107 protein-coding genes, 2 tRNA genes, 2 pseudogenes and 1 riboswitch (2 of these 112 cut by a window edge) are annotated in these 112,371 nt (G+C 71.4%); of the genes and pseudogenes, 62 read left to right on the forward strand and 49 right to left on the reverse strand.

From position 1 onward, the window contains the following. Together ACIRC0_RS02380 and ACIRC0_RS02385 are read left to right on the forward strand one after the other, a co-directional pair. Nucleotides 1–550, forward strand: partial view of a DUF3516 domain-containing protein gene (locus ACIRC0_RS02380; RefSeq protein WP_403610123.1) — the end only. The gene continues 1,964 nt to the left of window position 1, outside the view; 550 of the gene's 2,514 nt are visible here — the last part of the coding sequence; its start codon lies beyond the left edge, outside the window; the stop codon is at nucleotides 548–550. Between the two features lie 19 nt (nucleotides 551–569). Beyond that, entirely contained in the window at nucleotides 570–1,442 is an 873-nt protein-coding gene (locus ACIRC0_RS02385; RefSeq protein ID WP_403610125.1) for an acyl-CoA thioesterase, read from the forward strand. Between the two features lie 47 nt (nucleotides 1,443–1,489). Here the strand turns inward: ACIRC0_RS02385 and ACIRC0_RS02390 are convergent, their stop codons facing one another. Both ACIRC0_RS02390 and ACIRC0_RS02395 read right to left on the reverse strand, forming a co-directional pair. Beyond that, the gene (locus tag ACIRC0_RS02390) at nucleotides 1,490–2,575 is read right to left on the reverse strand and encodes a DUF6397 family protein (protein ID WP_403610127.1); all 1,086 of its coding nucleotides are present in this window, start codon (nucleotides 2,573–2,575) and stop codon (nucleotides 1,490–1,492) included. Between the two features lie 127 nt (nucleotides 2,576–2,702). After that, a complete protein-coding gene (locus ACIRC0_RS02395) occupies nucleotides 2,703–3,116 on the reverse strand; it encodes a roadblock/LC7 domain-containing protein (RefSeq protein ID WP_403610130.1) in 414 nt (137 codons plus the stop codon). Between the two features lie 94 nt (nucleotides 3,117–3,210). Between ACIRC0_RS02395 and ACIRC0_RS02400 the strand changes: the two genes are divergently transcribed. Then, the gene (locus ACIRC0_RS02400) at nucleotides 3,211–3,639 is read left to right on the forward strand and encodes a PPOX class F420-dependent oxidoreductase (RefSeq protein ID WP_403610133.1); all 429 of its coding nucleotides are present in this window, start codon (nucleotides 3,211–3,213) and stop codon (nucleotides 3,637–3,639) included. Between the two features lie 28 nt (nucleotides 3,640–3,667). On the opposite strand, the gene ACIRC0_RS02405 is transcribed toward ACIRC0_RS02400, so the two are convergent. The 5 genes from ACIRC0_RS02405 to ACIRC0_RS02425 form a co-directional block, all read right to left on the reverse strand. Next, on the reverse strand, nucleotides 3,668–4,273 hold the full coding sequence (locus ACIRC0_RS02405) for an ATP/GTP-binding protein (protein WP_200420205.1): 606 nt from the start codon (nucleotides 4,271–4,273) through the stop codon (nucleotides 3,668–3,670). 195 nt (nucleotides 4,274–4,468) lie between these two features. Continuing rightward, nucleotides 4,469–4,882, reverse strand: coding sequence for a DUF742 domain-containing protein (locus tag ACIRC0_RS02410; protein ID WP_403610137.1), 414 nt, complete (start codon nucleotides 4,880–4,882; stop codon nucleotides 4,469–4,471). Nucleotides 4,883–4,901: 19 nt separating this feature from the next. Continuing rightward, complete coding sequence (locus ACIRC0_RS02415) at nucleotides 4,902–5,339, reverse strand: roadblock/LC7 domain-containing protein (protein WP_403610139.1); 438 nt, start codon at nucleotides 5,337–5,339, stop codon at nucleotides 4,902–4,904. Then, the gene (locus ACIRC0_RS02420) at nucleotides 5,336–7,864 is read right to left on the reverse strand and encodes a nitrate- and nitrite sensing domain-containing protein (RefSeq protein WP_403610141.1); all 2,529 of its coding nucleotides are present in this window, start codon (nucleotides 7,862–7,864) and stop codon (nucleotides 5,336–5,338) included. The genes ACIRC0_RS02415 and ACIRC0_RS02420 overlap by 4 nt, the downstream gene beginning before the upstream one ends. Before the next feature lie 47 nt (nucleotides 7,865–7,911). Continuing rightward, nucleotides 7,912–8,685, reverse strand: a complete 774-nt coding sequence (locus tag ACIRC0_RS02425; protein WP_403612650.1) for an MHYT domain-containing protein — start codon at nucleotides 8,683–8,685, stop codon at nucleotides 7,912–7,914. 152 nt (nucleotides 8,686–8,837) lie between these two features. On the opposite strand from ACIRC0_RS02425, the gene ACIRC0_RS02430 reads away from it, so the two are divergent. Beyond that, a complete protein-coding gene (locus ACIRC0_RS02430) occupies nucleotides 8,838–9,437 on the forward strand; it encodes a class I SAM-dependent methyltransferase (protein WP_403610143.1) in 600 nt (199 codons plus the stop codon). Between the two features lie 77 nt (nucleotides 9,438–9,514). On the opposite strand, the gene ACIRC0_RS02435 is transcribed toward ACIRC0_RS02430, so the two are convergent. After that, a complete protein-coding gene (locus ACIRC0_RS02435) occupies nucleotides 9,515–10,423 on the reverse strand; it encodes an oxygenase MpaB family protein (protein ID WP_403610145.1) in 909 nt (302 codons plus the stop codon). A 97-nt stretch (nucleotides 10,424–10,520) separates the two neighbouring features. On the opposite strand from ACIRC0_RS02435, the gene ACIRC0_RS02440 reads away from it, so the two are divergent. The 3 genes from ACIRC0_RS02440 to ACIRC0_RS02450 all read left to right on the forward strand — a co-directional run bounded on the left by ACIRC0_RS02440 (nucleotide 10,521) and on the right by ACIRC0_RS02450 (nucleotide 13,320). After that, nucleotides 10,521–10,820 carry a hypothetical protein gene (locus tag ACIRC0_RS02440; RefSeq protein WP_403610147.1) on the forward strand — a complete coding sequence of 100 codons (300 nt, stop codon included), beginning with the start codon at nucleotides 10,521–10,523 and terminating at the stop codon, nucleotides 10,818–10,820. A 131-nt stretch (nucleotides 10,821–10,951) separates the two neighbouring features. Continuing rightward, nucleotides 10,952–11,794, forward strand: a complete 843-nt coding sequence (locus ACIRC0_RS02445) for a hypothetical protein (protein WP_403610149.1) — start codon at nucleotides 10,952–10,954, stop codon at nucleotides 11,792–11,794. A gap of 149 nt (nucleotides 11,795–11,943) precedes the next feature. Continuing rightward, nucleotides 11,944–13,320, forward strand: coding sequence for a tannase/feruloyl esterase family alpha/beta hydrolase (locus tag ACIRC0_RS02450; protein WP_403610151.1), 1,377 nt, complete (start codon nucleotides 11,944–11,946; stop codon nucleotides 13,318–13,320). Nucleotides 13,321–13,324: 4 nt separating this feature from the next. On the opposite strand, the gene ACIRC0_RS02455 is transcribed toward ACIRC0_RS02450, so the two are convergent. The 3 genes from ACIRC0_RS02455 to xylA form a co-directional block, all read right to left on the reverse strand. Continuing rightward, the gene (locus ACIRC0_RS02455; protein WP_103842773.1) at nucleotides 13,325–13,507 is read right to left on the reverse strand and encodes a hypothetical protein; all 183 of its coding nucleotides are present in this window, start codon (nucleotides 13,505–13,507) and stop codon (nucleotides 13,325–13,327) included. A 125-nt stretch (nucleotides 13,508–13,632) separates the two neighbouring features. Further along, nucleotides 13,633–14,064: a hypothetical protein gene (locus tag ACIRC0_RS02460; protein ID WP_403610153.1), complete on the reverse strand. Its 432-nt coding sequence runs from the start codon at nucleotides 14,062–14,064 to the stop codon at nucleotides 13,633–13,635. 136 nt (nucleotides 14,065–14,200) lie between these two features. After that, a complete protein-coding gene (xylA, locus tag ACIRC0_RS02465; protein WP_403610156.1) occupies nucleotides 14,201–15,367 on the reverse strand; it encodes a xylose isomerase in 1,167 nt (388 codons plus the stop codon). A gap of 199 nt (nucleotides 15,368–15,566) precedes the next feature. Here xylA and xylB point away from each other — a divergent pair, with 199 nt between their 5' ends. From xylB to adh, 6 genes and pseudogenes are all read left to right on the forward strand, one after another. After that, on the forward strand, nucleotides 15,567–17,012 hold the full coding sequence (gene xylB, locus ACIRC0_RS02470; protein WP_403610158.1) for a xylulokinase: 1,446 nt from the start codon (nucleotides 15,567–15,569) through the stop codon (nucleotides 17,010–17,012). A 17-nt stretch (nucleotides 17,013–17,029) separates the two neighbouring features. Next, nucleotides 17,030–18,238 (forward strand): ROK family protein, encoded by a 1,209-nt coding sequence (locus tag ACIRC0_RS02475; protein ID WP_403610161.1) that lies wholly within the window; start codon nucleotides 17,030–17,032, stop codon nucleotides 18,236–18,238. 367 nt (nucleotides 18,239–18,605) lie between these two features. Beyond that, nucleotides 18,606–18,826, forward strand: a pseudogene (locus tag ACIRC0_RS02480) (acetamidase); the annotation flags it as partial. A gap of 57 nt (nucleotides 18,827–18,883) precedes the next feature. Next, nucleotides 18,884–19,498: an N-acetylmuramoyl-L-alanine amidase gene (locus ACIRC0_RS02485; protein ID WP_403610164.1), complete on the forward strand. Its 615-nt coding sequence runs from the start codon at nucleotides 18,884–18,886 to the stop codon at nucleotides 19,496–19,498. Between the two features lie 115 nt (nucleotides 19,499–19,613). Then, nucleotides 19,614–20,891, forward strand: a complete 1,278-nt coding sequence (locus ACIRC0_RS02490; RefSeq protein ID WP_403610166.1) for a GAF domain-containing protein — start codon at nucleotides 19,614–19,616, stop codon at nucleotides 20,889–20,891. 131 nt (nucleotides 20,892–21,022) lie between these two features. Then, a complete protein-coding gene (adh, locus tag ACIRC0_RS02495; RefSeq protein WP_403610169.1) occupies nucleotides 21,023–22,546 on the forward strand; it encodes an aldehyde dehydrogenase in 1,524 nt (507 codons plus the stop codon). Nucleotides 22,547–22,680: 134 nt separating this feature from the next. On the opposite strand, the gene ACIRC0_RS02500 is transcribed toward adh, so the two are convergent. After that, nucleotides 22,681–22,857: a hypothetical protein gene (locus tag ACIRC0_RS02500; RefSeq protein ID WP_403610171.1), complete on the reverse strand. Its 177-nt coding sequence runs from the start codon at nucleotides 22,855–22,857 to the stop codon at nucleotides 22,681–22,683. A gap of 460 nt (nucleotides 22,858–23,317) precedes the next feature. Here ACIRC0_RS02500 and ACIRC0_RS02505 point away from each other — a divergent pair, with 460 nt between their 5' ends. From ACIRC0_RS02505 to ACIRC0_RS02605, 21 genes are all read left to right on the forward strand, one after another. Next, the gene (locus ACIRC0_RS02505; RefSeq protein WP_403610173.1) at nucleotides 23,318–24,796 is read left to right on the forward strand and encodes a sugar transferase; all 1,479 of its coding nucleotides are present in this window, start codon (nucleotides 23,318–23,320) and stop codon (nucleotides 24,794–24,796) included. Between the two features lie 73 nt (nucleotides 24,797–24,869). Then, complete coding sequence (locus ACIRC0_RS02510; protein WP_403610174.1) at nucleotides 24,870–26,195, forward strand: nucleotide sugar dehydrogenase; 1,326 nt, start codon at nucleotides 24,870–24,872, stop codon at nucleotides 26,193–26,195. Continuing rightward, entirely contained in the window at nucleotides 26,185–27,450 is a 1,266-nt protein-coding gene (locus ACIRC0_RS02515) for a glycosyltransferase family 4 protein (RefSeq protein WP_403610176.1), read from the forward strand. Before ACIRC0_RS02510 ends, ACIRC0_RS02515 begins: the two co-directional genes overlap by 11 nt. Next, entirely contained in the window at nucleotides 27,447–28,817 is a 1,371-nt protein-coding gene (locus ACIRC0_RS02520; protein WP_403610179.1) for a Wzz/FepE/Etk N-terminal domain-containing protein, read from the forward strand. Before ACIRC0_RS02515 ends, ACIRC0_RS02520 begins: the two co-directional genes overlap by 4 nt. Then, the gene (locus tag ACIRC0_RS02525; protein ID WP_403610182.1) at nucleotides 28,814–30,334 is read left to right on the forward strand and encodes a Wzz/FepE/Etk N-terminal domain-containing protein; all 1,521 of its coding nucleotides are present in this window, start codon (nucleotides 28,814–28,816) and stop codon (nucleotides 30,332–30,334) included. The genes ACIRC0_RS02520 and ACIRC0_RS02525 overlap by 4 nt, the downstream gene beginning before the upstream one ends. A gap of 3 nt (nucleotides 30,335–30,337) precedes the next feature. After that, nucleotides 30,338–32,272 carry an asparagine synthase (glutamine-hydrolyzing) gene (asnB, locus tag ACIRC0_RS02530; protein ID WP_403610184.1) on the forward strand — a complete coding sequence of 645 codons (1,935 nt, stop codon included), beginning with the start codon at nucleotides 30,338–30,340 and terminating at the stop codon, nucleotides 32,270–32,272. A 17-nt stretch (nucleotides 32,273–32,289) separates the two neighbouring features. Beyond that, on the forward strand, nucleotides 32,290–34,470 hold the full coding sequence (locus ACIRC0_RS02535; RefSeq protein WP_403610187.1) for a bi-domain-containing oxidoreductase: 2,181 nt from the start codon (nucleotides 32,290–32,292) through the stop codon (nucleotides 34,468–34,470). Beyond that, a complete protein-coding gene (locus ACIRC0_RS02540; protein WP_403610190.1) occupies nucleotides 34,467–36,419 on the forward strand; it encodes an alginate lyase family protein in 1,953 nt (650 codons plus the stop codon). Before ACIRC0_RS02535 ends, ACIRC0_RS02540 begins: the two co-directional genes overlap by 4 nt. A gap of 8 nt (nucleotides 36,420–36,427) precedes the next feature. Then, complete coding sequence (locus ACIRC0_RS02545; protein ID WP_403610193.1) at nucleotides 36,428–37,966, forward strand: right-handed parallel beta-helix repeat-containing protein; 1,539 nt, start codon at nucleotides 36,428–36,430, stop codon at nucleotides 37,964–37,966. Nucleotide 37,967: 1 nt separating this feature from the next. Continuing rightward, a complete protein-coding gene (locus tag ACIRC0_RS02550; RefSeq protein ID WP_403610196.1) occupies nucleotides 37,968–39,200 on the forward strand; it encodes an O-antigen ligase domain-containing protein in 1,233 nt (410 codons plus the stop codon). A 2-nt stretch (nucleotides 39,201–39,202) separates the two neighbouring features. Further along, on the forward strand, nucleotides 39,203–40,447 hold the full coding sequence (locus tag ACIRC0_RS02555; RefSeq protein WP_403610198.1) for a glycosyltransferase: 1,245 nt from the start codon (nucleotides 39,203–39,205) through the stop codon (nucleotides 40,445–40,447). Further along, nucleotides 40,444–41,694 (forward strand): methyltransferase domain-containing protein, encoded by a 1,251-nt coding sequence (locus ACIRC0_RS02560; protein WP_403610200.1) that lies wholly within the window; start codon nucleotides 40,444–40,446, stop codon nucleotides 41,692–41,694. The genes ACIRC0_RS02555 and ACIRC0_RS02560 overlap by 4 nt, the downstream gene beginning before the upstream one ends. Beyond that, on the forward strand, nucleotides 41,691–42,485 hold the full coding sequence (locus ACIRC0_RS02565; protein ID WP_403610203.1) for a sugar phosphate nucleotidyltransferase: 795 nt from the start codon (nucleotides 41,691–41,693) through the stop codon (nucleotides 42,483–42,485). Before ACIRC0_RS02560 ends, ACIRC0_RS02565 begins: the two co-directional genes overlap by 4 nt. Further along, nucleotides 42,482–43,129, forward strand: a complete 648-nt coding sequence (locus ACIRC0_RS02570) for a PIG-L deacetylase family protein (protein ID WP_403610206.1) — start codon at nucleotides 42,482–42,484, stop codon at nucleotides 43,127–43,129. Before ACIRC0_RS02565 ends, ACIRC0_RS02570 begins: the two co-directional genes overlap by 4 nt. Before the next feature lie 3 nt (nucleotides 43,130–43,132). Further along, nucleotides 43,133–44,158, forward strand: coding sequence for an NAD-dependent epimerase/dehydratase family protein (locus tag ACIRC0_RS02575; protein WP_403610208.1), 1,026 nt, complete (start codon nucleotides 43,133–43,135; stop codon nucleotides 44,156–44,158). A 20-nt stretch (nucleotides 44,159–44,178) separates the two neighbouring features. Continuing rightward, on the forward strand, nucleotides 44,179–45,453 hold the full coding sequence (locus ACIRC0_RS02580; RefSeq protein WP_403612655.1) for a DUF4910 domain-containing protein: 1,275 nt from the start codon (nucleotides 44,179–44,181) through the stop codon (nucleotides 45,451–45,453). Beyond that, nucleotides 45,450–46,748, forward strand: a complete 1,299-nt coding sequence (locus ACIRC0_RS02585) for a hypothetical protein (protein ID WP_403610211.1) — start codon at nucleotides 45,450–45,452, stop codon at nucleotides 46,746–46,748. Before ACIRC0_RS02580 ends, ACIRC0_RS02585 begins: the two co-directional genes overlap by 4 nt. After that, nucleotides 46,745–47,692 carry a glycosyltransferase family 2 protein gene (locus ACIRC0_RS02590; RefSeq protein WP_403610213.1) on the forward strand — a complete coding sequence of 316 codons (948 nt, stop codon included), beginning with the start codon at nucleotides 46,745–46,747 and terminating at the stop codon, nucleotides 47,690–47,692. The genes ACIRC0_RS02585 and ACIRC0_RS02590 overlap by 4 nt, the downstream gene beginning before the upstream one ends. Next, entirely contained in the window at nucleotides 47,689–48,927 is a 1,239-nt protein-coding gene (locus tag ACIRC0_RS02595; RefSeq protein WP_403610215.1) for a polysaccharide pyruvyl transferase family protein, read from the forward strand. Before ACIRC0_RS02590 ends, ACIRC0_RS02595 begins: the two co-directional genes overlap by 4 nt. Then, nucleotides 48,924–49,475 carry a dTDP-4-dehydrorhamnose 3,5-epimerase gene (gene rfbC, locus ACIRC0_RS02600; protein WP_403610218.1) on the forward strand — a complete coding sequence of 184 codons (552 nt, stop codon included), beginning with the start codon at nucleotides 48,924–48,926 and terminating at the stop codon, nucleotides 49,473–49,475. The genes ACIRC0_RS02595 and rfbC overlap by 4 nt, the downstream gene beginning before the upstream one ends. A 6-nt stretch (nucleotides 49,476–49,481) precedes the next feature. Further along, entirely contained in the window at nucleotides 49,482–50,834 is a 1,353-nt protein-coding gene (locus tag ACIRC0_RS02605) for a glutamate-1-semialdehyde 2,1-aminomutase (RefSeq protein WP_403610220.1), read from the forward strand. Between the two features lie 7 nt (nucleotides 50,835–50,841). Here the strand turns inward: ACIRC0_RS02605 and ACIRC0_RS02610 are convergent, their stop codons facing one another. Together ACIRC0_RS02610 and ACIRC0_RS02615 are read right to left on the reverse strand one after the other, a co-directional pair. After that, complete coding sequence (locus tag ACIRC0_RS02610; RefSeq protein WP_403610223.1) at nucleotides 50,842–51,540, reverse strand: phosphatase PAP2 family protein; 699 nt, start codon at nucleotides 51,538–51,540, stop codon at nucleotides 50,842–50,844. A gap of 870 nt (nucleotides 51,541–52,410) precedes the next feature. Then, the gene (locus ACIRC0_RS02615) at nucleotides 52,411–52,956 is read right to left on the reverse strand and encodes a hypothetical protein (protein ID WP_403610226.1); all 546 of its coding nucleotides are present in this window, start codon (nucleotides 52,954–52,956) and stop codon (nucleotides 52,411–52,413) included. 578 nt (nucleotides 52,957–53,534) lie between these two features. Here ACIRC0_RS02615 and ACIRC0_RS02620 point away from each other — a divergent pair. After that, nucleotides 53,535–53,837, forward strand: coding sequence for a hypothetical protein (locus tag ACIRC0_RS02620; RefSeq protein ID WP_403610229.1), 303 nt, complete (start codon nucleotides 53,535–53,537; stop codon nucleotides 53,835–53,837). A gap of 31 nt (nucleotides 53,838–53,868) precedes the next feature. On the opposite strand, the gene ACIRC0_RS02625 is transcribed toward ACIRC0_RS02620, so the two are convergent. Then, nucleotides 53,869–54,324 carry a hypothetical protein gene (locus tag ACIRC0_RS02625; RefSeq protein WP_403610232.1) on the reverse strand — a complete coding sequence of 152 codons (456 nt, stop codon included), beginning with the start codon at nucleotides 54,322–54,324 and terminating at the stop codon, nucleotides 53,869–53,871. 147 nt (nucleotides 54,325–54,471) lie between these two features. Between ACIRC0_RS02625 and ACIRC0_RS02630 the strand changes: the two genes are divergently transcribed. Next, complete coding sequence (locus tag ACIRC0_RS02630) at nucleotides 54,472–55,509, forward strand: YihY/virulence factor BrkB family protein (protein ID WP_403610235.1); 1,038 nt, start codon at nucleotides 54,472–54,474, stop codon at nucleotides 55,507–55,509. Nucleotides 55,510–55,623: 114 nt separating this feature from the next. Here ACIRC0_RS02630 and ACIRC0_RS02635 read toward each other — a convergent pair whose 3' ends face one another. Next, complete coding sequence (locus tag ACIRC0_RS02635; protein WP_403610238.1) at nucleotides 55,624–56,646, reverse strand: Gfo/Idh/MocA family protein; 1,023 nt, start codon at nucleotides 56,644–56,646, stop codon at nucleotides 55,624–55,626. Between the two features lie 185 nt (nucleotides 56,647–56,831). Between ACIRC0_RS02635 and ACIRC0_RS02640 the strand changes: the two are divergent. Beyond that, a pseudogene (locus ACIRC0_RS02640) lies at nucleotides 56,832–57,167 on the forward strand (TIM barrel protein); the annotation flags it as partial. A gap of 221 nt (nucleotides 57,168–57,388) precedes the next feature. Here the strand turns inward: ACIRC0_RS02640 and ACIRC0_RS02645 are convergent. From ACIRC0_RS02645 to ACIRC0_RS02655, 3 genes are all read right to left on the reverse strand, one after another. Further along, nucleotides 57,389–58,072, reverse strand: a complete 684-nt coding sequence (locus tag ACIRC0_RS02645; RefSeq protein ID WP_403610241.1) for an OsmC family protein — start codon at nucleotides 58,070–58,072, stop codon at nucleotides 57,389–57,391. A gap of 228 nt (nucleotides 58,073–58,300) precedes the next feature. Beyond that, complete coding sequence (locus ACIRC0_RS02650) at nucleotides 58,301–59,137, reverse strand: universal stress protein (protein ID WP_403610244.1); 837 nt, start codon at nucleotides 59,135–59,137, stop codon at nucleotides 58,301–58,303. A gap of 133 nt (nucleotides 59,138–59,270) precedes the next feature. Next, complete coding sequence (locus ACIRC0_RS02655; protein ID WP_403610247.1) at nucleotides 59,271–60,371, reverse strand: hypothetical protein; 1,101 nt, start codon at nucleotides 60,369–60,371, stop codon at nucleotides 59,271–59,273. A gap of 286 nt (nucleotides 60,372–60,657) precedes the next feature. Between ACIRC0_RS02655 and ACIRC0_RS02660 the strand changes: the two genes are divergently transcribed. The 3 genes from ACIRC0_RS02660 (at nucleotide 60,658) to ACIRC0_RS02670 (ending at nucleotide 62,782) form a co-directional block, all read left to right on the forward strand. Continuing rightward, nucleotides 60,658–61,548 (forward strand): LLM class F420-dependent oxidoreductase, encoded by an 891-nt coding sequence (locus ACIRC0_RS02660; protein WP_403610250.1) that lies wholly within the window; start codon nucleotides 60,658–60,660, stop codon nucleotides 61,546–61,548. A gap of 92 nt (nucleotides 61,549–61,640) precedes the next feature. Further along, a complete protein-coding gene (locus ACIRC0_RS02665; RefSeq protein ID WP_403610253.1) occupies nucleotides 61,641–62,207 on the forward strand; it encodes a cysteine hydrolase family protein in 567 nt (188 codons plus the stop codon). Between the two features lie 107 nt (nucleotides 62,208–62,314). Next, nucleotides 62,315–62,782, forward strand: coding sequence for a hypothetical protein (locus tag ACIRC0_RS02670; RefSeq protein ID WP_403610255.1), 468 nt, complete (start codon nucleotides 62,315–62,317; stop codon nucleotides 62,780–62,782). Nucleotides 62,783–62,798: 16 nt separating this feature from the next. Here ACIRC0_RS02670 and ACIRC0_RS02675 read toward each other — a convergent pair whose 3' ends face one another. Further along, nucleotides 62,799–63,677: a hypothetical protein gene (locus ACIRC0_RS02675; RefSeq protein ID WP_403610257.1), complete on the reverse strand. Its 879-nt coding sequence runs from the start codon at nucleotides 63,675–63,677 to the stop codon at nucleotides 62,799–62,801. Nucleotides 63,678–63,883: 206 nt separating this feature from the next. Here ACIRC0_RS02675 and ACIRC0_RS02680 point away from each other — a divergent pair, with 206 nt between their 5' ends. Continuing rightward, nucleotides 63,884–64,057 (forward strand): CsbD family protein, encoded by a 174-nt coding sequence (locus tag ACIRC0_RS02680; RefSeq protein WP_403610260.1) that lies wholly within the window; start codon nucleotides 63,884–63,886, stop codon nucleotides 64,055–64,057. Nucleotides 64,058–64,126: 69 nt separating this feature from the next. Here the strand turns inward: ACIRC0_RS02680 and ACIRC0_RS02685 are convergent, their stop codons facing one another. The 3 genes from ACIRC0_RS02685 to ACIRC0_RS02695 all read right to left on the reverse strand — a co-directional run bounded on the left by ACIRC0_RS02685 (nucleotide 64,127) and on the right by ACIRC0_RS02695 (nucleotide 66,870). Then, nucleotides 64,127–64,579, reverse strand: a complete 453-nt coding sequence (locus tag ACIRC0_RS02685) for a DUF6098 family protein (protein ID WP_403610263.1) — start codon at nucleotides 64,577–64,579, stop codon at nucleotides 64,127–64,129. Nucleotides 64,580–64,739: 160 nt separating this feature from the next. After that, nucleotides 64,740–65,729, reverse strand: a complete 990-nt coding sequence (locus tag ACIRC0_RS02690; RefSeq protein WP_403610266.1) for an aldo/keto reductase — start codon at nucleotides 65,727–65,729, stop codon at nucleotides 64,740–64,742. 328 nt (nucleotides 65,730–66,057) lie between these two features. Beyond that, on the reverse strand, nucleotides 66,058–66,870 hold the full coding sequence (locus ACIRC0_RS02695) for an SAM-dependent methyltransferase (protein WP_403610269.1): 813 nt from the start codon (nucleotides 66,868–66,870) through the stop codon (nucleotides 66,058–66,060). Between the two features lie 250 nt (nucleotides 66,871–67,120). On the opposite strand from ACIRC0_RS02695, the gene ACIRC0_RS02700 reads away from it, so the two are divergent. The 3 genes from ACIRC0_RS02700 to ACIRC0_RS02710 all read left to right on the forward strand — a co-directional run bounded on the left by ACIRC0_RS02700 (nucleotide 67,121) and on the right by ACIRC0_RS02710 (nucleotide 71,568). Then, on the forward strand, nucleotides 67,121–68,359 hold the full coding sequence (locus ACIRC0_RS02700; RefSeq protein ID WP_403610272.1) for a PP2C family protein-serine/threonine phosphatase: 1,239 nt from the start codon (nucleotides 67,121–67,123) through the stop codon (nucleotides 68,357–68,359). A 101-nt stretch (nucleotides 68,360–68,460) separates the two neighbouring features. Then, nucleotides 68,461–69,420 carry a LysR family transcriptional regulator gene (locus ACIRC0_RS02705; RefSeq protein ID WP_403610274.1) on the forward strand — a complete coding sequence of 320 codons (960 nt, stop codon included), beginning with the start codon at nucleotides 68,461–68,463 and terminating at the stop codon, nucleotides 69,418–69,420. Nucleotides 69,421–69,594: 174 nt separating this feature from the next. After that, complete coding sequence (locus tag ACIRC0_RS02710; protein WP_403610277.1) at nucleotides 69,595–71,568, forward strand: collagenase; 1,974 nt, start codon at nucleotides 69,595–69,597, stop codon at nucleotides 71,566–71,568. Nucleotides 71,569–71,655: 87 nt separating this feature from the next. On the opposite strand, the gene ACIRC0_RS02715 is transcribed toward ACIRC0_RS02710, so the two are convergent. From ACIRC0_RS02715 to ACIRC0_RS02760, 10 genes are all read right to left on the reverse strand, one after another. Next, nucleotides 71,656–72,444, reverse strand: a complete 789-nt coding sequence (locus ACIRC0_RS02715) for a DUF429 domain-containing protein (protein ID WP_403612657.1) — start codon at nucleotides 72,442–72,444, stop codon at nucleotides 71,656–71,658. 43 nt (nucleotides 72,445–72,487) lie between these two features. Continuing rightward, the gene (locus ACIRC0_RS02720) at nucleotides 72,488–72,865 is read right to left on the reverse strand and encodes a DUF3566 domain-containing protein (RefSeq protein WP_403610280.1); all 378 of its coding nucleotides are present in this window, start codon (nucleotides 72,863–72,865) and stop codon (nucleotides 72,488–72,490) included. 32 nt (nucleotides 72,866–72,897) lie between these two features. Then, nucleotides 72,898–73,440 carry a hypothetical protein gene (locus ACIRC0_RS02725; protein WP_403610283.1) on the reverse strand — a complete coding sequence of 181 codons (543 nt, stop codon included), beginning with the start codon at nucleotides 73,438–73,440 and terminating at the stop codon, nucleotides 72,898–72,900. Between the two features lie 331 nt (nucleotides 73,441–73,771). Continuing rightward, nucleotides 73,772–74,500 (reverse strand): L-ribulose-5-phosphate 4-epimerase AraD, encoded by a 729-nt coding sequence (gene araD / locus ACIRC0_RS02730; RefSeq protein WP_403610285.1) that lies wholly within the window; start codon nucleotides 74,498–74,500, stop codon nucleotides 73,772–73,774. Between the two features lie 28 nt (nucleotides 74,501–74,528). Further along, on the reverse strand, nucleotides 74,529–76,046 hold the full coding sequence (araA, locus tag ACIRC0_RS02735; protein ID WP_403610288.1) for an L-arabinose isomerase: 1,518 nt from the start codon (nucleotides 76,044–76,046) through the stop codon (nucleotides 74,529–74,531). Between the two features lie 54 nt (nucleotides 76,047–76,100). Beyond that, nucleotides 76,101–77,780 (reverse strand): ribulokinase, encoded by a 1,680-nt coding sequence (araB, locus tag ACIRC0_RS02740; protein ID WP_403612660.1) that lies wholly within the window; start codon nucleotides 77,778–77,780, stop codon nucleotides 76,101–76,103. Nucleotides 77,781–78,000: 220 nt separating this feature from the next. Then, on the reverse strand, nucleotides 78,001–79,020 hold the full coding sequence (locus tag ACIRC0_RS02745) for an ABC transporter permease (RefSeq protein ID WP_403610290.1): 1,020 nt from the start codon (nucleotides 79,018–79,020) through the stop codon (nucleotides 78,001–78,003). Next, the gene (locus ACIRC0_RS02750) at nucleotides 79,017–80,615 is read right to left on the reverse strand and encodes a sugar ABC transporter ATP-binding protein (protein ID WP_403610292.1); all 1,599 of its coding nucleotides are present in this window, start codon (nucleotides 80,613–80,615) and stop codon (nucleotides 79,017–79,019) included. The genes ACIRC0_RS02745 and ACIRC0_RS02750 overlap by 4 nt, the downstream gene beginning before the upstream one ends. A 2-nt stretch (nucleotides 80,616–80,617) precedes the next feature. Then, a complete protein-coding gene (locus ACIRC0_RS02755; protein WP_403610294.1) occupies nucleotides 80,618–81,745 on the reverse strand; it encodes a substrate-binding domain-containing protein in 1,128 nt (375 codons plus the stop codon). A gap of 545 nt (nucleotides 81,746–82,290) precedes the next feature. Further along, nucleotides 82,291–83,322 (reverse strand): LacI family DNA-binding transcriptional regulator, encoded by a 1,032-nt coding sequence (locus tag ACIRC0_RS02760; RefSeq protein ID WP_403610296.1) that lies wholly within the window; start codon nucleotides 83,320–83,322, stop codon nucleotides 82,291–82,293. 682 nt (nucleotides 83,323–84,004) lie between these two features. Between ACIRC0_RS02760 and ACIRC0_RS02765 the strand changes: the two genes are divergently transcribed. Beyond that, the gene (locus tag ACIRC0_RS02765) at nucleotides 84,005–85,501 is read left to right on the forward strand and encodes an arabinofuranosidase catalytic domain-containing protein (RefSeq protein WP_403610299.1); all 1,497 of its coding nucleotides are present in this window, start codon (nucleotides 84,005–84,007) and stop codon (nucleotides 85,499–85,501) included. 242 nt (nucleotides 85,502–85,743) lie between these two features. Here ACIRC0_RS02765 and ACIRC0_RS02770 read toward each other — a convergent pair. Further along, nucleotides 85,744–85,817, reverse strand: a tRNA-Pro gene (locus ACIRC0_RS02770). A 99-nt stretch (nucleotides 85,818–85,916) separates the two neighbouring features. On the opposite strand from ACIRC0_RS02770, the gene ACIRC0_RS02775 reads away from it, so the two are divergent. Then, nucleotides 85,917–86,441 carry a DUF309 domain-containing protein gene (locus ACIRC0_RS02775; protein ID WP_403610302.1) on the forward strand — a complete coding sequence of 175 codons (525 nt, stop codon included), beginning with the start codon at nucleotides 85,917–85,919 and terminating at the stop codon, nucleotides 86,439–86,441. Between the two features lie 46 nt (nucleotides 86,442–86,487). Continuing rightward, nucleotides 86,488–87,258: a precorrin-6A synthase (deacetylating) gene (gene cobF, locus ACIRC0_RS02780; RefSeq protein ID WP_403610304.1), complete on the forward strand. Its 771-nt coding sequence runs from the start codon at nucleotides 86,488–86,490 to the stop codon at nucleotides 87,256–87,258. A 61-nt stretch (nucleotides 87,259–87,319) separates the two neighbouring features. Here the strand turns inward: cobF and ACIRC0_RS02785 are convergent, their stop codons facing one another. After that, nucleotides 87,320–88,066, reverse strand: a complete 747-nt coding sequence (locus ACIRC0_RS02785; protein WP_403610307.1) for a cobalt-precorrin-6A reductase — start codon at nucleotides 88,064–88,066, stop codon at nucleotides 87,320–87,322. Nucleotides 88,067–88,169: 103 nt separating this feature from the next. On the opposite strand from ACIRC0_RS02785, the gene ACIRC0_RS02790 reads away from it, so the two are divergent. Beyond that, the gene (locus ACIRC0_RS02790; RefSeq protein WP_403612662.1) at nucleotides 88,170–88,949 is read left to right on the forward strand and encodes an HAD-IIA family hydrolase; all 780 of its coding nucleotides are present in this window, start codon (nucleotides 88,170–88,172) and stop codon (nucleotides 88,947–88,949) included. Between the two features lies 1 nt (nucleotide 88,950). Here the strand turns inward: ACIRC0_RS02790 and ACIRC0_RS02795 are convergent, their stop codons facing one another. Then, the gene (locus ACIRC0_RS02795; RefSeq protein WP_403610309.1) at nucleotides 88,951–89,724 is read right to left on the reverse strand and encodes a sulfite exporter TauE/SafE family protein; all 774 of its coding nucleotides are present in this window, start codon (nucleotides 89,722–89,724) and stop codon (nucleotides 88,951–88,953) included. Between the two features lie 107 nt (nucleotides 89,725–89,831). Further along, nucleotides 89,832–91,025 carry a thiolase family protein gene (locus ACIRC0_RS02800; RefSeq protein WP_403610312.1) on the reverse strand — a complete coding sequence of 398 codons (1,194 nt, stop codon included), beginning with the start codon at nucleotides 91,023–91,025 and terminating at the stop codon, nucleotides 89,832–89,834. Between the two features lie 165 nt (nucleotides 91,026–91,190). On the opposite strand from ACIRC0_RS02800, the gene ACIRC0_RS02805 reads away from it, so the two are divergent. From ACIRC0_RS02805 to ACIRC0_RS02870, 14 genes are all read left to right on the forward strand, one after another. Beyond that, nucleotides 91,191–91,448, forward strand: a complete 258-nt coding sequence (locus ACIRC0_RS02805) for a WhiB family transcriptional regulator (protein ID WP_403610314.1) — start codon at nucleotides 91,191–91,193, stop codon at nucleotides 91,446–91,448. Next, nucleotides 91,445–91,927 (forward strand): Dps family protein, encoded by a 483-nt coding sequence (locus ACIRC0_RS02810; RefSeq protein WP_403610315.1) that lies wholly within the window; start codon nucleotides 91,445–91,447, stop codon nucleotides 91,925–91,927. Before ACIRC0_RS02805 ends, ACIRC0_RS02810 begins: the two co-directional genes overlap by 4 nt. A 49-nt stretch (nucleotides 91,928–91,976) precedes the next feature. After that, nucleotides 91,977–92,315, forward strand: coding sequence for a DUF3140 domain-containing protein (locus ACIRC0_RS02815; protein ID WP_403610318.1), 339 nt, complete (start codon nucleotides 91,977–91,979; stop codon nucleotides 92,313–92,315). 7 nt (nucleotides 92,316–92,322) lie between these two features. Next, entirely contained in the window at nucleotides 92,323–92,979 is a 657-nt protein-coding gene (locus tag ACIRC0_RS02820) for an endonuclease (RefSeq protein ID WP_403610321.1), read from the forward strand. Nucleotides 92,980–93,209: 230 nt separating this feature from the next. Beyond that, nucleotides 93,210–94,541, forward strand: coding sequence for a jacalin-like lectin (locus ACIRC0_RS02825; RefSeq protein WP_403610324.1), 1,332 nt, complete (start codon nucleotides 93,210–93,212; stop codon nucleotides 94,539–94,541). A gap of 91 nt (nucleotides 94,542–94,632) precedes the next feature. Continuing rightward, nucleotides 94,633–94,727: riboswitch (TPP riboswitch) on the forward strand. Continuing rightward, nucleotides 94,719–96,137: a purine-cytosine permease family protein gene (locus tag ACIRC0_RS02830; RefSeq protein ID WP_403610326.1), complete on the forward strand. Its 1,419-nt coding sequence runs from the start codon at nucleotides 94,719–94,721 to the stop codon at nucleotides 96,135–96,137. Its footprint overlaps the riboswitch before it by 9 nt. Further along, a complete protein-coding gene (gene thiD, locus ACIRC0_RS02835; RefSeq protein ID WP_403610328.1) occupies nucleotides 96,134–96,931 on the forward strand; it encodes a bifunctional hydroxymethylpyrimidine kinase/phosphomethylpyrimidine kinase in 798 nt (265 codons plus the stop codon). Before ACIRC0_RS02830 ends, thiD begins: the two co-directional genes overlap by 4 nt. Nucleotides 96,932–97,044: 113 nt before the next feature. Continuing rightward, nucleotides 97,045–98,301, forward strand: a complete 1,257-nt coding sequence (locus ACIRC0_RS02840; protein WP_403612665.1) for an arsenic transporter — start codon at nucleotides 97,045–97,047, stop codon at nucleotides 98,299–98,301. 156 nt (nucleotides 98,302–98,457) lie between these two features. Continuing rightward, a complete protein-coding gene (gene gndA, locus ACIRC0_RS02845) occupies nucleotides 98,458–99,900 on the forward strand; it encodes an NADP-dependent phosphogluconate dehydrogenase (protein WP_403610330.1) in 1,443 nt (480 codons plus the stop codon). Nucleotides 99,901–100,037: 137 nt separating this feature from the next. After that, nucleotides 100,038–101,435 (forward strand): dihydrolipoyl dehydrogenase, encoded by a 1,398-nt coding sequence (gene lpdA, locus ACIRC0_RS02850; RefSeq protein WP_403610333.1) that lies wholly within the window; start codon nucleotides 100,038–100,040, stop codon nucleotides 101,433–101,435. A 126-nt stretch (nucleotides 101,436–101,561) separates the two neighbouring features. Further along, on the forward strand, nucleotides 101,562–102,182 hold the full coding sequence (locus ACIRC0_RS02855) for a TetR/AcrR family transcriptional regulator (RefSeq protein WP_403610335.1): 621 nt from the start codon (nucleotides 101,562–101,564) through the stop codon (nucleotides 102,180–102,182). A gap of 339 nt (nucleotides 102,183–102,521) precedes the next feature. After that, nucleotides 102,522–103,130, forward strand: a complete 609-nt coding sequence (gene wrbA, locus ACIRC0_RS02860) for an NAD(P)H:quinone oxidoreductase (RefSeq protein WP_403610336.1) — start codon at nucleotides 102,522–102,524, stop codon at nucleotides 103,128–103,130. 44 nt (nucleotides 103,131–103,174) lie between these two features. Further along, nucleotides 103,175–103,474 (forward strand): muconolactone Delta-isomerase family protein, encoded by a 300-nt coding sequence (locus ACIRC0_RS02865; RefSeq protein WP_403610339.1) that lies wholly within the window; start codon nucleotides 103,175–103,177, stop codon nucleotides 103,472–103,474. A gap of 47 nt (nucleotides 103,475–103,521) precedes the next feature. Then, nucleotides 103,522–103,893, forward strand: a complete 372-nt coding sequence (locus tag ACIRC0_RS02870) for a YybH family protein (RefSeq protein ID WP_403610341.1) — start codon at nucleotides 103,522–103,524, stop codon at nucleotides 103,891–103,893. Between the two features lie 99 nt (nucleotides 103,894–103,992). Here ACIRC0_RS02870 and ACIRC0_RS02875 read toward each other — a convergent pair. The 12 genes from ACIRC0_RS02875 to ACIRC0_RS02930 all read right to left on the reverse strand — a co-directional run. Beyond that, nucleotides 103,993–104,066 (reverse strand) — tRNA-Pro (locus ACIRC0_RS02875). A 92-nt stretch (nucleotides 104,067–104,158) separates the two neighbouring features. Continuing rightward, nucleotides 104,159–104,530 (reverse strand): MmcQ/YjbR family DNA-binding protein, encoded by a 372-nt coding sequence (locus tag ACIRC0_RS02880; RefSeq protein WP_403610344.1) that lies wholly within the window; start codon nucleotides 104,528–104,530, stop codon nucleotides 104,159–104,161. Nucleotides 104,531–104,572: 42 nt separating this feature from the next. After that, nucleotides 104,573–105,103, reverse strand: a complete 531-nt coding sequence (locus tag ACIRC0_RS02885) for a GNAT family N-acetyltransferase (RefSeq protein ID WP_403610347.1) — start codon at nucleotides 105,101–105,103, stop codon at nucleotides 104,573–104,575. Beyond that, a complete protein-coding gene (locus ACIRC0_RS02890; protein ID WP_403610351.1) occupies nucleotides 105,100–105,717 on the reverse strand; it encodes a helix-turn-helix domain-containing protein in 618 nt (205 codons plus the stop codon). Before ACIRC0_RS02890 ends, ACIRC0_RS02885 begins: the two co-directional genes overlap by 4 nt. Nucleotides 105,718–105,805: 88 nt before the next feature. Continuing rightward, nucleotides 105,806–106,711, reverse strand: a complete 906-nt coding sequence (locus ACIRC0_RS02895; RefSeq protein WP_403610354.1) for a LysR family transcriptional regulator — start codon at nucleotides 106,709–106,711, stop codon at nucleotides 105,806–105,808. A 32-nt stretch (nucleotides 106,712–106,743) separates the two neighbouring features. Next, a complete protein-coding gene (locus tag ACIRC0_RS02900) occupies nucleotides 106,744–107,943 on the reverse strand; it encodes a glycine C-acetyltransferase (RefSeq protein WP_403610357.1) in 1,200 nt (399 codons plus the stop codon). Between the two features lie 35 nt (nucleotides 107,944–107,978). Further along, a complete protein-coding gene (tdh, locus tag ACIRC0_RS02905) occupies nucleotides 107,979–109,007 on the reverse strand; it encodes an L-threonine 3-dehydrogenase (protein WP_403610360.1) in 1,029 nt (342 codons plus the stop codon). Nucleotides 109,008–109,276: 269 nt separating this feature from the next. Continuing rightward, on the reverse strand, nucleotides 109,277–109,846 hold the full coding sequence (locus ACIRC0_RS02910; protein WP_403610362.1) for a GAF domain-containing protein: 570 nt from the start codon (nucleotides 109,844–109,846) through the stop codon (nucleotides 109,277–109,279). Next, nucleotides 109,843–110,442, reverse strand: coding sequence for a GTP-binding protein (locus ACIRC0_RS02915; protein WP_403610364.1), 600 nt, complete (start codon nucleotides 110,440–110,442; stop codon nucleotides 109,843–109,845). The genes ACIRC0_RS02910 and ACIRC0_RS02915 overlap by 4 nt, the downstream gene beginning before the upstream one ends. Next, nucleotides 110,420–110,797, reverse strand: coding sequence for a DUF742 domain-containing protein (locus ACIRC0_RS02920; RefSeq protein ID WP_403610366.1), 378 nt, complete (start codon nucleotides 110,795–110,797; stop codon nucleotides 110,420–110,422). Before ACIRC0_RS02920 ends, ACIRC0_RS02915 begins: the two co-directional genes overlap by 23 nt. Next, entirely contained in the window at nucleotides 110,794–111,228 is a 435-nt protein-coding gene (locus tag ACIRC0_RS02925) for a roadblock/LC7 domain-containing protein (protein ID WP_403610368.1), read from the reverse strand. The genes ACIRC0_RS02920 and ACIRC0_RS02925 overlap by 4 nt, the downstream gene beginning before the upstream one ends. A gap of 56 nt (nucleotides 111,229–111,284) precedes the next feature. Further along, nucleotides 111,285–112,371, reverse strand: partial view of an ATP-binding protein gene (locus ACIRC0_RS02930; RefSeq protein WP_403610370.1) — the 3' portion only. It continues 797 nt past the right edge of the window; only the last 1,087 of its 1,884 coding nucleotides appear in the window; its start codon lies beyond the right edge, outside the window — the gene reads right to left on this strand; the stop codon is at nucleotides 111,285–111,287.

Consider the following 112,371-nt stretch of genomic DNA (forward strand, 5'->3'; position numbering starts at 1 on the left):
CGATCACACCGTCCCGGACGACCTGAAGTCGGACGATCTGGAGGACCTGATCGCCTGGCTGGGCGAGATGGTGCGCCAGGTCGACTCCAGCCTGCTGGACGAGTGGGAGCAGCTGGCCAACCCGGAGGAGATGACGGCCGAGGAGGCCCAGGAGAAGGCGGACGAGGTCAAGCCGGTCACCGCGAACGCGCGCGCCTTCCGGGTGCTGGTCCGCAACGCCATGTTCCGCCGCGTGGAGCTCGCCGCCCTCGACCAGATCGAGGAACTCGGCGAGATGGACGCCGAGTCCGGCTGGGACGCCGAGGCGTGGGGTGCGGCCATGGACAAGTACTGGGACGAGTACGACGAACTCGGCACCGGCCCCGATGCCCGCGGCCCCAAACTGCTGATCATCGAGGAGGAGCCCGAGAACGGGCTGTGGCGGGTCCGCCAGATCTTCGCCGATCCGAACGGCGACCACGACTGGGGCATCAGCGCCGAGATCGACCTCGCGGCCTCCGACGCGGAGGGCCGCGCCGTCGTCCGGGTCACCGACGTCGGCCAGCTGTGAGTGCAGGAGCACACCACCCATGACGAACCCAGCCGAGAGGCTCGTCGACCTGCTCGACCTCGAGCGGATCGAGGTCAACATCTTCCGTGGCCGCAGCCCCCAGGAGTCCTTGCAGCGGGTCTTCGGCGGCCAGGTGGCCGGCCAGGCCCTGGTCGCCGCCGGCCGCACCACGGACGGCGAACGGCCGGTGCACTCGCTGCACGCGTACTTCCTGCGCCCGGGCATACCGGGCGTGCCCATCGTGTACCAGGTCGAACGGGTCCGTGACGGAAGGTCCTTCACGACCCGGCGGGTCACGGCCGTGCAGCAGGGCCGCACAATCTTCAATCTGACCGCCTCCTTTCACAAGCCTGAAGAGGGGAGCTTCGAGCACCAGTTGCCGCCGGCCCGCGAGGTACCGGATCCGGAGTCGCTGCCGACGGTGGCGCAGGAGGTCAAGGAGCATCTGGGCGCGCTGCCCGAGGCGCTGGAGCGGATGGCCCGGCGTCAGCCGTTCGACATCCGCTATGTGGACCGGTTGCGCTGGAGCACCGACGAGATCAAGGACACCGAGCCACGCAGCGCGGTGTGGATGCGTGCCGTGGGGCCGCTCGGGGACGATCCGCTCGTGCACACCTGCGCGCTCACGTACGCGAGCGACATGACGCTCCTGGACGCCGTCCGCATCCCCGTCGAACCGCTCTGGGGGCCGCGGGGCTTCGACATGGCGTCGCTGGACCATGCCATGTGGTTCCACCGGCCGTTCCGCGCGGACGAGTGGTTCCTGTACGACCAGGAGTCCCCGATCGCGGTGGGTGGTCGGGGCCTTGCCCGGGGCCGCATCTACGACGTCGAGGGGCGCCTGCTCGTCTCGGTCGTCCAGGAGGGACTATTCCGCCGGCTCGAGCGGTGACGGCACGCCTGTCCCACGCCCGCGTCGGCCGGTCGCCGCGACACCGGTCAGGGGTTTCTGCGGCGCAACCACCCGAGCACGCCCCGCGACGGCGTCTGTTCATGGCGCCCGGCCATCGCCTGCCGGTCGGGCGCGGTCCCGTTGCGGGTCACAGGCTCATCCGGGATGGCCGTTTCGGTGAGGCCCGCGGTCCGGCCCAAGTCCGTGGCCCTCTGCACGGTCGTGTTCCCGCAGACCGTCGCGGCCCCGGCCCCATGGACCGGCGCAGGGCGGTGGACGGTCCCGGGCCGGCGTTCGTCGTCGGGGACTCCCGGTGACAGCCACGACGCGGGCCGCTCTCGCCGCGCCTCGATCAGCGCCCGGCCCAGGTCGGCCCGGAGCCAGCCGACCTCGTCGGGGTCGTCCGCGATCATGATCCGCGCGGCGATCCGGGCCGCGGGTGAGTCGGGCGGCCACTGCACGGACTGGGCAGGTCGCAGGCGGTACAGCTCGGCGCGCTCGTACGGATCGCGGACGACATCCGCCACGTGCGCCGGGTCCAGCAGGGACGCCACCACGGCGGCCTTCGCCCACGGGTCCTCCGTCAGCCGCAGCCGGAATCCGAGGTGCCGCCCACGCCAGTTGCGGGGCCGCAGGTCCAGCCCCGCTTCCAACTGGTCACGCAGTCCCTCCGGCGTCCGGCCGGTGAGCAGCGGCGCGTTCGCCTCCCCGGAGGCGAACTGCTTGACCTCCTCGGCCAGATACAGCCACACCACGGCACGGTAGCGGTTCAGATACCACCTCACCGGCACGATCAGCCCCAGGCGTGCGAACCGTGTGAACCGGGCGGGCGTCACGTCCATCAGGGCCGCGCCGTCCCTTGTGCCCACCGTCGCGACCCGTTCCCGAAGCGTCTCGGGGAAGCCGTCCTGGCCTCGGACCCGGTCGATCTCGGCGCGCGTGACGCGGCGACCCCCTCCCCTGTCGTCGGGTACCGTCCGCACACAGCCCAGCTGGACGGCGAGGTCCAACTCGCCGCGCCTGAGGTCCAGTTCACGTGCGGCGCGGCCCAACGCCAGCGACGGAGGCCGCGACGTGATGTCCGCGGCGCCGGTGGTTTCCGCGATGACGGGCGTGATCGTGTGTCCGGGCATGGCCGTTCTCCCCCGTGGAGTCCGCTGCGGGCGCCGTGTGCGTCCGCGTCGGAAAAGACCGTAGCCTCATCGCCGGATCCGGGAACGGGCCTGTGGAAAACTCCGCTCGCTCCTCCGTCGACGCAGGTCAGAGGTCCACTGCGGGCTTTTGCTCCCGCTCTCGCTCGGCCACGGCGAGGTGCTCCCCGACCCGGTTCACCATCAGTGTCATCTCGTAGGCGATCTGGCCGATGTCGGCCTCGGCGGCGCTGAGCACGCACAGGCAGCTTCCCGGCCCGGCCGCCGTGACGAACAGGATCGCGTCCTCGAATTCGATCATGGTCTGCCGTACCTGGCCGGCGCCGAAGTGGCGGCCTGAGCCCTTGGCCAGGCTGTGCAGACCGGACGAGACGGCGGCGAGGTGCTCGGCGTCCTCGCGCCGCAGCCCGGTGCTGGTGCCGGTCACCAGTCCGTCGTTGGACAGGACCAGCGCGTGCCGTATGGGCTCCACGCGCTCGGTCAGGTCGTCCAGGAGCCAGCCGAGCTCCGTGTTCTGCGCCATGGTCCGCTCTCCCCGTGTTGTAGCTCTCCCTGGCCGGAGGATCCGGTCAGCCAGCCTTCACCACAGCCGCCGTCCCGGCAAGCAGGATGGAGGTATGGCACAGAAGATGACCGACGAGGAATGGCGGGCCTTCGTCTCGCACGGGACCCGCACCGGAAAGCTCTCCACGGTCCGCGCCGACGGCAGCCCGCATGTGGCGCCGATCTGGTTCCTGCTGGACGGCGACGACGTGGTCTTCAACACGGGTAAGGAGACCGTGAAGGGGCGGAATCTGGCCAGGGACGGCCGGGTCGCCCTGTGTGTGGACGACGACCACCCTCCGTACGACTTCGTCGTGCTGCACGGGCGGGCCGAGTTGTCGGAGGACCTGCAGGAGGTGCGGCACTGGGCGACACGGCTCGGTGCCCGGTACATGGGTGAGGACCGGGCCGAGGAGTTCGGAGCCCGCAACGGCGTCCCGGGAGAACTCCTCGTCCGGGTACGGGTCGAGAAGGTCCTGGCCTATTCGTCCGTCGCCGAATAGCACCGGCCGGCCCTGGCCGGCTGACGCGTCAGCCGACGGAGTCGAGCAGCCGGGCGGTGTGCATCCGCCCGGCGTACTCGACGAGGCGGATCAGCACCTCCTTCCCCGAGTCGCGGTCCCGTGCGTCGCACAGCACCACCGGCGTGCCCTGGTCGAGGTCGAGGGCGCGCGACACGTCCTGGGCCGCGTGGGCGCGGGCTCCGGCGAAGCAGTTGACGGCGACCACGAAGGGGATGCGCCGGTGCTCGAAGTAGTCCACCGCCGGGAAGCAGTCCTCGAGTCGCCGGGTGTCCGCGAGCACCACGGCACCGAGGGCGCCCTGGGAGAGCTCGTCCCACAGGAACCAGAACCGGTCCTGACCCGGTGTACCGAAGAGGTAGAGCGAGAGCCCGGACCGGATGGTGATGCGCCCGAAGTCCATGGCGACGGTCGTCGTGACCTTCTGGTCCACGCCGTCGGTGTCGTCCACGGACTGGCCCGCCTCGCTCAGGAGTTCCTCGGTGCGCAGTGGCCTGATCTCGCTGACCGCGCCCACCAGGGTGGTCTTGCCCACGCCGAATCCGCCGGCGACCAGTATCTTCAACGCCAGGGCGGCCATCTCGTCCTCGGTGGCGTCGGAGTGCTCGGAGACCATCGATCACTTCTCTCGGGAGTGCCGACCACGGTCGACGTCAGTACATCCGTGCGGAGTCAGCATCATGGCAACGGCCGTGCATCCCCGGGGAGTTCGACCGCTTTTTGACCGATGCGACCACCTGTCGTCCATTCGGCGCCCGAATGGACGTACAACTCGGTACGGGTCCGGCCCGCTGTGGTTACGGTCCATCGCCTACAGCGCCCTCAGTCCCTCGATGACCTCGCGCAGAATCCGTTCGTCAGGAAGTTGGGCCGGCGGTACGGGGCGGCAGACCGTCACGCACCCCAACTCCAGGAGGTCCCCGAGGAGCACTCGGACGACACCCACGGGCAGGTCGGCCCCCGCGGCGAGTTCGGCGACGGACTGCGTCTCGATGCGGCAGAGGTCGATGAGGGCCCGGTGTTCCGGGCCCAGCGCGGCGTCGTCGTCGAGGTTCGGTGCCCCGGGATCGAGCGAGACGAGGGCGATGAGGTCGAAGCGCACCCCGGTGGGGCCTGGTTTGGTGCGGCCGCCCGTCATCGCGTAGGGCCGCACGAGGGGGCCCGCCTCGTGGTCGTACCACTGGCTGCCCGGCTGGTACGGGACGCCTGTCCTGTCCTCGGTCATCTGCGACCGCCCTTGGTCCTCATCCGGCGGCGGGCGGTCGCGCGCCCACCCTGGGCGCGGTGTAGAGGTGCTCGCCGACGCGTTTGACCAGTCGTGCCATCTCGTACGCCACCAGGCCGATGTCGGCGGTAACGGCGGTGAGGACGGCCAGGCAGGAGCCGTCGCCCGCGGCCGCCACGAAGAGGAAGCCGTCGTCCATCTCCACCATGGTCTGCCGTACACCGCCCGCACCGAAGTGGCGGCCCGCGCCCTTGGCGAGGCTGTGGAAGCCGGAGGCGACGGCCGCCAGGTGTTCCGCGTCCTCCCGGCTGAGGCCGGTGGAGGCGCCGACCGCCAGACCGTCGTTCGACAGCACCACGGCGTGCCGGACTTCGTTCACGCGTACCACCAGGTCGTCCAGCAGCCAGTCGAGTTCACCCGACCGCTGGGCGGCCCTCATGCTCGGGTCCTGGATCATGCGGGGTCTCCTTCGCTGCTGTCGCCGGCGGGTCGGGCGGCCGGTCCGGGTGCGCGGCCACCGCCGCGTGCCCAGCCGTCTCGGTAGGCCGCCATGCGGTCCCGTACCACTTCGGGGGTGCGCTCGTCGTCGCGCCGGGAGCCGGGAGCGCTTGTCGCGCCATCCTCCGCGCGTCGGTCGCGCAGCTGGGGGGCGAGGCTTGCCTGCCGTACCCGTCGCGGGAGGTCGTCGGATGCCTCGGGGTCGTCGGCGGTGCGGTGCAGCCTCAGGGGCGCGACTCCTGGGGGACGGTTCTCGGGCGGCAGGTCGGCGGAGTGTTCCGCTCCGACCCGGGCGGAACGTGCCAGCGCGGGCCGTTCCACGACCTGCGCCACGGGCTCCCTTTGCGGCGGGACCGCGGCCACACGCGCGTACTCGTGGTCCTCGTCCCGCTCGGTGTCCGCCGTACGAGGGGGGGGTTCCGCTGCGCCGCTGTGCAGCAGGGCGGTCGGCAGGAGGACGACGGCGGTGGTGCCGCCGTAGGGCGAGGTGCGCAGGTGCACCTTGATGCCATGCCGGGAGGAGAGCCTGCTGACCACGAAGAGGCCGAGCCGGTCGCTGTCGAACAGGTCGAGCGCCTCGGACTGTTCGATGCGCCGATTGGCCTCGGTGAGGGTCTCCTTGCCCATGCCGAGCCCCCGGTCCTCGATCTCGACGGCGTAGCCGTTGCCGACGGGCTCTCCGTTGACGCGCACGCGCGTGTGGGGTGGCGAGAACTGTGCGGCGTTCTCGATGAGTTCGGCGAGGAGGTGCGTGAGGTCGGCGACCGCGGTGCCGATGACGAAGGCCTCGGGGAGTTGCCGTACCTCCACGCGCGCGTAGTCCTCGATCTCGGAGACCGCGGCCCGTACCACGTTGGTCAGCGAGACGGGCCTGCGCCAGGCGCGGCCGGGTGCCGCGCCGGAGAGGATGATGAGGCTCTCGGCGTGGCGGCGCATCCGCGTGGTCAGGTGGTCGAGCCGGAACAGGTCGCTCAGTTCGCTCGGATCATCGGAGCGGCGCTCCATGCTGTCGAGCAGGTTGAGCTGGCGGTGCACCAGGACCTGGCTGCGCCGTGCGAGGTTGACGAACACCCCGGAGATTCCGCTGGCGAGTTCCGCGCGTTCGACGGCGGCGCGCAGGGCGGCGCGGTGCACGATGCCCAGGGCCTCGGCGACCTGCCCGGTCTCGTCCTCGGCGGGCGGGCCGCCGGGCGCCTCGGCGTCGACGTCGATCTCCTCCCCTGCGCGCAGCTTGCGCATGGCCTGAGGGAGTTTGTGGCGTGCGATCTCCAGCGCGCTGTTGCGCAGGCTCACCAGTTCGACGACGAGTCCTCGCCCGATGCGTACGGAGATGACGAGCGACGCGGCGACGGCGACGAGGCCGAGCAGGACGGCTGCGCCGGCCGGTGTGAGCACGCCGCGGGTGAACGGGTCGGCCTGGCGTGCGACGCTCCGGCCCGCCTCCGCCTCGATGGTCCGCATGCCGTCCTGCACGTGCGCGTGTGCCGGGTTCCAGGCGGTTTCGGGGGCGGCCGCGACGGCCGAGGCACCGGTCCGTCTGGCAAGCACCCTGTCCTCCATGGCGCCGATGCCGGCGTACTCGCTGCCCTTCGCCAGCAGGTTCCAGGAGGTGCGCTCGGCGCCGCGCAGATCGGCGACGGCGGACGCGGTCAGGGTGCGGCGCGTGTCGACGGCGCCGGTGAACAGCCTGAGCCGGTCGCCGTCAAGGCTCCGCGCCAGGCGAGCGCCGGCCAGGACGGCGTCCTCCTGGGCTAGCGACTCGCCCGCGCGGGAGAACTCGAGCAGCACGCGCGCGTCGGAGCCGAGGTCGGCGTCCTGTACACCGGTGAGCGCACCGCCCACCTGGAAGGCGGTGGCGATGGTCCTCGTGTACTGCTCGTACACCTCCTTCCAGCCGGCCCGACGGGCGAGTAGGTCGCCGCGCAGGGACCGCAGGTGTTCGGCCCCGGTCACGAAGGACTGGAGACGGCCCGAGACGCCGGAGGGAAGGTCGGTGCCGTCGGCGACGGTGTGGTGGCCGCCGAGCCTCAGTGCGGCCACGGCCCGGTCGGTGCGTCCCGCGAGAGCTTGCAGATCGCTCTGCTGCTGGACGGCGGGATCGGTGGCATAGCGCACGGCGGCGACGCGCTCCTCCTGGAGCGCGGCCACGGCGTCGGCGACCGGCACGCGCACGGTGGAGTCCACTCGCTGCAGCTGGCGCAGCCGGGCGACGTCCTGGGCGGTGCTGACGGTGGCGTAGGCCCACAGGGCGATCAGGGAGATCACGGGCACCATGAGCAGGCAGACGATCTTCGCCCGGACGGTGCGCGGCCGTATGCGCCACCGTCCCGCCCGTACGGCGGTGCCGGGCGGTTCCGTGCCGCTTACCTCGTCGGCCCCGGCACGCTCGTCGGCCGGCGGGCCGGCGTGTGCACGGCGGCCGCGCGCCGGTGGCCTGGGCGGCGGCTCGGCGCCGGCCGCGGGTGTCCTACGGGGTGTTCGCATGGCCTTCTCACTCGGAGTGTGTCGCGACATGTGGTCCGTGGCCCTGGTCAGCGGGCGGCGTTCTCGAGCGGCCGCTGGGCCGACGCGGAGGCCTCGCGCTCCCCGGCGGTCGGCGACAGTGCGACGAACGCCGAGGTCAGGAAGAGGTAGGACCCGAGGCCGACGGCGAGGGGGAAGATGAACTGCATCGCCGTGGCCCCGGGCAGGACCTCGCCGGACGGGGTCACATCGACGCTCACCGCGAACATCCCGGTGTAGTGCATGCTGCTGACCGCCGCGCCCATGACGAGCGAGGCGACGGTGACCGCGATGGGCGACTTGATGTTGAGGGCCGCCCACAGGGCCGCCGTCGCCGCGACCACGGCGATCAGCACGGAGAGCGCGACGAGCACCGGGTCGTAGTGCACCGCCCCGTGCAGCCGCAGCGCCGCCATACCGAGGTAGTGCATGCTCGCCACCCCGAGACCGGTGGTGAGCCCGCCGAGGAAGAGCGCCCGGGGGCGGCCACCGCCGTAGCCGACGGCGAACACGCCGACGCCCACGACGATCATGGCGACGAGCAGGCTGAGGATGGTCAGCGGCACGTCGTAGCGGATCTCGGTCCCGGTGACGGCGAAACCGAGCATGGCCACGAAGTGCATGGTCCAGATGCCGGTGCCGATGGCCGAGGCCGCGGTGACGAGCCAGTTGCGACGCGACCTGCCGGTGGCGCCGAGCGCACGGACCGTGCAGCGCAGCCCGAGGGCGGCGCCTATGCACGCCATCACGTACGACAGCACGGGGGTCAGCCAGCCGAATGCGGCGTGGTCCAGGTGTCCCATGGCCACGGGACGCTAGCCCGGGCGGAGGGGCGCAAAGGGGGCGCATTTCGAAAGCTGATGAAATCTGACGCAGACGAGACACGGAACGATCGCGTCATGCTCGAACATGTGCACAGAGACATCCCTCGTGAAGGTGAGGGATCATGCGGAGCATGAGCGACGTCCATACACACGTCCAGGAGTTCTTCACCGCGCGAGCGGCCGACTGGGACGCGAAGTTCCCCGACGACGACCCGGCGTACGCCGCGGCGGTCGCAGCTCTCGGCCTGCGCGAGGGAGACCGGGTGCTCGACGCGGGCTGCGGTACGGGGCGGGCTCTGACGCCGCTGCGTGCGGCCGTGGGACCCTCGGGTCTGGTCCTGGGCGCCGATCTCACCCCGGCGATGCTTCAGGCAGCGGTACGGGCCGGACGGGACCGCGACGGCCTGTTGCTGCTTGCCGACGTGGCCGCGCTTCCGCTGCGCACGGAGTCCCTGGACGCGGTCTTCGCGGCAGGGCTGATCGCGCATCTCCCCCACCCGGCCGAGAACCTGCGTGAGCTGGCGCGCGTGGTGCGGCCCGGCGGACTGCTCGCGCTCTTCCACCCGGTCGGACGGGCGGCCCTCGCGGCCCGCCAGGGCCGGCGGATCACCCCCGCCGATCTGCGCGCCGAGGCCAACCTCGGTCCGCTGCTGGCCGGCTCCGGCTGGCGCATGACGTCGTACGTCGACGAGGACACCCGCTTCCTCGCCCTGGCCGTCCGCGAGGGCTGAGTCTCAGCCCTCGCCGCGCAACGACGCTGCGTCGCGAAGAGCGCGTCGTATGCGACGGTGCGCTCGACGTGCCCGACTCACTCCGTGGGGGAGATCGTTGAGGAGGCCCCTGCCTGCCGGACCGGGCAGCCCTTGACCCCGGGGACCGGACGGGTGCCCAGGTCGGCGATGCGGTAGCCGTTCGGGTAGCCCTTGATCTCCCAGTTCTGCCGTGCGTGGTGGGGAGTCCGGCGCGGGGGCATGAGGCGGACGAGGCGGCCGCGGGCTCGGACCGCACGGCGTACCCACGCGCGCGTGGCGGCGCTCGGTGGCTCGTACCGGAAGGCCCGCAGGAGCGAGTCGTCGAGCAGGGAGAGTGTCGCCCGGCGCAGGACCGGTGCGAGGGGGCGCGGATACCAGGAGGCCATCAGGTCCAGGGTCGCGTCGGACACACGCCGGGCTTGCGGGTCCCAGGCGAAGTGGGCGGCCTCATAGGCGTCCTGGCAGGCCTCGAACTCCTCATAGGTCCCGGGGATGTCCTTGATGCCCATGTGCCGCCCCAGGGTGCGGTAGTGGACGGCGGAGGCGACGGTCTCGTGCCGGGACAGCCGGCGCCATCCGTAGGCGTCGATCCACCGCTTGGGCATCACCACGAAAGTGCACAGCACGTACCTCATGTCGTCGTTGCTGATGTCGTAGCTGCGGTGCATCTGGTTGATGCGGCGGATCGCGGTGCGCCCCTCGTCGCTGTCGAAGCCGTGCTCCACAACGGTGTCGAGGAGCAGCGAGGTGTCGTCGTACCGCTTCTGTGTGCGGTCGGTGAGCTCCCTTGTCTCGGCGAGCAGCCGACCGATGCCGGGGACGGCGTACGTACGGTAGAGCGCAAGTTCCAGGGCGCGGGTGTAGTCCCAGGGGAACTCGTACGCGGAACTGAGCCGGTAGATCTCCAGGGCGTCCTTCTCGGGGTGCAGACGCCGGATCTGTTCCAGCCGATCGAACCGCTTCACCGTTCGTCCCCTTCTGCCACGGTGACTCCAACCCTACGTTGAAGAGCAGCACATGCACGTCGGCGAAGGCAACCACACAGGGGGAAGGTGGCTTGGCATGTTCGACAGGATCCGCACATCGGTGGGCAGACTCGTCGACAAGTCTTCGCGCGCGCGGGCGGCCGCGGCCGGGGGCAAGCGCACACACAACCTGTTCGAGGCGGCAGCCGCCTATGTGTCGGCGTGCGCCGAGGACGACCAGGACCGGATGGACGAGGCCGCGGGGTGGGTCTCGCCGGAGGCCCTGTCGTTCGGTGTGACGGAGCTTGCCTGCCGTGCGCTGATCGCTCTCGCACGGGAGCGCGACGACTCTCCGCGGGCGGTCGCACGGACGCTCCTCGGCCTGCCTGCCGCCTGACGCCGGAACTCGCCGGGTGCTTTCGCCCCGTCCGGCCGGAGACGTGCGGTTCCTTCCGCGATTCGCAGTCGTGACAACCGGCTCGCGGGCGCATTAAGGTGCGCCGACGAACCACGGATCGGGAGGACGGCATGACCGGGACGGACGAGGCCTCCGTCGCCGCCACGGACGACGCGCTGTATGTACTGACGGCGATTCTGCTGACGCCCGCGCAGTTCCCGAGCGTGCTGGGCGACGACTATCCGGAGGCCTGCGCGGCGCTCGGTCTGCCGCCCGTGCTGGACGGGTACGGCCTGGTGCTCGGCCAGGACGGCGACGGTGCGCGCTGGACGGTGGTCGTCGACGACGTGTCGCTGGTGGCCGTGGCGATCGCGTCCTGGGACTGCGGCATGGAGTACGACCTGTCGCCCGACGAGCGCACGGTCGTCGCCGCGCTGCCGGGCTGGCCGCTGGCCGTGGCCGTCGCGGCGCCCGGTGTGCCCGCCCCGCACGACCCGGCACCGGAGGACGCCGACCGTGAGCCGCTCTCCCCACCGGACACCGACACCTGGGGTCCGGCGCAACGCCGCCTGGGCGCCGACCAGATCGCGCTCCAGTGGGCCGTGTGGCGAGACCAGATCGACGCCGCCGACTTCGCACCCGTGGACGGCGCGGAGCCGGCGGCCGAAGGTGGCGAGCCCGAAAACGGCAAGCCCGCCGGCGGGGCCCGCAGCGCGATACATCGCGCGCTTGACGAGGCGCACGGGTATGTGGACTCCCCTCCGCCGCCGGGCCGTGTCCGTTCCTCGTTCGCACCCGGTGACGCGCGCCTGTTGCGTGCCGACGGGCCCGGCTGGTCCATGGTGGCCAGGACCGACGACATCGCGTTCTTCCTCCTCGACGAGAAGCCCGGAGAGGTGATCCCGGTGGGCCGGGGGGCGCAGTTGCCCGGACTGCTGGAGGGCCTCGACAAGGTGGCGGCACGTCCGGCCTGAGGCGGGACAACGGGGTGCAGTGAGCATGGGCTGCGTTGTGAGCCCCCATACGGCCGTCTGCGCCCATGTGGCCCACACCTATGGTCGGCGAACTTCCGTGGTCGCAGCATGGTCAGCCCCGTGCTCCCGTCCTGCCCCGGAGGTCCCTCATGCGCCTGTCTCGTCGCGTCGCGTTGTGCGCCGCCGCTCTGCTCGTCTCGGCTCTCCCCGGCCGCGCGGCGGCGGGCGACGGTGGCCATTGCGGACCCCAGGAGCGGATACGGGTACCTGGTGCGGCGTTCCAACAGAGCGCCTGCCTGGGCGATATGACGACGGCGGGGCTCGCGGGAACGCCGTACACGGACATGACCGACCAGGCGGGCCTGACCGCCGCGGCCACCCGCAATCCGGCCGGTGTGCCGGGGCTGCAGATCGACGGCTACTTCCCGGACGACTCGCACTTCAACACCACGCACGGCTGGCGGCACGACGCCCAGTTCGTGATCCGGCTCCCCGACCGGTGGAACGGCGGCCTCGTCGTCACGGGCGCCCCCGGTACGCGTCGGCAGTACGCGACCGACACGGCGATCTCCGACCGGGTGCTGGCGCAGGGCTACGCGTACGCGGCCACCGACAAGGGCAACAGCGGGCCCGACTTCTACCGCGACGGAACCCGCCCCGGTGACGCCGTAGCCGAGTGGAACCGGCGCACGACGCAGCTCACGCTGGCCGCCAAGCGGGTGGTGGCGCAACGCTACGGGCGGGTCCCTCGGCGCACGTACATGACCGGGATCTCCAACGGCGGCTACCTGACGCGCTGGCAGTTGGAGCACCACCCCGAGCTGTACGACGGCGGGGTGGACTGGGAGGGCGCCCTGTGGACGGCCGACGGCCCGAACCTGCTGACGTCGCTGCCGGTGGCCGTGGCCCGCATGCTGGGCTCCGCCCGGGACGAGGATCTGTACGCGGCCGGGTTCGCCCGAGGGTCCGAGTTCCTGTGGCCGTACCACGAGAAGGCGTACTGGGGCATCACGCAGAAGATCTACCGGGCCGAGTTCGACCCCGCGTACGACCCCACCTGCCCCGGTGCGTCCGCCGGGTCGACGGCGGAGCAGATCCTGGCGCCCTGTCCTTCGGACGCGGCCTACGACTATGCGGCGCGACCCGCGTCCGTGCACCGGGCGGTCGCCCGGGTCGCCCTCACGGGACGGATCGGCAAACCGCTGATCACGCTGCACGGCGACCTGGACGCCCTGCTGCCCAAGAGCGCGGACTCCGACGTGTACGCGCGCATGGTGCGAGAGGCCGGTCGCGGAGCGCTGCACCGCTTCTACACCGTCGCCGGCGGTACACACGTCGATGGCCTGTACGACTCCTATCCCGACCGGCTCAGGCCGATTCTGCCGTGCTACCGGGCGGCCTTCGACGCGCTCACCACATGGGTCGAGCGGGGCGAGCGGCCGCCCGCGGACCGTACCGTCGGCAGGCCCGCGGGCGGCGATGTGGTCAACTCCTGCGCACTGACGGGATCCCGGGCCGACCGCTGACCTCTCAGCGGCCGAGCTCCTTCCGCGCCACTCGGCGCAGCCTGCGCCGCTGCGACGGGTCCAGGGTGAAGTACGCGGCCGCCGGGACTCCCAGCACGATCAGGAGGGCGGCCCACCACGGCAGCCATATCCACAGGATGAGTCCGGCCAGCACTCCCCCGGTGGCGATCTTCGCGTTCCTCGACATGTGTCGCCTCCTTCGCGGCCACTGCCGCTCCATGTTCTGAGAACGGGTGCCTGCTGCGTGCGGTTCCGGGCCCGGACCCTGAGACAACCCTGAGCCCCGCCCCTGAGCCATCCCTGAGAGAGCCCTCAGGGGGCGGCCGCGACCTCTGTGTGCGTCGACGGTGCGGCGGCCGGGGCCGCGAAGAGTGACTCCAGGTCGCTCGGAAAGCCGCTGGGAAGCACGCTGGGCCACCCCGACGGCAGCCTCGTCGGGAGGTCCGGAGGGAGGTCCGAGGGGAGCTTCGAGGGCAGTGCGGTGGGCAGTCCCGTCGGGAGGCCCAGGGACGGGACAGGTGCACGGCTTGTGCTCGCGCCGCTCTCGGTGGGCGATTTCCGCTGCGACGCGCCTCCGCTGTTGACCACGAGGACCACGGCGATGATTCCGAGGGCCACGATCGCGGCGAGTGTCAGAAAGAGGCCGGCGCGGCGGCGGACGGGCGCGCCGGGTGGTCCGGGCGGCGGCTGGAACGGCGGGCCGAACCCGGTGTGGTCCGAGGGTGGCGTGTCTCCCGGGGGCATGGCCATACGGTCAACAGTCGCCCCGGACCGCTCATGGCGGGACCCCCGCGCGGCTGTCGATACGGACTCATGCCATGGACGGCACGAGTCCGGGACATTCCGCGCGAGGGCGTCACTCCTCGAGTACGGGCAGCGATCAGCCGCGCGCGCCCAGCAGATGGTCCATGGCCAGCTGGTCCAGGCGCTCGAAGGCCATTCCGCGTGCGGCGGCCGCCTCCACGTCGAACTCCTCGAAAGCACCGCGGTCGGCGAGCAGCGCCTCCAGTCCGTCCTCGGCGGTCGGCTGCGCCAGCTGGTCCAGACGTGAAGCGCGCAGGGCCTCCTGGACCTCCGGATCGGCCCGGAAGGCGGTAGAACGCTCCTTCAGGATGAGGTAGTTGCGCATGCAGCCCGCCGCCGACGCCCACACGCCGTCCAGGTCCTCGGTCCGCGGCGGCTTGAAGTCGAAGTGGCGCGGTCCGCTGTAACCGGCGCTCTCCAGGAGGTCGACCAGCCAGAACGCGGCCCGCAGGTCGCCCGCGCCGAAGCGCAGGTCCTGGTCGTACTTGATGCCGGACTGGCCGTTGAGGTCGATGTGGAAGAGCTTGCCCGCCCACAGGGCCTGGGCGATGCCGTGCGGGAAGTTGAGGCCGGCCATCTGCTCGTGGCCCACCTCGGGGTTGACGCCGTACAGCTCCGGACGCTCCAGGCGCTCGATGAAGGCCAGGGCGTGGCCGACGGTGGGCAGCAGGATGTCGCCGCGGGGCTCGTTCGGCTTGGGCTCGATGGCGAAGCGCAGGTCGTAGCCCTGTGAGGTGACGTACTCGCCCAGGAGGTCGAAGGCCTCCTTCATGCGGTCGAGCGCGACCCGCACGTCCTTGGCCGCGCCGGACTCGGCACCCTCCCGGCCGCCCCAGGCGACGTACGTCTTGGCGCCCAGCTCCACCGCCAGGTCGATGTTGCGGATGGTCTTGCGCAGTGCGTAGCGGCGGACGTCCCGGTCGTTCGCCGTGAAGGCGCCGTCCTTGAAGACGGGGTGCGTGAAGAGGTTGGTGGTGGCCATCGGCACGGTCATCCCGGTCGTGTCGAGGGCCTGGCGGAAGCGCTTGATGTGCGCCTCGCGCTCGCTGTCCGAGGACCCGAAGGGGATCAGGTCGTCGTCGTGGAAGGTCACACCGTAGGCCCCGAGCTCGGCCAGGCGCTGCACCGTCTCCACCGGGTCCAGGGCGCGCCGGGTGGCGTCGCCGAACGGGTCCCGTCCCTGCCAGCCGACGGTCCACAGGCCGAAGGTGAACCTGTCCTCGGGGGTGGGCTGGTAGCTCATGCCGCGGCTCCTTGCTCGCTGAGACTATTTCGTCATGGCGCTTAACAAATTAGTATGCGGAGGCATCTCTGGGAAGAGACGATGTGTCCTCCGTACGGTGACTCCGTACGGTGACGACGGGCGCACGTCCGGCCGCTCCGGCCGACGGCACGCCCGCCCACAGGCCAGAACCCGCGAGCCGCGGAAGAGGGAGAGCCCGATGTCAGCAGCCGAGGGTCCGCTCGTCGTCGGAGTGGACTCGTCCACCCAGTCCACCAAGGCCCTGGTGGTCGACGCGTCGACCGGACGGGTGGTGGCGAGCGGTCAGGCGCCGCACACCGTCACGTCGGGCGCCGGTCGCGAGAGCGACCCGCGCCAGTGGTGGGAGGCGCTGTGCGAAGCCCTGCACCAGTGCGGCGAGGCGGCGCACGAAGCCGCCGCCGTGTCGATCGGCGGCCAGCAGCACGGCCTGGTCACCCTGGACGGCCGGGGTGAGCCGGTCCGCCCGGCCCTGCTGTGGAACGACGTACGGTCCGCGCCGCAGGCCCGCCGCCTGGTGGACGAACTGGGCGGTCCCAAGATCTGGGCAGAGCGCACCGGAAGCGTGCCCGGCCCGTCCTTCACGGTGACGAAGTGGGCCTGGCTGGCCGAGAACGAGCCGGAGGCGGTCCGCGCCACCAAGGCCGTACGGCTGCCCCACGACTACCTGACCGAGCGCCTCACCGGGCAGGGCACGACCGACCGCGGCGACGCCTCGGGCACCGGCTGGTGGGCGTCGGCGACGGAGTCGTACGACGAGGAGATCCTCGCGCACGTGGGCCTCGATCCCGCCCTGCTGCCGCGCGTGGTCCGGCCCGGGGAGGTGGCCGGCACGGTGCGCGACGCGCACGACCTGCCGTTCTCCAAGGGCACCCTGGTCGCCCCGGGCACCGGCGACAACGCGGCCGCCGCGCTGGGCCTGGGGCTGCGCCCCGGGACCCCGGTGCTGAGCCTCGGGACCTCCGGCACGGTGTACGCGGTGTCGAGACGGCGGCCCGCCGACCCGACCGGCACCGTGGCGGGCTTCGCGGACGCGCACGGCTACTGGCTGCCGCTGGCGTGCACGCTGAACTGCACGCTCGCCGTCGACCGGATCGCCGCCCTGCTCGGCCTGGACCGGGATGCCGTCGAGCCCGGTACCGGTGTGACGTTGCTCCCCTACCTGGACGGCGAGCGCACCCCGGCCCTCCCGCACGCCTCGGGGCTGCTGCATGGCCTGCGGCACGACACGACGGCCGGACAACTGCTGCAGGCGGCCTACGACGGCGCGGTGCACTCGCTGCTCGGCGCCCTCGACCTGGTGCTCGACGCGGATGCGGACCGCGCTGCTCCACTGTTGCTCATCGGGGGTGGCGCACGTGGCCGGGCCTGGCAGGAGACCGTACGGCGGCTCTCGGGACGTCCGGTCCAGGTACCCGAGGCCAGGGAGCTGGTCGCGCTGGGCGCCGCCGCGCAGGCAGCCGGGTTGCTGACCGGTGAGGACCCCGCAGCGGTCGCTCGGCGCTGGGACACCGCGCGCGGGCCGGTCCTCGAGGCCGTGGAGCGGGACGAGGCGACGCTGGCCAGGATCGCCGGGGTACTCTCCGACGCGGCGCCGCTGCTGGAGCGGGAGCCGGACCGGCGCTGACGGGATCCGAGGGAGGCATGACCGCACCGCTGCACGAAGCCCATCCGTCCAGCCCCGGCCGACGGCTGCCGGACACCCAGCAGGGCATGCGCCGCCGGAATCTGGCGCGGGTCATGCACACCGTCAGCGCCGAGGGGCCGCTGTCGCGTGCCGCGGTCGCCTCACGGATCGGGCTGACCCGCGCTGCGGTCTCGACGCTGGTCGACGAACTGATCCGGTCGGGGCTGCTGGAAGAGCTGGGGCCCGAACGGCCCGGCCGGGTCGGGCGCCCGGGTTCCGCGCTGGCCGTCAGCGGGCGTGGTCCCGCCGGGATCGGCGCCGAGATCGGTGTCGATCATCTGGCGGTGTGCGCGGTCGATCTGCGCGGTGACGTACGGGCGCGGGCGGTGCGTTACGGCACGAACCGTGGCCGCCCGCCGCAGCCGGTGCTCGGCGAACTGACGGCACTGGTACGGCAGGTGGTCGCGGAGGCACAGCGGGAAGGACTGTGGCCCGCGGGTCTCGCCGTCGCCGTGCCCGGCCTCGTCGCGCGCGACGCCCGGACCGTGGTGCGCGCCCCCAACCTCGACTGGCACGACGTCGACCTGGGGCCCCTCCTGCCGGACGAGCTGCCGCTGACCGTGGACAACGAGGCCAACTTCGGCTCGCTCGCGGAGCTGTGGCTCGGTGACGACACACCCCGCGACTTCCTGCACGTCTCGGCGGAGATCGGCATCGGCGGCGCCGTGGTCGTGGACGGGCGGCTGCTGCGCGGGACGCGCGGATTCGCGGGCGAGCTGGGTCATGTGCCCGTGCGCCCGGAGGGTCCCGCGTGCGCCTGCGGCGGGCGTGGCTGCCTGGAGCAGTACGCCGGTGAGGAGGCCGTGCTGCGCGCGGCCGGGCTGACCCCGGGCGAGGACCGCGTCGAACTCCTCGCCGAGCGTGCGGCGGACGGCGACCGGGAGGTACTGCGAGCCCTGCGCGGCGCCGGAACCGCGCTCGGCATCGCGCTCACCGGAGCGGTCAACCTGCTCGACCCGGAGACGGTCGTGCTGGGCGGAGCCCTGGCCGCTCTCGCCCCCTGGCTCCTGCCGTCCCTTGAGCGGGAACTGGCCCGGCGAACGGCCGGCCCGGCCTGCGCCGTGAGCGTCTCACGGCTTGGATCCGAGGGTCCGCTGCTGGGGGCCGCGCACTCGGTGGTGCGGGCGGTGCTGGACGACCCCGCGGCGGTGGCGGCGCGGATGTGACCGCCTGGACCGGGGCTTTTGGGAGCCCGGTCACGTAGGGCCACCTCCCTCGAACGGGTGACGGAGATATCCACAGTCTCCTGGTTGTCCACCGGGGACACCGCCCTCCTTCTGCCCAACCGCCCAGCGCCGTACCGTGATTCACGCGAGGCGCAGCCGCCGGGCAGTGGCTGCGCGGGAGACGAATCGGGGGGTTCACATGGCGGGGGACACGGCTTTCGGCCTGAGGCGTGAGGCGATCGGCCTGTGCGAGGTCCTGTTCCAGAGCATCACAACGATGGCGCCGGCGGCAGCGGTCGCGGCGTCCATAGCCTCCGGCGCCGCCTTCGCAGGCGGCAGCCTGCCGTTGTCGGTGCTCGTCGGCCTGGTGGCCGTCGAGGGCGGGTTGCTCGGCCTGGGCGACGGGCATGCCCGGCAGGGAGAGGGTGAGAGCTGCGGGGTGGCCGTCGACTGCGCGATGAACACCGTGGCGATCGTCGAGCTGCTCATTGCGTGGCCGAGCTCCGCAAGGAATGGCTGCCGGCACGCGAGACGCACCGAGGAATCCATGCCCGGATGCGTGAAACGGCGGCCGCGCTGGGGCGTTGAGCAAACCAGGACAACATCGGCACTACTGTGGAAGTCAGGCGCGGAGGCACTCCATCCATGAAACGAACCGAGCAGGAGCGGGCCAGACCCCTCACCAGCAGGCGCCGGTTACTGCAGGGCGCGGCCCTCGCAGCGGTTCCCTACACGCTGCTTCCCTCCGCACCGGCCCAGGCCCGGCCCCGGGCCGTCGACCATCCCTTCGTGGACTGGATGTCGGCGGACCCCCGTAACTACACGCCGTCCGACCGGCCCTTCAGCTATCCGCTCGACCTCGTCGTGATCCACGTGACGCAGGCGACGTACACAAACACCCTGGGCATTTTCCAGAACCCGCGGAAGAACGTGTCGGCGCACTATGTCGTCCGGTCGGCGGACGGGCACATCGCGCAGTGCGTCCGCGAGCACGACATCGCCTGGCACGCCGGCAACTGGGACTACAACACACGGAGCATCGGCATCGAGCACGAAGGGTGGGTGGACCGTCCCGGATATTTCACGGACGCCCTGTACGAGGAGTCGGCCAGACTCACGGCGGCGATCTGTGCCCGACACGGCATCCCCAAGGACCGGGCGCACATCATCGGCCACTACGAGGTCCCGGGCACCGATCACACCGACCCCGGACCGAACTGGGACTGGACGCGCTACATGAGGCTGGTCAACGTCTCTTGACACCCGCGCGCGAACTGCCGGTCCCGTTCGGGTCGATGGCGGTCGAAACGGTTGTCGGCGGCCGACCCCGGAGTGACGATGTGACCCATCGCACCGCCGTTCCCGGGAGGCCGAGTTGACCGAGCCGTGGGTGGCCCTGGAGCCAGGGGCCGATCCCGTCGAACGGGTGCGGGAGCTGCGTCGCGCGCACGAGACGTTCACGGCGGTGGGGACGGTGGCGCGGCGGGTCCGTCCTGTTGTGGCCGACTCGTGGCGGCGTTCGGCGCTGGCGGGCGTCGGGCCGGACGGTACGGCGCCGGTGGAGCTGACGGACGGCGACCTCGGCTCGTACCGGGCCGAGCATCCGCTCGCTCGGGTGATGCCGCTGGTGCGTGAACTGATGGGCCCCTTCGCGGCGGACGGCGAGCATCTGCTGGCGGTGTGCGACGCGCAGGGCAGGCTGCTGTGGGTGGAGGGACATCGGGCGACGCGACGGCGGGCGGACAGCATGAACTTCGTGCCGGGTGCCCGCTGGGCGGAGTCCGCGGTAGGGACGAACGCGCCGGGGACGGCCGTCGCCGTGGACCGGCCTGTGCAGGTGTTCGCCGCCGAGCACTTCGTCCGGCGCGTCCAGCCGTGGACGTGCGCGGCGGCGCCGGTGCACGATCCGCGTACCGGGCGGGTGATCGGCGCGCTGGACATCACCGGCGGGGACCGGCTCGCGCATCCGCACAGCCTGGGCTTCGTGCAGGCGGTGGCCCGGGCCGCCGAGTCCCAGCTGGCGCTCCTGGCGCCGGTCGAGGACGCGGCTGACACACTGCGGCTGGCGGCACTCGGCCGTGACGAGGCGCGGCTGATCGTCGGCGGCCGAAGGATCCGGCTCAGCCGCCGGCACAGCGAGATCCTGGTGCTGCTGGCCCGGCACCCGGAGGGGCTGACCGGGGACGAACTGCTGTGCATGCTGTACGAGGACGAGTCGGTGACGCCGGTGACGCTGCGCGCCGAGCTGGCCCGGCTGCGCCGGATCCTCGGCCCCGGTCTGCTGGCGTCGCGCCCGTACCGGCTCACGGCGGCGGTCGAGTCGGATGTCAGCATCGTGGAGCGCCGGCTGGCCTCGGGGGCGGTGGCGGAGGCGGCGGCCGCGTACCGGGGCCCGTTGCTGCCCGGTTCGCAGGCGCCCGCGGTGGCCCGGTTGCGGCGCAGGCTCGCCGACGGGCTGCGGACGGCCCTGATCGCCCGCCGCGACCCCGACCTGCTGGCCGACTGGGTGCACGCGCCGTGGGGCGAGGACGACCTCGACATCTGGCGGGCACTCGCGGCGGTACGGCCGACTGCGACGGTAAGGGCACGCCTCGAGGACCTGGAGGCGGAGCTGGCGGCACCTGCGGGGTGGGAGCGTCCCGGACCTCATTGACGCCGGGAAGCGAAGACCGGCACCCATCCGTGAGCCCCAGGGCGCAACGTCCTCGCAACGTCCCCGTTCCTAGCCTCGGCGTCGAGAGCTGCCCAACGGCGGGCAGCGCCTTCCCAGGAGGCAGAGCCGCAATGACCCGTTACGCAGCGCCCGGCACCGAGGGCGCGATCGTCTCCTACCAGGCGCGTTACGACCACTTCATCGGCGGAGAGTACGTGCCGCCGGCGCGTGGCCAGTACTTCGAGAATCCGACTCCGGTCAACGGGCAGCCGTTCACGGAGATCGCGCGGGGCACCGCCGAGGACGTGGAGCGTGCGCTGGACGCGGCGCATGCCGCCGCGCCCGCCTGGGGCCGTACGTCGGTGACCGAGCGTTCCGACATCCTCCGGAAGATCGCCGACCGGATGGAGGCCAACCTGGAGCAGTTGGCGGTGGCCGAGAGCTGGGAGAACGGCAAGCCCGTCCGGGAGACCCTGGCCGCGGACATTCCGCTCGCCATCGACCACTTCCGCTACTTCGCGGGCGCGATCCGCGCGCAGGAGGGTTCGCTGGGCGAGCTCGACGACGACACGGTGGCATACCACTTCCACGAGCCGCTCGGCGTGGTGGCGCAGATCATCCCGTGGAACTTCCCCATCCTGATGGCCACCTGGAAGCTCGCGCCGGCGCTCGCCGCGGGCAACGCGGTCGTGCTGAAGCCGGCCGAGCAGACCCCGGCGTCCATCCACTACTGGCTGAGCCTGGTCGCCGATCTGCTGCCGCCGGGCGTGGTGAACATCGTCAACGGCTTCGGTGTGGAGGCGGGCAAACCGCTGGCGTCGAGCTCGCGCGTGGCGAAGGTCGCGTTCACCGGTGAGACCACGACGGGGCGGCTGATCATGCAGTACGCCTCCGAGAACATCACCCCGGTGACGCTGGAACTCGGCGGGAAGTCCCCGAACATCTTCTTCGACGACGTGTGGTCGGCGAACGACGACTTCCGCGACAAGGCGCTGGAAGGCTTCACGATGTTCGCGCTCAACCAGGGCGAGGTGTGCACCTGCCCCTCGCGGGCGCTCGTGCAGCGGGGCCACTACGCCGAGTTCATGGAGGCGGCGGTCGCCCGCACCGAGAAGATCAAGTCCGGGCATCCGCTGGACACCGACACGATGATCGGCGCCCAGGCGTCGAACGACCAGCTGGAGAAGATCCTCTCCTACCTGGACATCGGCCGGCAGGAGGGCGCGAAGGTCCTCACAGGCGGAGAACGCGTCGAGTACGACGGTGAGTTGAAGGGCGGGTACTACGTCCAGCCGACGATCTTCGAGGGCGACAACCGGATGCGGATCTTCCAGGAGGAGATCTTCGGGCCGGTGGTGTCGGTGACGTCGTTCCACGACTTCGACGACGCCATCAAGATCGCCAACGACACGCTGTACGGGCTCGGGGCGGGCGTGTGGACGCGGGACATCAACACCGCGTACCGCGCGGGCCGCGCCATCCAGGCGGGCCGTGTCTGGACGAACTGCTACCACGCGTACCCGGCACACGCGGCGTTCGGCGGCTACAAGGGCTCGGGCATCGGCCGTGAGACCCACAAGATGATGCTGGAGCACTACCAGCAGACGAAGAACCTTCTGGTGTCGTACTCGCCGAAGAAGCTGGGCTTCTTCTAGGCGCAGAAAAAGGGCGCCTGACCCGGGCTGATGCCCGTCAGGCGCCCTTTTCGGCGCGCATCCAAGCAGCGAGTACCCAGGTCCGCGGCGCGGACGACAACTGATCGCTGCAGGGTAATCCCCCAGGTCAGGACCTATTTTCTCGAGCCTTCCAGCCCCGGCACGCCGTAGTGCACGAACGGCGGGAAGTCGTTGCCGAACTGGGCACGGTAGAAGGCCCGTTGCAGCTGGCCGATCACTACCGCGTAGAAGCCGCGCCGCGCCCGGGGGCCGGGGCGAGCTGCTGGAGCGCGCAGCGGGGGTGAAGGCACCCGTAGGTGGTGACCGATTCGTGGATCAAGCCTCAAAGCTTGAACACAAATTACACACATCCTCTCTTCATACCGGCCCTGATGGTCTAGATTGACCGTGCTTCAGCTGTTCGGACATGAGGCGACGATCGATGATCTATGGGTCCGGCGCTATGGAAAGCCAGTCGCGTCACCGGCGCCGGACGTGGGGGTGATCAATACCTGGAGCCCGCGAGGGAGCCTTGGGTGCGGGGAGCACTCGAGGTTTCGGCGGGTTCCCGCGCCTTGAGAGTCTGGCGGGACATGCGAGTCCGCTGCCGCCAGGGGGGTTGTTCAAGTAGCTCTGCAATAGCCGGGATGTCATGCGCGGGGGGTGGGGACCTCCCGAGGGAGGAACAGCGCGGCGCGGGAGGCGGGGGCCTCCCGAGGGGAGCAACAGGTTGGGCGAACACGTCGAACCACTGGGGACCTGGGGGGTTCTGTGCGGCAAGGGGGACTTGTCAGCCCGTTTCCGTCGGCGCGCGGGCGTCTGGCGGACGGGGCAATCGGCCGGCCCGCGATCGACTGGGAGCAGCGGTACCGCCGTACCGTGATCACCAGCGATACCGTGGCCACCGCCTTCGTGGTGGCGGCGATCGGCAACTTCTTCGGGGCCCGCGACGCGGCCAACTGGCACGAGAAGTGGGGAATTCTCGCCTTCGGCACCGAGCTGCTGGTGCTGGGGGCGCTGGCGGTGAGCCGGGCGTGGGCTCCGGCCGTGCTCGGCCAGGGTGCCGAGGAATTCCGCCGGCTCGGACGCTCACTGTTCACGGCGACCGTCGTACTGGCGCTCGGCGGGATCGCCCTCACCTCGCGCAACATCAAACTCTGGATCTTCGTCGCGATCCCCGCGATCGCGCTCGTCACCATGACCGCGCGGTATCTGCTCCGCCTCTCGCTGCACAAACAGCGGAAGGAAGGGCGGTGCCTGAGACCGGTGCTCGCTGCCGGGAGCCCGGACACCGTGCAGGACCTGATAACCCGGACCCGCAAGTTCCCGCACCTCGGCTGGCGGGTGGATGCGGTGTGCACGACGGACGGTCAGGGGCTCGACGGTGACGAAGTGGACGGAGTGCCGGTCGTCGGCCGGCTCACGGACGTCGCCAAGCACGTCCACCACGACGGCTACCGTGTCGTCGCGGTCACACCGGACCCGCACTGGTCACCGGACCGGCTGCAGCGGCTGGCCTGGAACCTCGAAGGCAGCGACGCCGAGATGGTCGTGGCCCCTGTGCTGATGGAGGTGGCCGGCCCGCGGCTGCACGTCGACGCCGTGCTCGGGATACCGCTGCTGCGGGTCAGCATGCCGACCTTCACCGGGGGCCGCCGGGCCATCAAAGGGGTCGTCGACCGGGTGGGCGCGGCGGTCCTGCTGGTGCTGTTCGCGCCGCTGATGGTGCTCGTCGGGCTGCTCGTGCTGGCGGACAGCCGGGGCGGGGTGTTCTACCGCCAGCGCAGAGTCGGCAAGGACGGCCGCGAGTTCACCATTCTCAAATTCCGCACCATGGTCGCCGGGGCGCACGCGGCACGTGCCGAGCTGGCCGACCTCAACGAGGGCGCAGGGCTGCTGTTCAAGCTCCGCCGGGATCCGCGGGTGACCCGGGTGGGAGCAGTGCTGCGTCGGTACTCCCTCGACGAGCTCCCGCAGCTTTTCAACGTGCTCACCGGCTCGATGTCGCTCGTCGGTCCGCGGCCTCCGTTGCCGGAGGAGTCCGCTGCCTACGGCCCGGACATCAGGCGCCGGCTGCTGGTCAAGCCCGGGCTCACCGGCCTGTGGCAGATCAGCGGACGCAGCGACCTGCCGTGGGAGGAGGCCGTCCGACTCGACCTGCGGTACGTGGAGGACTGGTCGCTCGCCCTGGACACAGTGATCTTGTGGAAGACGCTGCGTGCGGTGCTGCATGGGCAGGGGGCCTATTGATGCGCGGCGGCCGTCGTCCGGCCGTCGTGCGGACAGCGGGCCACAAGGGCCTGCCTGGGGGGAGGAACGCGTCATGAGAGTCAGCGTTTTCGGGCTCGGCTACGTGGGCTGCGTGTCGGCCGCGTGCCTGGCCAGCATGGGCCACGAGGTCATCGGGGTCGACGTGAACCAGGTGAAGGTCGACCTGGTCAACGGCGGCAAGGCCCCGGTGGTCGAGGAGCGGATCGGCGAGCTCATCGCCGACGTCGTGCGGACCGGAGCGCTCCGCGCCACCGGCGACGTCCGCGAGGCCATCATGAACAGCGAGGTGTCGCTGGTCTGCGTGGGCACACCGTCGGAGCCCAACGGCAGCCTGTGCACCACGTACTTGGAGCGGGTCACCGAGCAGATCGGCGCCGCACTGGCCGAGGGGGCCAAGCAGGGGGGACGGCACACCGTCGTGTTCCGCAGCACCATGCTCCCGGGCACCTGCCTGAACCTGCTGGTACCGATCCTGGAGAAGAACGTCGGCGGCACGGCCGGGGTGCACTTCGGGGTCGCGGTCAACCCGGAGTTCCTGCGCGAGGGCACGAGCGTGCGGGACTTCTTCGACCCGCCCAAGACCGTCATCGGCGAGCTCGACCCGGCGAGCGGCGACGCGGTGATGGCCCTGTACGACGGCCTGCCCGGCGAGGTGTTCCGGGTGCCGGTCCCGACGGCCGAGGCGATCAAGTACGCGGACAACGCCTTCCACGGCCTCAAGATCGGCTTCGCGAACGAGCTGGGCGCGGTGTGCCAGGCGCTCGGCGTGGACTCGCACCAGGTGATGGACGTGTTCCTGGCCGACCGCAAGCTGAACATCAGCCCCGCCTACCTGCGGCCCGGCTTCGCCTTCGGCGGCTCCTGCCTGCCCAAGGACCTGCGCAGCCTGGTCCACGCGGCGCAGCGGGCCGACGTCTCGGTGCCCATCCTCTCCCACGTGCTGCCCTCCAACTCCGACCATCTGCAACGCGCGGTGGAGATGGTCGAGCGCACCGGCAAGCGCCGGGTGGGCCTGTTCGGGCTGTCCTTCAAACCCGGCACCGACGACCTCCGCGAGAGCCCGCTGGTCGAGCTGGCGGAGAGGCTCTTCGGCAAGGGGTACGACCTGAAGATCCACGACGCCAACGTGAGCCTCTCACGGCTGATCGGCGCGAACCGCGAGTACATCGAGACCCGGCTGCCGCACCTGACGCAGCTGCTCGCGGACTCCGTCGACGAGGTGCTGGAGCACGCCGAGGTGTGCCTGGTCGGGACCAGGGATCCGGCCGTCCTTTCCGCGCTGCCGCATGGCGACGGCCCGGTGATCGTCGATCTCATCCGCCTTCCCGACGCCGAGGCGCGCCGGGCCGAACCGGGGTACATGGGCCTTGCTTGGTAAAGCGATACGCGGTGACGGGTCGGGCCGGCGCGCGCTGATCCTGGTGGAGAACCTGTCGGTGCCGTTCGACCGGCGGGTGTGGCAGGAGTGCACGACGCTGCGCGACGCGGGCTGGACCGTGGACGTCATCTGTCCCATGGGCAGCAAGCGGGACACGGAGGCGGAGACCGAGATCGACGGGGTGCGGATCCACCGCTACCCGCTGCGCGCGGCCACCGGAGGACCGGCCGGCTACCTGAAGGAGTACGGATCGGCGCTGTGGCACACGGCCCGGCTGGCCCACAAGGTCGGCCCGGTCGACGTGGTCCACGCATGCAACCCGCCCGACCTGCTGTTCCTGCCGGCGCTGTGGCTGAAGCGGCGCGGCGCGCGGTTCGTCTTCGACCAGCACGACCTGGTACCCGAGCTGTACCTCTCCCGGTTCGGCCGCGGCGAGGACCTGCTCTACCGCGCCGTGTGCGCGCTGGAACGGCTGACCTACCGGGCCGCGGACATCGTGCTCGCCACGAACGAGAGCTACCGGGACGTCGCGATACGCCGGGGCGGCCAACACCCCGAGGACGTCTTCGTGGTGCGCAGCGCACCCGCGATCGAGCGGTTCCAACCGGTGCCGCCCGAGCCGGAGTTGAAGCGCGGCAAGCCCCATCTGCTGTGCTACCTAGGCGTCATGGGCCCGCAGGACGGCGTCGACTACGCCTTGCGGGCCCTCGCGAAGCTGCGCGACGAGTTCGGGCGGACCGACTGGCACGCGGTGTTCGTCGGAGCCGGCGACGCCTTCGACGCGATGGTCGAGCTGTCGCGGCGCCTCGGGCTCACGGAGCAGGTGCAGTTCACCGGGCGCATACCGGACGCCGACCTGGTGCGCTACCTGTCCACCGCGGACGCGTGCCTCTCCCCCGACCCGCGCAATCCACTCAACGACGTGTCGACCATGAACAAGGTCCTGGAGTACATGGCGATGGGCCGGCCGATCGTCTCCTTCGACCTGAAGGAGGCGCGCGTCTCCGCCGGTGACGCCGCCGTCTACGCGCCCGCCAACGACGAGGCCGAATTCGCCAAGCTCATCACGGTGTTGCTGGACGATCCGGAGAAGCGGGCCCGAATGGGAAAGATCGGCCAGGAGCGGGTCAGCGGTCCGCTGTCGTGGCGGAACTCGCAAGCGTCGCTTCTCGCCGCCTACGCCGCCGCGAGCCGCGATCGAACTCCGGAGTCGGCGGGCGATCCGGTCCGCACAGGGAAGAGGCAGCGTCGTTGAACGAAGACACGATCCGCCTAGTCACGATCGGGCGGATACTCCGCCGGCGTTGGCGCCTTCTCGCCGTCCTCGCCGTGGTGGGCGCACTCGTCGGCTACGGCACCTCGGTAGTGGTGTTCCCGCCGCGATACACCGCGTCGGCACCGGTACTGCTGCCCGGGCAGTGGGAGGAGCGCGAGCTGCTGACCCAGGTGGACATCGCCACCAGTTCGGCGGTGCTCGACCGCACGGCCACCGCTCTGCACTGGTCCGGCGTCAGCGGCACCACGCTGCAGGATCGAGTGACCGCCAAGGCCGCCGACGGGAACATCATCAAGATCTCGGGCACGGCCGACACCCCGACGCGCGCACAGCATCTCTCCGACCAGGTGGCCCGGCAGTTCGTCGCCTTCGCCGCGGGGATCGCGGGCGGCAGCACCGACCCCGCGGCGGCCTCGGGGACCGAGGCCCTGCGCAAGCAGGTCGCGGAGACCAACCGCCGCATCACCGAACTGGCCAAGGCGGCCGATCCGGGACAGACCGTGGAGAGCGTGCAGGCCCGCACCCAGCTCGAGCAGCTGCGCACCTCGCTGGAGGAGGCCATGCAGAAGCTGGACGAGGCCGACCCGGCGAACAACAAGGCAGGCATGGTCGTCATGGGTCCGGCCCCCAGGCCGGCCGGTGAGGCGCCGCCCACGAGGCTGCAGCTCATCGTCGGCGGGGCGCTGCTGTTCTTCCTGCTCGCGCTCGTCGGCCATCTCGTCGCGGCACGGATGAACCGCCGACTGCGCACCGAACCGGAGATCGCCGCGGCGCTGGGATCGACGCTCCTCGGCACCGTCGACGTACCCGCTGAACAGCCGGCGCACCGGCCGGAAGGCGGGGGCCCACGAGCCCGGATCCGCCGCCTCCTCGGCATCGACACACGGTGGGACATACCCGCTCCGCAGGAGTCCGGCGACCAGGCCGGCAGTCGGCTCCGCTACCGGCGGGTGTGCGCCCGCCTGAAGGAGCGACTGCCGGGAGCCCAGCGGCTGCTGGTCGTCGTACCGGACGGCGACGAGACCGCCCGCCGGGCCGCGGGGCAGCTCGTCGCCGAGGCCAAGAACGGTCTGCAACTGCGAGTGGTGGAGGTCTCGGTGGACCGGCCGACAGTGCCGGACCGCGACACCGAGTCCGGCGCCCTGGTCGTCCTCAGCGCGGGCAGCTGGACCGCGGAGGAGCTCGCCGGCATCGCCGAGGCGTGTGCGGACGGCAGGCACGAGGTCGTCGGCATCGTCGTCGCCGGTCTGGTCCTGGCCCGCCCCACGCGGTCCGCCGGCCAGCTTCCGGACGACGCCACCCTGACGCTCGCGGTGCCCGGCCACGGAACGGGAGGTTCAGCGTGACGACGAGCACGACTTCGGAGTCGACGGCCGCCGCCCCGCTCCTCGACCTGCAGGCACTGGTGGTGGCGGTGCGCAGGCGCCGGCGCCTGTGGTGCGCCATGGCGCTGGTCGGCCTGCTGATCGGGTCCGCGGTGGCGATCCTGATGCCGCCACCCCCGAGCGCGGTGACTAAGGTGCTGGTCGCGCACGAGGAGGACCAGCCGAACGACCCCGGAACGCTGATCCGCACCGACGTCGCGCTGCTGCAGACCACGCGGATCGCCGATGCCGCCCTCAAGGCCCTCAAGTCCCCGGAAAAACCGGAGACCTTCATGCGGGACTACAGCGGTGCCGGTCTGACCAACAACCTGCTGCAGATCACTGTGACGGGTGCCAGCGACGCGGAGGCGGAGGCCCGCGCCAAGGCGCTGGCCGACGCGTTCGTCGCGGACCATGTGCGGCGGATACAGCAAGCCTCGAACGCCGAGGCCAAGGCCCTGCTCGACCAGCGCGACCGACTGCGGGACGAACTCGCCCAGGTCAACAAGGCGATCGGAGAGGGATCGACGGAGGGCGGGGCGAAGACGTCGGCGAATCTGGAGTCGCTCTTCGCCCGCCGCGCCGACCTCACCTCGAAGAGCACCGATTTCGGTGAGCGCGCCGCGGAGGCGCGCGTCGGCACGCCCCGGCTCATCGCCGGCACACAGATCGTGGACGCCCCGCACGCGGTGCGGCATTCCCTGCCCAAGACCGCTGCCACCGACGCCGCGATCGGGCTCGTCCTCGGACTCGTCCTCGGACTCGCGGTGGCCGCGGTCAGTGCGGTGGTGGCGGACCGCCCCGTGCTGCGCCGGGAGATCGCGGCGAACCTCGGCGCCTCGGTCATCGCGGAACTCCCCGCCCGGTCGCCCGGACTGTGGCACCGTCGACGGAACCGGGCGGCACGCGAACGCCTCACCGGCTCCCTGGCGCGCACCGTGCGCGGCTCCGAGGAACCGGTGTCGCTGCTGGAACTGGGCTGTGCGCGCAGCACGAGCGTGATCGCCCTGGACCTCGCCAGATCACTGGCGGCGGAGGGGCCGGTGGTCGTCATCGACGGGCTGCCCGGCTCGCAGCTCGCCGGCCGCCGCCCGAAGCCAGGAGACCCGACCGTGGTCAGCGGCGAGCGTGCCGCGGCCGTGTCGCATCAGGAGCGCGCGCTCGGCGTCGGCTCGGTGGCGCCCGGCACGGCGTGGACCGACCTCCAGTACCTCGGCACTCAGAGCGTGCTCGTCGTGCGTGCCGGGCACGGCAGCGCCGCATGGCTGCACACCGTGGCGCGGCAGCTCGCCGACCAGCGCATCGCGGTGATCGGTGTGGTGCTGATCGACCCCGATCCGCGCGACCGGACCGACGGCACGCTGTGGGACGGGCTGCACACCGCCCTGCGCGGTCAGAACGACCGGTCCGCCCGGCAGAACGGGATAGGCCGGCATCGGACGGAGCGCCAGCCGATGTGGGCGGCACGGGTCCCGGACAACGAGCAGGAGGTGCGGTAGGACATGTGTGGCATCGCAGGCACTTACCGATGGCCGGACGGGAAGGCCGTCACCGACCGGCTCACCGAAACCCTCGCGCACCGCGGCCCGGACGGGGCGGGCCGGTACGGCCATCCCGCCGGTGACGGCGAAGTGCAGCTCGGGCACCGCCGGCTGTCCATCATCGACCTGTCCGAGACCGGCGCCCAGCCGATGGTCTCGGGCGGTCTCGCCCTGACGTACAACGGCGAGCTGTACAACGCGCCCGAGCTGCGTGCCGAACTCGAAGCCGCCGGTGTGCGCTTCCGCGGTACCTCCGACACCGAGGTGCTCCTGGAGGCGTGGCGGCGCTGGGGCACGGACTGTCTCCCCCGGCTGCGCGGCATGTTCGCGTTCGGCATCTTCGACGAGCGGACCGGCGAGCTGGTGCTCGTCCGCGACCAGCTCGGCATCAAGCCGCTGTTCCTGCTCCGGCGCGGCGAGGGCCTGGCGTTCGCCTCCGAGCTCAAGGCACTCGCCGGCGCGACCGGCGGATCGCTCGAGGTCGACCACGCGGCGCTGGTGGCCTCGCTGCTGTACTACTGGGTGCCGGACTCACGGTGCGCGTTCCGTGAGGCGGAGAAGCTGCCGCCGGGGAGCTGGCTGAGGTGCCGGCCCGACGGCCGCATGGAGCGGGGCCGGTTCTGGAACCTGAAGGACGTCGCCGCCGAGGGCCGGGAGCGGGCCCGGGCCGGCGAGCAGCCGGACCTGGCCGCCATAGTCGAGGAGTCGACCCGGCGCCATCTGCTCTCCGACGTACCCGTCGCGACCTTCCTCTCCGGCGGCCTCGACTCCAGCTATCTGACCGCGCTGGCGGCCCGCCACCAGCCCGGGATCTCCGCCTACACGATCGGGTTCCGCGCCGAGGACGCCAAGTTCGAGGCGATGCCGGACGACCTGCGCTACGCCCGGCAGGTGGCCGAGCGGTTCGGTGTGGATCTGCACGAGATCGAGATCGCCCCGAACGTGCTCGACCTGCTGCCGCAGATGACGTACCACCTGGACGAGCCGATCGGCGACCCCGCCGCGATCAACACGTTCCTGATCTGCACGGCCGCCCGGGAGGCCGGAGTCAAGGTGATGCTCTCGGGGATGGGCGCCGACGAGCTGTTCGCCGGGTACCGCAAACACCTGGCCAACCTGCTCGCCCTGCGCTACCAGCGCGTCCCGCTGCCCCTGCGGCGCGGTGTGTCCGCGGCCGTGGACCGGCTGCCGGTCGCCACGTCCCGCCGGGGGTACCGGTCGGTGCGCTTCGCCAAGCGGTTCCTCTCCTTCGCCGATCTGCCGGAGGAGACCGCGTTCCGGCGCAGCTACACCATGTACGACCAGGACGAACTGCTCGCCCTGATCGATCCGGACCTGGCCGGGACGGTCGACGACGTGCTGACCGAACACGCGGACGTCTATGAGGACAACGACCTCGACGACTTCGTCAACCGCATGTGCCTGGCCGACGCCCGGATGTTCCTGCCGGGCCTGAACCTCACGTACACGGACCGCTCCAGCATGGCCGCGTCGACCGAGGTGCGGGTTCCGTACGTGGATGTCGAGGTGGTCAGGGCGGCGTTCGCCGTGCCCGGCGATCGCAAGATCGTCGGACGGCAGGGCAAGGCGGTCCTCAAGGAGGCGGCCACCTCGATCCTGCCCCGGGAGATCGTGTACCGGCCCAAGGGCCTGTTCAGCGCTCCGCTGCGCGCCTGGATGAGCCGGGATCTGGCGCCGCTGGTGCGCGAGGTGGTCAACGACGGCGAGCTCGTCCGCTCCGGGTTCCTGCGCCGCGACGCGCTGGCGCGGATGGTCGCCGAGGACGCCGCCGGGCAGCAGGACTTCTCCAAGCATCTGTGGCATGTGCTGACCCTCGAGTACTGGTATCGCGACGCGACCTCTGGGTCCGGCCAGAGCACTCGGCAAACGGCTTAGGAATCAGGGGAGTTCGAGTGAAGCAGGTTGTACAGAACTACAAGAGCGGCGAGCTGGCGGTGCTCGACGTGCCGGTACCGGGGTGCAAGCCGGGCGGTGTGCTGGTCCGCAGTGCCTACTCGCTGATCTCCACCGGGACCGAGCTCATGAAGGTGTCCGAGGCCGGCATGTCGATGCTGGGCAAGGCCCGCTCCCGGCCGGACCAGGTGGCCAAGGTCATGCAGAGCGTCGCCACCAACGGGGTGCCCGCCACCTACCGCAAGGTGATGGGCAAGCTGGATTCCTACACGCCGCTGGGCTACTCGCTGTGCGGGGTGGTCGAGCAGGTCGGCGCCGGGATCGACGACGTGAAGGTCGGCGACCTGGTGGCCTGCGCGGGCAACGAGCACGCGTTGCACGCCGAGCTGAACTGGGTGCCGAAGAACCTCTACTCCCCGGTCCCCGACGGCCTCGCGCCGCGGCACGCGGCCTTCGGCACCGTCGGGTCGATCGCACTGCAGGGCGTCCGCCAAGGCGAGTCACGGCTCGGCGAAGTGGCGCTGGTCATCGGCCTCGGCCTGATCGGGCAGCTGGTGGTGCAGCTCCTCGCCGCCTCGGGAGTCCGCGTCGTCGGCGCCGACCCCGACCCGGCGCGCTGCGAGCTCGCCGAGCGTCTGGGCGCCGCGGCCTGCGGCGATCCGGCGTCCGCGGCCGTGGAGACCGCCGTCGCCGAACTCACCGGCGGCCTGGGCGTGGACCAGGTGTACCTGGCCGCCGGCGGCGGCAGCAACCAGCCCGTCGAACTGGCCGCCCGGCTCTGCCGGGACCGCGGCCGGGTCGTCGACATCGGCAAGTGCCGCTTGGACCTGCCGTGGAACGCGTACTACGAGAAGGAGCTCGACGTCCGGTTCTCCCGCAGTTACGGCCCCGGGCGCTACGACCCGGAGTACGAGCTCGAGGGGCGGGACTACCCGATCGGCTACGTGCGCTGGACCGAGCGCCGCAACCTGGCGTGCTTCCTCGATCTCCTCGCCCGCGGCAGCGTCGACGTGGAACCCCTGGTCTCCCACGTCGCCGACTTCGACGACGCCGTCGAGACGTACCAGCGCCTGAAGGACGGCGACCTGAAGGCCGTGGCCGTGCTGTTCCGGTACCCCGAACACACGGCGGGAGCGGAGGAACCGGCAGCTCCGACGGTGGCCGTGCCCGCCGTGGACGTGCAGCGGAGTCCGGCCCGGGTCGCCAAGTCGCCGGTGCGGCTCGCGTTCGTCGGCGCGGGGAACTACGCGACGTCGATGCTGCTGCCGCACCTGGCACAGCGCGAGGGCGTGAAGTTGTCGACGGTCGTCACGACGACGGCTCTGTCCGCGGCCAACGCGCAGCGGAAGTTCGGCTTCGACGAGGCGACCACCGATCTCGACGCCGTGCTCGGCGACAAGTCCATCGACGCGGTGTTCGTCGTCACCCGGCACAGCTCGCACGCCGACCTGACCCGCAAGGCGCTCCTCGCCGGCAAGACCGTGTTCGTGGAGAAGCCCCTCGCCCTCACCGAGGACGAACTGGCCGGCGTGCTCGCGGCGGTGGAGGAGTCCGGCAACGACCGGCTGCAGGTGGGCTTCAACCGCCGTTTCGCGCCACTGCTGCAGGAGGCCAGGCAGCGGTTCGGCACCCGGACCGGCCCGGCCAACCTCCGCTACCTGGTCAACGCGGGGCGCCTCGACCACGGCAGCTGGTACCTCCAGCAGGGCTCCGAGGGCTCCCGGTTCGTGGGCGAGGGCGGGCACTTCATCGACACGGCGAGCTGGCTGCTCGACGCCGACCCGGTGTCCGTGTACGCGACCGCCCCGTCCGGCAACGAGGACCTTCAGGTAGTGCTGCGCTACCCGGACGGATCCACCGCCACCATCAGCTACGTCACCTCCGGCCCGTCCGGCTTCCCGAAGGAGACGCTGGATCTGATCGCGGACGGCCGTGCGCTGCGCCTCGACGACTTCGTGCGTGCCTCGGTGTACGGCCACAAGCGGTGGGTCAGTTCGCGCCTGCCCAAGGCCCGGGACAAGGGTCAGAACGCCGAACTGGCCGCGTTCGTCAAGGCCGTGCGGACCGGCGGGCCGATGCCGGTGCCGCTTCAGTCTCTGGTCGCCACCACGGCGGCCACCCTCGCCGTTCAGGCCGGTCTGGCGAGCGGCGCCCCGGTGACGCTGGCGAGGGCGCGATGACCATGAGCGCGGGCTGGTACCTGCGGCGGCTGTCCCGGATGGGGCCGCAGGAGGTCGCGGGCCGGGTGGGCGACGCGGTGCGCAGGCGGCGGTGGCGGTCGGCGCGGCCCGACTGCCCGAGCGTGACCGGCGCCCGGTTCACCGCGGTCCTGCCGGCCGGGACGATCGCCGCCGTACCTCCCGACGCCGCGAAACGCCTCGTCGCCGAGGCGGACCGGCTCATGGACGGGCACGCCGAGTACTTCGGCGTGGTCCGCGACGACCTGACCGACCCGGACTGGTGGCGCGACCCGAAGACCGGGCGCCGGGCTCCCTCGGGCTACGCCTTCGACGTGCCGTACCGGAACGAGGACGCGGTCGGGGACATCAAGCAGATCTGGGAGCCGTCCCGGCACCAGTACCTCACCCAGCTCGCCGCCGCCTACGCGATCACCGAGGACGAGCGGTACGCCGAGCGCGTGGCCGAGCACCTGCGGTACTGGTGGAAGACCAACCCGCCGCTGCGCGGCGTGCACTGGATCAGCGGCATCGAGCTGGGCATCCGGCTGCTGTCCTGGGTGTGGATCCGCCGGCTGCTGGACGGCTGGTCCGGTGCGGCCCGTCTGTTCGAGGACAACCCGGTGGCGCTGAACCAGATCTGGCACCACCAGCGCTGGCTGGCCGCCTTCCCCAGCCGGGGATCTTCGGCGAACAACCACGTCATCGCCGAGGCCGCCGGGCAGTTCGCCGCGGCCTGCGCGTTCGACTGGTTCCCCTCGTCGGGGCGTTGGCGGGCCGACGCGCTGCGGTCGCTGGACCGGCACCTGCGCGGCAACACCTACCTTTCCGGTCTCAACCGCGAGCTGGCCACCGAGTACCACGGACTCGTCCTCGAACTCGGCCTGGCCGCGGTGGCCGAGGCGGACGCCGCCGACGTACCGGTCCCCGCGTCGATCCGCCTGGTGCTGCTGCGGATGACCGACGCGCTCGCGGCCATCGTGGACAACCGGCTCCGGCCGCCGCGTCAGGGGGACGCGGACGACGGGCACGGCCTGGTCGTGGACGGCGCGGGCACCGACCGCTGGGGCTCGCTGCTGGCCACCGGTGACGCCGTGTTCGGCCGGCTCCCCTGGTGGCCGACGGTGACCGGCACCGACGTGCGCACCCCTCTGCTGGCCGCGCTCATCAAACCCGCCGAACCGTCTGTGCGCCGCCCGGCAGACCGGCCGGCGCACTTCGCCGACGCGGGCATGACCATCCTGCGCGGGCCGGAGCAGATCTGGTGCCGCTGCGACGGTGGTCCGCACGGCTTCCTGTCCATCGCCGCGCATGCCCACGCGGACGCGCTGTCCGTGGAGGTCCGGCACGACGGGGTCGACGTGCTCGCCGACCCGGGGACGTACTGTTACCACGGGCAACCCGAGTGGCGGCAGTACTTCCGGTCGACCCTCGGCCACAACACCCTGCAGCTGGACGGCGGTGACCAGTCCGTCTCCGGCGGCCCGTTCCTGTGGATCCGGCATGCCCGGAGCCGCGTCCTGACCGCGGACACATCCGGCGCCTCTGAAGAGGGGCTGGCCCGCTGGTGTGCCGAGCACGACGGCTACGAGGGCTCCGTGCACCGCCGCCGGGTGGAGCTGACGGCCGTGAGCCAGGAGTTGCGGGTGATCGACGAGGTACGCGGCCCGCGCCGGGCCGTACGCCTGGCGTTCCACCTCGGCCCGGCGATCGCCGCCGATCTGGAGGGGAACCGGGCGCTGCTCACCTGGACCAAGGACGGCGAAGACCGTTCCGCGGTGCTCGACCTGCCCGGGCAGCTGTCCTGGCAGGCGCATCGCGGCGAGACCGATCCCGTGCTGGGCTGGTACTCCGCCGGATTCGGGCGCAAGGAACCCGCCACCACGCTGGTCGGTTCCGGCTTCACCGACGGCACGGAGGGCTTCACCACCGTGCTCGGGTTCCGCGGCTAGGGGGGCGCGTGGGGATCAAGACGCGGCCCTGGGCTCCGGCGGTGGCACCGCTGGCGCTGGCCCTGCTGCTGGCGACCGGCTGTGACAGTACGCCGCACGCGCGTGCGAAGCCGACCGCCGTGCCCACCACGTCCGGGGCGCGGTCCACATCCCTGGCCCGGGTGTGTGCCAATCCCGCGGCCGGGCCGGCCAAGGCGCCGGCGGGCGCGGTGACGGTCGACCCCGCAGTGGTCGGCGACCTGGCGGCGAAGACCAAGAGCAGTCCCCCGCACACCACGTTCTGGCTTCGACCGGGCAAGCACATGCTCGACCCGGACCGCTACGCCCAGGTCATCCCCAAGGAGGGGGACCGCTACCTCGGCGCGCCGGGCGCGGTGCTCGACGGCCGGAAGAAGAACCAGTACGCGTTCGCCGGTACCGCCCGCGACGTCACCATCGGCTACCTGACCGTGCAGGGATTCGTCGCCCCGCAGAACGAGGGCGTGGTCAACCACGACTCGGCCGACGGTTGGGTGATCGAGCACACGACGATCCAGAACAACTCCGGCGCCGGGCTGATGGCCGGTGCCCGCCAGCAGGTTCGCGCCAACTGCCTGCGTGACAACGGCCAGTACGGAATGAACGCGTACAGGGCCGGCGGCCCTGTCACGGACCTGGTGGTCGAGGGAAACGAGATCGAGGGCAACAACACCGGCGACTGGGAACGGCGGCAGCCGGGCTGCGGCTGCACCGGAGGCATCAAGTTCTGGGCAGTCAACCGCGCCGACGTACGTGGCAACTGGGTGCACGACAACCGCGGAACGGGGTTGTGGGCGGACACCAACAACAACGACTTCCTCATCGAGAACAACGTGATCGAGGCCAACGACGGTGCCGCGCTGATCTACGAGATCAGCTACAACGCGGTCATCCGGAACAACACGATCCGGCGGAACAACTGGGTCGAGGGCCGTGAGGCGGCCGACCGCGGCGACAGCTTCCCGTTCGCGACCGTCTACCTGTCCGAGTCCGGCGGCGAACCACGGATCAAGGCCCGCACCGGCGAGATCGAGATCTACCGGAACGTGCTGGAGAACAACTGGTCCGGGATCACCCTGTGGGAGAACGCCGACCGGTTCTGCAACAGCCCGGCCAACACCTCGTCCGGTGACTGCACGTTGCTGGTGAAGGACACCAAGCGCTGCGTCCAGCCGGCGATCGACAAGGCACCGCTCTACTCCGACTGCCGGTGGAAGACCCAGCGCGTGGACATCCACGACAACCGCTTCGTGCTCGACAAGTCCGTCATCAAGTGCACGGAGAAGTGCGACCGCATGGCGGTGCTGTCCAACTACGGCACCTACCCCGACTGGTCGCCGTACAAGGGCGAGCGGGTGGCCGAGGCGATCACCACCAAGCAGCACAACCGCTGGCACGACAACGTCTACGTCGGCCCATGGAAGTTCGTCGCCTACGACCCGAGCCGGGTGCTCGACCTCGGGCAGTGGCGGGGCACGCCGTACCGGCAGGACGCGGGCAGCGCCTTCCGCGCAGGGGACGGTGGCTGAGATGGGCGCGGACCGCACACCGAAGATCATCGGGACAGTCTGGGGGCTGCTGATCCTCAACACCCTCGGCTCCGCCGGGGCGAAGACCATCGTCCCGCTCCCCCGCTCCCTCATCCAGATGGTCACCATGGGCGCGCTGGTCGCCGCGTTCGCGCTCGCGCTCCTGGTCAATCTCCGGCTGCGCATCCGACCCAGTGCCTACGTCTTCCTGCTCACCCTCCTCCTGGCGACGAGCGTGATCTCCAGCGCGCACCTGGAGTCCGGGTTCGGCGCGCTGTTCCGGTGCTTCCGGCTGGCTCTCTTCGTCGGCACGCTGTGGCTGCTCAGCCGCTGGTGGGACGGCGACCTGACGTTCGTCCGGCACCACATCCGGATGTACTTCGCAGTGCTCGGGTCGGTGGCCGCCGGCCTGGTCGTCTCACCGGGCGCGGCCCTGCCCGACCTCTACGGCGGACGCCTCGTCGGCGCGTTGTGGCCGCTCACCCCGCCGCAGATCGGACAGTACGCCGCGGTGATCATCGGGCTCACCGTGCTGCTCCTCCTGGGCGGCAGGACCGACAGGACCAGCGCGGCGGTGGTCATCGTGCCGTCACTCGTCCTGCTCGGGCTGACCCATACCCGGACGGCCACGCTCGGTCTGCTGGTCGGACTGGCGTTGGCGATCGGCTCGCTCCTGCTCACCAGCACCGCGGCCCGCCGCTTCTTCACCTGGGCGGTGGTGTGCGCCACGGTGGCCGCGGTGGGGTTCGCCTCCGTGCTCCAGGCGTGGTTCCTGCGCGGACAGAGCAAGGAGAACTTCTCCAGCCTCACCGGTCGGGCCAAGGTCTGGGACGCCCTGCTGGCGGCGCCCCGGACGACCGGGGAGCAGTTGTTCGGCGTGGGCCTGGGCGACAAGTCGTTCGGCGGGCTGCCGATCGACAACAGCTGGCTGGCCGTCTACAACGAGCAGGGCCTGGTCGGCGTCACCCTTGTCGCGGCGTTCCTCATCGTGCTGGGCGGCGTCACGTTGCTGCGGCCCCCGTCGCTGCAGAGGGCCTGCGCGATCTTTCTGATCAGCTACTGCGTGCTCGCGTCGTACACCGAGGCCGGTCTTGGCGACGCCTCGCCCTATCTGCTGCATCTGGCCCTGGCCGCCTCGCTCCTGGCGACACCTGCCGCGGCCACGCCCCTCGCGACGCCCGACGTCCCTCGACAACGCATCCCGCGACGGGCCCGAAGATCGGAGGTGACCTGAGCATGCACGTCCTCGTGGTGCACAACCGCTACGCCTCGGCGCAGCCGAGCGGGGAGAACAAGGTCGTCGACCAGGAGGTGGAGTTGCTGCGCGCGGCCGGCCACCGGGTCGAGGTGTTCGAGCGGCGCAGCGACGACATCGCCGCCCGGTCCCTGCTCGGCAAAGTCGCGGTGCCGCTCCTTGTGCCGTGGAACCCGGCGGTCCGCGCGGAGTTCGCCGCCCGGCTGCGCACCGATCGGCCGGACGTGGTCCACGTCCACAACGTCTTCCCGCTCCTGTCGCCCGCGGTGCTCGCCGCCTGCGCCGACGCGGGCGTGCCCGCCGTCGCCACGCTGCACAACTACACCCAGGTCTGCCCGCCCGGCACGCTGCAGCGGGACGGCCGGCCGTGCACGGAGTGCGTCGGGTCGGCGGCGCCGCTGCCCGCCGTCCGGCACGGCTGCTACCGGAACTCCCGCCTTGCGACGGTGCCGCTCGCGGTCAGCATGTCGGTCAACCGGCGGCGATGGTGGTCCGGCGTGGAGCGGTTCTTCTGCATCTCCGCGGCGCAGCGCGACGTCCTGGTACGGGCCGGAATGCCGGCCGAGCGGCTGGCGGTGAAGCACAACTTCGTGCCCGACCCGGACGCGCGCCGAACGGGCGCCGGAGAGCATCTGCTCTATCTGGGCCGGCTCGCGGAGGCCAAGGGCGTACGGCTGCTGATGGCCGCGTGGGACGAGGTCGCGGCGAGCGGCGGTGTGGGCGTACCGCTCGTGATCGCCGGCGCGGGTCCACTGGAGCCGGAGGTGACCGCCTGGGCGGCGGGCCGCGACGACGTGCGCTACGTCGGCCTGTTGGACCCGGCTCAGTGCCAGAAGGCCATCGCGCGGTCGGTCGCCGTGGTGGCTCCCTCGACGTGGCTGGAGGCGTTCGGCCTGGTGGTCGTGGAGGCGATGGCGGCCGGGGTCCCGACCGTCGCCGCCGGTCACGGCGCCTTCGTCGAACTCGTCGAGGACGGGGTCACCGGGCTGCTGCACCGGCCGGGCGAGTCCGCCTCGCTCGCGTCCTGCATACGCCGGATCGCGGCCGAGCCGGACCTGGGCCGGGAGATGGGCCAGGCGGCCCGGCGCCGTTACGAGCAGGGTTTCAGCCCGGCCGTCGGCCTCGAGCGCCTGGTGGAGGAGTACCGGACCGCGATCGCGGGTCGGTCAGCACTGGCTCGCGGTGGGGACACCCGCGCGAGCAGGGGGGATGGGGACAGTAGATGACTCGATGCCGACTCTGCGGCTCGGAAGCGATGGCGAGCGTCGTCGACCTTGGGGCGACGCCACCATGTGAGAGCTTTCTCGCCGCGGACCAACTGGACCAGCCGGAACCGGCGTACCCGCTGCACCTGCGGGTCTGCACGGACTGCTGGCTGGCGCAGATTCCGCCGCTGATCACGCCGGAGGAGACGTTCAAGGAGTACGCGTACTTCTCCTCGTACTCGACCTCCTGGGTGGAGCACGCGCGCACGTTCGTCGCCGAGGCCGTACAGCGGGTGGGGCTCGGCCCCGACGCCTTCGTGGTCGAGGTCGCGAGCAACGACGGGTACCTGCTCAGGCACGTGGTGGACCGGGGGATCCGCTGCCTGGGCATCGAGCCGTCGGTGAACGTCGGCGCCGCGGCGCGGGAGGCGGGTGTGCCCACGCTCACGGAGTTCCTGAGCCCGGACACCGGCTCGGCCGTCCGCGCCGAGCACGGCCCGGCGAACCTGGTCGTGGCCAACAACGTGTACGCGCACATCCCCGACGTGGTCGGGTTCACGCAGGGGCTGCGTGCCCTGGTGGCCGACGACGGCTGGGTCTCCATCGAGGTGCAGCACCTGCTGACCCTGATCGAGGAGAACCAGTACGACACGATCTACCACGAGCACTTCCAGTACTACACGGTCGCGTCCGCGATCCGGGCGCTTGCGAGCGGCGGACTGACGCTCGTGGACGTCGAGTTGCTGCCCACGCACGGCGGCTCCATCCGGCTGTGGGCCCGGCCGGCCGAGGTGGCGGGCGAGCCGACCCAGCGGGTGGCCGACGTGCTGGCCCGGGAGAAGGCCGCCGGGCTGCAGGAGCTGTCCGGGTACACCGAGTTCTCCGCCCGCGTGGCCAAGGTGCGCCGGGACCTCCTCAAGTTCCTCATCGGGGCGGCCGAGCGCGGCGAGACGGTCGTCGGCTACGGCGCCCCGGGCAAGGGCAACACCCTGCTCAACCACTGCGGCATCCGGCCCGACCTGCTCCCGTACACGGTCGACCGCAACCCCTACAAGCACGGCAGGTTCACCCCCGGCACCCGCATCCCGATCCTGCCGCCCGAGCAGATAGCCGCCGACAAGCCGGACTACGTGCTCGTCCTCCCGTGGAACCTGCGGGCCGAGCTGGTCGAGCAGCTGTCCTTCGTGCACGACTGGGGCGGCCGGCTGGTCTTTCCCATCCCGGAACTGAGCGTTGTCGAGGTCGCGTCCCGAAAGGTCACAGCATGAAGGTCGTTCTGTTCTGCGGCGGTTACGGGATGCGGATGCGCAACGGAACCTCCGACGACGTGCCCAAGCCGATGGCGATGGTCGGCCCCAGGCCGCTGATCTGGCACGTCATGCGCTACTACGCGCACTTCGGGCACACGGAGTTCATCCTGTGCCTCGGGTACGGGGCCCACCACATCAAGGACTTCTTCCTCAACTACGAGGAGACGGCGTCCAACGACTTCGTGCTGCGGGGCGGGCGGACCGAGCTGCTGTCCACCGACATCTCGGACTGGACGATCACGTTCGCGCAGACCGGCATCGAGTCACCGATCGGGGAGCGGCTGCGCCGGGTACGGCACCACCTGGACGGCGACGAGATGTTCCTCGCCAACTACGCCGACGTGCTCACCGACGCCCCGCTGCCGGAGATGATCGACCGGTTCGCGCAGCGCGACGCCGGTGCGTCGATGATGGTGGTGCCGCCGCAGTCGTCGTTCCACTGCGTGGAGCTGGGCGAGGACGGCCTGGTGGGGGGCATCACCGCGGTGAGCGAACTGCCGCTGTGGGAGAACGGCGGCTACTTCGTGCTCCGCCAGGAGGTCTTCGACCACATCCCGGAGAACGGGGACCTGGTCGCCGACGGATGCGCGCAACTGGCCAAGCGGGGCCGGCTGGTGGCGCACCAGCACCGCGGCTTCTGGAAGCCGACCGACACCGTGAAGGAGCGGGCCGCGCTCGACGCCGCCTACGCCCGGGGCGACCGCCCGTGGGCCGTGTGGGAGCGGGACAGTGCGGGGGTGAGCGCGTGATCCGGCTCGGGGCCGGGCGCCCGGAGAGGATCGTCGCGGTGGGCGCGCACTGCGACGACATCGCCATCGGCGCCGGCGGCACACTGCTGACGCTGTGCCAGGCGCGGCCGGGTGTCCGCGTCGACGCGCTGGTGCTCTCCGGCGGCGGCACCGAGCGGGAGCAGGAGGAGGAGGCCGCGCTCGCCGCCTTCTGCCCGGGCGCCGACCTGCGGCTGACCGTGCACAAGCTGCCGGACGGCCGGCTGCCCGTGCACTGGGAGGAGGCCAAGGCCGCGGTCGAGGAGCTGCGTGAGCAGACCGACCCGGATCTGATCCTGGCCCCGCGCACCGATGACGCCCACCAGGACCACCGCGGCCTGGCGCAGCTGATACCCACCGCCTTCCGCGACCACCTCGTGCTCGGCTACGAGATCGTCAAGTGGGACGGCGATCTCGGCCGCATGGCGGCGTACCAGCCGCTGTCGACGGAGATCGCCGAAGAGAAGGTACGGCTGCTGCAGGAGCACTACCCCTCGCAGCGGCACCGGCCCTGGTACGACCGGGAGGCCTTCCTGGGTCTTGCGAGGATCCGCGGCATCGAATGCCACGAGCGATACGCCGAGGCGTTCGCCGTCACCAAACTCACGCTCAACCTGGGGGGTTGAACTATGCGCGTACTGCTCACCGGACACCAGGGATACCTGGGAACCGTCATGGCCCCGGTCCTCGCCGCCGCCGGACACGAGGTCGTCGGCCTCGACTCCGGCCTGTTCGCCGACTGTGTCCTCGGTCCGGCACCCGCGGACCCGCCGGGACATCGGGTGGACCTGCGCGACGTCACGGCCGAACACGTGGCCGGGGTGGACGCCGTGATCCACCTGGCCGCCCTGTCCAACGACCCCCTGGGATCGCTGGCGCCGGAGCTCACCTACGACATCAACCACCACGCGTCCGTACGGCTTGCCCGGCTGGCCCGCGACGCCGGCGTGCGGCGCTTCCTGTACGCGTCGACCTGCTCGGTGTACGGCGCCGCCGGCGGCGACGAGCTGGTGGGCGAGGACGCCCCGCTGCGCCCGGTGACGCCGTACGCGGAGTCCAAGGTGCGGGTGGAGGACGACCTGCACGCCCTGGCCGACGACGACTTCACCCCGGTGTTCATGCGCAACGCCACCGCCTTCGGCTACTCGCCCCGGCTGCGCGCCGACATCGTGCTGAACAACCTGGTGGGCCACGCGCTGCTGTCCGGCGAGGTCCTTGTGCTCTCCGACGGCACCCCCTGGCGCCCGCTGGTGCACGCCGCCGACATCGCACGGGCCTTCACGGCCGCGCTGACCGCGCCGCGAGAAGCGGTGCACGACCGGGCGTTCAACATCGGCAGCGAGACCAACAACGTCACGGTCGCCGAGATCGCCGAGCAGGTCGCCGAGGCGGTGCCCGGCTCCAAGGTGGTGATCACCGGGGAGACCGGTGCCGACCCGCGCTCGTACCGGGTGGACTTCTCCCGGTTCCGCGCCGCGATCCCCGGCTTCGACTGCGAGTGGACGGTGAAGCGGGGCGCGCTCGAACTCGCCGACGCCTACCGCGCACACGGGCTGACCCAGGAGGACTTCCAGCAGCGCTTCACCCGCCTCGCCGTGCTGCGGGCGGCCTCCGATGCCGGCGCCGTCGACGACACCCTGCGGTGGCGCGGATGACCACGGCCGGCGAACCGCCGATGACGGCAGCCGGCGACCAGATGTACGCGCTGGTGGAGCGGCTGTACCCGCTGTGCCGGAGCATCACCGGCGACGGGGTGCGCGCCACCCTGGACATCGTCGGCGAGTACATCCCGCTGCAGGTGCACGAGGTGCCGACCGGGACGCAGGTGCTCGACTGGACGGTGCCGCAGGAGTGGAACATCCGGGACGCGTACATCGCCGACCCCGCGGGCAACCGGGTCGTCGACTTCGCCGCGTCCAGTCTGCACGTGCTCGGCTACAGCGTGCCGGTGTCGAGGACCATGCCCCTATCCGAGCTGCGCACGCACCTGCACACCCTGCCGGACCACCCGTCCTGGGTGCCGTACCGCACCAGTTACTACAAGCCGGAGTGGGGCTTCTGCCTGGCCCAGGACACCTTGGACGCGATGCCGGACGGCGAGTATGAGGTCCGCATCGACTCCACGCTCGCCGATGGTCACCTCACCTACGCCGAGCACGTGGTCCCCGGTCAGGTCCCCGACGAGGTGATCGTCTCCTGCCACGTCTGCCACCCGTCTCTGGCCAACGACAACATGGCGGGCGTGGCGGTGGCGACGTTCCTGGCCCGGGCGCTGGCCGAGCAGACGCCGTACTACACCTACCGGTTCATCTTCGCGCCCGGCACCATCGGGGCGATCACCTGGCTGGCCCGCAACGCCGAGCGGGTGGAACGGGTCAAGCACGGGCTCGTGCTGGCCTGCGCGGGCGACCCGGGCTCATTGACGTACAAGCAGAGCAGGCGCGGCGACGCCGAGATCGACCGGGTGATGCGGCACGTGCTGGCCGCCTCCGAACGCCCGCACCAGGTCAACGAGTTCACTCCGTACGGCTACGACGAGCGGCAGTTCTGCTCGCCCGGGTTCGATCTCGGCGTGGGCTCGCTCACCAGGACCCCGTACGCGGGCTATCCCGAGTACCACACCTCGGCGGACAACCTGGACTTCGTCTCCCCTCAGGCGATGGCGGACACCCTCGCGGTCTGCCGCGAGGCGTTCGCCGTCCTGGACCGCAACCGGCGGTACCTCAACCTCAGCCCCTACGGCGAACCACAGCTGGGCCGACGCGGGTTGTACGACGCGCTCGGCGGCCGCAGCGACACCAAGCAGGCCCAGATGGCCATGCTCTGGGTGCTCAATCTCTCCGACGGCGAGCACAGTCTGCTGGACGTCGCCGAGCGGTCCGGGCTGCCGTTCGACACCGTCGCCGTCGCTGCCGACGCCCTGCACGGCGCCGGGCTGATCAAGGCATGACGCCGATGACCACCGAGAAGGAGCAGACGACGACGGCGGCCGGGTCCGCCAAGCGGGCCCTCGTCGGCCGGCTGTCCTGGGGCCTGGCCGACCAGGCGGCCTCCAGCATGTCCAACTTCGCGGTGGGCATCTACGTGGCCCGCTCGCTGGGGGTGACCGCGTTCGGCGTGTTCAGCCTCGCCTGGGTGACCTACGGCGTGGTGCTCAACGTCTCCCGCGGGCTGGCCACCGACCCTCTAACGGTGCGCTTCAGCGGCGTGCCGGACGCGTCATGGCGCGGGGCGGTGGCCCGGTCGACGGGTACCGCACTCGGCGTGGGCGCGGCCATCGGCGCGGCGTGTCTGGTTATCGGACTGGGTCTCGGCGGCCGGTTGGGGCCCGCGTTCGTCTGCCTGGGCGTCATGCTGCCGGGGCTGCTGCTGCAGGACGCCTGGCGGTTCGCGTTCTTCGCCGCAGGCAACGGGCGCAAGGCCTTCGTCAACGACGTCGTGTGGGGCGTGGCGCTCGTCCCGGCCATGGTGGTGGCGGCCCGCGTGGACACCGTGGCCGCTTTCGTGCTCGCCTGGGGCGCGTCCGCCGCGGTGGCCGCTGCGTACGGCTGCCTCCAGTCCGGCATCCGGCCCCGGATGAGCGAGGCGCGTGGGTGGCTTCGCGAGCAGCGCGATCTCGGCTACCGGTACCTGGTCGAGAACGTCAGCCTCAGCGGCGCGAGCCAACTGCGAGCCTACGGGCTCGGCGCGATCGTCGGGGTCGGCGCGGTGGGTGCGGTGCGCGGTGCCGAACTCCTGATGGGCCCCTTCCTGGCCGTACTGATGGGACTGTCGCTCGTCACCGTCCCGGAGGCGGCACGGGTGCTGCGGCAGGCCCCGCACCGCCTCGGCCCGTTCTGCCTCCTGCTGGGCGGCGGGCAGGCCGCCGCCGCGCTGCTCTGGGGCGGGGCGCTGCTGCTGCTGCCGAACCGGCTCGGCGATCTGGTGCTCGGCAGCGTCTGGCACTCCGCCTCGCAGCTCATCGTGCCGATCACCCTCGGCGTCGCGGGCGCCGGCCTCGGCACCGGCGCGGCGGCCGGACTGCGCGCGCTCGGCGCCGCCCGGCGCAGCCTGCGCTCCCAGCTGTTCGCCTCCGCCTGCTACGTCGGCGGCGGCCTCGGCGGGGCGGCCGTGGCCGGCACGGTCGGCTCGGCCTGGGGCGTCGCCACCGCGACCGTCAGCGGCTCGGCCGTGTGGTGGCTGCAGCTGCGGTCCGCCCTGCGCGAGCACCGCCAAGACTCCATCCCCGAAGTGAGGACGCCATGACCGACCGACCCAGGCTGAGCATCGGCCTGCCCGTGTACAACGGCGAGGAGTACCTGGCCGAGTCGCTCGACGCCCTGCTCGGCCAGACCTACGAGGACTTCGAGCTGGTCATCTCCGACAACGCCTCGACCGACGGGACCGAGGACATCTGCCGCAAGTACGCCGCGCAGGACTCGCGCATCCGGTACGTCCGGCTGCCCCGGAACGTCGGCGCCACGCCGAACCACAACTACGTGTTCACCCAGTGCCGCGGCGAGCTGTTCAAGTGGGCCTCGCACGACGACCTGTACGCCCGCGATCTGCTGCGGCGCTGCGTCGAGGCGCTGGACGAGCGGCCGGACGTGATCCTCGCGCACGCCGACCAGGCGGTCATCGACGGCGACGGGCAGGTGAAGGTTCCGTACGAGTACACGCTCGCCACCGGCTCACCGCACGCGCCGGAGCGCTTCCGCAGCATGCTGTTCGAGCCCGGCGGTGACGACTTCTACGGGGTGATCCGGGCCGACGCGCTGCGCCGGGTGAAGCCGATGGACAGCTACCACCACGCGGACCGGACCTTCGTCGCCGAGATCGCCCTGCACGGGCGCTTCCACCAGGTGCCGGAACTCCTCTACTTCCGCCGCGACCACCCCACCCGCGCCGAGCGGGCGAACCCGTCCAAGCGCTCTCGCTGCGTCAACCTGGACCCGCGCCGGGCGGGCCTGCTGCACCCGACGCCCCGGCTGCTGGCCGAGTACGTCTGGGGCTTCACCTCGGCGATCCGGCGGGCCCCGTTGTCCCCGGCCGACCGGCGCGCCTGCTACCGCCACCTGGCCGCATGGATGACCAGCCGGGTCCGGCCGGGCGCCGGGGAGCGGGTCGAGGACCGCGCCCCGGTCGACCCGGCCAAGCTGACCGTCTCCGTCGACGCCCTCGTCGCCGGCCGTGAAGGGAGGCAGGCATGACGTCTGCGGACGGAACTCCGGTACGCGTCGGGGTGTTCGGCCTGCTCGGCTCCGGCAACCTCGGCAATGACGGGTCGCTCGAGGCCGTCCTCGGATACCTCCGCGCCGAGCACCCGGAGGCGGTCGTGGACGCCCTGTGCGGCGGACCCGAGGCCGTCACGGCCCGGTTCGGGATCCCCGCGACACGGCTGCACTGGTACCGCGGGGAGTACCGGACCGCGTCACGGACGGCGGCGATCGCGGGCAAGGGCCTGGGCAAACTCGTCGACGTCTTCCGCACCGCCGCCTGGGTGCGCCGGCACGACGTGGTGATCGTGCCGGGCATGGGCGTCCTGGAGGCCACGCTGCCACTGCGGCCCTGGGGCTTCCCGTACTCGCTGTTCCTGCTCTGCGCGAGCGGCCGGCTGCTGCGCACCCGGGTCGCGCTGGTCAGCGTCGGCGCAGCCCCGATCGGTAACCGGCCGACCCGGGCCCTGGTGCGCTGGTCTGCGCGGCTGGCCGCGTACCGGTCCTACCGGGACGCCCCGTCCCGCGACGCGATGCGGGCGATGGGCGTGGACACCAGGCGCGACGAGGTCTACCCCGACCTCGCGTTCTCCCTGCCGACGCCGCCGACGAGCGCGCCCGCGGGCCCGACGGGCACGGTCTGCGTCGGCGTCATGAACTTCCACGGCAGCAACGACGACCGCGCCCGGGCCGAGGAGATCCACCGGCGCTACCTCGACGGGACGATCCGGTTCGTCCGCGCGCTGGTCGAGGACGGCAGGCCGGTCCGGTTGCTCACCGGCGACGGCGTCGACGCGCCGGTGGTCGACGCGATCCTCGAAGCGGTGGACTCGCCGCTGGTCACGGCCGCCGAGGTGGCCTCACTGGCCGACCTGATGAAGGAGACGGCGGCTGCCGACACCGTGGTGGCGATCCGCTACCACAACCTGATCAGCGCGTTGAAGGTCGGCACGCCGACGCTCGCACTCTGCTATGCGACGAAGAGCGAAGCGCTCATGGACCGGATGGGCCTGGGCGAGTACTGCCACCCGGGCCGTGAGGTCGACGCCGACCGGCTGCTGGAGCAGTTCCGGGCGCTGGAGAAGCGATCGGCCGAGCTGCGGCAGACCCTCGCCGAGCGGAACCTGGCCGCCGCCCGCCAACTTGAGGACCAGTTCGCGGCGTTGACAGCCGTCCTGTTCCCAGCAACCGACCACCGCCGAGCCCACGCCCGGCAGGAGGCTTCATGAAAGCGACCGAAGTCCCGGAGATCGCCGGGGCGTACCTGTTCGAGCCGACGCCGTACGCCGACGAGCGTGGCTTCTTCTGCCGCACCTTCGACGCCGACGTGGTCCGCTCGGTGGGCCTCGACCCGTACGCCTTCGTCCAGGACAGCGTGTCCCGCTCGGTCCGTGGCGTGCTGCGCGGACTGCACCTGCGCTCCGGCGCCGGAGAGGCCAAGCTGGTGCGCTGCTCGTACGGGCAGATCTTCGACGTCGTCGTGGACCTGCGGCCGGACTCGCCGACGTATCTGGGCCGGGCCTTCTTCGAGCTGTCCGGCGAGACGCAGAAGACGGTGTACATCCCGGCGGGGTGCGCGCACGGCTTTCAGGCGCTCACCGAGACCGCCGACACCTCGTACCGGATCGACCGTCCGCACGATCCGTCCGAGGACGTGACGATCGCCTTCGACGACCCGGAGCTCGCCATTCCCTGGCCGCTGCCGGTCACATCGATGTCCCAGCGGGATCGGGAGGCGCCGAGCCTCGCCGAGGTCCTGAAACACAAGGAAGGGTGAAGTCGGTTGACCACCGAACACACCGAACACACCGAAGAGACCGCGGAGTTCGTTCTGCCCCGGTCACGGACGGCGAACGAGCGGCTGCACGCCATGATTCCCGGGGGAGCGCACACCTACGCCAAGGGCGACGACCAGTACCCCGAAGACCTGGCCCCGGTCATCAGCCACGGCCGCGGTGCCCATGTCTGGGACGTCGACGGCAACCGCTACATCGAGTACGGCTCCGGTCTGCGATCGGTCAGCCTCGGCCACGCCCACCCACGCGTGGTCGAGGCGGTGCGGCGGGAGATCGAGCGCGGCAGCAACTTCGTCCGGCCGTCCATCGTGGAGGTCGAGGCCGCTGAACGCTTCCTGGCCACGGTGCCGACGGCCGAGATGGTGAAGTTCGCGAAGAACGGCTCCGACGCCACCACCGCCGCGGTGCGCCTGGCCCGCGCCGTCACCGGGCGCCCGCGGGTGGCTGTCTGCGCCGACCATCCGTTCTTCTCCGTCGACGACTGGTTCATCGGCACCACGCCGATGTCCGCCGGCATTCCGGCGGCGACCACCGAGCTGACCGTGGCGTTCCCGTACGGGGACCTGGCCGCCACGGAGGAGTTGCTCACCCGGTACGAGGGCGAGGTCGCCTGCCTGATCCTCGAACCCGCCTCGCACACCGAGCCGCCGCCCGGGTACCTCGCCGGCCTGCGCGAGCTGGCCGACCGGCACGGCTGCGTCCTGATCTTCGACGAGATGATCACCGGCTTCCGCTGGTCCGAGGCGGGCGCCCAGGGCCTGTACGGCGTCGTCCCCGACCTGTCCACGTTCGGCAAGGCGCTGGGCAACGGGTTCGCCGTCTCCGCGCTGGCCGGGCGCCGCGATCTGATGGAGCGGGGCGGGCTGCACCACTCCGGCGAGCGGGTGTTCCTGCTGTCCACCACGCACGGTGCGGAAACGCACTCCCTGGCAGCCGCGATGGCCGTGCAGACCATCTACGTCGAGGAGGGCATCAGCGCGCGACTGCACGCCCTCGGCGAGAAGCTGGCCGCCGGTGTCCGCGACGCCGCGGCGAGCATGGGCGTCGGCGACCAAGTCGTCGTCCGGGGCCGGGCCAGCAACCTGGTCTTCGGCACCCTCGACGAGAACGCGCAGCCGTCGCAGGAGTACCGCACCTTGTTCCTGCGCCGGCTCCTCGAGGGCGGGGTGCTGGCCCCGTCGTTCGTGGTGAGCAGCGCGCTCAGCGACGCCGACATCGATCACACCGTCGACGTGGTGGCCCAGGCATGCGCGGTGTACCGGAAGGCCCTGGACGCCGCCGACCCCACCCCCTGGCTGGGCGGACGACCGGTGAAGCCCGTGTTCCGCCGCTTGGCGTGACGTGACGTCAGCGACGCTCCCGGCGAGCGGCGTCGGCCATCCGATCGACCCTCCGGTCAGCCATCGCGTCGGCCATCCGATCGACCAGCCACGCGGTCGCCGGAATCACCGCCAGCGCGGTGCACCAGCCGCCGAGGACGTCGGTCGGATAGTGCGCGCCCAAGGCTACCTCCGCCCATCCCATCGCGGCGCCGCCAACCAGCGACGCGGCGAGCACGAATGACGTGCCGGCCGTCCTGCCGAGGCCGAGTCGGCCGGTCGCGAGCAGCGCAAGGACGAGGGCGAGTGCGGTGAAGAAGGCGGTGTGCCCACTCGGATAGGACAGGTTGCCGGGGCCGTGGATGGTGCGTCCCACCAGGTGCTTGAGCAGCGTCGCCGTCCCGACGGTCATTGCGGCGCCGGCAACGACGAGCACCGCCGCGCGAGGACGCCGAAGCAGCAGGCAGCCTGCCACGATGGCCACGACCAGCATCGCCGCTCCGGCGGGTTCCCCCAGGAAGTCCAGGGCCAGAGCGACACGTCTCCAGGGCCCCCGCACACTGTCAGCCGTCGGCTGGATGAACCACCTGTCCACCCTGCCGGGCTCGCTGTGGCCGGCGTACAGGACCCCGAGCACACCGACCACCAGTGCGGCGAGGGCCGCGATCGGCCCCAGCCACGCGCGCAGCGACCGGGGCAGCACCGCGGGCGCCGCCCGGCCGGTCACACGCCCACCACGTCGGGCAGACCTGCGGTAGTTTGCTCCAGGTCACCGTCGCAGACCATCCGGCAGATGCGAGACACCTCCCCCTCCCGTCGGGGCTGTTGACGTCATGTCCCCGCCGCTACCGCGATGCCACGCCCGGAATCAGCCTCTACCCGCCACCGTGCCCAACAAGGCGGTCGCGGCAAACCGCCGTCGCACAGTCCGCGTGTCGACACTCTGGCACAACGGCCGCTGTCCTGACTTCAGGACGCCCCCACGCGGGGCTCAGACGCCACCGATCCGCCGGGAAATCCGCTCCCCCACACGTCGGCGCCCTGTGGCGCGGTCGTCACCTGCCGCCTGGTCTACCGGTGGATGGACGACAAGCCGGCCTTCCTCGACCGTGTACGGCAGGTCCTGGCACCGGTCGGGACCTGCCGGGCCGTCACAGAACTCGTCGGCCGCCGTGAGGACGGCGATCCGCTCAAGCACCTCGGGATCACCGCCGCCGAGGCCAAACGCTCACCGCCGACTGGTCCGTCGTCCGGACCGCTGATCTCGACGTACTGCGCTGCCACGCCCTCCGGCCCTGAACTCGTCTCCGGAGCCGTCGTGTCGGCGATCTCACCGGCCGCCACATTGAACAGGCCGTCCCCGCGACGGAACCTGCGGCGACGTCCGCGCCATCGGCGGCACGGCTGCCGAGCGGCGTCACAGCGGGCCGGACCGGCGCTTGAACCCGGGCGCCCGCGGCTGCACCCCCGGATCAGCCCCGGCGAAGTTTCCTCGCCGCGGCCGACGCGGGGGGCCAGAAGGCGACCCGCCACGTGCTGGATGGCACGCGGCGGGTCGCAGTGGCCTGCCCGGGGGCCTGCCTGGGTGACGGGCCGGTCAGCAGCCGCCGCAGTTGTAGTAGAGGACGTCCCAGTGGCTGCCCTCGTCGGTGTAGACGTTGCCGGAACCGGACGTCCACATCGGGTAACCGTCGCCGCGCAGGCCGGAATAGCTGAAGTAGGTCTTGATGTAGTTGCCGATGCAGGTGTACTTGCTGTAGTCGAGCTTGTAGCCGTTCCAGTGCGAGTACGTGCCGCTGGCGTGGCCGGTCTCGGTGCCGCCGGTGATGTTGAGCGCGCAGCCGCTGGCCTTCTTCAGAGTGACGGCGCCCTGAGCGGTGGCGAGGTTGAGCTGCTCGAACGACGTACAGGTGGAGTTGTTGCGGTTCGTGCAGTTGCCGGAAGAGGACCAGGTGATGCCGGCGCTGCGGAACATGCTCTCCGCCTGGGCCTGGGTCAGCTTGGTGACGGCGTACGCGTTGTCCGACGAGGCCAGGCCCACTCCGGGCGCGAAGAGCACCGTCAGGACGAGGGCCAGGATGCCGGCCACGATCCGGGCGCGCGGTTGCGGCCGAAGGCGGAGCTGGGCGGCGGGACTGCTCATTCGGATTCCTCCTGCTGATGCCGACGACGGTGTGCAGGTGGCGCAGAAGGAGTGTGCCGGAGTCTACACGCGTCCACCAGTAGGCGTACGTGTACGCGTCAACAGTGGGAATGCCCGCGCCCGGAAGGAGCCGAGCGGGAGAGGCACGCGGGGAGGACGGCTGCCGTCGCCACCTCATCCGGCGGCCACGAGCAGGACGCGGACCCGGAGGCCGGGATGGCCTCCGCCGGGTCAGCCTCCGCCGGGGCGGCCTCCACTCGGGCCGACAGTCGTAAGCGGTCCGGGGGCCGGACGGGCAGAGTTCTCGTGTCCGTGGCGGTGGCCGTGGCGTCGGTGGGGGCGGCCACGCTCTACGCGACCTCGCAGCACGCCGGGCACGCGCCCGACACCCGGAAGACCCGCCGCGCCGCCACTGCGACCGATGCCCCATCGCCCGTGCCCGCCGGCTACCACCAGGCCAGGGACGAACAGCTCGGCGTCTCGCTCCCCGTCCCGGACGGCTGGAGGGCCGGCCCACGCACCGGTGACGAGGTCTACTACACCGCCCGACGGGTCTGGCCGGCATCACGATCGGCACGGTGGACCCCGCGGGGGCGAACCCCGAAGCACACTTCCTGGACATCGAGAGGAACACGAAGGCCAACCATCCGACGTACCGGAGGCTGCGTATGCAGCAGACGACGTTCCGCGGGGAGCCTGCGGCCGTGTGGGAGTTCACCTTCAAAGGCCGCGTCCGCGCTTTCCGCGCCGTCGATCTGGGTTACGGCCGTGAACGCGGACGGGAGTACGACATCTACCTCTCGGCCCCGGACGCGAAGTGGGACGCCTACCGCCCCGTCGTCGACCACGCTCGAGACGGATTCGCCGCCACCGGTTCCTGAATCCGCGGCCGACCACCGAGTGCGGGATTCGTCAGGGCGTCGCCGTGACGGCGACGGAAGGCGCGAACAGCGCCAGCTGATCCATGATCCACGAGTCGGGCACAGCCAGCTGGTCCGCGATCCACGGGTCAAGCGGACGACCGTCCGTCCGGCGCTCGCCGACATGACGGTGGCCCTCGCTCGGGTCTCCGGATCCGCCGTGGACGGCGACGGCCTTCGGATCTGCCTTCGGATCCTGAACGGCAACTGTCCTGACGGTGGAGTGGCCGTCCACCTGGGCCGTGGCCGTGGCCGCGGCAGCCGGTCCGCCGACGGCGAGGAGAGCGCCTCCGACGAATATCGCGGAAACACCTCCGGTCCCGATACGCCGCATGAGCTTTCCCATGGTCTTCTCTCCTTGCACAGTCCGCTGGTCTGCGACTGCGAACGATGGAATGTGCCGGGTTTCGGCTTCACCCAAGCTACGCAGCTCTTCATTGTTGAACAATTAACTAGCGCGTGAAACACATCACCGGAAACACGGGGAATAGAAAGCGGGGCCAGCCCCCGGCGATCGCCGGCTTCGCGAGGACGAAAAGTGCCGATCGAAACCGCGTGCACGGGTGAATCCGCGGGCTCGGGATACCCGGCCGGTATGGCTCGGCTATCGAAGTTGCGACACAGGGGTCATGTCGATCATGGCGAAAAGCGGTTCGGGCCGGGGCCCGACGTCGATCGGCGGGCGCCGGACGCGCCGACGAAGCTGCCCAGGCGGTCGTGGGGCGCGGTGCTCAAGGGCTCGCTGCGGGAGTTCAAGAACGACGAGCTGACCGACCGGGCGGCGGCCTTGACCTATTACGGGGTGCTCGCACTGTTCCCGGCGCTGCTGGTGCTGGTGTCGATGCTGGGCCTGACCGGCAAGTCGACCACCAACCAGGTGCTGGCCAATGTCAGACAGTTCGCCCCCGGCTCGGCGCGCGACATCCTCACACGGGCGGTGCAGCAACTGCAGGGCAATACCGGCACCGGCTCGGTGATGGCGCTCGTCGGTGTGGTGCTGGCGGTGTGGTCGGCGTCCGGCTACGTGGCCGCCTTCATCCGTGCGGCGAACGCCGTCTACGACGTGCCCGAGGGCCGCCCGGCGTGGAAGGTCCTCCCGGTGCGAGTGGGGGTGACGGTGGTGCTGCTGGTGCTGGCCGTGGTCAGCGCCCTGATCGTGGTGTTCACCGGTGGTGTGGCCCGCCAGGCGGGGGCCGCGGTCGGCCTCGGTGGCACCGCGCTGACGGCGTGGTCGATCGCCAAGTGGCCGGTGCTGGTCCTCCTGGTCACCCTGATGATCGCCATCCTGTACTGGGCGAGCCCGAACGCGAGGGTGACCGGGTGGCGGTGGCTCACCCCGGGGAGCTTCCTGGCCCTGGTGATCTGGATGATCGCCTCGGCGGGGTTCGCGTTCTACGTGGCCAACTTCGCCTCCTACAACAAGACCTACGGCACGATGGCGGGCGTGATCGTCTTCCTGATCTGGTTGTGGATCACCAATCTGGCGATCTTGCTGGGCCTGGAGTTCGACGCGGAGGTCGCACGGCAGCGGGCCGTCGCCGGCGGCTACCCGCCCGAGGCGGAGCCGTACGCCCGGCCTCGGGACACCCGGAAGTGGGACGAGGAGGACCGGCGCCGCCTGGAGGGGTCCTGAACCGCCCGCAGCCTCGGGCCAACGTGTGCGCGTGGGCCCGGCGAACCCTTCGTGCGGCTCGCGTGTCGTGCTTGTCGTGCTCGGCCCCTGGGCGCCGGTACGCCCCTCGCGCGCTCAGGCCCCCGCGAATGCGGGCTCGTTGGCCTCTCCGGGGTAGCGGACGCCGATGTGGTCCCGTATCGCGTCGAGCGTCCGCATCACGGCGAGCGTGCCGTCCAGGGGGACGAGCGGAGACTCCGTCTCACCGGCGCGGAGGGCGCGCATGACCTCGACGGCCTCGTGGCGGAAGCTGTTGACGGGGCCGTTCGCCGGGTCGGCCGGGAACTCCTCGGGCTCGCGGCCGTCGCGACGCAGTACAAAGCGGTCGGGATGGAAGAAGGTGTGCGGAATGTCGATGCGGCCGCGCGAACCGGTGACCGTGGCGGTTCTGGGAGACTCACCGATGATGGAGCAGTGCACCAGAGCCTGAGCGCCGCTCTCCCATGAGAGCAGCGCTCCCGTCTGCAGATCGACGCCCTCCTGCGAGAGCACCGCTCGCGCTGCCACGTCCTCGGGCTCCCCGAGCAACAACTGCGCGAACGAGACCGGGTAAACGCCCAGGTCGAGCAGCGCCCCTCCACCCTGCCCCGGGTCCCGCAGCCGGTGGGAGGGCGGGAAGTCACCGGCGATGCCGAAGTCCGCCTGCACCGAGCGCACTTCACCGATCGCGCCCTCGCGCACCAGGTCGGCCACGCGCCGGATCAGCGGGTTGCAGTACATCCACATGGCCTCCATGAGGAAGACCCCGCGCTGCCTCGCCAACGCCACCAGTTCCTCGGCCTCACGCACGTTCAGCGTGAACGGCTTCTCGCACAGCACGCTCCGACCCGCCTCCAGGCACAGCCCGGCAGCGGCCCGGTGGGCCGAGTGCGGAGTGGCGACGTACACGACATCGATGTCGTCGTCCGCAGCCAGGGCGCCCCAGTCGCCGTACGCCCGCGGTATCCCGAACCGTCCCGCGAAGCTCTCGGCCGACTCCATGCTCCGCGACGCCACCGCCACGACCTCCGCGTCCGGCAGATCCAACAGGTCCGCCGTGAACGCGGCCGCGATCCCTCCGGTCGCGAGAATGCCCCACCGCACGGGTTCGCCGACCATGCCCCACCCCTTGTTCCGTGACCGACACACGTCATTCGAACCGAGAGCATAAGCGGCGACTGAACGGAGGGAGGCGCCCAGGCCCGAGCACGCCGGCCGGCCCGAACGCCGTGTCCCCATCGGCTCGACTCCGCCCGCGCGACACCCCCGCGGGCATCCCGTGCTGTGCGACGCCGTTGACATCCTCCTTCCACCTCTCGGGGGCCGACCCGAAGGCGGACATCGCGGCGATGCTGCGCTACGCCGGCGACAAGCTCCAGCACGTGCACATCGCCGACTCCTTCAACCACAAGGGGTCCTCGGGCCTGCGCTACATCCTGAACCCGCCCGGCACCCCGGCCCGCATCCACCAGCACCTCGACATCGGTCAGGGCGAGGTCGACTGGGACGCCTTCTTCGGCACCCTGCGCGAGCTGGACTTCGACGGCGTCGCCACGGCCTGTGTCTTCGCCTGGGAGGAACGCGCCCGCGAGTCCTCCGCCTTCATGCTGGACCGCATCCGCAAGGAACTCACCGTGTGAGCCTCGCGACCGGCGGCCGTACCTTCCCGGGCGCGGCCGCCGGGAGCCGAGTCGCGGTGCGGCATACCTGCCGGTGTCCGGCACCGGGACCTCCCTGGTACTCCCCGCGCACATCGTGTCCGCCCACCGCCGAATGCGCATTGCCCGTTCCCGGCAACCTTCACGAGCTCACCCGCGCCGATCCGATCCACCCGCCCTCCGTCACATGCTCCGGACGGCGGTCATCGGCGCCCCTCTTCCGGACCGGCCGGCGAAGCCCCTCCGATCCCGTCGTCGGTCAGGGAGATGACGATCTCCGGCGGTGCGACCAGGGTGTTCCTGACCGTGCAGCGGGACACCGCCGCCCGCAGGGCGTCCCGTCGACCGGCGGGGAGCGCGGGCGCGCGCACCCGCAGGCGGAGCGAGCTCACGCGGGGCACCCGGCCGGACGTCGTACGGAAGTCGGTCTCGATCCGCAGCCCCTCACGGCTGAGGTCGTGGCGCTCGAGGAACCGGCCGGCGCAGTGCGCGACACACGCGGTCAGCGACGCCACGAGGAGCTCCACGGGAGTGGGGGCCGTGTCGGTACCGCCGTTCGGCACCGGCTGGTCCACGGCCAGTATGTGACCGCGCAGCCGTACCTCGTAGGCGTCCGCGGCGATCGGCACGGCGTCCGCGTGGCCCGGCGGCCCCGGGACCCGCGGGGCGAAGGAGGCGGCCTGGTGGAGCAGCAGTCCGGCGACACGCCGAGCCTCCTCCGGCGTCAGCGAGGCCAGGGTCTCGCCCCGGTCGCGGGGTTCGCAGGTGATGCCGAGGACGACGCGCGCCATGTTCGGCGGCATTCCTTCGGGCGTGAACCCGGAGACGGTGACCGTACGACCGCGCCGGGTGCGTACGCCGTCAGCGAGCCGTTGCCTTGCGTTCACGATGTCACCGTCCAGACTCGGCACGCGGCGCCCGCGGGCGATCACGCGCCGTGCTCCACCTCGATGTGCCGGGCCTCCGCCTTCCGTGTCTCCTCGGGGGTGCGGTCTTCCGTGTCTCCTCGGGGGTGCGGTCGCTTGTGCCGACACCTCCAGTGCACCGCGCCCGCTCCCCCGCCGCTGAGGCCGAACAGCCCATGCCGGGGGACCCGAACGTCCCTGCCCCACCCTTCAGTGCGACTCCGGTACGACGGCCACCGGGCACTCGGCGTGGTGCAGCAGCGTGTGGGCCACCCGGCCCAGGTGGAGCGCCCAGCGGTCGTGGCCGCGCCGGACGCCGATGATCACGAGGTCCGCGGCGGCCGAGCGGTGCAGGAGAACCCTGCGTGCGGTTCCCTCGACCGTGGACCGGTGCACCCGGACGTCCGGATGGTCGGCCACGGCGTCCTGGAGCAGGGCGTCGATCAGGGTGGCCGCCCGCTCCTCGCAGCACAGCGCCGGGTCCCCGGCCAGCAGGGGGTGTTCGATGGGCCGGTGCGCGGGGCGGTGCCAGACACGGACGACGTCGAGGACGCAGTGCCGCACCTCTGCCTCGCGGAGGGCGAACCGCACCGCGGCGCCGCTCGTGCCGGGCTCCCCGGCGCCGAGCAGGATCCGCTCGTGCGTGCCCTCCAGGCCGGCCCGGTCTCCGCGCACCACGATCACCGGCCCACGGGCACGGCCCGCGACGGTGAGGCTGACCGAGCCGAGGAGCAGTCCCGTCAGCCGGCCGCGGCCACGGCTGCCCGTCACCACGGCGGAGGCGTGGTGCACCGCGCGCAGCAAGGCGTCCACCGGGTCCTCGGGCAGGACGTCGGCGGTGACCCTCACCTGCGGGTTGCGGCGCCGGGCGCGTTCCGTGGCGGTGGCGACGACGTCCGGGGGCATGTCGTCCTCGTCACGCTCACCCCCCAAGGCGTACAGCAGCCGCAGGGGCAGCCCGTGCCGGGCCGCCTCGTCGGTCGCCCAGTCCACCGCCACCAGGCTGCAGTCCGATCCGTCGACGCCCACGACCAGAGGCGGCTGCATGCTTCCCACCGCCTTTCGTCCGGCTCCGGAACCGCTCCGCGACCGGCTCCGGAACAGCTCACCTTCACCGTCACACCGGTCGCGGAGCGGTGAGAGGGGCACTTCGGCCCCTCGTGGGGGACCTTCGGCCCCCCTACCGTGCCGGGGCGGCCTGGCGGAGGGTCGCGATGCAGCTGCTGATCGCCGTCCGAAGCTCCTCCAAGCGCTGGAGCATGTCGTCCTCGTACAGGTCGTCGAGGTCGTCGGCGTCGTCCAGGGTGAGCTCCTCGAAGACCTTCGTCGCTCGCTGGAGGCTGCTGTAGAACTTCGTCCGCCGTTCCTGGCGCCGCAGTTCGGGATCGGACTCGACGGTCCGGGCGACGAGTTCCTTCACCGTGTCGTACGCCTCCGCCGCCCACTGCCCGGCCTCTTCGCCATCGTCGAGTTCGTCGAGGAGGGACAGATGCCGCTCGGCCTCCGCACGGAGGTCGGCGGGCGCGTCGATCGTCTGCCCGGCCGGGGTCCTGACCTGGCCGTTCTCGGCGATCTGCCGGACGTAGCCGATGCGGTCCGCCACCCGGCTCTCGCCGGCCACCGCCTTCTTCAGCTCGTCGGTGCGGACGACGTCACGGGCCAGCTCGGTCTGCAGGGCCGGGTCGTCCTTCAGCCGGTCCAGCAGCGCGGCCCGCGCCGTCCGGGCGGTGGCGGGGTCGGCGAGGATCGCCGCGCGCAGCGCGGTGGGGTTCTCGGCGACCTCCAGCGCCTTGGTGGGGCGGATGCCCTCGGCCTCGGCCGCCGCCGCGATGGCGGTACCGCGCTCGGAGGACGCGCTGGAGCGGGGGCTGTAGTAGGAGAGCCACGCGTCGGAGTCCGGCAGGTCGATCTCCTGGCCGGGGACGAGGATCTCGAAGTGCGGGACGAGCCCGTCGTCGGCGGCCTTGTCCCAGGCCTTGTAGTAGCGCATGACCCGCTCCGCGGAGCATCCCGCCAGCTCGGCGAACCGCTGGGCGGAGATCTTGGGTGTCTCCCCCGCCGGCTGTCCGCCGGGCCGTACGCTGCGCGCCACCTTCAGCGCGAAAGCCCAGCCTCCGGTCCGCGCGTACACCCCGAACTCTCGGGCGTCACGCGCCACCGCCTCGGCGACCTCGGGTTCCGCGGGGGCCGGGACCGCTCCCGGCTCGACCCAGAACTCTTCGCCTGCTGCGTCTGCCGCCGCTGCCGCGTCTGCTGCGGACGGGACGATCGGTACGGTCACGGGGAACTCTCCCGGGCACTCGCGGACTGTGGGAACCGAAGCGAGCAGCCTATAGGAGCGCGTTGCCGCCGGGTTTCGCGGCGCAGGGGCGGCGTGAAGGCGCCCCTTCTGGCCGGTCGATCCATCCGATCGGTCCATCCGATCGGTCCGCCCGATCGGTCCGTCCGGCCGCCGATCCGTGCGGGACACGGCGTGGAATACGCGGCGTCGGGCGGCCGTTGGGCTCTGCTGTGATCAAGTGGTGCGTGGGCAGCGCACCGTACCGGGTACGGAGGGAGCGGGGCCGATGGGCGACATCACCAGCACGGACAGCGTGGGCTCGCTGAAGGAGAGCGCCGGGCGGTACGGCATCTGGAGTGCCGGACTGCGTTCGGAGGATCCGGCCAGGCGCGGCGAACTGGCCGACGCCGCGGCCGAACTGCAGGAACTCGGCTTCGGCGCGGTCTGGTTGGGCGGCAGCAGCGCGGTGCGCCACGCGGTGCCGCTGATCGAGGCGACCTCGCGGCTCGTCGTGGCGACCGGAATCCAGAGCATCTGGCAGTACGAGGCCGGCGACACCGCGGCGAGCGTCGCGGAGCTGGAGCGGACCCACCCGGGGCGCTTCCTGCTCGGCCTCGGCGTGAGCCATGCGAAACTCGCGGACCAGTACCGCCGCCCGTACTCGGCCATGGTCGGCTATCTGGACGAGCTCGACGCCGCCGGGGTACCGGCGGGGCGCCGTGTGCTGGCCGCGCTCGGGCCGAAGATGCTGGAGCTGTCCCGCGACCGCGCCGCGGGCTCGCACCCGTACCTGGTGACCACCGACCACACGGCCGAGGCCCGCGCGATCCTCGGTGACGGCCCGCTGCTGGCTCCCGAGACGAAGGTGGTCCTGGAGACGGACCCGGACCGCGCCCGCGCGACGGCCCGCGGCGGCCTCGCCGTCTACCTCGGACTGCCCAACTACACCAAGGCGCTCGCCCGGTTCGGCTTCACCGAGGACGACTTCGCGGACGGCGGCAGCGACCGGCTGGTCGACGCGCTGTTCGCCTGGGGCGACGACGACCGGATCCGGGAACGGATCGAGGCCCATCTGGCGGCGGGCGCGGACCATGTGGCCCTCCAGGTGGTCGACGACCAGCCCCGCGACTCCCTCCCCCGGGAGGCCTGGCGCCGTCTGGCCGCACTGCTGAGCTGACCCACGCGCGCTCCGGGGTCCGTTGTCAGTGCCCCGTCCTACTGTGGTCGTCGCACGGGATCACTGACCAAAGGCGAGACAACGGAGTCCCCATGACGACCCTGCCCGACCGGCCGAACACCGCTCTGCTCGTCATCGACGTCCAGAAGGGGGTGATGGCGGGCACGCCCCGCCGCGACAGCGTGATCGCGAACATCGGCACGCTGGTCGACAGGGCCCGCGAGGAGGATGTGCCCGTGGTCTGGGTGCAGCACTCCGACGACCAGCTCGAGCGGGGCAGCGAGAGCTGGGAGTACGTGCCGGAGCTGGCGCGCCGCGATGACGAGCCCCTGGTCCACAAGCTCTACGGCGACTCGTTCGAGGACACCGAGCTGGAGACGGTGCTCGCCGAGCGCCGAGTGGGCCGGCTCGTCGTCACCGGTGCCCAGACCGACGCATGCATACGCTCCACCCTCCACGGCGCCTTCGTCCGCGGCTACGACGTGACGCTGGTCGGTGACGCGCACACGACGGAGGACCTGACGGAGTACGGCGCGCCGCCCCCGGAGCAGGTGATCGCGCACACGAACCTGTACTGGAACTGGCACAGCGCCCCCGGGCGCCGCGGCGGGACGGTCGGCACGACGGAGGTGACGTTCGCACCGGCCGACGGGGGATGAACCTGCCCGACGGGGGATGAACCCGCCGTACTGGGTACAAGTGGTGCGATCCCCTGGCGCGGTCGTAGCGTGGCACGGGAGTCGGAGACAGACGGGCGGGAGCGGACATGCGCAATCACACCCTCACCAAGGCGGTCGTGCTCGGTGCCGCCGCATCACTGGCAGCGGTCATGGGGACGGCGTCCGCCGCCCCGGCCACGGTGCCGTCGGCCGCACACACCGTGCAACGGCAGTCCGGGCGCCCCGTCGTCGTCGACTGCTTCTGGCATCCGGAGGTGCGCCCCAGCGCCTTCATGATCGCCTGCGGTGACGGCAACAGCCTCCTGTCCTCGGTCCACTGGTCGCAGTGGGGGTCGAGCTCGGCCGTGGCCGAGGCCGTCAACATGGTCAACGACTGCAAGCCGTACTGCGCGGCGGGCAGGTTCCACTCGTATCCGGTCACCGTGCGGCTCGACCACCCGCAGCCCTGGAAGAAGCGCCCGCAGCTGCAGCACTACACCCGGATGACCCTCACCTACACCGACGGCAGGCCGGACGGGTTCGGACGCGTGGTGACGTATCCCCTCTGGGACTGATCCCGCTCCTCCCCGATCACGCGGGGCCGTGCAGCCCGGCGCCGGTGACCCCGACCGGGTTGCCGGACGGGATCACTCCCGAGGCCACCACCGTTCGGGCCAGCGGGGCGAGCAGTTCGGCCAGTCGCGTGGTGGCATCGTGACCGAGCGCCCGCCACGGACCCTCCGCGGCGGCGTCGGTCGCCTCTTCGATCGCGTCGCGCTCGGCCGCTCCCGACTCGGTCAGGCGCCCGTCGCCGTCGATCCACCCGCGCTCCCGCAGCAGCGCCTCGGTGCCCTGCCAGGTGGCGGCGTCCCATTTCCGTCCCTCCCGCAGCAACGCGCCGTCCGACTCGCCCGCGGCGGCCTTGAGCACCATCGCCTCGACCGGGCCGATGCCCCGGCTCACCAAGACGGCGACATGCCCGTCACCGCGGTGTTCGCGGAGCGTGGTCGCCGCCTGCCAGAGCCGTACGTGCGGCTGGGCGGGGCGTTCCAGCGCCTGGTTGGCCGCGCCGAGCACCCGTCCCCCGGTGTCGGCCGCCTGGGCCGCGTCCCAGGCGAGATCCGCCGCCTCCGCCATCAGCGCGCCGTGCACGGCTTCGTCGCCGTACAACCGCCGCATGGCGCGGTCCACCGCCCGCTCCCTGGCCGCCAGCAGGTCCGACGGTGTCGCGTACCGCCACGCGTCGGGCAGCGCCCGCGCCACCCGGTCCGGGTGGAAGACATAGAAGCTGCTGGTCACGACCGCCGCGGGAACAGCACCGAGCGGTGCGGCGCGCAGCCCGAAGTAGCCCATCCAGAAGCCGCGCATCCCGGCCTCGTCGGCAGCCTGGCGCGCCTCCGGGGCGAAGTACACAAGGTCGTGCACCGGCTCCGAGAGCTCCCACATCAGCCGTGGAGAAACGTCCCTCACCCTGCCCCCTCGACTCGTCGCCCCCGTACCCGATCGGCCGCTTATGACAGCGGTCATAGCACACATCATGACGGCTGTCATAGGGGAGCGGCAGGGAATGTGCCGGCGTGGGGCCGATCGGCCCGGGGCATGTTTGGGTGCCGCACCACCGATCACTCGACGTAGTGGGTGACCCCCCAGTCCAAATGCGACGTGGAGGAGCAACGGTGGCTGGAGAACAGAAGTCCAAGGCGAAGTTCGAACAGGCCAAGGGCAAGATCAAGGAGAGGTTCGGCCGCGCGCTCGGCAATGAGTCCATGACGGCCGAAGGTCGAGGCAAGAAGTCGAAGGGCGACATGCGCCAGATGAAGGAGAAGGCGAAGGACATCTTCAAGCGCTGACGCAGCACGTGCCCATGGGCGGGGCCCCCGGTCCGGTGGACCGGGGGCCCCGCCGCGTGTCCGGTCGCCTCAGCGTCCGTCGTCGCGGCGCAGCGGCCCCCAGGAACCGGACTGGCGGTCGACCTCGGTCTGGGCCTCCCTGATGACCTTCTCGTCGACCCAGCCGACCGGCTCGACGTTCCGTACCAGCGGCTCGTTGTCGGGCCCGCGCCCCTCGACCCGGCCCCGCAGGACCCAGGGACGCACCCCCTCGCCCTTCTCACGGGGCAGGTGCGAGTAGTCGTGCAACCGCCGGGCCACCCACAGCTCGACGGGCCGGTCCCCCCACCAGGGCTCGACCCCGAGGGGGTTGGCGGACAGTCCCGGCATCGGGACGCCGGTGAGGTCGTCCCTGCTCTTCGCGTTGCCCAGATCGGCGGAGGGTCCGCGCGACCAGCGGACATAGAGATCGGAGTCTCGGTCCACCAGGGCCCCCAGCTCGCCGAGGGTCCGCACGACGGGAAGGTCGTCCGTGGCGTTCATACGGTCGCTCCTCCTGACGGTCGCCCATGCCCGGTGGCCCCTGCGCCACCGGTTCCCCACCACGACGGCACGGATGCGTTCCGGCACTGCGGTCACCACCGGGTACCCGTGTGCCGAGGGGCAATCCCTGAGGTGGTGAGGGAGATCCACGGCCGCCGTTCTAGAGGTCGACGGCCGCCATCCCCGCCTCGTCGTAGCGGTCGCCCGCCGGCGGGGGCAGTTCGGCGTCGATCCGGGCGAGGTCGTCCTTCGTCAGCTCGACGTCGACCGCGGCGGCGTTCTGTTCGAGGTAGGTGCGGCGCTTGGTGCCCGGGATCGGGACCAGGTCCTCACCCTGCGCGAGCACCCAGGCGAGAGCGAGCTGCGCCGGCGTCACGCCCTTCTCGGTGGCGATCTCCTTCACCTTCTCGGTCAGCCTGAGGTTGGCCTTCAGGTTCTCCCCGGTGAAGCGGGGGCCGCTGCGCCGGAAGTCGCCCTCGTCGAGTTCGTCCGGCGAGGTGAACCGGCCCGCGAGGAAGCCGCGCCCCAGCGGCGAGTAGGGGACGAACCCGATCCCCAGCTCACGGCAGGTGGGCAGCACCGTGGCCTCCGGGTCGCGCGACCACAGCGAGTACTCGGTCTGCACCGCGGTGATCGGGTGGACGGCGTTCGCGCGGCGCAGCGTCTCCGCCCCCGCCTCGCTGAGGCCGATGTGGCGTACCTTGCCCTCCGCGACCAGCTCCGCCATCGCCCCGACGGTCTCCTCGATCGGCACGTTCGGGTCGACGCGGTGCTGGTAGTACAGGTCGATGTAGTCGGTCCCGAGCCGCTTGAGCGAGCCATGGACGGAGCTGCGTACATGCTCGGCCGAGCCGTCCTGCCGCCCGATGGTGCTGATGTCCCCGGGGACGGCCTCGTCCATCCGGTAGTTGAACTTGGTCGCGATCACGTACTCGTCGCGGTGTCCCTTGATCGCCCGGCCGATCAGCGTCTCGTTGGTGAGCGGGCCGTAGAGCTGTGCGGTGTCCAGGAACGTGACGCCCAGCTCGAGGGCGCGCCGGATGGTCCTGATGCCCTCGTCCTCGTCGGCGGTGCCGTAGAAGGCGGACATCCCCATGCAGCCGAGACCGATGGCGGAAACCTCCAGGTCCCGAAGCCTGCGCTGCTTCATGTGCGTCTCAGCCCTTCCTTGCGATGCTGTCCTTCGCTTCGCGGGTGCGTGCGAAGCGCGAGGCTCACCGTGCCCACGGCCTCGTGGCCTCACCGGGCTCCTCAACTCCATGGAGCAGCGAATCCGCCGCAGCGGCATCCCGGAGGCCCGCATGCGGCACAGTCCGCCAGGCGGCAGGGTCCGGCGTGCGCCGAGGTCCGGCACCCGACCATGTGGCGGACGGCCGCCCGGCGCCCGCCGCCCACGGCCGGTTCCCGGTGAGCCATGCCGTGCACGCTAGATCTTCGCGTGCACTCGAAGTCAAGGCGGCGGCCGGGGCGTCGCTCCCTCAGCGGCCCTTGCGGCCCACGCCCGCGTACACCCAGTACTCCCGCGGGTTGTCCGGCACCCGGTCCTCCGGGTCCGGGCGCCACAGCGGTACGTGGACCAGGCCGGGCTCCACCAGGTCGAAGCCGTCGAAGAGGGCGAGGATCTCGTCGCGGGAGCGCGCGGTGACCGGCGACGTCGCCCGGGACCGGTACAGCTTGCCCACGGCGGCGGCCGTGTCCGGCCGGTCCTGGTTCGTGGCATGGCTCATCGCCAGCCAGCTGCCCTCGGGGACGGCGTCCCGGAAGGCGGCCACGAGGCCGGCCGGGTCCTCCTCGGGCGTGATGAAGTGCAGGATCGTGATCATCAGTACGGCGACCGGCTGCTCGAAGTCGATCAGTTTCCGCACCTGCGGCGAGGACAGGATGTCCTGCGGCCTTCGGATGTCGGCGTCGACGATGTCCGCGTGCGGGTTGTCGGCGAGCAGGGAAGCGCTGTGGGCCACGGCCACCGGGTCGTTGTCCACGTAGATCACCCGCGCTCCAGGGCTGGCCTCCTGCGCCACCTCGTGGACGTTGCCCTGGGTGGGAATGCCCGAGCCGAGGTCGATGAACTGCCGCACCCCGGCACCGATCAGGTAGCGCACGGCCCGCCGGAGAAAGGCTCGGTTGGCCCGCGCCAGGGTGCGGACCTGGGGGTCGATGGCGGTGAACGCCGCCAGCGCCTCCCGGTCGATCGCGAAGTTGTGCTGCCCGCCCAGCATGGCGTCGTACATGCGGGCGACGCTCGCCTTGTCGGGATCGACGCCCTGCGGGAGACCCTCGTGACCCGGCACTCCAACTCCCCCCATATCCAATGATCTTGATGTCCCATCATATAGTTGCCAGCGACCACGCGGCGAGGCGATCCCCTGCCGCCGGCCGCACCCGGCCACCGACCGGAAAGGCACGACCCTGCGGAACGAAGCGCGCAGCCACTTCGACGAAGCACCGGCGGCCGCAAGCTCGCCCCGTCGGCTTCCCTTCTCCCCGGCGGCCGACGTCATCGGCTCCGAGCTCGACCTGCACCTGACCGGCAGTCACATCGTGCACGCGCTGACGCCCGGGTTCTGCGACGCGGCATCGGTGTACCTGCTGCAGCGCTGGCTCGTCGAGGAGAACGCCTACGCCGTCGCGGATCCGCCGCAGATCGAGGCCCGCCGGCTCGCGCTGCGCGTGGGAACGGACGCGGCGGAGGACTGGGAGGGCATACTGCCGGTCGGCGAGGTGATCGTCTTCCCACGGGAGACGCCCTACGCACGCGCCCTGGCCACCCGGCGCACGCAGCTGCTCGACGCGGTCGACGCCCACACCACCGAACGCCTCACCGCCTCCGGCGGCGACGCGGCCCGGATCAACCGGCTCCTGCAGACGGTCTCCTTCCTAGTGGTGCCGTTGCATCTGCGCGGCACCGCCGTCGGTTTCATCGTCGGCAGTCGTGGCCCGCGCCGGGCCCGCTTCCGCCTCGACGAGGCCGCGGCCGTCGAGTCGCTGGCCGCGCGGGCCTGCGTGGCCCTGGACAACGCACGCCGGTACGAGCGTGAGCGCCGCACCGCTCTGGCCATCCGGCGGAGCCTGCTCCCGGCCACCGCGCAGGAGTTCGACGGCTGCCGCATCGCCCACGGCTATCTTCCCGCCGGACACGACAACATCATCGGGGGCGACTGGTTCGACGTCTTCTCCCGGCCGGGCGGCCGCATCGGCCTGGTCGTCGGGGACGCCATGGGGCACGGCCCGGAGTCGGCGGTCGCCATGATCCAGCTGCGTACCGCCGTGCGCACTCTGGCGGGCCTCGACATCGCCCCCGCGGAGCTGATGCGCCGGCTCGACGCGCTCGCCTGCGACACCCCCGGTGCCTCCTTCGCCACCTGCATGTACGCCGAGTGGGACGCGCAACGGCGTACCTGCACGTTCGTCGGCGCCGGTCACCCTCCGCCGCTGATCCGGGGCCCGGACGGACGGGCCGCACCGGTCACGCTCACCAGCGCCGGTCTGCCGCTCGGCCTCGGCACGGGCACCTACGAGCCGACCGTGCTGCACGTTCCGGAACCCGCGCTGCTGCTGCTCTACAGCGACGGCCTGGTGGAGTCCCGCCACGTCGACATCGACCAGGGCATCGACGCCCTCGCCGGCCTCCTGGACTCCTGCGCCGCCGCGTCCACGGACTCCACCGGCCCGGGCGCCCTGCAAGCGCTGGGCCGACGGCTGCTGCACGACACACCGGCCACGGACGGCACGGACGACCGGACCGTCCTCCTCGCCGAACTGACGCCCGTGCGGAACTGAACGACTGGGCTCATCACCGTCTTGTGGGCGGGACGGAGCGATGGAACGCTTCCCCTCCGCCGGTACCGTCCGGGGTCGGTGACGCGGAGGGGGGAGGGCCGATGGAGTTGGAGCTTCGGCACCTGCGCGTGCTCTGCGCGATCGCCGACGCGGGGAGCGTGGGCCGGGCCGCGGCGGACTTGGGGTACTCGCAACCGGCCATGAGCACTCAACTCCAGCGCATCGAGCGCCACTTCGGTGAGCCATTGTTCGAGCGTGGGGCATCGGGCGTGCGGCTCACCAGGTACGGCGTGGAGGTCGTGGCCCGGGCGCGGGATGTCCTCGCCCGCGTGGAGGCGATCGGGCGCCGTCCGTGCGGGAGCACCGCCAGAACGCGTCGGGCCCTGCGCGTGGCCGCGACCAACTCCCCGATTCTGCCGGGCATGGTGGTCCGGGTCCGGCGCCGATTGCCGGACGTGTCGCTCACGGTGAGAAGCGTGTACGCGTCGTCCCGGATCGTCGAACTCCTCCAGGAGGGCGTGGTGGAAGCGGCGATCGCCGCGGACTACCCGGGAAGGGAGCTGCGCCATTCGGCCGCGGTGGCACACCGGGGGATCGTCACCGAGCCGACGTTCGTGGCTCTGCCGGCGTGCCACCGGCTCCGACGCCATCCCCAGGTCGCGCTCGCCGACCTTGCGGAGGAGGCATGGTTCGTGACACCCGACGACGGAGCGGGCTGGCCGGGAGTGTTCTACACGGCCTGCGAGGCGGCCGGTTTCTCCCCTGCGGTGGTACACGAATTCCTCGGCGACCAGGCGCAGTTGCAGCACATGATCGCCGACGGCCTCGGGGTGTCCCTGGTGCAGGCGACACTCCTGCCGACGCCGGGCGTGCTGGTCAAACCCCTGACGGGCACACCGCTGTGGTGCCGCTACGTGCTGGCCTGGCGGCGCGACAGGGTTCCCGAGGAGCTGGCCGAGACGTTGTACGTGTCCGCCACCACGGCCTACCAGGACCTCGTGGCTCGCTCCCCGCATCTGAGGACGTGGGCCTCGCGGACGTGGCGTGTGACCGTGACGTAGCTCCGGCGAGCATCCGGCCGGATGCCGTGCCAGGGGTTATGCCCCGTCAGGTGTTATGCCCCGCCGTGCAATGTGCTATGTCACACCCCATTGTGAGGTCCAACGGCCATTGAGAAGGTGCCTCTCACGCCTCATCACCGCTTCCGAGGCGCATCTATCCGTGAAGGAGCCCAGATGCGCTACCGCTTCCCCCTGCCCAGACGCGTGGCCGGCGCCCTCGCCGTCTGTGCCGCCGCCGTCGGCCTCCTGACGACACCGGCGCTCGCCGCCCCACCCCCGGCCCGCGCCGACGCCGTCACCGCATCCCGGACCACGACACCTCCCGTGCCTCCGACCGGCCCGGACTTCGGCGCCTCGGACCGGGCCGCACAGGGCCGACGGGTCGCTCCGGACCGGCTCCCGCCCCTACGGGCGGAGTCGCCCGCGCATCGACCGTCCGCCGCCACCGGCCCGAAGGCCGCGTCCGGAGCGAGGCCCTGCGCCACCTCCGACTTCGGCGGCCGGAGCGGGTCCGCACTCGCGGCCTTCGTCGCCGCCTCGACCGTGGAATGCGTCAACAGCCTGTTCGCCGCCACCGGTACCGACGCGCACGCGATCTTCCGTGAGCCGCAGATGGTCACCGTCGCCCACGCCCTCACGCACGCGGCGCGGCGATACGGCGGCGACAACTCGGCCGGCATATGGCAACTCGTTCTGTTCCTGCGTGCCGGTTATTACGTGCAGTTCAACAACCCGTCCGACGTCGGCCCCTACGGCACGGCCCTGACCACGGCCACGGCCCGGGGCCTGGACGCCTTCTTCGCCCGCCCGCATGCGCGGGACGTCACCTCCGCGAACGGCGACATCCTGGGCGACGTCATCGTCCTCACCGACAGTGCCGACCTTCAGGCGCGTTACCTGGACGTCTACCGCCGGGTGCTGAAGGGATACAACAGCTCCCACGACGCCGTCCCCGCCATGGTGGCAGCCGTCAACGACGTCTACACGCCCCTCTGGCGCGGAAACTGGAACACCGCCTACATCGACGCGGTCACGGCCGACCCACGCATCCTCGACACGCTCCACGCGTTCGCGCTCGACCACCGGAACCTGCTGCGGACCGACCGCGCCTACCTGGATTCCAACGCGGGCATGATCCTGGCCCGCCACATCGGGCATCCCGGCCTCCGGGCCACGGTCCGCCCGCTGGTCAAGGGCCTTTTGAAGGCATCGCGGATCACCGGGCCCACAGCCGGGCTGTGGGTCGCGGTCGCGACCCAGGTGGACTCCTACGACAAGGCCCACTGCGCGTACTACGGCGTCTGCGACCTCGCCGGCAGGCTGGCGAAGGCGGCGCTGCCCATCACCCACACCTGCGACGCGACCCACACCATCCGGGCGCAGGCACTGACCGCCGCGGACCTCGACGCGACGTGCGCGAGCCTGGCCGGCCAGGACCCGTACTTCCACGCCCTCGTCAAGGACGAGGGACCGATACCCGGCCAGTACGAATCGGCCGTCCAGCTCGCCGTGTTCGCCGACCGCGCCGACTACCGGACCTACGCCGGGGCGATCTTCGGCGTCAGCACGGACAACGGCGGCATCACCCTGGTGGGGGATCCGGCCGACCCCCGCAACCAGCCTCTGTCGATCATGTACCAAAAGGGGTACGACGACGGCTTCACGGCCCGGATCTGGAACCTCAACCACGAGTACACGCACTACCTGGACGCCCGCGACGACATGAAGGGCGACTTCTCCCAGCAGACGGCGGTGCCGGACGTCTGGTGGATCGAGGGCCTGGCCGAATACGTCTCCTACGGCTACCGCGGCATGACCGACGACCAGGCGGTCGCCGAGGCGGGCAGGCACACCTACACACTGAGCACGCTGTTCCAGAACACCTATGCCAACAGCGACGTGACCCGCACCTACCCGTGGGGCTACCTCGCGGTCCGCTACATGTTCGAGAAGCACCCGGAGGACATCCAGCGGATGCTCGCCCGCTTCCGGGTCGGAGACTACCCGGGCGGCCACGCCGTGTACGACGGCATCGGCGCCCGCTACGACGCCGACTTCGACACCTGGCTCACCGCGTGCGCCGCGGGCGCCTGTGCCGTCCCGGGCACGGCCGGCCTCCGGCACGGCGACATGCCTCCGCGGCGGTAGTCCGCCCGACAGGCCGACCGGCCGCACGGCAGCCGGTCGGCCTCCTCGATTCGATCGGGCGGAAGACCGGACGGCGCCACCGCCGGTTCAGCGGTGGAGTGCGGCGAGGTCCGTCCCCGGCAGGTGGATCCAGCCCTCCCGTGCCGCTGCGGCGCGCTCGTCCGCGGTACGCGGCCCCACGGTGTCCCCGACCAGGACGGCGCGGGCGACCAGGGCGCAGACCAGGGCGTCGAGGTGGTCGTGGCTGTCGGCGCACCGCTCCCGGACGGCCCCGGGCAGGGGAGTTCCCAACCCGGCCTCGACCGAGCCGATGATGTGCTCGCGGACGGCCCGCGCCTCGGGCACCGCTCTCTTGTAACTGCCGGCGGGGCGGATCCCCCAGCGCCGCAGCGCGGCAGCCGGGTAGACCTCGGCGACCGGTCCGGAGCCGTCCCGGGGCACCTCCACCCCCGTCGCCGCGAGGGCGTCCAGCAGCCGCGCGGCCCGCAGCGCCACGACACCCAGCAGATCGGTGGACACCGACAGCGGGGGCCGCATGGCGGTCGCCTTCCAGGTGATGTCGTCGGTCAGCCGGAACCGCAGCGGGTCCAGCCCCGGCCTTCCGTCCGCGTGTTCCCCGTACCCGGCGGGAGGCGGCAGCCGTTCACCCCGGTGATGCGCCTCGAGCAGCGCCACGAAGCTCGACGGCCAGCCGAGAGGGCAGTCCAGGCCGGTCTTGTCGGCCGACCGGATCAGGCCCAGCAGGCCGTCGTCCCCCTCGGGCTCGAGGAACTCAGCCGTCACCCCCGGCCCGCCGCCCCACGTCATCCGGCACACGGCGGTGCGCCGGGCGCTCGCGGCGAGATCGACACCGACCGTCACCGCCTGTCGTCGCATCACGCCCGGAATGCTCCCGCAGCACGCCGGCCGGGTCCAACCGCTACTCGTCCTCGGTCACCGTCAGCTCGACGCCGCCCACGAGGCCGGCCGACATGTTGTAGAGGAAGGCGGCAAGAGTCGCCAGTGCCGTGGTCAGGGCGACCTCGAGCACCGCGACGACGGCGGTGAGGGCGAGCGCCCAGCCCAGCGACCGCCAGGCCACCGCACCGACCACGCTCAGCAGCACCCACAGCAGGGTGATGGTCACGATCGAGCAGACCCCCAGAGTGAGCGATATCAGGAAGCTGGTCGTCGTGACCGACCAGGGATCGGCCCCCGACAGCCGCAGTCGTGCGCGAGGCCCGCGCGGCGCGGGGCGGCCCCCGTCCCGCCGCCCGCCGGAGCCTGGGCCGTCCGCTGCGCCGGGGGTCGCGCTCATGGAGTCCTCCTCCTCACACCTCAGGAAGCCGCTCAGACGGCCCCCGACACGCCCCGCTCGGCCGTCGTGGCGATGTGGTGCCGCGTGATTCGGCCGACCTCGTGCCAGAAGGGTTTGGCGGTCAGGTACGTGCCGAGCGCGGACAGAAAGCCGATGGAGGCGTCGACGCTGATCCGGCCCTGCTTGGCCCAGTAGACGTCCTGCAGGTCCAGCAGCAGGGCGAACTCGTCGAGGATCAGTGCGGTCCCGCACCCGTAGGCGGCCGCGACGGCGGGATGCCCGATGGCCCGCTCGTCACCGCGTACGGCGATCAGGCCCACGCCGGCGAGGGTGGCGATGCCGAAGTTGTAGTGGTGCAGGTGCTCGCCGCCCGCGGAGATGTTCCCCCAGGGCAGCCATCCGCCCCGGATGCCGTGCGTGATGACCCGCACCGTGCCGAAGGTCACTCCGAAGGAGATCCAGGTCACCAGCAACGACCGCTGGAGCGGCGTGAGATGCCGCTCCGCCGCCTGACGCCACCGCCGCACGAGCAGCGAGCCCTGCGGACGGCTGTGCCGCTCGGTGACAGATCCCATGACCGACCGACCTCCCACGCCGAACGGGCACCCGCTGTGCGATGCCGACGCTATGTGCGGGAGTGTGCCCCTGCATCCCGAACTGCCGCCGCGACCAGCCCTTCCACGCCGGCGGCAGCGCGGGAAGACCTTGCGGACAGGGCCGATACGGCGGGGCGGGGGCGGGCGGTGCCACAGAGGCTGTTCGGGTGACGACGCACGGACCGGCAGCAGTACCCGTCCGGTGGCGGCATGGGGGTGCGTTCAGTACGAGCTGTGAGGACCTCCGAGAGCAGGCGAGCCGGGCTGTACGCCGGGTACAGCCCGACCAGGCCGCTGCGACGTGCGCCGGTCATCCGGACGCCGTTGTCATGTCCGGATTGCCGTAGTAGGCGTCGGGACCGTGCTTGCGGGTGTAGTGGCGATCGAGCAGGTGGCTGGGCGGAGGGGCGGTGGGGGCGAGGCTGAGGGTGTGTATGGCGATGTCGGCGACCGCCTCGCAGATGATCGCGTGTTCCAGGGACTTGCGGGCGGTGGCGCCCCAGGCGAAGGGACCGTGGTTGGCGACCAGGGCGGCAGGCACCTCGACGGCCTTCTGGTCGTCCTCCTGGAGCATGTCCACGATGACACGGCCGGTGTTGTACTCGTAGTCCTTCGCGCATTCCTCCGGCGTGAGGTCGCGTGTGACGGGGATGGGGCCGTTGAACGTGTCCGCGTGGGTGGTACCGAGGACGGGTATGTCGCGGCGGGCCTGGGCGAAGGCGACCGCGTAGGTGGAGTGGGTGTGGGTGACACCTCCGATGGAGGGGAACGCCAGGTACAGGCAGCGGTGGGTCTCGGTGTCGGTGGAGGGGCGCAGGTCGCCGTCGACGACCGCGCCGTCGGACAGGCGTACCGTCACCAGGTGGTCGATGGTGAGGTCCTCGTAGGGGACTCCGGAGGGCTTGATGACGAACACGCCCGCCTCCCGGTCGACTCCGCTGACGTTGCCCCAGGTCAGGGTCGCCAGGCCGACCTGGGGGATGGCGAGGTTCGCCTCCAGGACCTCCTGCCGCAAGGCGTCGCGCACAGCTACGGTCATCGCTCGTCTCCTTCGGTGCGGTCGTAGGTCACAGGGCCTGGGCGAGCCGGTGGTAGGCGGCGTTCCAGCGGATTTCCTTGGCGAGTTGGTCCACGGTGGTGTCCGCGCCGATGGTGAGCAGTTCGACGCCGGTCATGGCGGCGAAGTCGGTCAGTGTCTCCGTTTCGACGGCGGAGCTGAGCACGGTGTGGTGCGGGGCGCCGGCGAGCAGCCAGCTCTCGGCGGACTCGGCCAGTGAGGGGCGCGGCTTCCACACGGCCCGGGCCACGGGGAGGTGAGGCAGGGGCTCGCTGGGGCCGACGACGTCGACCTCGTTCGCGGTCAGCCGGAAGCGGTCACCGAGGTCGGCCAGTCCGACGACGAGGGCCGGGCCGGGGGCGGCGTCGAAGACGAGGCGGACGGGGTCCTCGCGGCCGCCGATGGACAGCGGGTGGATCTCGCAGCGGGGGCGGTCGGCGGCCACCGACGGGCAGACCTCCAGCATGTGCGCACCGAGGATGCGGGGTGTGCCGGGGCCGAGGTGGTAGGTGTAGTCCTCCATGAAGGTGGTGCCGCCGGACTGCCCCTGTCCCATGACCTTCATCACGCGCAGCAGCGCGGAGGTCTTCCAGTCGCCCTCGCCGCCGAAGCCGTAGCCGTCCGCCATCAGGCGCTGCACGGCCAGGCCGGGGAGCTGGCGCAGCCCGCCGAGGTCCTCGAAGTTGGTGGTGAACGCGGTGAAGCCGCCCTCGGTGAGGAAGGCGCGCAGTCCGAGTTCCTGGCGCGCGGCGTACAGCAGCGAGTCGTGGCGGATGCCGCCCGGGCGCAGGGCCGGGACGACGTTGTAGGACTCGACGTACTCGTCGGCGAGTTCGGCGGCCGCCTTGTCCTCGACGGCGTCGACGACGGCGACGAGGTCGTTGACCGCGTAGGTGTTCACGGAGAACCCGAACCGCATCTGCGCCTCGACCTTGTCGCCCTCGGTCACGGCCACGTCCCGCATGTTGTCGCCGAAACGCGCCAGGCGCAGGGTGCGTGCCGCGTGGCGGCCGGCCGCGGCCCGGGCCCAGGCGGCGACCCGGCGGATCACGCGCGGGTCGGTGGCGTGTCCGGCGACGATCTTGCGTTCGATGCCGAGCCGGGCCTCGATGTGCGCGAACTCCCGGTCGCCGTGGGCGGCCTGGTTGAGGTTCATGAAGTCCATGTCGATGCTCGACCAGGGCAGCGACAGGTTGTACTGGGTGTGCAGGTGCAGCACCGGCAGGTCCAGCGCGCTCAGCCCGCCGATCCACATCTTGGCCGGGGAGAAGGTGTGCATCCACACGATCACGCCCACGCAGTCGGCGGAGGTGGTTGCCTCCTGGCACAGTCGGCGGATCGCCTCCGCGTCGGTGAGGACGGGCTTCCACACGATCCGCAGCGGGATCGGGTCGGCCGAGTCGAGTCTTTCGGCGATCTTCCGGGACTGATAGGCGACCTGGAGCAGCACGTCCTCGCCGTACAGGCCCTGACTACCGGTCAGAAACCAGATCTCCTGGCCGGCGGACGGCTTTTCGGGTGCGGTCATGACGGGATTCCTTTCGGGTGGAGCGCGAGGTGCGGGCGGAGGTCGTGGGGCGGCTCAGGCGGACGCCTCGGCGCGGATGCGGCGCAGGCGGTGCATGACGTCGTTGGTGCCGCGGCCGAAGTAGTCGTGCAGGAGCCGGTACTCCTCGTACAAGCGGTCGTAGGCGGCGGCGCGGTCCGGGTCCGGCTGGTACACGCCCCGGTCGGCCTTGCCCATGGAACGGGCGGCGGCCTGGATGTCGGGGTACGCCCCGGCCGCCACTGCCGCGTGCATCGCCGCGCCGAGAGCGGGCCCCTGTGCGGAGCCGATGACGCCGAGGGGACGGCGGGTGACGTCCGCGTAGATCTGCATCAGCAACGCGTTCTTCGTCAGACCGCCCGCGATGATCAGCTCGTCGACCGGCACCCCGGACGACTCGAAGGCCTCGATGATGGTCCGGGTGCCGAACGCGGTGGCCTCCAGCAGCGCCCGGTAGACGTCCTCCGGCCGGGTCGACAGTGTCAGCCCCACGACCACACCGCTCAGTTCGTGATCGACCAGCACCGAGCGGTTGCCGCTGTGCCAGTCCAGCGCGATCAGACCGTGTTCACCCACCCGCTGTCCGGCCGCGAGCGCCGTCAGATGTTCGTGCGCGTTACGGCCCAGAGCGGCGGCCTCTTCGGCGTACTCGGCGGGCAGGCCGGTGCGCACGAACCAGCCGAAGATGTCACCGACGCCGCTCTGCCCGGCCTCGTAGCCCCACAGGCCGGGCAGGATGCCGCCGTCGACGACACCGCACATGCCCGGCACCATGCCGTGCTGGTCGGAGCTCATCACGTGGCAGGTGGACGTGCCCATGATGGCCACCATCTGCCCCGGCTCCACCGCGCCGGCGGCGGGCGCCGTGACATGGGCGTCGACGTTGCCCACGCACACCGCGATGCCCTCCGGCAGACCCGTCCACGCCGCGGCCCCGGCCGTCAGCTGCCCGGCCTTCGCTCCCAACGCGCCGATCGGGTGCTCCAGTTTCTCCGTCACGAAGTCGGCGAAGCCGGGGTTGAGTGCGTCCAGATAGGCGCGGGACGGGTAGGCGCCGTCCTGGTACTGGCCCTTGTAACCGGCGGTGCAGGCGTTGCGGACGTACGTCCCGCACAGCTGCCAGACGATCCAGTCCGCCGCCTCCAGCCACCGCTCGGTGCGGCGGTAGATCTCCGGGTCCTCCTCCAGCACCTGCAGCGCCTTGGCGAACTCCCACTCCGAGGAGATCTTCCCGCCGTACCGCTCCAGCCACGGCTCCTTGCGCTCGGCGGCCAGCGCCGTGATCCGGTCGGCCTGGGCCTGGGCGGCGTGGTGCTTCCACAGCTTGACGTAGGCGTGCGGACGGCCGGTGTACTCGGGCAGCTCGCACAGCGGCGTGCCGTCCGCGAGTACCGGCAGCACCGTGCACGCGGTGAAGTCCGTGCCGATGCCGATGACCTGCTCCGGCAGCGCACCGGCGGCTGCGAGCGCCGCCGGCACCGCGTGGCGCAGCACGTCGACGTAGTCCGACGGCACCTGCAGGGCCCAGTCGGGAGGCAGCCGGGTACCGTCCGGCAGCTCCCGGTCGAGGACCGCGTGCCGGTACTCGTGCTCGGCCGTCCCCAACTCCGCGCCGTCGCGCACCCGGACCACCACGGCCCGTCCGGACAGCGTCCCGAAGTCGACTCCTATGACGCAGGGTTCCAGGTTCCCCGCCGTCTCGTCTCCGGCGTTCATCATCAGCCTCCCTCACACAGAGGTATTCGATATATCGATCACTGTTCGATCTCCTGAAGACGCCGAGGCGGCACCTGCGCCCGGATCGGCGGAGTCGACCGACGTGCTGAGCGGGTCCGTCGAAGTCCGCGGCGGCACCAGCACCCAGATGGGACGCGGGGAACCGCGCGAGCAGCCACGGACGGCCCGCGGTCTTCGAACTGCGCTTCCGGCGGAGCGCTCAGCCCCGGCTCCTGCCGAAGTAGCGTGCGCGCACCCGGTCGAGCAGGATGGCGACGCCGAGGACCGCTCCCTGCACCACCTGCTGGTCGTACGGGCTGACCTTGAGTGCGAGCAGGCCGTTGGTGATGAACTCCAGCAGGATGGCGCCGGCCGCGATGCCGGCGATACGGCCCTCGCCGCCGGAGAGCGACATGCCGCCCACCACCGCGGCGGCGATGGCGGTCAGTTCCCATCCGGCGCCGACGGAGGGGTCGGCCACGTTCATGCGGCCGATCACCAGGATGCCGACCACACCGGCAAGTACGGCGCTGGCGACGTAGGTGGAGGTGATCCGCCGGGCGGTCGGGATGCCGGCGAGCCGGGCGGCTTCCTTGTTGCCGCCGACCGCGTAGATCTGGCGTCCCACGTAGGTGCGCTCCAGCACGAACCAGGCGATGACGGCCGCTCCGACGAAGAACAGCGCGGGGACCGGGATTTCACCGATGTAGTACTGGCTCAGGTTGCTGAACAGCGGGTCGAGGTTGTTGATGGGCGAGCCGCTGGTGATGGCGAGCGCCATGCCCTGCGCGACGGTGTAGGTGACCAGGGTGATCACGAAGGGCGGCACGTTCAGGCGGGTGACCATGATGCCGTGCCAGAGACCGACGCCGGCGGTGATCACCAGAGTGAGCAGGATCGCGAGGGGCGCGGGCATGCCCTGGTCGACGTTCATCCAGGCGGCCAGGATGCCGGCCAGGCCGGCCAGCGCGCCCACCGAGAGGTCGATGCCGCCGGTCAGGATGACCAGCGACTCGCCGATCGCCAGGATGCCGACCTGCGCGAGGTCGCGACCCATGACCTGGAGGTTGCCCACCGCGGTGTAGGTCTCCGCATTCGCCGCGATCCCGGCGAACACCAGCACGCAGGCGATGATGACACCCGCCTCCGGGGAGGCGGCGAGCTTGCGGGCGAGGCTCGATACGGCCGGGCGGGACCGCGGCGCGACCTCGTCGGGTGCGAGCGTGCTCTGCGCGCTCATGCTGTGGCTCCGTTCGTCAGTTGTTCCTGGTCGGGCTGGCCCTGCTCGGGTGGTGCTTCCTGGATGAGGGCGGAGGTGCCGGCCGCGGCCGTCATGATCCGCTCCTTGGTGGCGTCGGCCCGGTCGATGACCGTGACCACCCGTCCGTGGTTCATCACCGCGATGCGGTGGCAGATCCACAGCAGTTCCTCCAGTTCGGAGGAGGCGACCACCACCGCCATGCCCTGCTCGGCCGCCCGGTCGATCAGCTTGTAGATCTCCGCCTTCGCGCCCACGTCCACACCGCGGGTCGGCTCGTCGAGCAGCAGCAGACGCGGTTCGGCGGCGAAGGCGCGGCCGAAGATGGCGCGCTGCTGGTTGCCGCCGGACAGCGAGCCGATCGGCTGCTCCACCGACTGCATCCGCACGTTGACGTTCTCGGTGATCCTCCGCGCCTCGGCGCGTTCCCGGCCCGGCCCGAGCAGGCCCCGGGTGCTGATCCGCTTGAGCACCGAGACGACGACGTTCGCCCGGATCGACGCGAACAGCACCAGCGACTGCTCCTTGCGGTCCTCGGGGATCAGCGCGATCCCCGCCGACACACCGTCACCCGCGTCCCGCGGCTGATGGGGCTCGCCGCCCAGCAGCATCCGGCCGCCCGTCGAGGGCTGCGCGCCCGCGATCGTGTGGACCAGACGGCTGCGGCCGGAGCCCATCAGCCCGGCCACACCCAGGATCTCGCCCTTGCGCACCTCCAGGTCGACGGGGCCGAGGCCGTCCGCGGTCAGGCCCTCGACCTGCAGCAGGACCGGGCTCGTCGCCGGCGGCGCCTTGGGCTCGCCCTGCGCGACCTCGCCGCCGACCATCTCCCGGATCAGCCGCTCCTCGGTGGCCTCCGTCGGTTCGAGGTCGGCGACCAGCCTGCCGTTGCGCAGCACCAGAATGCGGTCGCTGATCTCCCGCACCTCGTCGAGCCGGTGCCCGATGAACAGCACGGTGCCGCCGCGTTCGGCCAGTTGCCGGGCCAGGCCCAGCACCATCTCGGCCTCGACCGGACCCAGTGAGGAGGTCGGCTCGTCCAGGATCAGCAGCTTGGGCTCACGGCCCCAGGCCTTGGCGATCTCGATCATCTGCCGGGTCGGCACCGGAAGGGTGCGCACCTCCCGGCCCACCGCGATCGTCTCGGCGGACAGCCCGATCTCAGCCAGCATCGCCTCGGCCTCGGCCCGCTGCGCGGCACGGTCCACCAGGAACCGCCGCTTCGACTTCCGCGGACGGCGGCCCAGCAGCAGGTTCTCCGCCACCGAGAGCTGTCCGACCAGGGGGAACTCCTGGGAGACCATGGCGATACCGAGTTGTCCCGCTGCCTCGGTGGACCCCGCGGCGAGGGGTTCGCCGCCGATCAGGATCTCGCCGCCGTCCCGGTGGACGGACCCGGCCAGCGTGCCCATCAGCGTGGACTTTCCGGCGCCGTTCTCGCCGACCACGCCGATCACCTGACCGGCGTACAGGTCGAGCTCCGGCAGGTCGAGGACGCGCACCGGTCCGTAGGACTTGTGCACTCCCCGCAGCCGCGCGGTGATCGCGCGGCCCGGGGCGTTCGTCGTGACCGTCATGCTCAGCCGATCCCGAGCTGGGACTCGAGGGACTGGTAGGCGCTCAGGTCGGACTTGGTGACCAGGCCCACACCGGAGCTCAGGGTCGAACCGTCCTTCTCCAGGTACGGCTTGACGATCGCCATCGTCTTGTCCTTGCCCAGCACCTTCTCCGCGGCCAGCAGGTACGCCCCGGTGTAGCCCTGCTGGTACGGCATCTGCACCACGGTGCCGGAGATGACGCCGGACTGGATGAACTTGAGGGTCTGGGCATCGGAGTCGTCCGACACGATGTGCACCGAAGAGGTCTTGCCGGCCGAGGTCACCGCCTGGGCCAGCGCGGGGCCGTCGTAGGAGTAGACGCCGTACAGGCCGTTCACATCGGGGTTGTTGGCCAGGATGGTCTCGGCGTCGGAGGTCGCGGTGCTGGCCTGGAGGTTGTCGTTGACCTTCTGGGCGACCGTGATCTGGGTGCCCTTGAGCGCGTCCTCGAAGCCCTGGATGCGCTGGGTGGCGTTCGACGCGGTGAGCGAGCCGACCAGGATGGCCACCTTGCCCTTGCCGCCCAGTACCTGCTTCATCGCGGTGCCGGCCTGGTATCCGGCGGTGTAGTTCGGGGTGCCCAGGTAGAGGGAGGCGGCGTCGGTGCCCGGCAGCGGCGAGTCGATCGCCAGGACGTCGATGCCCTTCTGGACGTCGGTGTGGATGGTCCCCGCGGCCGAGGTCGGGTCGATCGCCGAGATCGAGTAGCCGGTGACGCCCTGCGAGCGAAGGGTCTCCAGCTCCGAGTTCTGTTCGGTCAACTTGCCGTTGGGCGGGGCGAAGTAGGTGCACTTGCTCTTCGCGAGGCCGAGGTCGGAGCAACCCTTGAGGAAGCCGACCTGACCGGCCTTCCAGTAGTCGGCGGCCACGTTCACGACCATCGCGATGTCGACCTTGGACAGGTCCTTGCCGGCCAGCGCGGACTTCAGCGCCGCGTCGAGCTTGGCGAGGTTGCTCTGGTTGAAGGTGACCGAACCGGCCAGCGTGACCGGGGCCGCGCTGGAGCCCGCCGAACTGGAGCCCGCCGAGCTGGAGGTGTCGGAACCGGTGGCGCTCTTGGAGCAGCCGGCGGCGGCGAGCGAGATGAGCACCGCGGTCGCGGCAGCCACAGCGCGGGATCGTCTCGTACGGATCATCGTTGATCAGCGCCCTTCTAGGCGTGTCGGGGTGGGAGAGCCCACGGCCGGGAGCGGACGGTGGGCAGACGGGATGACTGGATGGAGGACGCCTCCGCGGCCCGTCGAGGCATGCCGGTTCCTTGGAGGCGGGGGGGGATGCGTGGTGGTCCGCAGCAGAGCGGTACGTGGCGGAGGTGAGGTTGTCGCCGAGTGGGGGCCCGCCGTGGTGAACGCGGCGGCGGGCGGACGGCGATGCGCGAATGCCCGACGGTGAGTCAGGACTTGGGGGCCGATCGCTCCGAGCAGTGGCCTGGGTGAACCGGTCGCGACCGGTGGGCGTCGCCGCAGATCGTTCGCGACCGGTGGGCGTCGCCGCGGGTCGTTTGCGGCCGGTGGGCTTCGCGGCGGATCGTTCGCGGCCGGCACGTCACTTGCAGCGGCCCCTGGCCATCGGGGCGTGGATGACGTGGTGTGTGGTCACAGCCGGATCGCCGGCGGTCACACTAACTGGTAGCAGTCCATTGGGGACTTCCCTTTCACTGTCGGGGGCGGGTCGCCGACGTCCGCACCACAAGGCTGGGCGGGATGACGATGTGTGGTGTCTCGTCGGCTGCGGGGACCCCCGCTTCGGGGTCGCCGACGATCTCGACCAACGCGCGCAGGGCACGTCGGCCGAGTTCGTCGAAATCCTGGCGGACGCTGGTCAGCGACGGGCCGAAGTACTCGGTCTCCGGCATGTCGTCGAAACCGACGACGCTGATGTCCTCGGGCACCCTGCGCCCGGCCTGTTGCAGGGCCCGCAGCAGACCGAGGGCCATGTGGTCGTTGGCGCAGAACACCGCGGTGACATCCGGGTCGGCGGCGATCCGTTGACCGAGCTCGTATCCGGTGCGGGCCGTCCAGTCGGCGCCGGCCAGCGGTTCGGTCACCGGAGCACCCCGCTTCTCCAGGGCGCTCCGCCAACCGGCCTCGCGCTCCTGCGCGTCGAGCCAGGAACGCGGCCCGACCAGGTGGTGCACCGTGCGATGACCGAGGTCGAGCAAGTAGTTGGTGGCGAGTTCGGCACCCGCCTCGTTGTCCACGGCGACCGAGGCCAGCGTGGTGTGGGTGCCACAGCCGACCGCGACCAGGGGTACGTCCGGCGGCACGTTCGCCAGTGCGCCGACCGCGGCGGTCTGCGGCGCGATCACGATGATTCCCTCGACGCCCTGGGCGCGAAGCCGGTCGACGGCGTCCAGCACCGAACGCCGATCGAGCGTGCCGACCGCGGCCACGGTGACGAAGTACTCGTGCTGTCTGGCCGCCTGCTCGATGCCGTAGAGCATGCAAGCCGGCCCGTACAGCGTGGTGTTGAAGCTGATCACACCCAGGGTGCGGGTGCGGCGCGTCGCCAGGGTGCGGGCGGCGGCGTTGGGGCGGTAACCGAGTTCACGGACGGCGGCGAGCACCCGCTCCCGGGTGGCGGGTCGCACATTCGGGTGGTCGTTGAGGACCCGCGAGACGGTCTGGTGCGAGACACCCGCGATCCGGGCCACGTCCGCCATCACCGGTGCACGATCCCCGTCCATGCCTCCACCTCCTCACGTGTCATGAATGTTTCCGATCGGGTGCTTCTCCGGTGGGAGCCAGCTCGCCGTGGGGGAATTGTTAGCGCACACAATTCGGCGGGGTCAAGGCACCCCAACTGCTCGCATTCGGAATTGTCCGACACCGTTGTCAGGAGCTCTATGACCCATCTGACCTGCGGGTTCAAATGCCGCAGCAGCTCCGCTGGGCACATGTCCGCACGCCGAAGCGAACCAACTCCACAGCTTCTGTTTCCACACTCTTGACTGTTCAACAGTGTTGACCGCCTGTTCATCCGAGCGTAAAAAGACGGAGTCGCGAGACCGGTCGATCACCCCCCGACTGCGCGAGAACGGCACATCTACAACCCTCAGCTTCAGGCCGGTCTGCCATCTGACCTGCTGCATCACGCCGGCCCGTGGCTCTCGAACAGAGCGGCACGTACTCCGGCCGTATCCCCCTGCCCCCATCCCCATAGAGGCCGGATGAGTGACGGCCTCCGACAGTCTCGATTGTTAGCGCCCACAATCCCCTGCTGGGCGGGTGGCGAGGCCGCGTTCAGCGCCGACGCCGTGTCCCCGGCGGCAGTCCCGGATGCGCACATCGCCGCATACCGGAGTCCCCCTTGCTCCCTGCGCACCTGGCACCGGGCCAGAGAAGAACGCAAGACGGAAGAGGTTCACAGTGATAGTCAGACACCTGAGCGGTCTCCGGCTGAGGGTGATGGGCGCGGTTCTCGCACTCGTCGCCGGCATCCTGGGCGGGGTCATCGCCACCACGGGCACGGCCCAGGCCGCCTCGTCCCTCCCGTGTGACATCTACGCCTCGGCGGGGACGCCCTGTGTCGCCGCGCACAGCACCACGCGGGCGCTGTACGCCTCGTACAGCGGCAGGCTCTACCAGGTCAAGCGCCTCTCCGACAACACGATGACGAACATCAACACGCTCAGCGCCGGCGGCTACGCCAACGCAGCGGCCCAGGACTCCTTCTGCGCCGGAACCGAGTGCATCATCACCCAGATCTTCGACCAGAGCGGCAAGGGCAACAACCTCACCATCGAGGGCCCGGGCGGCAACGGCGGGCAGGACGTCGGCGCCATCGCCAACGCCCTGCCCGTCACCGCCGGCGGCAACAAGGTCTACGGCGTCTCCGTCCAGGCCGGCGTCGGCTACCGCAACAACAGCACCAACGGCGTCCCCACCGGCAGCCAGCCGCAGGGCGCCTACATGGTCACCAGCGGCCACCACGTCGACGGCAACTGCTGCTTCGACTACGGCAACGCCGAGACGAGCAGCACCGACACCGGCAACGGCCACATGGACGCCATCAACTTCGGCACCGAGTGCTGGTTCTCGCCCTGCTCCGGCTCCGGCCCGTGGGTCATGGCGGACCTGGAGAACGGCCTGTTCGCCGGCGGCAACGGCACCAACAGCAACAACACCGGCAACTCCAGCACGTTCGTCACGGCGCTGGAGAAGAACAACGGCAGCAGCACCTACGCCATCAAGGACGGCAACGCCCAGTCCGGAACCCTCAAGACCGACTACAGCGGCAGCCTGCCGACCACCGCCGGCTACATGCCGATGCACAAGGAGGGCGCCATCGTCCTCGGCACCGGTGGCGACGACAGCAACTGGTCCGACGGCTCGTTCTTCGAGGGCGTCATGACCGCGGGCTACCCGACCGACGCGGCCGACAACGCGGTGCAGGCCAACATCGTCTCCGTCGGCTACACCCAGGCCGCCCAGACCTTCCCGGTCACCGGCACCGCCTACCGGCTCACCAACACCAACAGCGGCAAGGTGCTGGACGCCGTGAACTGCGGCACCGCCAACGGCACCTCGATCGACATCTGGTCCTCGCTCGGCAACACCTGCCAGCAGTGGAAGTTCGCCAGCGCCGGCAACGGCCACTACACCATCACCAACGTCAACAGCGGCACGGTCCTTGACGACAAGAACTGCGGCATCAACAACGGCACCGCGGTGCAACTCTGGTCGTCACTGGGCAACACCTGCCAGGAGTGGGACGTCACCCCGGCCGGCAGCCACTACACGATCACCAACGTCAACAGCGGCATGACGCTCGACGTGGCGAACTGCGGCACGAGCAACGGCACGGCCGTCCGCCAGTGGGCGCAGCTGGACAACGGCTGCCAGCAGTGGGACATCGCGCCCTGACCGAACCGACCGCGCCGCCGATGGCCCGCCGCCCCTCCCCACAGGCGGGCCATCGGCCCGTCCGACGGCACCGCGCGGGGGCGGCAGGTCCAGAGCCCCGGCGGCAGGCCCAGCGGCGGACGAGTGGGGCCGCACGCCCGGACAGCTCACCCGCGACGATCAGCCCCAGCACCTCAGACAACACGACGAAACCCCCGAACCCGCAGGTTCGAGGGTTTCCGATGTCCTGAGACATCGAACTGTCGGGACGACAGGATTTGAACCTGCGACCCCTTGACCCCCAGTCAAGTGCGCTACCAAGCTGCGCCACGTCCCGGTGCGGCTCCCGCGGTGTCCCGCGTGATCACGCGGACAGAACTTTACCCCACGACGGGCCCTGCCCCGAAAGGGGCCGGCGAGGCGGGACAATCGGGGTATGAGCGACGCATCGGGAGTTCGGGCGGGCCGGGGACGCGACCGGGACGCGGAGGGGCGGGCCCGCAACGCGCGGCCGCGGGACGGTCTGGGACGGCCGCTGCCGTACGGGGCCAAGGGCGTGGCACGCCAGCCGGAGGGCGTCGTGCGCACCCCGGAGGAGACCGTCGCCGAGGCGCAGGCGCTGCTGGACGCGGGAAGGCCCTTCCACGCGCACGAGGTCTTCGAGGACGCCTGGAAGTCGGGGCCCGAGGAGGAGCGGGCCCTGTGGCGCGGGCTCGCGCAGCTGGCGGTGGGTCTCACGCACGCGGCCCGGGGCAATGTGACCGGGGGCGCCCGGCTGCTGCGGCGCGGCGCCGGAGCCGTCGAGGCGTGGGCGTCCGGGGCGGGACGGGACCGGCCGTACGGGCTGGAGGTGACCGGGCTGGTCGGCTGGGCCCGGGAATTGGCAGCCCTGGTGGAGCGGGACGCGGCGACCGTCGACGCGCGGGCGTGGGCGCCCCGGCTGCGTGGGGCGCGGTCGTAGGGGGCGTGCCGCGAGGGCTGTCGGTGGCGTACGGCAGACTCGGGGCGTGCGAAAGATTCATGTCATCGGCATCGGGGCGGGCGACCCCGACCAGCTGACCCTGCAGGCGGTGAAGGCGCTGAAGAGCACGGATGTGTTCTTCCTCCTCGACAAGGGCGAGGTGAAGTCCGACCTGGTGCAGCTGCGCCGCGACATCCTCGACGCACACCTGCCCCAGGGGTCGTACCGCCTGGTCGAGGCGCGCGATCCCCAGCGGGACCGGGCCGCGGGCGGCGCCGCCTACTCTCCCGCGGTCGGCGACTGGCGCTCGGCGCGCGCCGGGATCTACGAGCGGCTCATCGCCGAGGAGCTGGGCGAGGACGAGAGCGGCGCGTTCCTGGTGTGGGGCGACCCCGCGCTGTACGACAGCACCCTCGGGATCCTCCAGGAGGTCCTCGAGCGGGGCACGGTGACGTTCTCGTACGAGGTCGTGCCGGGCGTCAGCAGCGTCTCGGCGCTGGTCGCGAAGCATCGCACGGGACTGAACCGGGTCGCCGGGCCGGTGCAGATCACGACCGGCCGCCGCCTCGCCGAGGGCTTCCCGGAGGGGGTCGACGACGTGGTGGTGATGCTGGACGCGCACCAGGCGTTCCGGAGGTACGCGGACCAGGACATCGACATCTACTGGGGCGCGTACATCGGTACGCCGGACGAGATACTCGTCTCCGGCCCCCTCGCTCAGACGGCCGAGCGCATCGAGCGGCTGCGCGCCGAGGCGCGGGAGCGCAAGGGCTGGATCATGGACACGTATCTGCTGCGCAGGCGTCCCCGGGAGTAGCGGGGGCGGGTGGGCTGTGGACGGCGCGGAGGCCCGGGTGCCGACCGTGCCCGCGTCCTCGTCAGGGCCCCCTGAGCCCCAGCCGGGCCAGCACGCCCGCCACGTCCGGCACGGCCGTCACGCCCTGCGGCAGCGGGGGGCGGCGTACGACGACGACCGGCAGGCCGAGTTCCCGGGCGGCCGTGAGCTTCGCGGCGGTCGCCTCTCCCCCGCTGTCCTTGGTCACGAGCACGTCGATGCGGTGCTCGCGCAGCAGCGCCCTCTCGCCCTCGACCGTGAATGGTCCGCGCGCCAGCAGTATCCGCGTGTCCGGTGGCATGGGCGGCTCGGGCGGGTCCACCGACCGCAGGAGGAAGTGCAGGTCGGTCAGGTGCGCGAAGGCGGCGAGGCCCCCTCGGCCGGTGGTGAGGAAGACGCGCCGGCCGAGCCGCGGCAGACGGTCCGCCGCGTCGGTGAGCGAGGCCGCCTCGTGCCAGCGGTCGCCGGGGCCGGCGCTCCAGCCGGGTCTGCGGAGCACCACGGCGGGGACGCCGGTGGCCGCGGCGGCGTCTGCCGTGTTGGCCGTGATGCCCACGGCGAACGGGTGCGTGGCGTCGACCACGGCGTCCACGCTGTGCTCACGCAGCCAGGCGGCCAGCCCCTCCGCGCCGCCGAAGCCCCCGACGCGTACCTCGCCGTCGACGGTCCCCGGCCGGGACACCCGTCCGGCCAGGGACGTGGTCACGCGGACGCCGGGACGGGGCGCCAGCGCCGCGGCGAGTTCGCGTGCCTCGGTGGTGCCGCCGAGGATCAGGACGTGCGGGGACATGACGACGAGGGTACGGCTGCCTCGGACCACGTTGTGCGGGAAGCTTCCCGCATGCCGTACGGCCTTCCGGCACCGTGCTCGTTATCGTCCTGGCATGCCCGACATCGACGCAGTGCGTGCCGTCCTCATCGACATCGACGGCGTCCTCACCGTCTCGTGGCAGCCGCTGCCGGGCACGGTCGACGCGCTGCGGGAGATCCGTGGATCCGGATACGCGGTCGCCCTCGTCACCAACACGACGTCCCGCACCCGTGCCTCGATCGCCGAGACCCTGTCCGCGGCCGGCTTCCCCGTGGCCGCCGAGGACATCCTCACCGCGCCCGCCGTCACCGCCGCGTACCTCGCCGAGCACTGCCCGGGTGCGCGGTGCTCGCTGCTCACCAGCGGTGACATCCGGGAGGACCTGGCGGACGTCTTTCTCGTCGACGACGAGGACACCGTCCCCGACGTGGTGGTCCTCGGTGGCGCCGGTCCCGAGTTCGACTACGCGGCGCTCAACCGGGCCTTCGGCCACCTTCAGCAGGGCGCGCGGCTGGTCGCCATGCACCGCAACCTGTACTGGCGCACCGACCGGGGGCTGCAGCTGGACTCGGGGGCGTTCCTGCTCGGCTTGGAGAAGGCCGCGCACACGGAGGCCGAGGTCACCGGCAAGCCGTCGCCCGCCTTCTTCGAGGCCGCGCTGACCCGCCTCGGGGTGGATGCCGGCCAGGCGCTCATGGTGGGCGACGACATCGAGTCCGATGTGCTCGCGGCCCAGCGCGCCGGGCTCACCGGAGTCCTCGTGAAGACGGGCAAGTACCTGCCACAGACCCACCGGGACGCCGGCGGCGAGCCCCACCACGTCCTGGACTCCTTCGCGGACCTTCCCGCGCTGCTCCGATAGCTCAGCGCAGCAGGAGCTGGAGGGCGCCCACCACGGTCGCCGCGATCACCAGTTGCTCGAACAGGCGCTGGTTGATCCGGTTCACCGCCCACCTGCCGATGGCGGCCCCCGGCAGCACGAACACCGCGAGCGCCGCGTCCAGTAGCAGGGAGCGGCCGTCGATCAGGCCGAGCCCGGCGCTGAAGGGCACCTTGGAGACGTTGACGATCAGGAAGAAGAAGGCCGAGGTGCCGAGGAAGCCCAGTTTGCGGAAGCCCGCGGAGAGCAGGTACATCGACATCACGGGGCCGCCGGCGTTCGCGACCATCGTGGTGAAGCCGCCGAGGACGCCGTAGGAGCGGGCCTTCATCCGGCCGGCGCGTGTGGTCACCGCGTCGGGTTCGTCGTCCCGGTCGGCGTGCCGGCGGCGCCACACGGTGACCGCCGCCATCAGCAGCAGGATCGCGCCGATCGAGGTCCGCACGACCGCGTCGTCGGCCCACACCAGGAACAGCGTGCCGACGACGACGCCCGCGGCGACCGCCGGGAACAGGCGCCACAGGGTGGGCCAGTGGGCGTGGCGGCGGTAGGTGAGGACGGCGAGGACGTCGCCGACGATCAGGATCGGCAGCAGGACGCCGGTCGAGGCCCGGGCGGGCAGGACGGCGGCGAAGATGGCGAGGCTGACCGTGTTGGCGCCGCTCACGGCGGTCTTGGAGAAGCCGACGAGCAGCGCGGCGGCGGCCAGCGCGGCGAACCCCCACGGCGATATGTCCCAGAGCGTCATCGTGTTCATGCGGGGACCGATGCTATGCCCACGCATCTGGCCGCGTCAGGGGCGTCTCGCCAGATGGGCCCCAGGTGAGACGGCCCCTGAACAACCCTGCGCCGCCCCCGCTTCTCCTACATCCGCGGACGCTCGACGAGCACCGTGCTGCCCTGCCCCACGCCCACACACATCGTCGCGAGCCCTCGGGCGGCGCCGGTGCGGCGCATGCGGTGCAGGAGGGTGGTCAGGATGCGGGCGCCCGAGCAGCCGAGCGGGTGGCCGAGGGCGATGGCGCCGCCGGTCGGGTTGACCAGCTCCGGGTCGAGGCCGAGCCGGTCGGCGCAGGCGAGGGCCTGGGCGGCGAACGCCTCGTTGAGCTCGGCCTCCTCGATGTCGCCGATCCTCCAGCCCACCCGTGCCAGGGCCTTCTCGGTGGCGGGGACGGGGCCGATGCCCATGACGTCCGGGTGCACGCCGGCCGAGGCCCCGGCCACGTACCGGCCGAGGGAGTCGAGGCCCAGCTCGTCGAGGACCTCCTCGCTGACCAGGAGGAGGCCGGCGGCGCCGTCGTTCATGGGCGAGGCGTTGCCCGCGGTGACGGTGCCGCCCTGGCGGAACACCGGCTTCAGGCGGGCGAGTTTCTCGTACGAGGTGTCCTCGCGGACGCCTTCGTCGGCGGTGACGACGACGCCGTCGGGTCGGGTCACGGGCAGGAGTTCGGCGTCGAAGAGCCCGTTCTTGCGGGCCTCGGCCGCCCGCCGGTGGCTGCGCAGCGCGAAGTGGTCCTGGCGGTCGCGCGGGACGCCGTACCGCTCGGCGACCTCCTCGGCGGTCTCCCCCATGGAGAGCAGGCCGTGCAGGTCCTTCATCGCCGGGTTGACCAGCCGCCAGCCGAGGCGGGTGTCGGCGGTCTCCATGCGCTGCGGCAGGGCCTCGTCGGGGCGGGGCAGCACGAAGGGGGCGCGGCTCATGGACTCCGAGCCGCCCGCGAGCACGATGTCGGCCTCGCCCGCGGCGATGGCGCGGGCGGCCGTCGTCACCGCCTCCAGGCCGGAGGCGCACAGCCGGTTGACCGTGGCTCCCGGGACGGACTCGGGCAGACCGGCGAGGAGGGCGGCCATGCGGGCGACGTTGCGGTTGTCCTCGCCGGCCTGGTTGGCGGCGCCCCAGTAGACGTCGTCGATGCGGGCCGGGTCGAGCGCGGGCACGTCCGCGACCAGGCCGCGGATCACGGTGGCCGCGAGGTCGTCGGGGCGCACGGTGGACAGTGCGCCGCGCAGTCTGCCGATGGGGGTGCGGCGGGCTGCCGCGAAGTGGACGGTACGCACGTACGGAACTCCTGACCGGCCTCGGCGATGGAGCGGAGTTAATTAGCACCGCTAGTTTTGAACTATAGACCGCCGGGCGGTCGCCGGGAAGCTCACCGCTGCCGCGGGGGAAGGGGGGCGCTCCCGCCGGGTTTCACCTGATCGGTCCTGGGGACCCGGGCGCGCATGGAGTGGTTGCGGCAAGCGGCGTGCGTGGGTGAGGACCCCGAGCTGTTCTTCCCCGTCGGGACGGCGGGGCCCGCCGTCGAGGAGACCGCCGCCGCCAAGCGCGTCTGCCGCCGCTGCCCCGTCATGGGCGAGTGCCTGGACTGGGCGCTGGGCAGCGGGCAGACGGCGGGCGTGTGGGGCGGCACCGGCGAGCAGGAGCGTGCCGAACTGCTCCGTGCCACGAACGACCGACCGACAAGGAGAAGCGCGCGATGACCGTGGTGCACAGCACGCTGCCCGAGCCCGCACGCCGGGTCACCGGGGAGGCCCTGCAGGAGACCCTGGTGGATCTGCTCGGGCTGTCCCTGGTCGGGAAGCAGGCCCACTGGAACATCGTCGGACCCAGGTTCCGTTCGATCCACCTCCAGCTCGACGAGGTGGTCGACACCGCACGCTCGTACGCCGACACGGTGGCCGAGCGGGCGTCCGCGCTCGGTGTGCCGCCGGACGGCCGCCCGGAGACCATCGCGTCCGTCTACGGCCTGCCCGGCACGAAGGAGGGCTGGCTGCGGGACACCGAGGTCGTGGGCCTGATGGTGGAGTCGCTGGAAGCGGCGATCGGGCGGCTGCGCAAGCGGATCGACGCCACCGCGGAGGCCGATCCCGTCACCCAGGACCTGCTGATCGGGATCACCGCGGAGCTGGAGAAGCAGCGCTGGATGTTCGAGGCCGAGAACTGGCCGCGCGAGGAGTGAGCCCGAGCCCGAGCGGAACCCGACCATCGAGGGTGGAGAGGAGTACACCATGACCGACGCCCTGGAGATGGACGCGCTGTGGGAGGACTTCCACCGGGTGGTGAACATGACCTCCCAGGAACTGGCGGCCTGGCTGCGGGTCCGGGACGCCGAGGAGGAGAGCGAGCCACTGCCGGAGGAGGCGGGCACGCCCACCGGACGGCACGTCCTGTCGATCCTGCAGAAGCGGCGCACCGACCTCACCGACGACGACGTCCGGGTGATGCGCAAGGTGGTGGACACGGTCACCTCCGAGGTGGACGTGGAGAACGAGCCGGAGGCCGAGGACGAGCACCTGCGCCACCGGCTCATGACGCTGGGGCACGACCCGCTCAAGGCGTCACGGTGAGGCCGCCATGGGACGGGACGACAGAGCCGCCGAGGTGATCGGGGAACTCGTCGGCGAGCACGGGCAGACCTACGCGGAAGAGGCGGGGATCCGGCTCAAGGACGCCCCGCAGCCGCTGTACCGGCTGCTGTTGATGGCCCTGCTGCTCAGCGCCCGCATCCGCTCCTCGATCGCCCTGGCCACGGTGCGGGCGCTTCAGGAGGCGGGCCTGAAGGACCCGCGCCACATGGCGCAGGCGGACTGGCAGGAGCGGGTCGACGCGCTGGGGCGGGGCGGCTACCGGCGCTACGACGAGCGGACGGCGACCCAACTGGGCGTCGGTGCCGAGTTGCTGACTGAGCGTTGGGGCGGAGACCTGCGGCGGCTGCGGAAGGAGGCCGACGGCGACGTCCCCGCCCTGCGCCGGCTGTTGCAGGAGATACCGGGGATCGGACCGGCCGGCGCGGACATCTTCCTGCGCGAGGTGCAGCGCGTGTGGCCCGAGGTGGCTCCCTACCTGGACGCGAAGGCACTGTCGGGTGCGGAGCGACTGGGGCTGCCGAAGGACCCGGAGCAGCTGCTGAAGCTGACGAAGGACACCGAACCGGCGGTGCTGGCAGCGGCGTTGGTGCGCGCCGCACTCGACAAGAAGCTGGCGGAAGAGGTGCGGCAGCACGCGGCATGAGGGCGGGCTCGGGGTGGGCACCCTGTGGGGGCAGGACGAGTTGCCCCGTCAGCGCCCGCCGCGAGCCTTCCCGCACCGGACACCGACGCCTCGGCGTCGCCGACACCGCGGCGACCGGCAGGTGAAATCTTCACCGGGAGCGGAGAAAGCGCCTTCTCCCAGAGACTCGCCCGCTACGTTTTGACATGCGCGCAACACTCCCTCCCGTCACCCCCCAGGAGCCGTTCCCCATGCGCAGACTCCTCGCCACCCTCGCGGCGGCCGCCGCCGCGCTCGGCGGACTCACGGTCACCGCGCCCACCGCCACGGCGGCCGACTCGGGCACGTTCCGCGTGCTCGGCTACAACGTCGCCGGTCTCCCCGAGGGCATCTCCAGCGCCCCGACACCGCGCCAGTCGAGCACCACGACGATCGGCTCACGCCTCGGCCCGTACGACATCGTCCAGGTCCAGGAGGACTTCAACTACCACGCGTACCTGTACGCCGCGGACTCCCACCCGTACCGCACGCCCACCAGCGGCGGCGCCGGCGTCGGCAGCGGACTCAACACGCTGTCCGGTATCCCGTACGACACAGACGACTTCGAGCGCGTGCACTGGAACTCGTGCCAGTACGACTCGGGGGACTGCCTCACCCCCAAGGGCTTCACGTTCATGCGGGAGCGCCTGGCCGAGGGCGTCTACGTCGACTTCTACAACCTGCACACCAACGCCGGGACGAACGACGGCGATCTGGCCTCGCGCGCGGACAACCTCAACCAGCTGACGGACTTCATCAAGACCCACTCCGCGGGCAACGCCGTCGTCGTCATGGGCGACACCAACACCCGCTACACGCGCTCGGGTGACACGATCGCCGAGTTCGCCGCTGCGAACGGCCTCACCGACGCCTGGGTCAAGCTGGTGCGCGGCGGCACCCCGCCCGCCAAGGGCAGCGACCCGCTGCTCTGCGACGAGAACGCGGTCACCAACAGCTGCGAGGTCGTCGACAAGATCCTCTACCGGGGCAGCAAACTCGTCTCGCTCAACGCCACCGCGTACAACAACGAGCACGCCAAGTTCCTCACCGACGACGGCAAGATGCTCTCCGACCACGACCCGATCACCGCGACGTTCAGCTGGACGCGCAACTCCGCCTTCCAGCTCAGCGACCAGTTCGGCGGGCCGCACGGCGACTACTACGACGACATCGACAGCGTCCCGGCCGGCGCCCGGGCGACCGGCATCTCGCTGCGCAGCGGCTCCCGTGTCGACCAGGTCGGCGTGACGCTGGCGGGCGGCACCACGCTCGTGCACGGCGGCACCGGCGGCACGGCATCCTCGCTGACCCTGGGGAGCGACGAGTACGTGACAAGCGCGCAGCTCTGTGAGGGCCGGTACGACGGCCGCACGAGGATCTTCTCCGCGAAGTTCACGACCAACCTCGGCCGCAGCCTGGCGGGCGGTACCACCACGTCCGACTGCGTGACCCGCACGGCGCCCTCCGGCTGGCAGATCGCGGGGTTCCACGGGCGCTCCGGTGACGAGGTCGACAAGATCGGCTTCATCTACACCCGGCGCTGACGCGCCACCAAGACCTCGTGAGGGCCGCTGACCGACCCGGCAGCGGCCCTCACGTATGGCCGATTCCCGTCCTCGGGTTAGTCTTGCCGCCGTACCGGACACGGGGTGCCCCATCTGCGGGCTGAGATCACACCCGTCGAACCTGAACCAGTTCGTACTGGCGGAGGGATGTCTTTCATGCCATCGGCGCATGTCTCGGGCGGGCTGCCCACAGGCGGCCGGAGCACCGTCTTCGACGGGCGGATGCCCACCGCTCCCGGCGACCTCAGGGTCGAGGGCCACGGCATCGAGCCGGTCCCCGAGACGAATCGTTACGGCGGGGCGGGCCGGCTGTTCACCGTGTGGTTCGCCCCCAATCTGACCATGACGGGCGTGTTCACCGGGACCATCGGCATCGCGCTCGGCCTGGACTTCACCACCGCACTCGCCGCCGTCGTCCTCGGCACGGTGCTGGGCGCGGTGCCCACCGCCTATCTGAGCACCTGGGGCAGCCGCACCGGAGCCGGCCAGCTGCCGCTCGCCCGGCTGGCGTTCGGGCGCGCGGTGGTGCTGCCCGGGGTGCTGCAGTGGCTGTCCTCGATCGCCTGGGACGCGCTGATCGGGCTGTTCGGCGGCGATGCGCTGGCGCGGCTCGCCGGCTGGCCGTTCTGGCTGGGCGTCCTGGTGGTGATGCTCGCCCAAGGACCCCTGGGGGTCCTCGGCTACGAGGCGATCCACCGGCTGCAACTCGTCATGACGTTCGTGCTGGCCGCCGCCTTCGCACTGATCGCCCTGCGCATGGCGGGCAGCGTGCACCCCGCCTGGACGGGCACCGCGCACGGCGCGGACCGGGTGGGCGCCTTCGTGCTGACCAGCACCATCGCGCTCAGCCTGTCGCTGTCCTGGGCGCCGTACGCCAGCGACTTCAGCCGCTATCTGCCGCGCGGCACCTCACGGTCCCGGATGTTCTGGTGCACGCTGCTCGGTCTCGTGGTGTCCTTCGTGGCCGTGCAGGTCCTCGGGCTGTGGGGCGCGTCGGTGCTGACCGACCAGACGGCCGCGGGCGTGGACCATGTGCTGGGCGGGGGCGCGGCCGGTGCCTTCGGGCTGCTGGCCGTGGCGCTGGCGGCGCTCGCCAGCAATGCGATGAACGACTACAGCGGCTCCTTGGCACTGCAGACCGTCGGGGTGCGCCTGCCGCGTCCGCTGGCCGCCGCCCTCGCCGTGGTGCTCGGCTTTCCGCTGGTGCTGTGGATGCACGCGGCGAACACCACCGCCCGCTTCCAGAACGTGCTGCTGTTCGTGAGCTACTGGATCCCCGGGTTCGTGGCGATCGTCGTCGTCGACTGGCTCGCACGGCGCGGCGCCGCGGTCGACCTCGCCGCCTGGACCGCCCGGCCGCGCTCCGTGTGGCCGCCGCTGCTGGCGTTCGTCGGCGCCTTCGCCGCGGCGGTGCCGTTCATGGACACCGGCCTGTACGTGGGCCCGGCCGCCCACGCGCTGCACGGCGCCGACGTCTCCTACTACGTGGCGTTCCTGGTCGCCCTCGCGCTGTACGCCCCGCTGCGCCTCCGGGAGGAGAGCCGCGTGCGCGTCCGAGAGGAGGGCCGCGCATGACCGCGCCGCCCCGTGTCCTGACCATCGCCGGCTCCGACTCCGGCGGCGGCGCCGGGATCCAGGCCGACCTGAAGACCATGCTGGCGCTCGGCGCCCACGGGATGAGCGTGATCACCGCGGTCACGGCGCAGAACTCCGTGGGGGTGCAGGGGGCGTGGGAGCTGCCCGTGGAGGCGGTGCGCGCCCAGTACCGCAGCGTCGTCGACGACATCGGCGTGCAGGCGGTCAAGACGGGCATGCTCGCCTCGCCCGCGCTGGTCCAGGCGGTGGCCGACCTGCTCACGGACGTGCCGGCACCGGTCGTCGTGGACCCGGTGAGCGTCTCCAAGCACGGCGACCGGCTGCTCGCCGACGACGCCCTGGACGCCGTACGGACCAGGTTGCTGCCGCTCGCCACGGTGGCCACGCCGAACCTGGACGAGGTCGCGGAGCTGACCGGCATCACGGTGACCGACGAGGCGGGCATGCGCCGCGCGGCCGACCGTCTGCTGTCGTACGGGCCCCGGTGGGTGCTCGTGAAGGGCGGGCATCTGCCCGGCGAGGCCACCGACCTGCTCACGGACGGCCGGCAGGAGCACTGGCTGCGCGCTCCGCGCCACGACAACCGCCACACCCACGGCACGGGCTGCACCCTCGCCTCGGCCGTCGCGGTCGGTCTCGCGCAGGGCCTCGCGGTGCCGGAGGCGGTGCGGCAGGCCAAGGACTACGTCACGGAGGCGATCGCGGCGGGCTTCGCGCTCGGCGCCGGCATCGGACCGGTGGACCACGGCTGGAGGCTGCGTGCGCGCACGTGACGGTGGCCGGGGAAAGGAGCCCGCCCTCAAGGGGGTGCCTCGGGTCAAGGCGTCACAGGTCGATCTGATGTGATGGACGGGCACCGCCGATCCTTTCCCGTAAGGACCGAACCCTGAACACCCCGCTCGCCGAGGCTCTCTCCGTCGTCCTCCTCGTCGCCGTCCTGGCCGGCGCGGTGGTGCGTCCCTTCCGACTGCCGGAGGCGGTCTGGGCGGTTCCGGCCGCCGGGATCGCCATCCTGACCGGCGCCATCAGCCTGGACCACGCGCGGGCCGAGGCCGAGCGCCTGGGCCCGGTGGTCGGCTTCCTGGCGGCCGTGCTGGTGCTGGCCCACTTCTGTGACGTGGAGGGGCTGTTCCAGGCCTGCGGCGCCTGGATGGCGCGCTGGGCGGCGGGCCGTCCCGGGCGGCTGCTGACCGCCGTGTTCGCCCTCGCCTCGCTGATCACCGCGGTGCTGAGCCTGGACGCCACCGTCGTGCTGCTCACGCCCGTCGTGTTCGCCACCGCGGCCCGCATGGGCGCCCGACCCAAGCCGCACCTGTACGCCTGCACCCATCTGTCGAACACCGCCTCGCTGCTGCTGCCGGTCTCCAATCTCACCAATCTGCTCGCGTTCGGTGCGGCCGGGCTGAGCTTCACCCGTTTCGCCGCGTTGATGGTGCTGCCGTGGCTGGTGGCGGTGGCCGTCGAGTATGCCGTCTTCCGGCGTTTCTTCCGCCACGACCTGGACGCGGGCGCCACCGAAGAGGACCACGGCGAGCCGCCGAGGCTGCCGCTGTTCGCGCTGGTGACGGTCGCCTGCACCCTGGCGGGGTTCGTGGTGGCCTCCGCGTTCGGTGTCGACCCGGCGTGGTCGGCGGCGGCCGGGGCGCTGGTGCTCGCCGTGCGCGGACTCCTCCGGCACCGGGCCACCCCGCTGACGGTGGTGCGCGCGGCGGCGCCGTCCTTCCTGGCGTTCGTGCTGGCGCTCGGCGTCGTGGTCCGCGCGGTCGTCGACAACGGTCTCGCCGGCGCTCTCGGGCATGTCATCCCCGGCGGCACCGGCCTGCCCGCGCTGCTCGGGGTCGCGGCCCTGGCGGCCGTGCTGGCCAACCTGATCAACAATCTGCCGGCGGTCCTGGTGCTGCTGCCGCTGGCCGCCCCGTCCGGTCCCGGAGCGGTGCTCGCCGTCCTGCTCGGCGTGAACATCGGCCCCAACCTCACCTACGCCGGTTCGCTGGCCACGCTGCTGTGGCGCCGGATCGTCCACCAGCACGACCACGGCGTCGACCTCAAGGAGTTCACGCGCCTCGGCGCGATCGCCGTGCCGACCGCGCTGGCGGGCGCGGTGGTGGCGCTGTGGGCGTCCCTCCACGTCGTCGGGACCTGAGCCGGCTCCGGGTCCCGCGCGTTCCGGCTCCCGGGCGGTGAGCAACTCCCGCCCCGCCGTCCGTACATCGGTACGGCGGTACGAGCCGTACCGAGCGACATCCGCCGTGCCCGACCCACACGCGGGGGCGGCGGATCCGGACCCAAGGAGCACAGCATGCAGGCGACCGCGCAGATCGGCGTCACCGGGCTCGCGGTGATGGGCCGCAACCTGGCCCGGAACTTCGCGCGCAACGGGTACACCGTCGCCGTGCACAACCGCACCCCGGCCAGGACGAAGACGCTGATCGAGGACTTCGGGCACGAGGGCGCGTTCGTGGCCGCCGAGACGGCCGAGGAGTTCGTGGCGGCGCTGGAGCGGCCCCGCCGCCTGATGATCATGGTGCAGGCGGGGGCGGCGACCGATGCCGTGATCGAGGAGTTCGCCCCGCTCCTGGAGCCCGGCGACATGATCATCGACGGTGGCAACGCGCACTTCGCCGACACCCGTCGGCGTGAGCGGGCGCTGCGCGAGCGTGGCATCCACTTCGTCGGCGTGGGTGTCTCCGGCGGCGAGGAGGGGGCGCTGAACGGGCCGAGCATCATGCCCGGCGGCTCACCGGAGTCGTACGCCGCTCTCGGCCCGATGTTCGAGAAGATCAGCGCCAAGGTGGACGGCGAACCGTGCGCGACCCATGTCGGCACCGACGGCGCCGGGCACTTCGTGAAGATGGTCCACAACGGCATCGAGTACGCCGACATGCAGCTGATCGGCGAGGCCTACGACCTGCTGCGCCAGGTGGCCGGCTTCTCCCCCGCCACGATCGCGGAGATCTTCCGCCAGTGGAACAAGGGGCGCCTGGACTCGTATCTGATCGAGATCACGGCGGAGGTGCTGTCGCATGTGGACGCGGCGACCGGCAGGCCGTTCGTGGACGTCGTAGCCGACGCGGCCGGGCAGAAGGGCACCGGGCGCTGGACCGTGCAGACCGCGCTGGAACTGGGCTCCCCGGTGACCGCGATCGCCCAGGCCACCTTCGCCCGCGCCGCCTCCGGGCAGTCCGCGCTGCGCTCCGCGTACCGGGGGCTGCCCGGAGGCACGAACTGGGACCTGACCCCGTACGAGGCCGAGCGCTTCACCGCTCAGGTGGAGCAGGCCCTGTACGCATCCAAGCTGATCGCCTACGACCAGGGCTGGAAGATGATCCTGGACGCGGCCAAGGAGTTCGGCTGGAAGATCGACCTGGGGGCCGTCGCGAAGATCTGGCGCGGCGGCTGCATCATCCGGGCCGCCTTCCTGGACCGCATACGTGCCGCCTACGCGGCCGATCCGCGCCTGGTCAGTCTGCTGTCCGACGCGGGTTTCGCCGCGGAGATCGCCGAGGCGCAGGTGCCGTGGCGCGAGGTGATCGCCACCGCGGCCCGTCGGGGCGTGCCGGTGCCCGCGTTCTCCGCCGCGCTGTCGTACTACGACTCCCTGCGCGCCGACCGCCTGCCGGCCGCGCTCACCCAGGGCCAGCGCGACTACTTCGGCGCCCACACCTACCGGCGCGTCGACCGCGAGGGCAGCTACCACACCCTCTGGGGCACGCCGGGCCGCACGGAGACGGAGGTGATCTGAGACCGGCGCACCACCGGGCTCCCCGAGCGGGAGCCCGACCCGGAGAGCGACTTGCCGAACCGGCGGGCCCGGCGCAGGCCGGGCGAAGCCGTTGCGATCAAGCGGGCGGAAACATGATTCGACGGTAAGGTCGATCCATGAACGCAGAGTTCGATGTGGTGGTCCTGGGGGCAGGCCCCGGCGGTTACGTGGCAGCCATTCGCGCCGCCCAACTCGGCCTGAGGACCGCCATCGTCGAAGGACGGTTCTGGGGCGGCATCTGTCTGAACATCGGGTGCATCCCTGCGAAGGCGCTGCTGAGGAACGCGGAGCTGGCGCACCTCGTCGTCCACGAAGCGGACGCCTACGGCCTGAAGTTCGACGGGCAGGTCGGCCTCGACTACCGGGCGGCCTACCTCAGGAGCCGCAAGGTGGCCGACGGGCGGGCCAAAGGCGTCGGCTACCTCATGCGCAAGAACGGCATCGCGCAGTTCGAGGGCCAGGGGTCGTTCATCGACCCGCACACCATGAACGTCCGGATGTCCGGCGAAGAGGCCACCCTCACCTTCGCCCACTGCATCATCGCCACCGGCTCGACCGTGAAGCTGCTGCCGGGCACCCGTCTCGGCAAGCGCATCGTGACCTACGAGGAGCAGATCCTCTCCGACAGCCTGCCGGCCAGCATCGTCATCGCGGGCGCCGGTGCCATCGGGGTGGAGTTCGCCTACCTGCTGCGGGCCTACGGCGTCCAGGTCACGCTGGTCGAGTTCCTCGACCGGGTCGCTCCCCTGGAGGACGAGGAGGTCTCGGCGGAGCTCGCCCGGCAGTTCCGCCGGCAGGGAATCACGGTCATGACCTCCACCCGCGTGGAGTCCATGGAGGAGACCGCGGACGGCGTCCGCGTCGTCGTCTCACAGGACGGCCAGGAAAAGACACTGGAAGCGGAGAAGGTGCTCCAGGCCACGGGCTTTCAGCCCCGCACGGCCGGATACGGGCTGGCGAACGCGGGCGTCCGGCTCACGGATCGCGGCGCGATCGACGTCGACGGCCGGTGCCGCACCAGCCAGTCGCACATCTTCGCCATCGGGGACGTGACGGCGAAGTTGATGCTCGCGCACACGGCGGAGGCCATGGGCGTCATCGCCGCGGAGACCATCGCGGGCGCCGAGACGATGGAACTCGACTACCGCATGATTCCCCGCGCCACCTTCTGCCGGCCCCAGATCGCGAGCTTCGGCTGGACCGAGGCGGAGGCCAGGACGGAGGGCTTCGACGTCCGCGTCGCGAAGTTCCCCTTCACCGCGAACGCCAAGGCGCACGGCTTCGGCGAAACGGCCGGCTTCGTGAAGCTCGTCAGCGATGCCCGCCACGGCGAACTCCTGGGGGGCCACCTGATCGGGCCGGACGTCACGGAACTGCTCCCGGAACTGACCCTCGCCCAGAAATGGGACCTGACGGTGACCGAGCTCGTGAGGAACGTGCACGCGCATCCCACGCTGAGCGAGGCCGTCCAGGACGCGTTGCACGGTCTGGCCGGGCACATGATCAACCTGTGAGGACCGGCCCGCACAGGACTCGCTGCGCCCGGCATGGTCCTCTCCTCCAGGCCAGGTCTTCTCCGTCCAGGCCAGGTCTTCTCCGTCCAGACCAAGTAGTAGGCGGGTGGTCGTATACTGCGTGGTATGGGACGCACCAGTGACGCCAAGGAGAAGATCCTCACAGCTGCGCAGTCGCTCATCGAACTGCGGGGATACTCCGCACTGGGCGTGGCCGAGATCTGCAAGACGGCCGGGGTGCCCAAGGGCAGCTTCTACTACTTCTTCGAGTCCAAAGAGGCTCTGGCGCTGGCCGTCCTCGATGAACACTGGACCGCCCAACAGCGTGACTGGGCCCGCATCCTGCACAGCGAGGCGGAGCCCCTGGAGCGGCTCCGGCAGCTGTTCGAGGAGACCGAAGCGGCTCAGCGTGCCGGTCAGGCCAGTTGCGGCTCCGTCTCGGGGTGCATGTTCGGCAACCTCACCCTGGAGCTGAGCAACCAGACCGAGGCGATACGTGAGCGTCTGCAGCAGATCTTCGAGGCACAGGTCGCCATGGTGGAGGCGGTCGTCTCCGAGGCTCTCGCACGCGGAGAGGTCACCGTCTCCGACGCCCACGAAGCCGCTCGCTCGGTTGTCGCGCAACTCGAGGGCCAGGTGCTGTTCGCCAAGCTCTACAACAACACGTCCCAGCTCAGCGCCCTGTGGCTGAACTGCCTGGCGCTGCTGGGCGCTCGCGCGTCCGAGGAGCCGTGGGTCGCTGTGTGAGGCGCACCCCCCTCCGCCTCACCGGACCCGGGCGTCGGTGAGATGGACGGACCGGACCACCACTGCCGGGTCGATGACACTCCTGGGCAGTACACCTGCCTGGGCACTAGACCTGCCTGGGCACTAGACCCGGCAGCCGCCGATCAGGGCGAGGCCCCGACACTGAGGGCCCTCTGAGAACACTGTGAGACGCGCGGGGAAACGGACATCCCCCCGGACGAACGTCGGCGCAGACCCTGGCTTTGACTTTTGTCGACCGGTCGCCTAGCTTAGACGACCGGTCGGCTAATTCGCCTACCGCATCACCGCACCACCCCCTTACGAACGGAACTCACTGTTATGGCCACCCCCGTGAAGCTCGCGATCGTCTACTACTCATCCACCGGAACGATCGCCGAGATCGCGAAGGAGCTCCACGACGCCGCCATCAAGGCAGGGGCCGAAGTCCGCCTGCTGAAGGCCGCGGAACTGGCCCCCCGAAGCGCCATCGACTCCAACCCCGCCTGGGCCGCCAACCACACCGCCACCGCGGACATCCCCGAAGCCACCCCCGACGACATCGATTGGGCCGACGCCGTCGTCTTCGGCACCCCCACCCGCTTCGGCAACGTCTCCGCACAGCTCAAGCAGTTCATCGACACCCTCGGCGGCCTGTGGGCGCAGGGCAGGCTCGCCGACAAGGTCTACAGTGGCTTCGTCTCCACCGCGACCGCCCACGCCGGCCACGAGTCGACGCTTCTCGCCCTCTACAACTCCGTGCACCACTTCGGCGGCATCATCGTCACCCCCGGCTTCACCGATCCCGCCAAGTTCGTCGACGGCAACCCCTACGGCACCTCCCACGCGGACGGCCAGGGCAGCAACCCCGTCGACGACACCACCCGCACCGCCGCCCGCATCCAGGCCGAACGCGTCGTACAGATCGCCGCACAGATCAAGGCCGCCTGACGAGCCAACGGCGCGAGACGAGACAGCACAGAAGGGACATGACCATGAAGGAGTTCCTTGTGGAGCTCACCACCACCGTCCCCGAGGGCACCGAACCCGCCGAGGTCGACCGGCGCCGCGCTGCCGAAGCCGTCCGGGCCAAGGAGCTCGCCACCGCCGGCCACCTGGTCCGGCTGTGGCGCCCGGTGGGCGAACTGCGCAGCATCGGACTGTGGCGCGCCGCCGACGAGGACGAGCTCCGTGAGAAGGTCATCGGCACGCTGCCCCTGCGGCCCTGGATGACCGCGGTGGTCACCGCCGTACAGCCACACCCCAACGACCCCGGCAGGCCAGGCGCCGCCTGAACCGGCTCTGCCCCTCACTCACGAGAGAGCGCGAGAGGACACTTCTGATGAGCACCACGGCAGAGCATGAAGAGATCCTGCGTGGCGTCATGGACCGATGGAAGTCGGGCGTCGATGCTCACGAGCCGCAGCAGGTCGCCTCGTGCTTCACCGAAGACGCGATCTTCCAGGGACTTCACCCTTACGGTGTGGGCCGTCGAGCGGTCGCCGAGTACTACGACTCCCAGCCGATCGGGCTGACGGCGGAGTACCGCATTCTGGAAACAAGGCGGGTCGCCGAGGAAGTCGTGCTCGGATACCTGGGCGTCGACTTCTCCTTCACCGACCGCCCGACGATCAGGGTCACTCTCAGTGTGCTGATCAGGCGAACTGCCGACGGCTGGTCCATCAGCCACTACCAGGTGACCAAGCTCGACTGAGGGACGGCAAAGCGGCCGACGGTCGCCGCGATTCCCGGAAATGAGTCGGAGGCCGTATCGACATCCTCCGATACGGCCTCCGACCCGCTGTTTCGCAAGTCGGGACGACAGGATTTGAACCTGCGACCCCTTGACCCCCAGTCAAGTGCGCTACCAAGCTGCGCCACGTCCCGTTGCCCGTCTGACCTGGGGTTTCCCCTGGCCCAACGTGCACAGAAACAATACCGCACTCCGGGCCGTGGTCGCGCATCCCTTTATCCGGCGTTCACTCGCGGCGCGCCTCCCCCGCCGGGAGACCCAGGTCAGGATGGAGGTCGAGGAGGCGGGGCGGCGCCGCCTGTCGCCAGGAGTCGGCGAGGATGTCGCGCAGCTCGCTCTCGTCCTCCAGGACGGCGAGGCGCACCCGGATCCAGGCGAACTGTGCCTCGTGGTCGGCGACCCAGAACTTCGCGGGCTCCGCCAGGACCAGTTCGTCCCGCTCCTCCTTGGGGCACCGCACCGCCATGGACGACTCGTCCTCGGGCAGCGTGGCGAACATCTTCCCCGCGACCCGGAACGTGGGCATGCTCCAGGCGATCTTCTCCGTGCTGTCCGGCAGGGAGAGGGCGATACGGCGTACGTCTTCGGCGTCCGGCATGTCTCGCACCGTAGCCAACACCACTGACAATCGGGCGGCCGGTCAACGGGGGAGCGGCGCCACCTGCTTGTAGAAGATCGTCGTGGGCTGCAGGACACCCGCCGGGGTCGCCGCGAAGTCCGGTATCGAGCCGACGCTGGTCCAGCCCGCGGAGCGGTACAGCGACTCGGCGGGGCTGCCTGTCTCCGTGTCCAGGTGGAGCAGGGTGATCCCGGCCTCGGCGGCGGCCCGCTCCGCGGTGGCCAGCAGCCTGCGCGCAAGGCCCTTGCCGCGGGCCTCGCGGTGCACCATGAGTTTGACCAGTTCGGCCCGGTGGCGGCCGTTCGGCTTGTCCGGGAAGGCGAGGCTCACCGTGCCCGTCACCCGGTCCCCCGCCCGGGCCGCCCACACCGCGAGGCCGCCCGCGTCGACCGCGTCCGCCCGCGCCTTCCACCAGACCACGGCCGCTGCCCGGTCCAGCGGTGCGAGGAAGCCGATGGACGCCCCACTGTGCACGGTGTCGGTCAGCAGATCGGCCAGTTCCTCGGAGCGTGCCCGCACCTCGTCCCCGCCGAGTCTGTCGATGACGGTCACGGGAGCACCACCACCAGCGTGTACCGCACATCGTCCGGTCCCGGGCAGCGGAACCGCGTCGGCCCCCAGACCCGCATCCGCAGGCAGTCGCCGGCACTGAGGCGGTGTTCGACGTCTTGTGCGGTCACCTGCAGCGTTCCGTCGAGGACCCAGATGTGCTGCTCGAGCCCTGGCACGGGCGGCCGGTCGTAGGCGATGTCGGCTCCCGCCGTGAGCCGTCCCTCGACGACTTCGCCGCGCAGCCCGGGGTGCGGAGGGGACACCGACCGCCGTACGAAGCCTGACGCCGTGTCCTGCCACACCAACTGGTCGGCGGCGCGCACCACCTGCGCGGGCTCCGCCTCCACCTCGCTGAGCAGCCGGGACATCGTCCGGCCGTAGACGGCGCACAGCCGGTTCAGCAGCGCGGCGGTGGGGCTGATCTCGGCGCGTTCGGCACGGGACAGGGTCGAGCGGCTGACGCCGCTGCGCTCGGACAGCTCGTCCAGCGACCAGCCGCGTTCGGCCCGCAGCTCGGCGAGACGGGCCGCGAGCCGGGCGTCGACGGAGTCGACGGAGTCGATGGAGTCGATGGAGTCGATGGAGTCGATGGAGTCGACGAGATCGTTTCCCATAAGCGGGATGCTATCCCGAATATGAGATACGTGGGGCTGTACAGGACCCTGGGGATTTTCCAGATCTTCGGAGACGGGTCCGCGCCCGTCAGTCCACCGTCGCCGCCTCCGTCAGCGCGTCCAGCACCGGGCGGATCAGAGGATGCTCCTCCGCGCCCCGGCGCACGGCCGCGAAGACCCGGCGCGTGGGCGCGACACCGTCGACCGGACGCACCACCACGCCGGTGAGGTCCATGCCGCGCAGGGCGGAGCGGGGCACCAGTGCCACCCCCGCGTCCGCCGAGGCGAGGGCGACGACCGCCCGGAAGTCGTCCGAGGAGTGCTCGAGGCGGGGCTGGAACCCGGCGTGCTCGCAGGCCAGGACCACCACGTCATGGCAGGGGTTGCCGGGATACGGTCCGATCCACGGATCCTTGGCCAGTTCGGCGAGCGGGACCTCGGGGGCGTCGGCCAGGCGGTGGGTGACCGGTACGACGGCGTCGAAGGGCTCGGCGTACAGCGGGATGTGCGTGAGCCGGGGGTCGTCGGCGTCCGGCGCGCCCCGGTACTCCACGGCGACCGCCACGTCGACCTGCCGGTCGAGGACCATCGGCAGGCTCTCGTCGCCCTCCGCGTCCTGCACGCGGATGCGGATGCCGGGCGCGCTGCGGGCGAGCCGTGCCAGCGCGGGGGCGACGACCAGACCGATGCCGGTGGCGAAGGAGGCCAGCGTCACCGTGCCCGCCGAGCCCGCGCCGTAGGCCGCCAGCTCGGCCTCGGCGCGCTCCAGCTGGGCCAGGACGGCATGGGTGTGGCTGAGCAGGATCTCGCCGGCCGGAGTGAGCCGTACCCCCTTGGCGCCTCGCTCGACGAGCCGGTGGCCGGTCTCCTGTTCCAGCGCGGTGAGCTGCTGGGACACCGCGGACGGGGTGAGGTAGAGCGCGGCGGCAGCGGCCGTCACGGTGCGGTGGTCGGCCACCGCACGGAGGATGTGCAGCCGCCGTGCTTCGATCATGCGAACGATTATCGCAAGAGGTCCGGGTCGCCTCAGACGTCCAGTTCCGCCCGGGCCCCCACGAAGGCGTCGACGGCGCGGTGGACGTCGTCCGTGGAGTGCGCCGCGGACAGCTGCACCCGGATCCGGGCCTGGCCCTGCGGGACCACCGGGTAGGAGAAGCCGATGACGTACACGCCCCGCTCCAGGAGCAGCTCGGCCAGGCGTCCGGCCTTCGCGGCGTCACCGATCATGACCGGGGCGATCGGGTGGTCGCCCGGCAGGACGTCGAAGCCCTCCTCGGTCATCCGGCGGCGGAAGAGAGCGGTGTTCTCGTTCAGCTTCTCGCGCAGGTCGCCCGCCGACTCCAGCAGGTCGAGCACCTTGAGGGAGGCCGCGGCGATCACCGGGGCGAGGGTGTTGGAGAAGAGGTACGGCCGGGAGCGCTGGCGCAGCAGGGCGACGATCTCGGCGCGGGCGGCGACGTAACCGCCGGAGGCGCCGCCGAGCGCCTTGCCGAGGGTGCCCGTGACGATGTCGACGCGGTCCATGACGCCGTGCAGCTCGGGGGTGCCGCGACCGCCGGGGCCGACGAAGCCGACGGCGTGCGAGTCGTCGACCATCACCATGGCGTCGTAGCGGTCCGCGAGGTCGCAGATCTCACGCAGCGGGGCCACGTAGCCGTCCATGGAGAACACGCCGTCGGTGACGATCAGCTTGCGGCGGGCGCCCCCCTCGGTGGCCTCCTTCAGCTGCCGTTCCAGATCGGCGAGGTCGCGGTTGGCGTAGCGGAAGCGGCGGGCCTTGGACAGGCGGATGCCGTCGATGATCGAGGCGTGGTTGAGGGCGTCGGAGATGACCGCGTCCTGCTCGCCGAGCAGGGTCTCGAACACACCGCCGTTGGCGTCGAAGCAGGAGGAGTACAGGATGGTGTCCTCCTGGCCGAGGAAGGCCGAGAGGCGCGCCTCCAGCTCCTTGTGGACCTCCTGGGTGCCGCAGATGAAGCGCACCGACGCCATGCCGTAGCCCCACCGGTCCAGCGCCGCGTGGGCGGCGGTGATCACCTCGGGGTGGTCGGCGAGGCCGAGGTAGTTGTTGGCGCAGAAGTTGAGCACCTCGCCGGGGCGGCCGCCCGCGGTGACGTCGACGGTCGCGGACTGCGGGGTGCCGATCACGCGCTCGGGCTTGTGCAGCCCGGCGGCGCGGATCTCGTCGAGGGTGGCGCGCAGGTCGTCGCGCACGGAGTCGAACATGGAGAGGCTCCTAAAGTGCTTACGCCGGGAGGGAGTTACGCGGTCCAGTCGAGGATGATCTTGCCGCCGCGGCCGCTCGCCGCGTCGGCGAACGCGGCCTCGTGGTCGCGGTAGTCGTACCGGCCGGTGATCACGGGTGCCAGGTCGAGGCCGCCCTCCAGCAGGACGGACATCGCGTACCACGTCTCGAACATCTCGCGGCCGTAGATGCCCTTGATGGTGATCATCGAGGTGACGATGCGCGCCCAGTCGACGGGGAACTCCTGGGACGGCAGACCGAGCATCGCGATGCGGCCGCCGTGCGTCATGTTGGCGATCATGTCGCGCATCGCCTCGGGGCGGCCGGACATCTCCAGGCCGATGTCGAAGCCCTCCCGCAGGCCGAGTTCGCGCTGGCCGTCGGCGATGGTCGCCTTGGAGACGTCCAGGGCGAGGCTCACGCCGATCTTGCGGGCGAGGTCCAGGCGCTCCTCGCTGACGTCGGTGATCACGACGTTGCGGGCGCCCGCGTGCCGGGCCACGGCGGCGGCCATCAGGCCGATCGGGCCGGCGCCGGTGATCAGGACGTCCTCGCCGACCAGCGGGAAGGACAGGGCCGTGTGCACGGCGTTGCCGAACGGGTCGAAGATCGCGGCGACATCGAGGTCGACGGGAACGCGGTGCACCCACACGTTCGTGGCGGGCAGCACCACGTACTCGGCGAACGCGCCGTCCCGTCCGACACCGAGCCCGACGGTCGCCCGGCACAGATGACGGCGCCCGGCGAGGCAGTTGCGGCACTTCCCGCACACCAGGTGGCCCTCGCCGCTGACCCGGTCACCGACGCCCACATCGGTGACGTCCCGTCCGGTGGCGACTACCTCGCCCACGAACTCGTGCCCGACGACCAGGGGCGTGCGGATCGCCTGCCGCGCCCAGCCGTCCCAGGCGCGGATGTGCAGGTCGGTTCCGCAGATCCCGGTCCGCAGCACCTTGATCAGTACGTCGCCCGGGCCGACGGCGGGCTCCGGAACGTCCATGAGCCGGAGCCCTGGTTCCGCCTTGTCCTTGACCAGCGCCTTCAACGCTACGGCTCCTGGGAGTGAGGCCCGGCGCAGGGCATGCCGAAGGGGCCCGCGCCGGGGGAAGGATGTGAAGTCGCTCAGAAATCTGCCGCATCGGGGATCGGCGGTCCATCGAGGATTTCTTAAGCGCGACCGCAGCTTTCCTTCACGCCCGGCGCTGCCGACCGCTTTCCTTCACGCCCGGCGCTGCCGACCGCTTTCCTTCATGCCGCGCGCTGCGGACCGCTTCCCCTCACGCCCCGCGCTTCCGCACGGCCCGGGGCCTGCCGTCAGGCGCGCTCGGCATCACCGGTCTCCCTGGCGGCGATCCGCTCGGCGAGCTCTGCCGCCAGCGACTTGATGGTGTCCAGGCCCGCGCGGCCCCATGGGCGCGGTCGCACATCGAGGGCGCAGACCGTGCCGAGAGCGATGCCCGTGCCGTCCATGAGCGGGGCGCCCAGATAGGAGCGGACGCCGGTCTCGTCCACGAGCGGATTGCCGGCGAAGCGGGGGTAGTCACGGACGTCCTCCAGGACCAGGGCCTTGCGCCGGACGACCACATGCGGGCAGAAGCCGTACTCGCGGCCCAGGTGGCGGGCCGGTTCGCCGGCCGGGCCGTCCGGGGCAGCGGGTGCGGTGAGGGGGCGGTCGTCGGGCTGGTGGAGTCCCGCGAAGTACTGACGGTGTTCCTGGACGAAGGTGACCATGGCGTACGGCACCTCGGCGAGCCCGGCGAGCCGGTCCGCGAAGGCGTCGAACGCCGGTTCCGCGCGCTCCCCGAGGCCGAGTCGGCGCAGCCTGCGGACGCGCTCGGGGGCGTCCAGGTCCTGAGGGGTCAGGAGCAGTCGGCTCAGTCTCATGCCCGGGCTCCGCGGCTCGTGGCGGGTGCCGGCGCCTGCGCGAGGAGGTGGCGGACGAGCGTGAGCAGGGTCTGGATCCCGGAGCTGGAGATCCGGGCGTCGCAGCGCACGACGGGGATCCCGGGATGCAGGTCGAGGGCGGCGCGCACCTCCTCCGGCTCGTAGCGGTGGGCGCCGTCGAACTCGTTGACGGCGACGATGAATCCGAGGCCGCGGCGCTCGAAGAAGTCGACGGCGGCGAAGCAGTCCTCCAGGCGCCGGGTGTCGGCGATGATCACCGCGCCGAGTGCGCCCTCCGACAGCTCGTCCCACATGAACCAGAAGCGTTCCTGTCCGGGCGTCCCGAACAGGTACAGCACATGCTTCGGGTCCAGGGTGATCCTGCCGAAGTCCATCGCCACCGTCGTCTCGACCTTGCCCTCGATGCCGTCGAGGCGGTCGGTGGCGGCGCCGGCCGTGGTGAGCAGTTCCTCCGTGCTCAGCGGCGCGATCTCGCTCACCGCGCCCACGAAGGTCGTCTTGCCGACGCCGAACCCTCCCGCCACCAGGATCTTCAGCGCGGTGGGGAAGGGATCAGAGCTGTCGTCGTAGTCCATCGAGCACTGCCTCCAGAAGGGACCGGTCGGTGGGGTTGTGGTGGTGTGCGGGGGGCTTGGTGGTGAGCGCCCCGCAGTCGACGAGGTCGGACAGCAGCACCTTCGTGACCGCCGCCGGCAGCCTCAGGTGGGCGGCGACCTCGGCGACCGGGACGGGCGAACGGCACAGGCCGAGCGCCTGGGCGTGCTCCGGGGCGAGGGGGCCGAGGGGGGTGGATCCGGTGGCCCTCACCTGTGACAAAAGGTCGAGCGCGGCGGTCGGGCGGGTGCGGCCGTTGCTGATCGTGTAGGGACGCACCAGCCGCCCGGCCGCGTCGTCGAGCCAGGGGCCGTCACCGGCCGTGGTGACGCTCAAGGCCGCATCGCCGTGGGCTGGTCGGCGCTTCGGCGGGGCGCGGTCGTCAGGTACGGTCGCACGCTCTTGACCAGCATCGCCATCTCGTAGCCGAGGACCGCCGCGTCGGCCTCGCGGCCGGCCAGGACGGCGAGACAGGTGCCGGAGCCGGCGGTGGTGACGAACAGCAGGGTCGAGTCGAGTTCGACGACGACCTGCCGTACGTCGCCGCCGTCCCCGAAGCGGACGCCGGCGCTGCGGCCGAGGGCGTAGAGGCCGGAGGCGAGGGCGGCCATGTGGTCGGCGCTGTCCGGGTCGAGGCCGTGCCCGGCCTTCACCAGCCCGTCGCAGGAGAGGAGGACCGCGCTCGTGGTGTGCGGTACGCGCTGGACGAGGCCGCTCATCAGCCAGTCGAGGTCATGGGACTGGGCGGTCGGCGCTTCGCTCGCCATGGTGGATGGACTCCTTGGGGTACGCGGGTCTGCGGGAGCGGGTGGGGTCGGGGCGGTCATCCGGCCGGAGCGCTCCCGTCGTGACGGTCTGTCAGGTCGTGTTCGGGCGGGTTCGACTCGCGCAGGGCTTCCGCGAGGCCGATGCCCCGTCGGAACGCGGCCATCAGGCCCGCGTCGTGGCCGGTGTACCGGTCGGCGTCCTGGTGGACGGGCGGGGTGGGGCCGCCGCGGAGCTGGGGCGCGAGGTGTTCCTGAGCGCGGCGGCGGGGCAGCGAGGGTCTGCCCAGGGCCGCGCTCGCCGTGTCGACCCGCGGCACCGGCGGTCTGGTCGCGTTCTCGGCGAGGGTCGCGCGGTCGGCGGGGTGGATGCCGGGCCGGGCCTCGGCGGGGGTGGGCCGTGGTGCCTCGGTGTCGCGGACGGGCAACGGGGTCCTGACGGGGCCGGCCGGGATGCCGTCGGGTGCCGGTCGGCGCGGTTCGTGCGGTACGGGGTGTTCGGACGCGGGGGCGGAGGGATGCGGGGTGGGGCGGGTGTGCGGCGGGGCCGCGACGGTCGTGGTGTGCGGGTCGGCCGCGGTGACGGTGGGCCACGGGTTCGCGGCAATGGCCGTGTCCCGCGGGCTGATCGGGGTCGCCGCACTCCGGGTGCCGGCAGCGCCTGCGGTACTCCGGCCGCCCGTGGCGACCGCGGTGCCCTGCGGTGCCACCGGTGTCATCGTCTCGGCCGCGCCCGGTGCCGGGCCGAGCAGCCCTTGCGGCAGGACGAGCACGGCCTGCACACCGCCGTAGATGTTGGTCTGCAACCGGACGTGGATGCCGTGCCGGCGGGCGAGTTGGGAGACCACGAACAGGCCGATGCGGCCGTCCGCCAGCAGACCGGCGACGCTGAACTGGTCCGGGTCGGCGAGCAGGGCGTTCATCTTGTTCTGCTCGGCCTGGGGCATGCCGAGTCCGCGGTCCTCGACCTCCACGGCGAGTCCCGAGGTGACGAGGCTGGCACGCAGCACCACCTGGGTGTGCGGCGGAGAGAACACCGTGGCGTTCTCGACGAGTTCGGCCAGCAGGTGGATCACGTCGGCAACGGCGTGTCCGCGCAGGCTGCCGTCGACCGGCGGCACGAGCCGGACCCGCGTGTACTGCTCG

The sequence above is a fragment of the Streptomyces sp. NPDC093984 genome (genome assembly GCF_044764595.1).
Taxonomy (GTDB): domain Bacteria; phylum Actinomycetota; class Actinomycetes; order Streptomycetales; family Streptomycetaceae; genus Streptomyces; species Streptomyces cynarae.

Coding starts and splice junctions, on each gene's coding strand:
- ACIRC0_RS02385 (WP_403610125.1), top strand. CDS start 570: ATGACGAACCCAGCCGAGAGGCTCGTCGACCTGCTCGACCTCGAGCGG.
- ACIRC0_RS02390 (WP_403610127.1), bottom strand. CDS start 2,575: ATGCCCGGACACACGATCACGCCCGTCATCGCGGAAACCACCGGCGCC.
- ACIRC0_RS02395 (WP_403610130.1), bottom strand. CDS start 3,116: ATGGCGCAGAACACGGAGCTCGGCTGGCTCCTGGACGACCTGACCGAG.
- ACIRC0_RS02400 (WP_403610133.1), top strand. CDS start 3,211: ATGGCACAGAAGATGACCGACGAGGAATGGCGGGCCTTCGTCTCGCAC.
- ACIRC0_RS02405 (WP_200420205.1), bottom strand. CDS start 4,273: ATGGTCTCCGAGCACTCCGACGCCACCGAGGACGAGATGGCCGCCCTG.
- ACIRC0_RS02410 (WP_403610137.1), bottom strand. CDS start 4,882: ATGACCGAGGACAGGACAGGCGTCCCGTACCAGCCGGGCAGCCAGTGG.
- ACIRC0_RS02415 (WP_403610139.1), bottom strand. CDS start 5,339: ATGATCCAGGACCCGAGCATGAGGGCCGCCCAGCGGTCGGGTGAACTC.
- ACIRC0_RS02420 (WP_403610141.1), bottom strand. CDS start 7,864: ATGCGAACACCCCGTAGGACACCCGCGGCCGGCGCCGAGCCGCCGCCC.
- ACIRC0_RS02425 (WP_403612650.1), bottom strand. CDS start 8,685: ATGGGACACCTGGACCACGCCGCATTCGGCTGGCTGACCCCCGTGCTG.
- ACIRC0_RS02430 (WP_403610143.1), top strand. CDS start 8,838: ATGAGCGACGTCCATACACACGTCCAGGAGTTCTTCACCGCGCGAGCG.
- ACIRC0_RS02440 (WP_403610147.1), top strand. CDS start 10,521: ATGTTCGACAGGATCCGCACATCGGTGGGCAGACTCGTCGACAAGTCT.
- ACIRC0_RS02445 (WP_403610149.1), top strand. CDS start 10,952: ATGACCGGGACGGACGAGGCCTCCGTCGCCGCCACGGACGACGCGCTG.
- ACIRC0_RS02450 (WP_403610151.1), top strand. CDS start 11,944: ATGCGCCTGTCTCGTCGCGTCGCGTTGTGCGCCGCCGCTCTGCTCGTC.
- ACIRC0_RS02455 (WP_103842773.1), bottom strand. CDS start 13,507: ATGTCGAGGAACGCGAAGATCGCCACCGGGGGAGTGCTGGCCGGACTC.
- ACIRC0_RS02460 (WP_403610153.1), bottom strand. CDS start 14,064: ATGCCCCCGGGAGACACGCCACCCTCGGACCACACCGGGTTCGGCCCG.
- xylA (WP_403610156.1), bottom strand. CDS start 15,367: ATGAGCTACCAGCCCACCCCCGAGGACAGGTTCACCTTCGGCCTGTGG.
- xylB (WP_403610158.1), top strand. CDS start 15,567: ATGTCAGCAGCCGAGGGTCCGCTCGTCGTCGGAGTGGACTCGTCCACC.
- ACIRC0_RS02475 (WP_403610161.1), top strand. CDS start 17,030: ATGACCGCACCGCTGCACGAAGCCCATCCGTCCAGCCCCGGCCGACGG.
- ACIRC0_RS02485 (WP_403610164.1), top strand. CDS start 18,884: ATGAAACGAACCGAGCAGGAGCGGGCCAGACCCCTCACCAGCAGGCGC.
- adh (WP_403610169.1), top strand. CDS start 21,023: ATGACCCGTTACGCAGCGCCCGGCACCGAGGGCGCGATCGTCTCCTAC.
- ACIRC0_RS02510 (WP_403610174.1), top strand. CDS start 24,870: ATGAGAGTCAGCGTTTTCGGGCTCGGCTACGTGGGCTGCGTGTCGGCC.
- asnB (WP_403610184.1), top strand. CDS start 30,338: ATGTGTGGCATCGCAGGCACTTACCGATGGCCGGACGGGAAGGCCGTC.
- ACIRC0_RS02540 (WP_403610190.1), top strand. CDS start 34,467: ATGACCATGAGCGCGGGCTGGTACCTGCGGCGGCTGTCCCGGATGGGG.
- ACIRC0_RS02550 (WP_403610196.1), top strand. CDS start 37,968: ATGGGCGCGGACCGCACACCGAAGATCATCGGGACAGTCTGGGGGCTG.
- ACIRC0_RS02555 (WP_403610198.1), top strand. CDS start 39,203: ATGCACGTCCTCGTGGTGCACAACCGCTACGCCTCGGCGCAGCCGAGC.
- ACIRC0_RS02560 (WP_403610200.1), top strand. CDS start 40,444: ATGACTCGATGCCGACTCTGCGGCTCGGAAGCGATGGCGAGCGTCGTC.
- ACIRC0_RS02565 (WP_403610203.1), top strand. CDS start 41,691: ATGAAGGTCGTTCTGTTCTGCGGCGGTTACGGGATGCGGATGCGCAAC.
- ACIRC0_RS02575 (WP_403610208.1), top strand. CDS start 43,133: ATGCGCGTACTGCTCACCGGACACCAGGGATACCTGGGAACCGTCATG.
- ACIRC0_RS02580 (WP_403612655.1), top strand. CDS start 44,179: ATGACGGCAGCCGGCGACCAGATGTACGCGCTGGTGGAGCGGCTGTAC.
- ACIRC0_RS02585 (WP_403610211.1), top strand. CDS start 45,450: ATGACGCCGATGACCACCGAGAAGGAGCAGACGACGACGGCGGCCGGG.
- ACIRC0_RS02590 (WP_403610213.1), top strand. CDS start 46,745: ATGACCGACCGACCCAGGCTGAGCATCGGCCTGCCCGTGTACAACGGC.
- ACIRC0_RS02595 (WP_403610215.1), top strand. CDS start 47,689: ATGACGTCTGCGGACGGAACTCCGGTACGCGTCGGGGTGTTCGGCCTG.
- rfbC (WP_403610218.1), top strand. CDS start 48,924: ATGAAAGCGACCGAAGTCCCGGAGATCGCCGGGGCGTACCTGTTCGAG.
- ACIRC0_RS02615 (WP_403610226.1), bottom strand. CDS start 52,956: ATGAGCAGTCCCGCCGCCCAGCTCCGCCTTCGGCCGCAACCGCGCGCC.
- ACIRC0_RS02630 (WP_403610235.1), top strand. CDS start 54,472: ATGGCTCGGCTATCGAAGTTGCGACACAGGGGTCATGTCGATCATGGC.
- ACIRC0_RS02635 (WP_403610238.1), bottom strand. CDS start 56,646: ATGGTCGGCGAACCCGTGCGGTGGGGCATTCTCGCGACCGGAGGGATC.
- ACIRC0_RS02650 (WP_403610244.1), bottom strand. CDS start 59,137: ATGCAGCCGCCTCTGGTCGTGGGCGTCGACGGATCGGACTGCAGCCTG.
- ACIRC0_RS02660 (WP_403610250.1), top strand. CDS start 60,658: ATGGGCGACATCACCAGCACGGACAGCGTGGGCTCGCTGAAGGAGAGC.
- ACIRC0_RS02665 (WP_403610253.1), top strand. CDS start 61,641: ATGACGACCCTGCCCGACCGGCCGAACACCGCTCTGCTCGTCATCGAC.
- ACIRC0_RS02670 (WP_403610255.1), top strand. CDS start 62,315: ATGCGCAATCACACCCTCACCAAGGCGGTCGTGCTCGGTGCCGCCGCA.
- ACIRC0_RS02685 (WP_403610263.1), bottom strand. CDS start 64,579: ATGAACGCCACGGACGACCTTCCCGTCGTGCGGACCCTCGGCGAGCTG.
- ACIRC0_RS02690 (WP_403610266.1), bottom strand. CDS start 65,729: ATGAAGCAGCGCAGGCTTCGGGACCTGGAGGTTTCCGCCATCGGTCTC.
- ACIRC0_RS02705 (WP_403610274.1), top strand. CDS start 68,461: ATGGAGTTGGAGCTTCGGCACCTGCGCGTGCTCTGCGCGATCGCCGAC.
- ACIRC0_RS02710 (WP_403610277.1), top strand. CDS start 69,595: ATGCGCTACCGCTTCCCCCTGCCCAGACGCGTGGCCGGCGCCCTCGCC.
- ACIRC0_RS02715 (WP_403612657.1), bottom strand. CDS start 72,444: ATGCGACGACAGGCGGTGACGGTCGGTGTCGATCTCGCCGCGAGCGCC.
- ACIRC0_RS02720 (WP_403610280.1), bottom strand. CDS start 72,865: ATGAGCGCGACCCCCGGCGCAGCGGACGGCCCAGGCTCCGGCGGGCGG.
- ACIRC0_RS02725 (WP_403610283.1), bottom strand. CDS start 73,440: ATGGGATCTGTCACCGAGCGGCACAGCCGTCCGCAGGGCTCGCTGCTC.
- araD (WP_403610285.1), bottom strand. CDS start 74,500: ATGACCGTAGCTGTGCGCGACGCCTTGCGGCAGGAGGTCCTGGAGGCG.
- araA (WP_403610288.1), bottom strand. CDS start 76,046: ATGACCGCACCCGAAAAGCCGTCCGCCGGCCAGGAGATCTGGTTTCTG.
- araB (WP_403612660.1), bottom strand. CDS start 77,780: ATGAACGCCGGAGACGAGACGGCGGGGAACCTGGAACCCTGCGTCATA.
- ACIRC0_RS02745 (WP_403610290.1), bottom strand. CDS start 79,020: ATGAGCGCGCAGAGCACGCTCGCACCCGACGAGGTCGCGCCGCGGTCC.
- ACIRC0_RS02750 (WP_403610292.1), bottom strand. CDS start 80,615: ATGACGGTCACGACGAACGCCCCGGGCCGCGCGATCACCGCGCGGCTG.
- ACIRC0_RS02760 (WP_403610296.1), bottom strand. CDS start 83,322: ATGGACGGGGATCGTGCACCGGTGATGGCGGACGTGGCCCGGATCGCG.
- ACIRC0_RS02775 (WP_403610302.1), top strand. CDS start 85,917: ATGAGCGACGCATCGGGAGTTCGGGCGGGCCGGGGACGCGACCGGGAC.
- ACIRC0_RS02785 (WP_403610307.1), bottom strand. CDS start 88,066: ATGTCCCCGCACGTCCTGATCCTCGGCGGCACCACCGAGGCACGCGAA.
- ACIRC0_RS02795 (WP_403610309.1), bottom strand. CDS start 89,724: ATGAACACGATGACGCTCTGGGACATATCGCCGTGGGGGTTCGCCGCG.
- ACIRC0_RS02805 (WP_403610314.1), top strand. CDS start 91,191: ATGGAGTGGTTGCGGCAAGCGGCGTGCGTGGGTGAGGACCCCGAGCTG.
- ACIRC0_RS02810 (WP_403610315.1), top strand. CDS start 91,445: ATGACCGTGGTGCACAGCACGCTGCCCGAGCCCGCACGCCGGGTCACC.
- ACIRC0_RS02815 (WP_403610318.1), top strand. CDS start 91,977: ATGACCGACGCCCTGGAGATGGACGCGCTGTGGGAGGACTTCCACCGG.
- ACIRC0_RS02820 (WP_403610321.1), top strand. CDS start 92,323: ATGGGACGGGACGACAGAGCCGCCGAGGTGATCGGGGAACTCGTCGGC.
- ACIRC0_RS02825 (WP_403610324.1), top strand. CDS start 93,210: ATGCGCAGACTCCTCGCCACCCTCGCGGCGGCCGCCGCCGCGCTCGGC.
- ACIRC0_RS02830 (WP_403610326.1), top strand. CDS start 94,719: ATGCCATCGGCGCATGTCTCGGGCGGGCTGCCCACAGGCGGCCGGAGC.
- thiD (WP_403610328.1), top strand. CDS start 96,134: ATGACCGCGCCGCCCCGTGTCCTGACCATCGCCGGCTCCGACTCCGGC.
- gndA (WP_403610330.1), top strand. CDS start 98,458: ATGCAGGCGACCGCGCAGATCGGCGTCACCGGGCTCGCGGTGATGGGC.
- lpdA (WP_403610333.1), top strand. CDS start 100,038: ATGAACGCAGAGTTCGATGTGGTGGTCCTGGGGGCAGGCCCCGGCGGT.
- ACIRC0_RS02855 (WP_403610335.1), top strand. CDS start 101,562: ATGGGACGCACCAGTGACGCCAAGGAGAAGATCCTCACAGCTGCGCAG.
- wrbA (WP_403610336.1), top strand. CDS start 102,522: ATGGCCACCCCCGTGAAGCTCGCGATCGTCTACTACTCATCCACCGGA.
- ACIRC0_RS02865 (WP_403610339.1), top strand. CDS start 103,175: ATGAAGGAGTTCCTTGTGGAGCTCACCACCACCGTCCCCGAGGGCACC.
- ACIRC0_RS02870 (WP_403610341.1), top strand. CDS start 103,522: ATGAGCACCACGGCAGAGCATGAAGAGATCCTGCGTGGCGTCATGGAC.
- ACIRC0_RS02880 (WP_403610344.1), bottom strand. CDS start 104,530: ATGCCGGACGCCGAAGACGTACGCCGTATCGCCCTCTCCCTGCCGGAC.
- ACIRC0_RS02890 (WP_403610351.1), bottom strand. CDS start 105,717: ATGGGAAACGATCTCGTCGACTCCATCGACTCCATCGACTCCATCGAC.
- ACIRC0_RS02895 (WP_403610354.1), bottom strand. CDS start 106,711: ATGATCGAAGCACGGCGGCTGCACATCCTCCGTGCGGTGGCCGACCAC.
- ACIRC0_RS02900 (WP_403610357.1), bottom strand. CDS start 107,943: ATGTTCGACTCCGTGCGCGACGACCTGCGCGCCACCCTCGACGAGATC.
- ACIRC0_RS02910 (WP_403610362.1), bottom strand. CDS start 109,846: ATGAGACTGAGCCGACTGCTCCTGACCCCTCAGGACCTGGACGCCCCC.
- ACIRC0_RS02915 (WP_403610364.1), bottom strand. CDS start 110,442: ATGGACTACGACGACAGCTCTGATCCCTTCCCCACCGCGCTGAAGATC.
- ACIRC0_RS02925 (WP_403610368.1), bottom strand. CDS start 111,228: ATGGCGAGCGAAGCGCCGACCGCCCAGTCCCATGACCTCGACTGGCTG.